This window comes from Pseudomonas sp. B21-047 (assembly GCF_024748775.1).
Taxonomy (GTDB): Bacteria; Pseudomonadota; Gammaproteobacteria; order Pseudomonadales; family Pseudomonadaceae; genus Aquipseudomonas; species Aquipseudomonas capeferrum.
On the sequence record NZ_CP087169.1, the window covers coordinates 1,989,358 to 2,100,029 of the forward strand.

The following is a 110,672-nucleotide window of genomic DNA, read 5'->3' on the forward strand; positions in this document are numbered from 1 at the left end:
CTCGCCGAGCTTCTGGCTGTAGCCCTTGATATCCAGGTGGTTGGGCATCGGGCTGTCGGAAATGACCAGGTCCAGGCGCTGAATCGCCAGGTCCGCCAGCAGCCGCTCGAGTTTGTCTTCCCGGCAATTGATGCGCAGCACCTCGTCCAGCTCCATGGTCGGCGCCAGCAGGCGATAGACGATGGATTTGGGGACCACGTCGGCCACCCCCACGCGAAACAGAATCTGCTCTTGCGGGCCGGCGCGCAGCATGGCTTCCAGCTCGCCGCCGAGCTGGAACATCTGCTCGGCATACACCAGGGTCTGGCGGCCGGTCTCGGTCAGCTCCAACTGCCGACCGACCCGCTGGAACAATTCAAGGCCATACGTCTGCTCGAACAGGCTGATCTGCCCGCTGATGGTCTGCGGGGTGAGGTTCAACTGCTCGCTGGCACGCGCGATGCTGCCGGTCTTGGCCACGGCCCAGAAGTAGTGCAACTGGCGATAGTTGAGCATCGGTGTATTTCTCGATTCGTAAAAACCGAAGTATAACCGCTGAAAATACGAATTTTCCTGATGTATTCGCCTCTCTAGAATGCGACTCCATGAGGCGCGTTGCGCGCCGCCGGAATATCGACAAGCGAGGAACCCATGTTGCAGCTTAAATCCATTGGCACGCCTTTGGTGCTGGCCCTGGCCCTGTTCACCCTGGCCGGCTGCGATCAGGCTGAAAAATCTGCCCAGCAGATGCTCGACCAAGCCGCCCAGTCGGCCAAGCAGGCCATCGACAAGACCAACGAAGCGGCCCAGCAGGCCCTGAGCGATGCCATCGGCAGCGAAGGCCAGCCGCCCAAAGATGCTGAAAAGCACGAAAAGACCCAGGACATCTGACCCCAAGACCCGATGCAGGATTGATTAAATGGAATATTTGCTGGAACTCGCCGCAAGCCCGACCGCCTGGGTCGCCCTCGCCACCTTGGTGGCCATGGAGATCGTGCTCGGCATCGACAACCTGATCTTCATCTCCATCCTGACCAACAAGCTACCCATGGAATACCGTTCCAAGGCGCGGCGCATTGGTATCAGCATGGCCCTGGTCATGCGCCTGGCGCTGCTCAGCACCGTGGCCTGGATCGTGCAACTGACCGAGCCGGTGATCGATGTGTTCGGCCACAGCTTCTCGTGGAAGGACATGATTCTGATCGCAGGTGGCTTGTTCCTGCTGTGGAAGGCCACCAAGGAAATCCACGAGAACGTCGACCCGCATGGTGCCAAGGAAGAGTCCAAGGCCGGTTCCACCATCACCTTGGGCTTTGCCGCAGCCATCGGCCAGATCCTGCTGCTGGATATCGTCTTCTCGATCGACAGCATCATTACCGCCGTGGGTATGACCGAGCACCTGCCGATCATGATCATTGCCGTGATCGCTGCCGTGATCGTGATGCTGGTGGCGGCCGACCCGCTGGCTAAGTTCATCAATGACAACCCGACCGTGGTGATGCTGGCCCTGGGCTTCCTGATCATGATCGGCATGACCCTGATCGCCGAAGGCATGGGGGCTCATGTACCGAAAGGGTATGTGTACGCAGCGATGGCCTTCTCGACCTTGATCGAGGTCCTCAACATCATGGCCCGTCGGGCGCGGCTCAAGCGCGAAGCGGCAGAAGGTTGATGTAAAAGGCGCATGCCCACCGCTGGCCTTGAAGCCAGGGGTGGGCCCTGCGAATGGACCATCACAAAAGCGTGAGTTTAATGCGCCTCCACTTGCCGCCGTACCCTGTGCCCTACCTGAGGTTTGGCCAGGCCCTGCGGGGGCAGGGAGTGATGATGGGAATGACGCCGCACGATACGCAGTACACCCCACAGCATGGCGGCTGCGACGCTCAGCCACATACCTACCAGCATGAGGATTGCCAGGGTCAGGCTCATGTGTGCCTCCTTCTCTCGGGCAAGCGCGCTGTCAGCCAGGGCTCGCCTTACAGACACTGCTTTAGTCTAGCTCGACCCGTGTGACGTTCCATTGATCAAAGGTCTATTGCTTGGTCCGATTGGCTACAAGCCTGTGTCGGACTATACCCGCGCACCTGTGGGCCCTATGATCTGAGCCCAGAGCCGGGCGCTGCCTGCCTGGCATCGGAACAAGCGAGTGCCCATGGAGCAAGTTTCCTTCAAACCGCTGGCCTCAGCCCCCCGTCGGCTGCTGCTGGCCTGCCTGATGGCGGCCAGCCTGGCCGGTTGTGCCAGCGCACCGCCCGCGAACCTGAAAGGCCTGCCGCAGCGGGTCGAGATCAGCAGCGTGCCGTTTTACCGTGGCAATGCCAACCACAGCGGCGCCATGGCCCTGGCAGCGCTGCTTTCGCAGCAGGGGGCGCCGATCACGCCAGGCCTGCTGGACAAACCATTGAACCTGCCCCAGGGCGCCGAAACGCTGGACACCAGCATCCCCCGCGTGGCGCGTGACTACGGCATGGTGGTGTACGCGCTGGACAAGCAGATGGACGCCTTGCTGATGCAGGTGGCGGCGGGCAACCCGGTATTGCTGCGTTACGAGGAGGGTTCAGCCTGGTGGAGCGAGCCACGCTACGCGGTGCTGATCGGTTATGACCGCTACAAGCAGCGGGTACTGTTGCGCTCAGGCATGCACCGCAGGCAACTGATGGCCTTCGATGATTTTGCTTCGGCCTGGGCCAAGCAGGGCAGTTGGGCGGTGCTGGTGCAACCGCCGCGGCAACTGCCCGCCCAGGTAGACCGGCAACGTTGGTTGCAGGCGGCTGACGAACTGGCCCGAGCAGGGCAGGAAATCGCCGCGAAACAGGCCGTGAACAGCCTGGGGCGGTGAACGCACACCGGCCTCGCGAAGAGGCCGGTGTTAGGTTACCGAGGCATCAATCAGAAGCCCAGGCGGTCACGCAGGCTGTAGTACCAGGCACCGATGGCGCTGAATGGCACACGCAGCATCTGGCCACCCGGGAACGGGTAGTGCGGCAGGCCTGCGAACGCATCGAAACGCTCGGCCTGGCCACGCAGCGCCTCGGCCAGCACCTTGCCTGCCAAGTGCGTGTAGGTGACGCCGTGGCCCGAGCAGCCCTGGGAGTAATAGATGTTGTCGCCGATGCGGCCAACCTGCGGCAGGCGCGACAGGGTCAGCAGGAAGTTGCCGGTCCAGGCGTAATCGATCTTCACGTTCTGCAACTGCGGGAAGGCCTTGAGCATCTTCGGACGGATGATTGCCTCGATGTTCGCCGGGTCACGCGCGCCGTAGACCACGCCGCCGCCGAAGATCAGGCGCTTGTCGCTGGTCAGGCGGTAGTAGTCGAGCAGGTAGTTGCAGTCTTCGACACAGTAATCCTGCGGCAGCAGGGTACGTGCCAGGTCATCGCTCAGGGGCTCGGTGGTGATCACCTGGGTGCCGCACGGCATGGACTTGGCGGCCAGCTCTGGCACCAGGTTGCCCAGGTAGGCGTTACCGGCGACGATGATGAACTTGGCGCGCACCTTGCCTTGCGGTGTGTGCACGACCGGGTTGGCGCCACGCTCGATACGGATGGCCGGGGTCTGCTCATAGATGATGCCGCCCAGCGACTCGACCGCGGCCGCTTCGCCCAGGGCCAGGTTCAGCGGGTGGATGTGGCCGCCGCTCATGTCCAGCATGCCGCCGATGTAGCTGTCGCATGCGACTACTTCACGGATGCGCTTCTGGTCCATCAGCTCGAGCTGGTTGTGGCCAAAGCGTTCCCACAGGCGCTTTTGCGACTCCAGGTGGCTCATCTGTTTAGGGGTGATGGCTGCGAACACGCCACCGTCTTTCAGGTCGCACTGGATATTGTACTTGGCGACACGCTCACGAATGATGCGGCCACCTTCGAATGCCATCTGGCCCAGCAGTTGTGCCTGCTTGGGGCCGACGGTGCGCTCGATCACGTCGATGTCACGGCTGTAGCTGTTGACGATCTGGCCGCCGTTGCGGCCGGACGCGCCAAAACCAACCTTGGCGGCTTCGACGATGCTGACCTTGAAGCCGTTTTCCAGCAGGAACAAGGCGCTGGACAGGCCGGTGTAGCCGGCACCGATGATGCACACATCGGTTTCCACCTCACCCTGCAGCGCCGGACGTGGCGGCACCGGGTTAGCCGAGGCGGCGTAGTAGGACTGGGGGTAGGGGGTGTTGGCCATGCTCGAGAAACCTCGTGTGTTATATTTTTAACGAATGTAGCGATGCTATCAATAATAATAAACACCCGCTAGTCGTCCGTTGAAAATCCTTTACCCGGCCGTCGCCGAAGCCTTCCTATAAAGAGGTTAAGATTCAGTAAGTTAGCGCGAAAAAAAGTGTTGACATGGTTTTCGGAGTGCGTAGAATGCGCACCACACGACAGGCACATAGCTCAGTTGGTTAGAGCACCACCTTGACATGGTGGGGGTCGTTGGTTCGAGTCCAATTGTGCCTACCAAATCGAAGAAGGGGCAATCCGAAAGGGTTGCCCCTTTTTTCATTGGGCGGCCTTGCGGGAGCGTCGATCCGGTCGAAAAGGGGCATGAAGCAGCCCCTCCGGTCAAAACCGAAAGTTTTTGATTTTTCTGAAAAAAAAGCTTTACAGGTACGCATTCGATCACTAATATGCGCACCACACGACAGGCACATAGCTCAGTTGGTTAGAGCACCACCTTGACATGGTGGGGGTCGTTGGTTCGAGTCCAATTGTGCCTACCAAATCGAAAAAGGGCGATCCACACGGATCGCCCTTTTTTATTGCCCGCTAAACGGCTGCCGGTAACCACAACGCCAGTTGTGGAAAGGCGATCAACAGCGCGATCAGCACCAGCAACGCCAGGCAGAACGGCAGCGCGCCGTACACCACGTCCATGAAGTTGCCCCGGCCACGAATGCTCTGCACCACGAACAGGTTCATGCCGAACGGTGGCGTAATCTGGCCCATCTCGCACAGCACGATCAACACCACCCCAAACCACAACGGATCGAAACCCAGTGCGACGATGATCGGTACGATCAGCGGCGCGGTGGTGATCAACATGGCCAGCGTGTCCATGAAGCAACCCAGCACGATGTAGAACAGGATGATCGCCAGCAGTGTGGCCGTGGGGGAAAGGTTCAGGTCAGTGACAAAATGGACCAGCGTGGTGGTCAGGCCAATGGAGGCCAGCACAAAGTTGAGAAAGAACGCCGACAGGGTGATGAACATGATCATGCCGGTGGTGCGCAGGGTTGCCTCGAACGCCTGACCGAGGCTCTGCCAGGTGATTGCCCGGCGCCATAGGCCCAGGCCCAAGGCGCTCAGCACACCCAGCGCTGCCGACTCGCTGGCGGTGGCGAAGCCGCTGTAGATCGAACCGATCACCAGGGCGAAGATCGCCAGTGGCGGCAACAGGTCAGGGAGGCAGGCCAGGCGCTCGGCCCAGCGCGTAGGCGCCTTGCGGCCGTCCAGCTGTGGCCGAATCAGGCAGGCCAGCACGATCAACGCGATAAACAGCACGCTCAGGATGATGCTGGGAACGGTCGCGGCCAGGTACAGCTTGGGTACTGACACGTTGGCGATCAGGGCAAACAGGATCATGTTGATCGAAGGCGGAATCAGGATGCCCAGTGTGCCACCGGCGGCAATCGAGCCGAGAAACAGCGGCGCGTTGTAGCCTTTGCGTTCCTGCTCGGGGATGGCCAGGGTCGAGAGGGTGGCCGCAGTCGCCACGCTGGAGCCGCTGGTGGTGGCGAACAGTGCGCTGGCGCCGATGTTCGAATTCATCAAGCCACCTGGCAGCCACGACAGCCACTTTTCGACGGCCTGGTACATGCGCCCGGCCACGCCTGAGCACACCAGCAGTTCACCCATCAGGATGTACAAAGGGATCGCCACCAGAAGGAATTCGCTACTGGTATTCCAGGCAATTTCACCCATGGCGCTGCTTAACGGCAATGTCGAGAACAACTGCGACAGGGACATGCCCAGCAGGCCGACACTGACTGCAGCGGCCACGCTAAGCGCCAGCAGTGCGAGCAGCACGATCAGGGTGAGGCTCAGCATGGTTTGTGCCCCGTGCCAGCAGCGGGGCTGCCGGGGTAGCGTTCCTGCTGGATATCCTCCTCCACCGAGTTGATGCCGATCAGTTTGCTGACAGCGTGCCAGCGGCCGTGCAGCAAGTGGCGGGTGCAGGTGACCACCAGGCTCGACAAGGTCAGGGCAAAGAACACGTAGCCGCCGAACCAGAGCGATTGAGGCAGCCATTGTGGTACCTGCAGTGGCGTGTTTGACACTGAACGGTATTCGATGGAGTCCCACAGCACGTTCCACGCGTGGTAGGCCAATGTGCTGGCAAGCACCAGCATGCAGGCGAGGGCGAACAGGTCGAGCGCGACCCTGGGGCGCAGACCAAGGCGGGTGTAGAGGATGTCCACGCGGATGTGCGCGCGCTTCAGCAAGGTGACCGGGAGCGCCCAGGCGCTGGTGATCGCCAGCACGTAACCGGCTATTTCGTCGGCGCCGCCCATGGAGATGCCCAGGGCCTTGCGCAAGATCAGGTCGATGCCAATCAGAAGGGCGCAGGTGAGCAGCGCGAAGCCGCCGACCCAGGTACTGGCCTTGGCAATGGCGCTGATGGCTCCCATGCCTGAGCGGGCGGTGTGCATGTGGGTAGTCTCCGAAGCAGGGTGGCTCATGGGGCCAGGCGCATGCCGATGGCATCGCCCACGGTGGCATTCCAGCGTGCCACGCAGGGGCCGCCGCAGCGTTTGCCCCAGTCGTTGGCGATGGTCAGTGCGGCCTGGCGCAGGGTCTGCTGCTCTGCTGCGGTCGGGGCCGAGGCGGTCATGTGTGCGGGGTGATGAATCTGGCAGTCAGGGCCGCCGACATTGCAGGCCTGGGCATAACGGTTCTCGTTGGCGGTCGCTTGCCACAGGGCCTGCTCCAGCACTTGCGATTGCACCTGCAGCAATTGCTGCACCTCGGGCGGCAATTGCTGCCAGCGCTTCAGGCCGATGCCATAGAAGCCGATCGACCAATCCACGGGCAGGTTGTAAAGGTAGCCTGCAACGTCGTACCACTTGGCGGCGTTGCCCGAGCCAATGCCGGTGATGGCGCAGTCGATGACGCCGGTTTGCATGGCGGTTACCACCTCGGCAAAGGGCAGGGTGACGGGCGCCGCGCCCATGGCCTTGACCAGCTCGGCCATATTGCGCCCCCGAGTGCGCACTTTCCTGCCCTTCAAGTCAGCCAGCGAGTGCACGGCATCGCGGCAAAAGAAGACCTGCGCGGTATAGGGGACGGTGGCCAGCAACTTGATGCCGTGACGCTCGGCCATGCGTTGTTCGAGCACCGGCTTGTAGGCGTTGGCGACCCTATGGGCGGTGTCGATGGTATCGGCCAGGCCGGGCAGGTCCACACCTTCGAAGGTGGCATCGTCGCCGGCGACGAAGGCGAACACGCCCATGCCGATATCAACTGCGCCAAAGCGCATCAGGCGAATGATCTCCGGGCCTTTCAGGCCACTTTCCGACAACCCCAGCAGTTGCGCGGTGACCCTGCCTTGCGAGCGCGCGGGCAACGTCTGATTCCAGAAAGGCTGTTCAACCGCCCGGAACGTGTAGTTGTGGCTGCCACCGCCCACCACGTTGAAGCGCATCACGGGGTAGTCTTGCGCGCGCGCCGGCGAGGTACCGAGCAGCGCGCCGAACGCCAGGGGGATGAGCAGCGAGCTGAGTTTCACGGTAGTCCTCTTGTGCTTGTTCGGGAGCTACTTTGGGGCTGTTCGATCAACGAGGGCGGGACGCGGCCTCGATGGTGGTTCGTGAACCGACGATATCAGGGAATTTCTCACCCTTGGCCAGCCGCGCCAGCGTGTGCTTTTCGTTGTGCTGGAAGTCGATGGCACGCTGAGCCATTTCGATCACCTGGCCGGGGCGCAGAAACACCATGCCGTTTTCGTCTGCCACCACCGCATCGCCGGGGTGGACAATTACCCCGCCACATTGGATGGCGGTACAGAACTCGCCTTCCAGGCCGATCACGCGGGTGGTAATCGCGCTGGCACCGCGTGACCACACTGGCACACCATGCTCGCGTATTTCGCCCAGGTCGGTGACGTAGCCGTCGACGATGATCCCCGCCACGCCAGCCTGCTTGGCGGCGTAGGCCATGGCGCCGCCCAGGGCGGCGGTCATGCGTTCACCGCAGCGGTCCACCACCAGAAAGTCGCCTGGGCGCACGCAGCCCATGGCGTAATGCAGAATCCCGCCATCGTTGCCTGGCATCCTCACGGTCACCGCAGTACCCACGGCCCTGACATTCTGAAAGTGTGCCTTGATGTGCGGGTTGGCAATACCGTGGGTAATGAAGTGGCCGATGGTCGCCGGTTCGGCGTTGATCAAGACTTCAAGTTCAGCGGCGCTGATCGGGGCGGGCATTGCTTCGATAATATACATAGGGTGTTGTTATTAGGCCGGATGCTTTTTCGAAGGGTTTCGGTCATCCTAACAAGCACGCTTAACGGTCGATAATAAAAATCCGTAAGCAGTAACCGGAGCAGTTTTTATCATGCGTATCACGCTGATGCAGATCGAGGCGTTCTACTGGACCGCCCGCCTCGGGGGCGTTCATGCCGCCTCCCGTCATCTTCACCTGACGCAACCTGCAGTGTCGGCGCGGATCAAGGAAATGGAATCGCTGCTCAGCGTCAAGTTGTTCGACCGCAGCAAGCAACGCATGAGCCTTACCGCAGATGGCCATACCGCTTTGCGCCACGCCGAACAGGTGCTCAACAACAGCACGCAACTCGAGCAGTTTGCCGCGCAGCAGAAAAAGCACCGGCGCTTGCGCCTGGGCGCGGACGAATGTTCGGCGATGGTCGGGCTGACGGCGGTAATCAGCGATATAAAGGCGCACTTCCCCGAGATCACCCTGGAGATATCCATCGATGTCGGTGCGGTGCTCAACCGCAAGCTGAACGACCACGAACTCGACATCGCGCTGCTGACCAACCCGGCCACGCGTGAGGATGTAACCGATGTATTCCTTGGGTGGATGACCTTCCAGTGGGTGGCGGCGCGGCACCTGGACGTGGCCCCGGGGCCTTTTCTGGCGCAGCAGGCCCGGCAATATTCGATTGTCACCCACAGTGCGCCCTCGACACTGTATTCAGTGGTGGACCGCTGGCTGAAGGAAAGTGGCTCGGTCAGCCATGCCTTTCATTCGAGCAACTCGCTGGCCTTTATTGCCAAGATGGTAGCGGCAGGGCATGCCATTGGTATTTTGCCGGTACCCTTGATTCGCGACCTGCTGGCTGTCGATTTGTTGAAGACATTACCGTGCGATCCGCCGATCCCGCCGGCCAAGTTCTGCCTGTCTTATTTGACCGAACGCCCGGATATGCAACTTGATACCTTGGTTTCGATTATCCGGGCGACCTTGGTCAAACAGAATTTTCTGGTCGATTGATCAAACCGGGTGTGCCCGGCCGCGGCGCAGGCGCCTTGGCCGGGCCGGCGTTCAGGCCAGTGCGCGTTTAACGGCCGAGATCTGTTGCCCGGCCTGGTTGAGCCAGGACAGGTCGCTGCCCATCAACAGCATGTCGCTGCCCATTTCGATGAGGCGCTGCGCGGTGGCCTGGTCTGCGGGGAAGCACGGCACCATGACCTGGATCGCGCGGGCATGGCACTTCTCGATCAGCAGCTCAAGGCGTTGCAGCACTTCGGGGTTGCCAAGGCGGTAGTCGACCGGCAAATGTCGCGACAATGAATAATCGGCAGGGCCGAAGTGCACGGCGTCGATGCCCTCCACGTCGAGTATTTCATCGATGTTGTCAAAGAACTCGTAACTTTCGGCCATCGGCACGATCACGCTGCGGGTATTTTCGGCCTGGGTGTAGGTGGCCCAGTCGAAGCCGGGCCCGGCGAACCCTGCCGAGCGCACCGAACTGTCACCGCCGCGGCGTCCCAGCGGGGGGAACTTGCTGTAGCGGATGATTTCGCGCATCTGCGCCGCCGTGTGGACCTGCGGCACGATCACGCCCGAAGCGCCCATCTCCAGCGCCTTGCGGATGTCCCACTCCAGCGTGCCACGCACCCGTACAAGGCAGGGGATGGCCGTGCTGTTGGCGGCCAGCAAGAGCTTCTCCATGTGGCTGTCGACACCCAGCGCAGTGTGCTCGGCATCGATGAAGACGAAGTCCAGGCCCCAGTTGCCGGCCACCTCGATGGGCATGCAGGCCGTACTGTAAATGTTCATGCCGAAGGTAGCACCGCGTGCCATGCGCGCCTTCAGCGTTGTGTGTGTGATGTTTGGGTTCATGGTCAAGGTCTGCCTTGGGCTGATATCAGAGGCGATAGGTTTCGGGCAGGCGGTCGCGGAACGGGTGCACCTCGAACACGCCAGGGTCACGTATCAGCGATTTGTTGCGGGCCTTGGCCAGGTCGATTTCGACGCTGTACACACCGTCTTCCAGCCCTGCGCGTACCAAGGTCTTGCCGGAGGGTTCGATGATGTGGCTGGTGCCGATGAACTGCATGCCTTCATCCATGTCGTTGCGGTTGGGCGCGACGAAATAGACCATGTTCTCGGCCGCGCGCACGGTGCTGAAAATATCCGGCAGCATGCGCGCCTGCTCAGGCCAGGCGGCAGGCAGCACGACAATATCGGCGCCTTCGAGCGCCAGCGTGCGGACCACCTCGGGGAAACGGATTTCATAGCAGATGGCCAGGCCGATACGGCCGATCTCGGTGTCGAACACCGGCGGCGCCCACTCGCTCGGGCGGTCGGTGAAACGGTCGCCGATCATGAACGGCAGATGGCGTTTGCGGTGCAGGCCGATGATGCCCTGTGCGCCGATCAGCGCGGCGGTGTTGTACACCGAGGCTTCATGCCGTTCGTAGAAACCGACCACGATCAGGATGCCGCTCTGCGCCGATACCTGCAGCAGCGGTGCCAAGGCATCGAGGGTAATGGCGCCGCGTTCGAGGTCTTCGCGGCTGTCGAAAGCGCCACCGGTAATCAGGCATTCGGCAAAGGCGATCAGGCGCGAGCCTTCAGCCGCCGTCTGACGTGCCAGTTCGGCAACCTTTTCCAGGGTGAGGGCCGGGTTGCCGGCCACGGGATGAATCTGGGCAACGGAGATTTTCATGCGGGTCCTTGTGGCAATTGAAGGGCGCCGCCACGGGCGGCGCGGGTAATGTCACTGCGCCTGGTAGCCCATGGCCTGGTAGACCTTGCTGACCAGTTCGGGGTTGATCTGGGCGGCGTACTTGTCGACCACGGGGCGGATCCTGGCCTGGATCCGCGCGACCTCTTCGGCTGGCATGTCGTTGACCTGCATGCCGTCGCTGCGCAGTTCGGCGATGGCCTTGCTGTCGGCCTCGCGGGAGATCCTGCGCTGCTCCAGGCGCACTTCCTGGGCCACCTCGGTCAGCAGTTGCTGCTCATCGCGGTTGAGGGTGTCCCAGAAGGTCTTGCTGATCAGCACAATCTGCGGGTTGTAGTTATGCCGGGTCAGGCTCAGGTACTTCTGGACCTCGTTGAAGCGCGAGGCCAGGATCAGCGCCGCCGGGTTTTCCTGGCCATCCACGGTGCCGGTCTCCAGTGCCGTGTGCACCTCGGTGAAAGGCAGAGGGGTGGGGTTGGCACCCAGCGCAGCCCACACGTCGAGGAACAGCGGCGATTGCTGCGCGCGGATCTTCAGGCCGGCAATGTCTTCAAGGCGTTGCACCGGGCGCGCATTGTTGGTCAGGTTGCGTACGCCCAGCTCCCAGAACGCCAGGCCGACCAGGTTTTTTTCGGGCAACTGGTCGGTGAGCATCTTGCCCACTTCGCCATCGAGCATGGCATCGACCTTGGCGGTGTCGGTGTACAGGAACGGGAAGTCGAGGATGCCGAAGTCGGTGACGTGGTTGATCATCAGCCCGGCGTTCCAGGTCATCATTTCAACCACGCCGCCTTGCAGCGACGACAGCACTTGCACGTCGCCACCCAGGACGCCATTGGGGAAGGTGCGTACCTTGATCTTGCCATCGCTGCGCTCTTGCACTTTCTTGGCGAACAGCTCCATGCCGATGGCCGGTGGTGTGCCCTTGGGGCTGGTGGCGGCGAACTTGATCACGCGCGGATTGTAATCGGCGGCCATGCTCAGGCTGCTGGAGAGCAACAGGGCGGCGATGACGGCGAGCTTCTTCATGGTGTGTGCCTTTTATTGTTGTAGGGGGATCAGTGGCCGAACCACTGAGCGGGGACAGTGACCAGTTCGGGGAAGATGACCAGCAGGAACAGCACGATGATTTCGGCGATCAGGAACGGGAACGTGCCCTTGAGCAGCGCCTCGTAGCGCATCCTGCCGATGCCGCACACGACGTTCAGCACCGTGCCCACGGGTGGGGTGATCAGGCCGATCGAGCAATTGATCATGAACAGCACGCCGAAATAGATCGGGTCGATGTTGGCGGCGGTCACTACCGGCACCAGGATGGGCGCAAGCAGCAGTATCGTCGGCGTCAAGTCCATGACCATGGAGATCACCAGGATCAACAGCATCAGCACCACGATCAGCAGGCGTGGGTTGTCCATCACTGGCTGGATCAGGTCGATGATCTGCCCCGGGATGTCGGCAATGGTGATCATCCAGGCGGGTATCGAGGCAGCGGCGACCAGGAACATCACGGCGGCGGTGGTCTTGCCGGCGCGCAGCAGCAGGTCATTGAGCGACTTGAGGCTGAGTTCGCGGTAGATCAACGACGACACCAGCAGGGCATAGACGCTGGCAACCGCACCGGCCTCGGTGGGGGTGACCACGCCAAAGCGCAGGCCTACCACGATGATGACCGGCAGCATCAATGCCCAGAAGCTGTCGACCAAGGCCTTGAGGCGCTCCTTGGCACTGGCCTTTGGGCTCAGCTCGACCTCGGTATTGCGCCGCGACATCAGCCACCAGGCCACGATCAGGGCGGTGGCGATCATCAGCCCCGGGGCGATGCCGGCAAGGAACAGCTTGGTGATCGACAGGCCGGAAGCCACCCCCAGCACGACGAAGCCGATACTGGGCGGGATGATCGAACCGAGTACCGAGACCGAGGCGATCAAGCCGCCGGAGCGGTCGCGGTTGTAGCCGGCGATGACCATCATCGGCAGCAGCAGCGCGGTCAGCGAGGCCGCGTCCGCCAGTGCCGAACCGGACAGGCTGGACAGCAGCACGCCGGCGATGATGGTGACGTAGCCGAGCCCGCCGCGCAGGTGGCCGACCAAGGTGATGGCCAGGTTGATGATGCGCTTGGACAAGCCACCGCTGTTCATGACCTCGCCAGCGATGATGAACAGCGGAATGGCCAGCAGGGGGAAGCTGCCTGCAGAGTTGATGATGTTCTGCGCGATGATCTGGCCATCGAACAGGCCCAGCAGCCACATCAAGGCAACGCCGCAGAGGATCAGGGCGTAGGCGATGGGGGCGCCGATCAGGATGGCGGCCATCAGTACGCCGACGAAGACAGACAGGGCCATTATTCAACTGCTCCGTGTTCGGCTGCCGAGGGTTCGGCCGGGGTGTGGGCGGGCAGGGTGCCCGTGAGGTTTCTGACCAGCTGGGTAAAGATCAGCAGCCCGCTGAGTATGCAAAAGACCAGGCCTGCACCATGGAACAAGGCCATGGAAATGCCTGTGGAGGGGGCGCCTACATGCAGGTTGATCACGGTCTGTTTCCAGCTGCCGTCAAGGAACAGCCAGGTCACGTAGAGCATCAGCACTTGAGTGAGCGCCAGCAGGCACCTGGCCACGCCGGGGGAGACCCGTCGGGTAACGATGTCGACGCCGATGTGGCCATGTTCGTGAAGCATCAGTTGGGCGCCGGCGAACACCAGCCAGACGAAGGCCAGGCGGGAAATCTCCTCGCTGAAGAACAGGCCCGAGTTGAAGCCGTAGCGCAGCACGACATTGGTGAAAATCAGGCAGGTGATGATGACAAGGCACCCGATCACCAACGTCTTCAGAACCAGGAAGTAACCATCGATCAGTGTTTTCATGGCGCCTCCTGGAGCATCACTGCCCAGGGAGCGCCGAAAGCGCTTGGTGCGAGAACGCGGACAGGAACATCCACCTGTAGGTGTGAGCGGGGCATGGAGTCACCTTTTTATTATTGGACATACGTCGTCGTACGACTGTGTGGATTGTTCAACGAAACGCCCGGTGTCTGCTGCCTCAAGTTTTTTATCAGGGGGATAAGAAATAGCGATCAGTGGGCTGGCGTTGCCGGTGGAACGGACTGCCGTCGCAGCGTCGCGGTAGCAGGGTGTAACGTATGGTCGCGGTCCTTGCCCTGGGTCGGCATGCTAGACTCCGCCCCTTCGAATCTGGAGGTACACGCGTGCGCAAACTGGCTGTGGTAATGGCAGTGCTCGCCCTGGCGGGCTGTGAGAACGAGGTCGAAGGCGTGCACAAGCAGGTGGCCGAGCACCTGCACAACCCCAAGACGGCCAAGTTCGGCAACGTGCGGATCGACACGAATGGCACCCTCTGCGGCCAGGTCCGCGGCAAGGACGATGCCGGGCAGTACGAAGCCTACCGCAGCTATGTGGCGATCAAGCGTGATGGCCAGTATGAGATCATCGTTGACGACAGCGGCAACAACCTGCGCATCCGCGAACTGTGTGGCGGTGCCGACCTGCAGCGCCGCGCCGAGGCGCTGGCCGGTGAGCCGGCCCCTGAAGGCTGGGATGTCGAAGTGGTGCAGGGGGCGAACATGGGCGCATTGAGCGACATGACAGCGCGCCTGATCGAGAAGGGCATCCCGTCTTCTGTCGAATACCGCAACGGCAAGCCGGTCGTGCTGATGGGGCCGTTCCCCACCAAGGAAGAAGCCGAGGCGCGCAAGGCCGAGGTGATGGCCAAGCTGGGGACCGATTCGGTGGTGATCCAGCACGGCGCCCAGCGCTGAGGGTTATCCAGGCTGCAAGGCAGGCCGCAAGGGCTCTATCGCCAGCAGCCGACCTGTCATCTGCGACCAGTGCGGGCTATGCTTGCACTGGGAGAGCTGAACGGGGAGGGGCCTCATGTCTACACTGGAGCGGGCCATTGTCGTGGCAGCCAAGGCACATGAAGGGCAATACGATAAGGGTGGGGCGGCGTACATCCTCCACCCGTTGCGCGTGATGATGCGGGTATCAACGCCCGAGCAGCGGATCGTCGCGGTGCTTCATGATGTGATCGAAGATACCCCGCTGACCCTGTCCGACCTGGCGCGTGAAGGTTTTGCACTGAAAATTCTCGCCGCCTTGCTGGCGCTGAGCCGACGTGACGGCGAGGCCTATCAGGACTTCGTGGTACGGCTGGGCGTCGACCCACTGGCGCGTACCGTCAAATTGGCCGACCTGGCCGACAACAGCGACCTCTCGCGCATCGCCTGCCCAGGCCCTGCCGACCTGGCGCGGCTGGCCCGTTACCGGGAGGCCAGCGCCTACCTGCAGACACTGGCCTGACCCTCAGCCGCAGGCCTTGAGGTTCACCGGCCCGACGAATGCGTTACCACGCCCCATCACGCAGGCCACCTGCTGGTTGCGTTGCAGCTCCCAGGCCTGCGGTGGGTAGGTCTTGTTCCAGGCTTCGAACAACTGGCGGTCCTGCTTCGACAGGCGCAGGTTGTACTGCTTGCTCATGTAGAAGTAGGTGCGCGCGATCATGCCGCGGATCGAGGGGCGCGGCATGACCTTCTTGGCCTTGAAATCGACCTGGGTCAGGCAACTGCCGTACTGACCCCGCTGTTCGGGCAGCCAACCGAAACTGAAGTTGCTGCGGTCGCCGTTGACTTCGCCAATGCTGGGCACCAGGTTGTGCAGGTCGGCCTCGGCGCGTTTGTACACCTCATCCTGTTGCGAGCATTGTTTGCGCCCTCCGGCCTGCCAGCACTGGCGCTGGTGGCCAATGTGCCAGGCCGGCACGATGTGCTCCCATTCGATGCGCGAAGCCCGTTGCGCATTCTTGCGCGGCGCATAACCGCAAGAGGCCAGGTCGACCTTGTTGCCTTTGTATTTGCAGCCGCAATAAAACTCCGTCGACTGGGGCGCGTACAACTTCCAGGCGACCTTCTTGGCCTCCTGGAAGGTGCGCGGGGCATCGGCTTGGGCAAGCGGGGTGGCCAACAGCAGGCAGGTTGCAGCGAAAAGCGTAACTCTCATGCGCGGTCAGTCTTCCTTGGGCACGGTCCAGAAAATTTGCACGCCACCGTCGTCGCGATGGGCGAGGGTGACGTTGTCGTTTTCGGCGATTTCCTCAAGCAGGGTTTCCCAGTCGTCCGGGGATTCCTGCTCCAGGCGGAAGATCAGCGCGGCGCGGTTGCGCTGGGCGGATTGGCTGTTGATGATCTTCTGGATACGGACACCCAGTTGTTCATAGCTGCTCGGCGTTGCTGAGGAGGTGCTGGCCACAGGCATTTCCTTGTTTTTGCTGTATGTGCATACAGTATTTCACTGTAAGTAAATTCGCAACTGCCTGTGAGGCGAAAGAGTGTGTGACTGAGGTGAAGGATTGATACCATTCAGCCCATCACCCCTCCGCCATCATTCGCGCGCGCTGTGCATGGCCACAGCAGCGACGCCTTGGGCGTGGCCCGCAACGGGTCAGGCGCAAGTTTCAGGAAGCTTCACATGTACCCACTCCCTTTGCATCGACCTGCCCACTTGCGCACAGGCCTGGCCCTGTTGCTGACCGGTAGCATGAGCCCCTTGAGCCATGCCGGCAGCGAGGTAACCGATGTGCTGATCACCGACCCTGTGGTGGTCACCGGCGCCTATGCGCCAACCGGTAGTTTCGACTTGCCTTTTTCGATCGATACCGTCGACCTTTCACAGGGCAACGACGGCCAGTTGGGCGTCAACCTGTCGGAAGTGCTGACCAAGGTGCCTGGCCTGGTGGTGCAGAACCGGCAGAACTACGCGCAAGACCTGCAGGTGTCTTCGCGGGGTTACGGCGCACGCTCGGCCTTCGGCATTCGTGGCCTGAAGCTGCTCAGCGACGGCATTCCGGCCAGTACCCCGGACGGGCAGGGGCAGGCGGCCTCGCTGAACCTGGATGTGGCCGACCGTATCGAAGTACTGCGTGGCCCGGCCGCGACCCTTTACGGGAGCAACGCCGGCGGCGTCATCCAGATGTTCAGCCGGGACGGGCAGGGGCCTGCCAGGGTCGGGGCCGAAACCACCTTCGGCAGCGACGGTTTCAACAAGAATCACCTGTCGGCCGAGGGCGGTAACGAGACGGCCGGCTTTGTGCTCGATGCCTCGCGCATGGACACCGACGGTTACCGTGACCACAGCGCTGCCCGCCGCGACCAGACCTTCGCCAAGGTGCACGTCAGGCCAGACGCCGATTCACGCCTGGCACTGATCTACAGCAGCCTTGAGCAAAACAACACGCAAGACCCGTTGGGGCAGACCTGGAGCGCTTACCAGCACGACCCGCGCTCCACCGCGACAGTGGCTGAAACCTACAACACCCGCAAAAGCATCGACCACCAGCAGTTGGGCATGAACTACGAGCGCTATTTTGGCGATGCCACGTTGCAGTTCAATCTCTATGCGGGGCAGCGCAGCGTCATTCAGTACCTGTCCATCCCCAAGACGGTGGCCTCCAACAACCAGCGTGGCGGTGGGGTCGTCGACTTCGACCGTGAGTTCCACGGTGGCACCTTGCGCTGGATACAGCCGGTTACCGCCGCACCCGGCAACCTGACCGTCACGGTGGGCGCGGACTACGACCAGAGCAAGGATGACCGCCGCGGCTACCAGAATTTCAGCGGCGACACGCTAGGCGTCAAAGGCGAGTTGCGCCGTGACGAGCAAGACACCGCCACCAGCCTGGACCCATACATCCAGGTGCATTGGGAAATCGGCGACTGGACCACCCAGCTCGGCGTGCGCCACAGCACCCTGCAAATGCGCGTCGATGACCACTACCTGGCCAATGGCGACGCCAGTGGCAAGAAGAAATATCAGCAGAACACGCCATCGCTGTCGGTGATGTACGCATTCACTGCCGACTTGCGTGGTTACGTGAGTGTCGGCAAGGGTTTCGAGACCCCGACCCAGGCCGAGATGGCTTACGCGCCCGGCCTGGTCGAAAGCTTCAATTTCGGGCTCAAGCCTGCCACCAGTACCCAGTATGAACTGGGCGTGAAATACCGGCTCGGTGAGCGCACCCGGATCAACGCAGCGGTCTACGAAATCCACACCGATGATGAAATCGTCGTGGACCGCTCCACCGAAGGCCGCACCAGCTATCGAAACGCTGGGCGAACCTTGCGCCGCGGTTTCGAGGCGAGCCTGCACAGTGACCTGAGCGATCAGTGGCAAACCACCGTGGTGTACACCCGCACCGATGCCCGCTATGCCGAAGATTTTGCCCAAGGCACGCAGACCATCGACAGTGGTAACCGGCTGCCTGGGGTACCGCTGAACAACCTGTATGGCGAGCTGGTATGGAAGCCTGCGACATTCGTCAGCATGGGGGTGGAAGGGCAATACCGCAGCAAGGTGTATGTGGAGGACAGCAACAACGCCAAGCCGGCGCCTGCCTATGCCGTGTTCAACTGGCGAACGCGCTTTGAGCAGCACGTCGGGCCTTGGACGTTTCATCAGCTGATCCGCTTGGATAACCTGCTTGACCGGCAGTACGTGGGGTCGGTGATCGTGGGCGACAGCAACTCGCGTTACTACGAAGCTGCGCCTGGGCGCTCGTGGTATGCCGGGGCAGGGTTGGAGTATCAGTTCCGCTGATGTGATGCGGTGCTATATCCGCTGAGGGTTCAGGCGAAGCGTTCGAACCGATAAGGGCTTGGATCGATCAGCGGTGGCGCTTGCGACACCAGGTCTGCCGCCAGTTGGCCGGCAGCCGGCGAGGTGCCGAAGCCATGGCCGGAAAAGCCGGTGGCCAGGGTCAGGCCGGGCAGGGCCGGCACCGGCCCGATGACCGGGTTGGAGTCGGGGGTGACGTCGATGGTGCCGGCCCAGGCTGCGGCGATCTGTGCCTGCTCGAAGACCGGCCAGGCCGCCTTGAGGTTACGCAGGGCTTCTTCATTGAGTGCGGTGTTGGCCTGCGGGTCCTGAACCCTGACGCGTTCGAAGGGCGTGACTTGCGAGGCCTTCCAGTGCCGGGCCAGGGCCAGGTCCTTGAAGAAATACTTGCCGAAACTGATGCGCAAAAAATCACGTTGCGCCCGCAATTGCGGCAGGTAGCGCCTACCCAGCAGCACATGGTCCCAGGTCAGGAACGCATCGAGCGCGCCGCGTTGGGTGATGATGTAGCCGCCATCCTTGTGTTTGCGAAACGAAAAATCCGGTGCGCCCACGGCGATGTCGGTTGGGCCTTGCAGCGGGTGGGTACGCAGCACGGAACAGGTCAGCGGCAAGGTGGGCAGGTCGATATCGAGGTTGCCGAGAAACTTGCGTGACCACATGCCCCCGGCCAGCAGCACCTGCTCGCAGCGGATCTCGCCTTGTTCGGTGACCACGCCGCTGACCCTGCCGGCGGCGGTGACCAATGTGCGCACGGCGCAGTTTTCCACGATCACTGCGCCTTTGGCGATCGCCGCCCGGGCAATGGCGCTGGCTGCCAGGGTTGGCTCCGCGCGGGCGTCGGAGGCGGTGTAGATGCCCCCGGCCCATTCGGCACGGCCACCGGGCACCCGGTTGGCAATCTCTTTGCTGCTGAGCAGGCGAGAGTCCAGGCCAAGGTGCTCGATGCTCTTCAGCCAGCTCTCGTGCATGCCCATTTGCGTGTCGTTACGGCCAATGAACATGATGCCGGCTTGCCGGTAGCCGACATCGCAGCCAACCCGCTCGGCCATCTTCGCCCACAGCCGGTCGGCGGCCAGGGCCAGCGGAATGTCGTGCGCATGGCGGTTGGTCTTGCGCACCCAGCCAAGGTTGCGCGACGACTGCTCGCCCGCCAGGCGGCCCTTCTCCAGCACCACCACCGGGATGTTGCGCTCGGCCAGGGTCAGGGCTGCGGTCAGGCCGATGATGCCTGCGCCGATGATCACCACGCTGGTGGCCTGAGGGTGGGTGGTACTGGTGTGCACAGGATCGATGACGGGGGACATGGCTTCACTCGGCGGCAGTGTGAACAGAACGTGGCGGGTTCAAGGCGGGCAGGTCACTGGCCCAGCCGGATCAACGAGACCTGCGCGCGGGAGGCACCCCGGTACGCCGTCACTTCCAGCTCGACCTTGTACACGGTCGACCCCAGCGGCGGGCAGGTGACGGTGGTGGCCGGGTCGACGCCCCTGAATTTCTCGCCGATCACGTCCATGACCTTGGGAACATCGTTCGGGTCCTGGATGAACACGCGCGAGCTGATCACATCGCCCAGCCCAGCGTCGACGGCCGCCAGCGCGGCTTCGATGTTGGCGAATACCTGGTGAGTCTGTTCGATCACGTCTTCGGGGATGATCTGGGTCTGCGGGTTGCGGCCGGCAGTGTTGGACACGTAGATCCAGTTGTCTACCGCCACCAGGCGGGAGTAGCTGGCCATGTCTTCGAATTTGGAGCCGGTTTTCAGTTTGGTGATTTGCGTCATGGGGGGAGCCTTTTGAGGTGAGGAGGGTCAGCTGAGGACAGGTTTTTCCCAGAGGTTGAGCTTTACGCCGATGCCTTTCTCGACAGCGTTGCGGTACACCACGGTGCCCCAGGCGACGTCTTCCACGGGCATGCCGCCCACCGACATGATGATGATTTCATCGTCGTTCAGACGCCCTGGCGCGTCACCGCTGATGATCTTGCCGATGTCTTCGACCTGCGCGGCGTCGAGCGTGCCTTCGGCGATCATGTCCATGAAGCGCACGCCTACCAGCGGCACATGGTTGTGCGCAGGCTTGGGCAGTTCGTCGAACCACGCTTCGTACAGCCCGGTGTTGTCCACCACCTTGCGCACGTCCGAACGCTCCATGCCTGCATCGATGCTGCAGGGGGCGGGCATCGCCAGAAACGCGCCGGGCTTGACCCATTCGCGGCGTACCAGCGGGTAGGTGCTGGGGTCGCCGACTTCGCCCGAGCTGCAATAGCTGACCAGGTCGGCATCACGCACCACCTCTTCCAGGGTTTGCACGACCTGGATCCGCGTGATCTGCGGGAAGGTGGCCTTGACCCAGGCCACGAACTCATCGAGGTTCTTCTGGCCACGGCCTTTGATCTTGATCGTGTCGATCAGCGGGCACACGGCCATGAACGCGGCGACCGTGGTCTTGCCCATCACACCTGGCCCGGCCAGGCCGATGACCTTGGCGTCCTTGCGGGCCAAGTGGCGCGCGCCAACACCGGGGATGGCGCCGGTGCGGTACGCCGACAGCAGGTTGGCCGACATGTGCGCCAGGGGCGCGCCGGTGTCGGCGTCGTTGAGGGTGAACATCAGGATGGAGCGCGGCAGGCCCTTTTCCCGGTTGGCGATGTTCGAGCCATACCATTTGGCGCCTGCGGTGCGGAAGCTGCCGCCCAGGTAGGCGGGCATGGCCATCATGCGACGGTCTGCGGTGGGCTTGGGCATGTGCGGGAAGGGCGACTGTTCGGGGAACGTGATCATCGCGCCGTGGGAATCGTTGTTCGGGCCGGCCATGCGGTAGTCGCCCTGGTAGAGCAGGTTGAACATCGCCTCCATGGTGTCGACACAAGCGGGCATGTCGGTCACGCCGGCGCGGATCATGTCCTGCTCGGACAAGTAGATGAAGTCAATTCGGGTATCGAGGGTCATGGCGGGTCTCGCAGGGCGGCCGTTGTCAGGGACGACGGCGTCATCGGGTTTTGTTGTTGTGGGCTGGCGCTAACACGTGCGGCCAGTTTCGCTAACGGCTGGCAGGGCGTCTTGTGCCTGCGTGCCAGCCGTTTTGACCTGCCGTGCCATCGGCGTATTGGCAAGACGGTGACTGCTATCAGGGCCTAGAAGGGCACTGCGATGGTCAGCTGGCTGTAGACGTTGGTGCCGTTGCCACCCACCTGGTTGCCGCCGTTGCTTTCGCCCTTGCGTGGCTGATACAGGCCGACCAGCGGGCTGATGACCAGGTGCTCGTTGACCGCCCATTCCAGGTACAGGTCGAGCTCCCTGGCATCGAGGTTGAGGCTGTCGCGGGTGCGCACGGTATCGAAGTCGAAATACAGCGCACCGACCGTGAGGTTTTCCAGCGGCGTAGCTTTTACGCCAACATGGTGAATGCCGGTGTTGCTGTTGAACGGGCCGGCGTAGTTGGCGGCGACCTCACCTTGGAACCAGGTGCCATAGCCACTGGACAGGCCACTGAACAGCGAATCCCAGCCTGCCGAATAGCGCGTGTAACGGTAGGTCACCTGGGGTGCCCAGGGCAGGTCGGCGAAGGTGTAGCCGGCCTGCAGGTACCAGGCTTTTTCCGCGCCGCCTTGCTTGTCTTGCCACGCGTATTCGAAGGCGAAGCTGGCGTTGTCGATGCCGGCGCTGCCTTCGCCACGCAGGCTGTAGACATCCATGCCCTCACGCGCCTTCTGGAAGTCGCTGGCCCATTGGTCGGTGACGCCGATGCCGTGCACCCAAGTCAGCCCCAAGGTGCCCAGGGCATGGGTGTAGTCCAGTGTGCCTGCGGCCAGTTCGGTCTCGGCCTGCGCGCGGTTGTCGGACTTGAGCCACAGCAGGCTGCCATGCAGGCCATCCTGCCCGCCCAGGCGCAGCACGGCGGTGCGGTCGAAGGCATGGCGCGCCGCCAGGTAGTAGGCACCGCCGCGGTCCAGGGTGCCATCCGCCACACCGTTGCCCAGGTTGGGCCCGTCGTCGTTGATCAAGAAGCCGCTGCCCAGGCGGACCACCTGGCGCCCTCCGGAGATATCCACGCCATCCTTGCCCAGCCAGGGCAGCAGATCGCCCGAACGCCAACCGAGGTAGGCGTCTTCGATCTTGGTGGTGCGTTCGGAGCCATCGGTATTGCCTGCGGCATCGCCATCGCCCCAGGTGGCGGAACTGACCCAGTTCAAGGCGCCATAAAGGCTGCCGTTGCCGGCCAGGCCCTGATCGCCGCTAACGCCATACTTGATGAAGCCCTCGCGCCAGGTCGAGCCACCGGGGGTGCCGTCATAGTTCTTGCGGCTGTTGAACATGCCCCACACCGCGAGCATGTCGGCATTCAAGTGGCTGTCGTCGTCGGCGTAAAGCTCGTAGGCGGGCGCGGCCTGGCTGGCCAGTAAGGTGGCCAGGGCCAGGGCGGACAGCCTTTGCGGTTTGAACATTGCACTTCCCTCGATTGTTCTCGGCACCTTGCAAGGCGGCCTTTGTTTTTCGGGGGCACCCGTGTGGGCACGAGGCGCCGTCGCGGTTGGCTGCGACGGCCTATTAGCGCGTGGATAGCAGGGTGGGGTCTTGTTCGTGGCTGCCAAGGCGTTTGCACGCCTTGGCCAGGCCTGTTCGATTGGCCGGTTCAGTAACGGATCATCACCGACTTGAGCTCGGTGAAGTCATCGATGAACGCCGAGCCGAACTCGCGGCCGATGCCGGACGCCTTGATACCGCCAAACGGCACGGCCGGGTCGAGCAGGGTGTGCATGTTGACCCACAAGGTGCCGGCCTGGATTTCCGGCACCAGGCGCATGGCCTTGCCCAGGTCGTTGGTCCACAGGCTGGCGCTCAGGCCATAAGGCGTCGCGTTCATCAGGTGCAGCAGTTCGTCTTCGTCGTCATAAGGCAGGAAGGTCGCCACCGGGCCGAAGGTTTCCTGGTTCAGCAAGGTGTCGCTGGCGGCCTTGGCGAGGATCACCGTCGGTTCGACGAAGCAGCCCGGCCCCTCGCCAATCTGCCCGCCATGGATGATCTGGCTGCCCTCGGCGCGCGCGGTGGCGAACAGCTCGGCCAATTTTTGCTGGTGCGGCTTGTTGGCCACTGGGCCGAACTGGGTGGCCTCATCCAGGGGGGAGCCGACCTTCAGCTGGCTCAGGCGCTGGGACAGCGCATCGAGCAGCGGGTCGATGCGCGAGCGGTGGACGAAGAAGCGCTCACCCGCTGCGCAGATTTGCCCTGAGTGCAGGAAGCCGGCCTCGATGACGCCATCGACGGCCTTGTCGAGCGCCACGTCAGGCAGGAATGCCACTGAGTTCTTGCCACCCAGCTCCAGAGTCGCCCGGGTCAGCTTGGCGCCCATGGCGGCCTGGCCGACGGCGATGCCGGTAGGCACCGAGCCTGTGAACGAGACCTTGTCGGTGCCGGGGTGCTCGATCAATGCCTTGCCCACCAGGCCGCCACCGGTCAGCACGTTGAGCGCGCCCGGCGGCAGGCCGGCCTGGCTGGCCAGCTCGGCGATGCGCAGCAGCGTCAGGGGCGTGAACTCGCTGGGCTTGAGGACGATACTGCAGCCGGTGGTCAGGGCCGAGGCCAGTTTCCAGATGGCGATCATGGTGGCGAAGTTCCACGGCACGATGCCCACGACCACGCCGATCGGTTCGCGCAGGGTGAATGCACTGTAGCGCTCACCGGCGAACGAGGGCAGGGACGGGGTGATGGTCTGGCCGGTGATCTTGGTGGCCCAGCCTGCGTAATAGCGCAAGAAGTGCGCGGCCTGCTCGACTTCGAAAGCGCGCGCGATACCGATCAGCTTGCCCGACTGCAAGGTTTCGAGCTGGGCCAGTTCTTCGCGGTTGGCTTCCAGCAGGTCGGCCAGTTTGAACAGCACGGCGGCGCGGCCGGCGGGGCTGGTGCGCGACCACGTGGTGAAGCCCTGGCGGGCCGAGCTCACGGCATGCTCCACATCGGCCTGGTTGGCGTCGGCGATGCGGGCGATGGTTTCGCCATCGGCCGGGTTGACCACCGCAAGGGTCGCAGACGATTGGCTGGCCAGGTGTTGGCCGTGAATGAACACGCCATGTTGTCGGGCCATGAATGCGGTGACCGCGGGAAGAAGGGTAATGTCGCTCATGCAGGCTCCTGAGGCAGAGACGCGGCCCGGCAGGCCGCCAAAGCGTCGAGCATAGTGAGCGGGCACGGTGTTGATCTTGCATCTCCCTGACGCCGGCATGACGCTGCCTGCCAGGCGTGATGGCATTGGCAGGCAGCAACAAGGGCGACGGCAGCCATGGGCAAGACGCCCTGCCAGCTGCGGCGCACAGTGGGGGCGCAGGGAGGCAAACAACAGCCGTGCGTGCAGGTTCGCTTGCCGCGTTCAACGCCACAAAAACAAGCCGGGGCATAACGATGTCACTCAACAATAAGCTCACCGAGCATCTCAACCGGGGCACTGTCGGGTTCCCCACTGCGCTGGCCAGCACCGTCGGGCTGATCATGGCCAGCCCGGTGATCCTTACCGCGACCATGGGCTTTGGCATTGGCGGCGGTGCCTTCGCCATGGCCATGGTCATCGCGGCATTGATGATGCTGGCGCAGTCGACCACCTTCGCCGAGGCGGCGGCGATACTGCCGACTACAGGGTCGGTGTACGACTACATCAACTGCGGCATGGGCCGGTTCTTCGCCATCACCGGCACCTTGTCGGCCTACCTGATCGTGCACGTGTTCGCCGGTACCGCCGAGACCATTCTGTCTGGCGTCATGGCCCTGGTGAACTTCGAGCACCTCAATACCCTGGCGGAGTCCGCAGGGGGCTCGTGGCTGCTCGGCGTGTTCTTCGTGTTGGCGTTCGCGGTGCTCAATGCTTTTGGCGTCAGTGCCTTCAGCCGCGCCGAGGTGATCCTGACCTTCGGCATGTGGACCACGCTGATGGTGTTTGGCGTGCTCGGCTTGATCGCTGCGCCGGCGGTTGAGCTGGAAGGGCCGTTCGGCGCTTCGCTGGTCGGCACCGACCTGATGACCATCCTCTCGCTGATCGGTATGGCCATGTTCATGTTCGTCGGGTGTGAGTTCGTCACCCCGCTGGCGCCGGAGCTGCGCCGTTCGGCCTGGGTGTTGCCGCGGGCCATGGCGTTGGGTTTGTTTGGCGTGGCCAGCTGCATGTTCATCTACGGCGCGGCGATGAAGCGCCAGGTGGAAAACGTCGTGCTCGATGCCGCCAGCGGTGTGCACCTGCTCGACACGCCTATGGCCATCCCGCGTTTCGCCGAGCAGGTGATGGGCGATATCGGCCCGGTGTGGCTGGGTATCGGCTTTCTGTTTGCCGGCGCTGCCACCATCAACACCTTGATGGCCGGGGTGCCGCGCATCCTCTACGGCATGGCGGTGGATGGTGCACTGCCCAAGGCTTTCAGCTACCTGCATCCGCGCTTCAAGACGCCTTTGCTGTGCATTCTGGTGGTTGCCTTGATCCCGTGCCTGCACGCCTGGTACCTGGGGGGCAACCCGGACAACATCCTGCACCTGGTACTGGCGGCGGTGTGTGCCTGGAGCACCGCTTACCTGCTGGTGACGTTGTCGGTGGTGATCCTGCGCATCCGTCGTCCGGACCTGCCACGTGCCTACCGCTCGCCGTTGTTCCCGCTGCCGCAGATCCTCTCCAGCAGCGGCATCGTCATCGGCATGGCGTTCATCACCCCACCGGGCATGAACCCGGCCGATATCTACGTGCCGTTCGCCATCATGCTGGCCGGCACCGCGACCTATGCGCTGTTCTGGACGCTGTGCGTACAGAAGGTCAACCCGTTCAAGCCGGCGCAGGTCGAGGATGTACTGGCACAAGAATTCGCGGCAGAGCCGGGCCATGCAGTGGAGCACATGCAGCATGATCAGACATTTGCGTGAGCGCCTGCTGGCGCCGCGTGCCCCAGCCGGCTACCGGCCAGGGGCTACGCTGGGGCTGCTGTCGCGTAACCTGGGGCAGGTACAGATGCACCTGCTGGAACCCGCCCGCGCGGTGCTCGACAACCCCGCCCAAGGCTGGCGTGCCGAGGTGCGCGAGTGCGTCGAGGCGCACTTGCTGATGCACGTGGTGACCTGCGAATTCCAGCTGTGCCTGCCTGCCCTGCAAGGGGGCGAGGTGAAGCTTGAATTGCGTCACGCTGGTGCAATCCGCCGTACGGGCCTGGCCTGCGTGTACCGCGGCGGTGACAAGGCGCGCTTCATCCAGGCACGTGACCTGCTGCTGAGCAATGCGCAACTGACCGCTGCGCTCATGCCGCTGGATTTCAAGCGCCTGGCCCTGGAATGCCGCGATGGCCACTGGTGGCTGACCCTGGAACACATGGGCGGCAGCGAAGTGGTCAACCGCATGCCGGCGTTCCGGCGCTACATCCAGATCAGCCCGCCGCAACGGGCGCACCTGATGGCTTGCCTCGCCCTGTTCGGGGAGTCGCTACCCCGCCTCTGACCTTTTTCTGGCACGTGCCTTGCTCCTGTTTCAGACGAGAGATCACGGTTGTGTGGCCATTGATAACATGTTAACAATGGCCGCATAACAACAAATTCTGCGTCGAGGGCATCCATGCACACTCAACAACCCAATCGTCAGGGGCTGGAAAGCTGGACCACGGCCATGCAGCAGATCTGCGGCCGTTTCGAGACAGCGCTGGCCTCCAACCATTCCTTGTTCATCGGCGAAGTCTCCACGTTTTCCCGTGCGGGCCTGCCGCTGGCCAACCTGCGTACCAACGCCGGCAACATCCGCCGGCTGGGCGATAACCCGACCCTGGACGATGACCAGCATTGCTTCCTGGTCAGCCAGCGCATGGGGCATTCGACGGTGGCGCAAGGCGGCATGAGCGTCAGCCTGGCGCCGGGTGAATTGTTGCTGATGGATTCGGTCGGGCGTTGCGAAATCACCCCCAACGGCCTGATCGAACATGTGTCGCTGGCCCTTTCCCGCGAGCAGGTGCGCAAGCATGTGCAAGGCGCGGGGGCGATGTTTGGCAAGATCTCCTCGACCAATGCCTGTGGGCGCATGCTGCATGTGCTGATGGACCAACTGTGCAAGGACGACCATGTCAGTGGCGATGGTGCACAAGGCGATGCGCTGCAGACTGCATTCATTGCGCTGCTCGAGCCGGGCTTCGAGCGTAGTGGCGACGGCGCTTGCAACCTGGGGCCGCTCAGTGGTGGCAACCTGCGCAGCTACGTGCAGCAGGTGATTGATGAGTCCCTGTCGCAGCCGGGGCTGACACCGGCCAACCTGGCGGGTCGGCTGAATATTTCGGTTCGCCACCTGTACCGGTTGTTCGAGGAGGAGGGCGACAGCGTCTGCCGCTACATCCAGCGAGCGCGCCTGAAGCGCAGCGCGGACGACCTGGCCAACCCGTTCTTCAAGCGTGAGTCGATTACCTCGATCGCCTACAAGTGGGGCTTTACCGACTCGGCGCATTTCAGCCGCTCGTTCAAGAAACAGTTCGAGCAATCGCCCAAGGACTTCCGCGCACAGGCCATGGTCATGTAGGCCTCAGCTTACCGCCCGTTGTACGCCTTGCCGGGTGGCGGTGAGGGTCATGGCAGTACTCCAGTAATGAAAGCAAAGGTTCAGCGGCGGCCGTTGAAATAGCCCGAAAGCTGGTGCACGGCTTTGCCGGCGGTAAGCAGTAGCGGGCGGAAATGGTCCTTGCCGAAGATCCGCGCATGCTTGACCGAGCTGACCAGCTCATAGCGTGCCGACCCTTCGTGCATGCCTTCGGCGAGGAGTTTGCAAATAATGTGGCTGGGGGTGACGCCGAAACCCGAATAGCCCTGGACATAGAACGCGTTAGGACGATTGCTCAGCGTACCGATCTGGGGGAACAGGTTGGCGCTGGTGGCCATCGGGCCGCCCCAGGCCAGGTCGATGCGCACGTCCTTGAGGTACGGAAAAATCTTCAGCATCAGGGCGCGGTTCCACGCCTTGAGGTCCAGCGGGATGTGTTCTATGCAGGAGGTGGCGGCGCCGAACAGCAGGCGGTTCTCGCGGGTGACGCGGTAGTAGTCGATCACCGGGCGGATATCGCTGTAGGCGCCACGGATCGGGCTGATGCGCGCGATCAGTTGATCCGGCAGCGGCTCGGTCATCATCTGGAAGGCGTAGGTGTTGACGGTGCGCGCGTGCAGCTCCGGCTCCAGCTTGTTGAGAAAGCTGTCGCACGCCCACAGCAGTTTGCTTGCACGTACCGAGCCGCGGCCGGTGCGCACCTTGATACGCTCGCCGTAGGTCACTTCGAGCGCCGGGCTGTGCTCGAAAATGCGCGCACCGTGGCCGACCAGGGCCTGGGCCTCGCCAAGCAGCAGGTTGAGCGAATGCACGTGGCCACCGCCCATGTGCAGCAGGGCACTGCTGTAGGCGTCGCTGCCGATGATCTGGCGCACGTCCGAGCCTTCCAGGTAGCGGATTTCGTCTTGCGAATTGATGGCCTTGAACTGTTTTTCCCACGTGCGCAGGGTGTTCGCCTGGCGGCGATTGAAGCCCATGTAGCCGTAACCATGGCAGAAGTCGGCGTCGATGGCGTAGCGGGCGATGCGCGCCTTGATGATGCCGGCGCCCAGTTCGCTGAGCGCGAAGATTTCCTGCAGGCCCTGGTCGCCGACACTGCTTCTGATCTTCTCCAGGTCATGGCCGATGCCCGCCATGATCTGCCCGCCGTTGCGCCCGGTGCCGCCGAAACCCAAGTAGCGGGCTTCGAGCACGACGATGTTGGTCACACCTTTTTCGGCCAGTTCCAGCGCCGTGTTGATGCCGGAAAACCCGCCACCGATGACCACCACATCCGCCTCGATGTCATGTTCCAAAGTGGGGTAGTTCAAGTTGTACTTTTTGGTTGCGCCGTAATAGGTCGGGCTTTCGAGGGTGATCATGACGCAGCCTGCCGAATGGGAGTTGTGATAGGGCTGTTTCGCAAGCGCACTGGCACATGCGGCCATTGAACGCCTGGCTATCGCCGGGGGTCTTGTCCTTGCCTGCCCCCCGAGTGTAACCAGCCTGCCAGCGTGGCGTACGGGCCCGTCATCGGCAGATTGGTTAATGTATTAATGAGCCTGCGATGGCATACTGGCCTGCTCGCCACTTTCCATGATGCTCGGGCACGCATGACCACACCAAGACCCTCTTTGACCCTGACCCTGCTACAGGCGCGTGAAGCCACGATGGCGTTCTTTCGACCGGCATTGAATGCCCATGACCTGACCGAACAGCAATGGCGGGTCATTCGCATTCTGCGTCAGCAAGGCGAGCTGGAAAGCCATCAGCTTGCCGAGCTTGCCTGCATCCTCAAGCCCAGCATGAGCGGCGTGCTCAAGCGGCTCGAACGCGACGGGGTGGTTGCACGGCGAAAGTCGCCGGAAGACCAGCGGCGGGTGTTCATCACGCTGACCGACAAGGGGCAGCAGGCGTTTCTGGCCATGAGCGAAGAAATGGCCCGCAACTACGACAGGATCCTCAGCCAGTTCGGCGAGGCAAAACTCGAGCAACTGATGCAACTGCTCAACGAGATGAAAAAGATCAGACCGTGATACGCCAACGGCCTTGTTTCATCGGCTGATGGCGCCATGGAAAGTACAATTTTCCCGCCGTAACGTGCATTCCGAGGTTTGGCCTTACCTCACATACTGAACGTGTCATTGCAGACTTCCCGGCTGTTCCTTCGCACCCAAACGCCCGCAACGACGGGCTTGGCGCAGCCGCTGTCGACTATCCAATAACAAGAGACCGTTCATGAAAAAGCCAAACTCCCTGCTGGAAGACCTCACGTCGATCTTGCCGACGATTGCCGCCAATGCTGTGCGCGCGGAGCAGGATCGTAGTGTCCCGGCAGAGAATATCGCGCTGCTCAAAAGCATCGGCATGCACCGCGCCTTCTTGCCAAAGCATTACGGCGGCATGGAGATTTCGCTGCCGCAGTTTGCCCAGTGCATCGCCACGCTGGCAGGCGCCTGCGCCAGCACCGCCTGGGCCATGAGCCTGCTGTGCACCCACAGCCACCAGATGGCGATGTTCTCGCCCAAGCTGCAGCAGGAGGTGTGGCAAGCCAACCCGGATGCAACGGCCAGCAGCAGCATTGCGCCCTTTGGCCGTACCGAAGAGGTCGAAGGCGGCGTGACCTTCAGCGGTGAAATGGGCTGGAGCTCCGGTTGCGACCATGCCGAGTGGGCGATCATGGGGTTCCGCCGGCAGAATGCAGAGGGCACCCAGGACTATTGCTTCGCCATTCTGCCGCGCAGCGATTATGAAATCCGTGATGACTGGTATGCCGTCGGCATGCGTGGCAGCGGCAGCAAGACCTTGATCGTGCGTGACGCCTTCGTGCCGGAGCACCGCATCCAGAAGGCCAAGGACATGATGGAGGGCAAGTCGGCAGGCTTTGGCCTGTACCCGGACAGCAAGATCTTCTTCGCCCCGTACCGCCCCTATTTTGCCAGTGGTTTCTCCACCGTCAGCCTTGGTGTCGCCGAGCGCATGCTGGCGGTGTTCCGCGAGAAAACCCGCAACCGCGTGCGCGCCTACACCGGTGCTGCGGTGGGCGCGGCAACGCCGGCACTCATGCGCCTGGCCGAGTCCACGCATCAAGTCGCCGCCGCACGAGCCCTGCTGGAAAAAAGCTGGGAAGAGATCGCCGAACACAGCGAGCGCCACCAATACCCGACCCGCGCAACCCTGGCGTTCTGGCGCACCAACCAGGGCTATGCCGTGAAGATGTGCATCCAGGCGGTAGACCGGCTGATGGAAGCGGCCGGTGGCGGCGCCTGGTTCGAAAGCAACGAGATGCAGCGCCTGTTCCGCGATGCGCACCTGACCGGTGCCCATGCCTACACCGATTACGACGTGTGCGCGCAAATCCTCGGCCGCGAGCTGATGGGCCTGGAGCCTGACCCGGCGATGGTCTGAGCCGCCGGCTGGCCGATCCCCCTTACAACTACAACAACGAACAGGGCAGGCTCTTGGTCTGCCCGGGAGTCTTGCATGTCCAATGAAACCGCAACTGCCACTGGCTTCGATAGCCGTGCCTTCCGCCGCGCGCTGGGCAACTTCGCCACCGGCGTGACCGTTGTCACCGCAGCAGCCCCCGGCGGGCGCACGGTCGGCGTCACCGCCAACAGCTTCAACTCGGTATCGCTGGAGCCGGCGTTGATCTTGTGGAGCATCGACAAACGCTCCACCAGCCACGAGGTGTTCGAGCAAGCGTCGCACTTTGCCGTGAACATTCTGGCGGCGGACCAGATCGAGCTTTCCAACAACTTCGCACGGCCCAGGGACGACCGTTTTGCCGGTGTCGAATGCGAGCAAGGGGCGGGCGGCGCACCGCTGCTGGCCGACTGCTCGGCGCGTTTTCAGTGTGAGAAGTTTCAGCAACTGGACGGTGGTGACCACTGGATACTGATCGGCAAGGTGGTGGCGTTCGATGACTTCGGCCGCTCACCGTTGCTGTACCACCAGGGGGCCTACTCGATGGTGCTGCCCCATACCCGCATGACCCAGCGTGCCGAGGGCCAGGCGCCGAGCAGCCACTTCCAGGGCCGCCTGCAGCACAACCTGTACTACCTGATGACCCAGGCGTTGCGGGCTTACCAGAGTGACTATCAGCCACGGCAACTGAGCACCGGCCTGCGTACCAGCGAAGCGCGGATGCTGATGGTGCTGGAGAACGATGCCGGGCTAGGCCTGAACGACCTGCAGCGTGAAGTGGCGATGCCGGCCCGGGAAATCGAGGAAGCGGTTGCCAACCTCAAGCGCAAGGGGTTGATTGCTGATGAGGAGGGCCGTGTGCGGCTTTCGGTCAAAGGTGTGGATGAGACCGAGATGCTCTGGACCATTGCCAGGGAGCAACAGGACAAGGTGTTTGGGCAGTTCAGTGATGAGCAGCTGCACACCTTCAAGACGGTGTTGAGGGCGATCATCCAGGGGTAGGGCATTGCAGACTGGGGCCGCGTTGCGGCCCTTTCGCGACGCAAGGCCGCTCCTACCGTCAGCGCCATACGCTGTGCCTGTAGGAGCGGCCTTGCGTCGCGAAAGGGGCGCAACGCGCCCCCCAAAGGTTGTCAGTAAACGCCGCCCCCATCACCAACCGCAGACGCCCCCCCCTTGAACGCACCCGCCAACGCCGTGAGCCCACGCATCAGCACCGTGGTATCCACCCCCACCGCCACAAACGCAGCGCCCAACGCAATATAGCGCCGTGCCAGCGTCTGGTCCGCGCTGAGAATCCCCGCCGCTTTGCCCGCCTGGCCGATACGCACGATCGCGTCCTCGATGGCCGCTTGCACTTCAGGATGCCCAGGGTTGCCCCGATGGCCCATGGCGGCGCTCAGGTCGGCCGGGCCGATGAACACGCCATCGACACCCTCGACCGCCACGATCTCATCCAGGTTGGCCAGCCCTTCCATGTTCTCGATCTGCACCAGCAAACACATTTGCGCATCAGCCTGGTCGAGGTAGCCGGGGATGCTGTTCCAGCGTGACGCCCGCGCCAGCGCGCTGCCCACGCCGCGTATGCCCTTGGGCGGGTAATGCATGGCCTGCACCAGCTGGCGCGCCTGCGCGGCGCTTTCCACCATCGGCACCAGCAAAGTCTGCGCGCCGATATCCAGCACTTGCTTGATCAGCGCGGTATCGCCAATCACCGGGCGGATCACCGCCTGGCTGGCATAAGGCGCCACCGCCTGCAACTGCGCGAGCATGCCGCGCAGGTCGTTGGGTGCGTGCTCACCGTCGATCAACAGCCAGTCGAAGCCGGCGTTGGCGGCAAGCTCCGCGCAGTATGCATCGGCCAGGCCGAGCCACAGGCCGATCTGCGCCTCGCCACTGCGCAGGCGTTGTTTGAAACGGTTGACGGGCATGTCCATGGGCAAGTCCTCAGACGAAACGGCAGGCAATCGAGCCGAGTTGGTCGTAGTCGACGTGGAAGGTGTCGCCCGGCCGTGCGGCCACCGGGCGGGTGAAGGAGCCGCCCAGGATGATCTGCCCCGGCTGCAGCGTGACGTCATACGCGGCCAGCTTGTTGGCCAGCCAGGCGACGCCCTTGGCCGGGTGGTTGAGCACCGCAGCGCTGACCCCGGACTCCTCGATCACACCATTGCGGTACAGCACGGCTGGCACCTTGCGCAGGTCGATCTCGGTGGGGCGCACGGCGCGCCCGCCCATCACCACGCCCGCATTGGCGGCGTTGTCGGAAATGGTGTCGAACACCTTGCGTGTGGCCTGGGTCTGCGGGTCGACCTGCTGGATACGGGCGTCGATGATCTCAAGCGCAGGGATCACCCACTCGGTGGCGTCCAGTACATCGAACACCGTGACATTCGGGCCCTTGAGCGGCTTGCCGAGAATGAAGGCCAGCTCCACTTCGACGCGCGGCACGATGAACCGCTCGAAGGGGATGTCGGTGCCTTCATCGAACAGCATGTCGTCCAGCAGGGCGCCGTAGTCAGGCTCGGTGATGTTCGACGACACCTGCATGGCGCGTGAGGTCAGGCCGATCTTGTGGCCGACCAGCTTGCGCCCGGCCGCGATCTTCTTGGCGACCCAGGCGCGCTGGATGGCGTAGGCATCTTCGATAGTGATAGCGGGTTGGTCGAGCGAGAACTGGCGCACCTGTTCGCGCGTGCGCTCGGCCTGGTCGAGGCGCTCGGCCGCCTGTTGAATGAAAGCGTTATCAAGCATGGTCAGAGTCTCTGCGTTCAAGGGTTGACGATGGCGGCGCGGGTGCGCAGCACCAGCAGGCCGCCGAGGGTGATGAAAGTGGCGAGCACATACAGCGCAAGGCTGGCGCTTTGCGTGGTGTCGCGGACCCAGCCGATGAAGTACGGTGTGGCGAACGAGGCGATGCTGCCCAGCGAGCTGATCAGGGCAATGCCAGCCGCCTGGGTACGGTCATTGAGAAACGCCGGTGGCAGTTGCCAGAACATCGGCAGGGCGGCGCTCGCACCCATGCCTGCCAGTACCAGGCCGGCCAATACCGGCAGCGGCTGAGAGGGCGCAAGGGCGGCGATCGCGATACCGGCCGCGGCCATCAACAGCGGGATGGACAAGTGCCAGCGGCGCTCGCGGTGGCGGTCGGACGAGCGCCCGCAGGCCAGCATGAACACGCAACCGGCCAGGTACGGCACGGCGCTGAGCAGGCCGACACTGGCGTCGCTGGCGATGCCGGCGGTGTGGATCAGGCTGGGCATCCAGAATGCCAAGGTGTTCACCGCCAGCATCACCGCGCTGTACACCGCCACTAGCAACCACAGCGCAGGGCTGGCGAGGATGCCGGCGAACGAGGTAACCGGCTTGCGCTGTTCTTCCTGGCCGAACTGGGCGCGCAGGGCGGCTTTTTGCTGCGCGTCGAGCCAGTTCACCTGCTCGAAGCGTTCCGGCAGGGTGGCCAGCACCACCAGGCCAAGCAGGATGACCGGTGCGCCTTCGAGCAGGAACATCCACTGCCAGCCACGCAGGCCCGCAGCGTCATGCATGAAGGCCAGAATACCGCCAGACAGCGGCCCGCCGACCACCCCCGCCAGCGGCACGGCGATGGCGAACAGCGCGGTGATCTGCGCCCGGCGGCCGGCCGGGTACCAACGGTTGAGGTACACCAGAATGCCTGGGAAGAACCCGGCTTCGGCCGCGCCCAGGGCGAAGCGCAGCAGGTAGAACGCGCTGCTGCTCTCGATCAGCAGCATGCAGGTCGACAGCGCGCCCCACACCACCATCAGGCTGGCGATCCAGCGCCGTGGGCCGAAGCGTTCGAGCATCAGGTTGCTGGGCACAGCGAACAGCGCGTAGGCAATGAAAAACAGCCCGGCGCCCAGCCCGTAGACCGTGTCGGACAGGTGCAGGTCCTGGCTCATCTGCATCTTGGCGAAGCCGATGTTGATGCGGTCCAGGTGGGCGAACAGGTAACACACCAGCAGCAGCGGCATCAGCCGCCAGGTGACGGCCCGGTGTGTACTGTCGATGAGTGTGGCTTGCGCCGTGCTGCGCGAGGCGTGCTCCAGTGTGCTCATATTCTTGTACTTGTAGTGGAGGAGACGTTGAGAGGGGCTGGCGGTGGCTTCAGGCCGGCCTGTTGAACAGCGGGTGCAGGGTGCTGTGCTTGGCGTCGTAGACCTGCGCGGTGCTCTCGTCGATCTGCACGGTGATGCCGATCGGGCGTTGCTGCAGCAGCCCGTCCAGGTGGTGTTTGAGCACTTGCAGCAGGCTGTCGCCCACCGTTTTGTGAACCTCGGCAGCGCGGCCGCTGCCCATCCGCAGGTTGGCGTACAGGAAGCCATAGTCGCCGTTGCCATCGGCTACCGCGCAGTGGGCGGCGGGGTAGGCCAGCACGCGCGTACCGCCGGTGGGGAATACCGCCTTGCCGGCGGCATCGCGCTGTTCAAGCATGGTGTCGGCCAGGGCGCGGCACAGGGCCGGGATGTCGGCGTCGGCTTCCAGGTCGGGGGTGTAGAGCAGAACCAGGTGTGGCATGAAGGGCATCCTCAGGGCAGGAGTGCCTGGCCGCCGGGCAGGGCGGCCAGGCAGCGGGGTCACAGGCGGCTGGTGGAAAGCACAGCGGCCGGGTTGGCGGCCTGTGCGGCGGGAATGGCCGAACCATCCTGGGGGGTGACCGGGAAGATCGCGTTGATCTGGCCGGTGCCCGACGAGCCGAAGTAGGGCGTTACCACGTCGGCCTTGCCGTCGTACTTCGACCAGCCCAATGCGCCGAGCAGCATTGCGGTGTCATGCATGAACCCTTCGCCGTGGCCCTTGGCAGCGTATTCGGGGAGCATGCCGCAGAAGTCCTCCCATTCGGCGTTTTCCCACATCTTCACCACGCGGTGGTCCAGGGTTTCCAGGAATGGGCTCCACACCTTGGTGGCGAAGTCCGGCGCCTGGCCGTTCTGCGCGAAGCGGTGTGACAGCGAACCGCTGGCCAGGAACGCCACGGTGCCGTCGTAGTGGTCTTCCACGGCCTTGCGCATGGCCCAGCCGAGGCGGGCACTGTCGGCCAGGTAGTGGGAGGTGCACAGCGCCGAGACCGAGACCACCTTGAAGTGCTGGTCCTGGTTCATGTAGCGCATCGGTACCAGGGTGCCGTACTCCGGGCCCAGGGTGGTGGCGTGGTGGGCCATGGTCTCGACGTTGAAGCGGTTGCACGCTTCGGCCAGGATCAGCCCCAGGTCCTTGTTGCCCGGGAACTCGTACGCCATGTTGCTGATGAAGTGCGGCAGTTCATTGGAGGTGTAGACCCCCTTGAAGTGCTCACCACAGAGGATGTGGTAGTTGGCATTGACCAGCCAGTGGGTGTCGAACACCACAATCGTGTCGACCCCCAGCTCACGGCAGCGTCGGCTGATCTCGTAGTGCCCGTCGATGGCGGCTTGCCGAAAGCCCTGACGCGGGCCAGGCAGCTCGGACAGGTACATGCTGGGCACGTGAGTGATTTTGGCTGCGAGCGCCACTTTACCCATGATCAGACTCCTTATTCTTGTAAGTCCCGCAGCGCCGCGGCGGGTTTGCTCGGCGCTGCAGGAGGATGATCACACGCCCCAGCGCGGGATGTGGTGGCTGCCCATGGAAATGCACACGTTCTTGATCTCGGCGAACACTTCGAAGCTGTATTGCCCGCCTTCGCGACCGGTGCCGGAGCCTTTCACGCCGCCGAACGGTTGGCGCAGGTCACGTACGTTCTGGCTGTTGATGAACACCATGCCGGCTTCGATGCCGCGCGCCAGGCGGTGGGCCTTGCCGATGTCCTGGGTCCAGATGTAGGAGGCCAGGCCGTACTCGGTGTCGTTGGCCAGCTGCAGCGCTTGGGCCTCGTCCTTGAACGGGATCAGGCACACCACCGGGCCGAAGATTTCTTCCTGGGCGATGCGCATGCTGTTGTTCACGTCGGCGAACACGGTCGGCTGGATGAACTGCCCCTTGGCCAGGTGCGCTGGCAGGTTGGCCGGGCGCTCCAGGCCGCCTGCGACCAGGCGTGCGCCTTCCTCGATACCGATGCGGATGTAGCCGGTGACCTTGTCGTAGTGCTGCTGGGTGATCATAGAGCCGACTTGGGTTTTCGGGTCGGTCGGGTCACCGACGATCAGGCGCTTGGCGCGGGCAGCGAACTCGGCCACGAACTGCGGGTACACGCTTTCCTGGATGAAGATGCGGCTGCCGGCGGTGCAGCGTTCGCCGTTCAGCGAGAAGATGGTGAACAAGGCCGCGTCCAGGGCGCGCTCTAGGTCGGCGTCCTCGAAGATCAGCACCGGTGACTTGCCGCCCAGCTCCATCGAGTACTTCTTCAGGCCTGCGGTCTGCATGATCTTCTTGCCGGTGGCGGTGCCGCCGGTGAACGAAATCGCCCGCACGTCCGGGTGACGCACCAGCGCATCGCCGGCAGTGGCGCCATAGCCCTGGATCACGTTGAGCACACCGTTGGGGATGCCGGCTTCAACGGCCAGGCGGCCGAGTTCATTGGCGGTCAGCGGCGACAGCTCGCTCATCTTCAGCACCGCGGTGTTGCCCAGCGCCAGGCACGGCGCGGTCTTCCAGGTGGCGGTCATGAACGGCACGTTCCACGGCGACACCAGGGCGCAGACACCCACCGGCTGGTACAGGGTGTAGTTGAGCATCTGGTCGTCAACGGGGTAGCTGTGGCCGTCCATGCGCGTGCACACTTCGGCGAAGAAGTCGAAGTTGTGCGAGGCACGCGGGATCAGCACGTTCTTGGTCTGGTGGATCGGCAGGCCGGTATCGAGGGTTTCCAGCTCGGCCAGTTTCGGCACGTTCTGCTCGATCAGCTCACCCAGCTTGCGCATCAGGCGGGCGCGTTCCTTGGCCGGGGTGTTGGCCCATTTCGGGAAGGCTTCCTTGGCCGCAGCAACCGCCTGGGCCACTTCCTCGGCACCGCCGCTGGCGACTTCGCAGATGGCATCGCCGGTGGCCGGGTTGTAGTTGACGAAGGTGTCTTTGCTCTCGACCTCACGGCCGTTGATCCAGTGCTTGATCATGCTGCTGATGCCTTGTTGTTCTTGAAGAAGTCAGCTTCGCTGACGATACGGTTGACCAGGCGGCCGACGCCTTCTACCTCCACCACCACTTCATCGCCCGGCACCACGTCGGCCAAGCCCTCCGGGGTGCCGGTGGCGATCATGTCGCCAGGTTGCAGGGTCATGAAGCTGGAGAAGTATTCGATCAGGTAGGGGATGTCGAAAATCATGTCCGAGGTGCTGCCTTCCTGCTTCAGCTCGCCGTTGATCCAGGTGCGCAGTTTCAGGTTGCTTACATCCGGCACGTCGGCGGCGTCGACGATCCACGGGCCGACCGGGGTGGTGGCGTCGCGGTTCTTCACCCGTAGGTTGGGGCGGTAGTAGTTCTCCAGGTAGTCGCGGATGGCGTAGTCGTTGCAAACGGTGTAGCCGGCAACGTAGCCCAGGGCATCCTCGCGCTTGACGTTCTTCGCCGTTTTACCGATGACCGCGACCAACTCGCACTCGTAGTGCATGTAGGCGACGTTATCTGGGCGCCAGGTGACCTGCTTGTGGCCGGTGTAGGTGCCGGGCGACTTGATAAACGCCAGCGGCTCGGTGGGCGGCGAGAAGGCAAGCTCGGCGGCGTGGTCGGCGTAGTTCAGGCCAAGGGCGAACATGCTGCCGGTGGCCGGCGGCAACCAGGTCACTTGGTCTTCATGCACCAGACGGCCATCGGCCAGACGCAGGTGCTCGTCTTCGACGGTGACGGTGTGGGCTTGGCCGTCGAACTGGATACGGGCGTGTTTCACAGGGTGAGTCCTCATTCGGCGACGATGTGGTTGGTGAGCTTGCCCAGGCCGTCGATTTCGACCTCGACGCGATCGCCCGGCTGCACATCGACGCGGCCTTCGGGGGTGCCGGTGATCAGGATGTCGCCTGCATGCAGGGTCATGAATTCGCTGAGTTCGGCGATCAACTGGGCCACTGTGCGCACGCAGTTGGCGGTGGTGTTGTGCTGGCGCAGTTCACCGTTGACCCACAGGCGCAGGCCGAGGGCGTCCGGGTTGGCGACCTGGGCCGCAGGCACCAGCTCGGGGCCGACCGGGCAGAAGCCATCGCGGCACTTGGCCTTGACCGCAGGGCGGTAGTAGCTGGTTTCAGGCAGGCTGATTTCGTTGACGATGGTGTAGCCCGCCACATAGGCGAGTGCGTCTTCGGCGCTGACCCGGCTGGCGTCCTTGCCGATCACCACGCCCAGCGCAGGGCCCGGTTGCAGGCGCTCGACACCGGCCGGGTACAGCACATTGCCCTCATGGTGATTGCGGGTGTTGGGCGTCTTGATGAACAGCACCGGCTTGACGGGCGGTTGTTTGTAGGGCGCTTCGTGAAACGCCGCTTCGTGCTGCTGCAGCAGACCCTGGTAGTTCAGCGCAACGCCGAACAGGGTGCCGGTCGCAACGTCATGCAGGGCATGGCTCATGCTTTTCTCCAGGCGGTGCAGGGCGGTGGTCGCTCTGCCGAGATTGTTAACGTGTTAATGTTATAGTTAATATGTTAACGAAGGTCAACACATCCGTCAGTGGTATCTGCCGGGCAGCCGGGGCACCATGGGTGAACGTCAACACGGTCAAGCGATTTGCGGGTAAGCAGGCATGAGCGATCGGCATCCGATTCCGAACATCAACATCGGCCAGGTCTACGACCAGCGCTACAGTGACAGCGAGGTGCATTACGACCGGCTGGGCAACCTTGCCGGGTTCTTCGGGCGCAACATGCCCGTGCACCGTCACGACCGGTTTTTTCAGGTGCATTACGTGAAGTCCGGCACGGTGCGGGTGTACCTGGACGATCAGCAGTACATCGAGTCGGGGCCGATGTTTTTCCTGACGCCGCCGACGGTGGCGCACGCCTTCGTCACCGAGGCGGACAGCGACGGCCATGTGCTGACGGTGCGTCAGCAGCTGGTCTGGCAATTGATCGAAGCGGACGCCAGCCTGCTGCCGGCGGGGGTGCAGGTACAGCCTGCCTGCGTTGCCCTGGGCAACGTGCCGGCCGCGTACACGGCCGAGGCGCGCCGGCTGGAGCGCTGGCTGGATGCGCTCAGCGATGAGTTTGCCAGCCCCCACCCGGGGCGCGAGGCGGCGCTGCAGTCGCTGACCCGGCTGATCATGGTCAGCTTGCTGCGGCTGTGCCCCAACTCGCTGGAGTCGACGCCGGCCCGGCATGAAGACCTGAAAATCTTCCACCGCTTCAATGCGTTGATCGAGGCGCACTACCTTGAGCATTGGCCGCTGGCGCAGTACGCACAACAGATCGGCGTGACCGAAGCACGCCTTAACGATGTGTGCCGGCGCATTGCCGACTTGCCGTCCAAACGCCTGGTGCTTGAGCGGCTGATGCAGGAGGCCAAGCGCCTGCTGTTGTTTTCCGGCAGCACGGCAAACGAAATCTGCTACCAGCTGGGCTTCAAGGACCCGGCCTATTTCAGCCGGTTCTTCAACCGTTACGCCAAGCTCACGCCCGGCGAATACCGCCAGCGGCAAGCCCAGTTGCAGTGATATGGCCACGTCGGTACGCCCGGATCGGGTTGTGGGTGTTTGATCCGGATGGTCGCAGCTTGCCCCTTGGCCTTGAATGGGTTTTCCATGGAACAGATTGCACTTTCCAGGTGCCTTGTCCCTTTTCGCCTATGCCCCTAATCTTGCCCGTTGTACTCCTATCACAGGCGCCAACATGACCAAGACTCAACCCTCGCTGACGCTGAGCCTGCTGCAGGCCAGGGAGGCTGCGATGGCATTTTTCAGGCCATTGCTGAACGAACATGACCTGACCGAACAACAGTGGCGAGTCATCCGTATCCTCAGCCAGCAGGGCGAACTGGAAAGCTACCAGCTTGCGCACCTGGCCTGCATTCTCAAGCCGAGCATGACCGGGGTATTGAGCCGCCTCGAGCGCGACGGCCTGGTGCGCCGGCAAAAGGCCGCCCAGGACCAGCGGCGCATGTTCGTGAGCCTGACCGAACGTGGCGAGGCCTGCTTCGAGTCGATGCGCGAGGGTATGGAGGCCAACTACCGCAAGATCCAGCAGCAGTTCGGCGAAGACAAGCTGGAGCAACTGATGGGCTTGCTGAATGAGCTCAAGCGCGTTGCGCCGTAGGCTTGGCTGAAGGGAAGGGCCGGCGCAGGCAGCGCACCGGCCTTGCTGCTACAGCACTCAGTATTCCCAGAAGATACGCTGCAGCTCTTTGCTGTCCTGGGTCTTGGTCATTGCCACCATGGCCAGGATGCGGGCTTTTTGCGGGTTGAGGTCGTGGGCCACGACCCAGTCGTTCTTGTCGTCAGGCTGCTCGGCGTTACGCAGCACGAAACCGCCCTGGTTGACGTGGGACGAACGGATGATCTGCACGCCGTTCTTGCGCATCTCTTGCAGCGCCGGCACTACCCGCGACGACACCGAGCCATTACCGGTACCGGCATGGATGATCGCCTTGGCGCCGTTCTGCGCCAGTGCCTTGTAGGCGGTGTCGGTCACGTTGCCGTAGCCGTAGGCGATGTCGACGGCAGGCAGGCTGCTGATCTGCTTGATGTCGAATTCCGAATTGACCGTGTGGCGCTTGGCCGGCAGGCGGAACCAGTAGGATTTGCCTTCCACCACCATGCCCATTGGGCCCCAGGCGCTCTTGAATGCTTCGGTCTTGATGTTGACCGACTTGCTGACATCGCGGCCGGACTGGATTTCATCGTTCATGGTCACCAGTACGCCTTTGCCGCGCGACTGCTTGTCGCTGGCCACGGCCACGGCGTTGTACAGGTTGAGCATGCCGTCTGCCGACATGGCGGTACCCGGGCGCATCGAGCCGACCACCACGATGGGCTTGTCGGTCTTCTCTACCAGGTTGAGGAAGTAGGCGGTCTCTTCCAGGGTGTCGGTACCGTGGGTGATGACGATGCCGTCGACGTCGTTGCTCTCGGCCAGTTCGGCGACGCGCTTGCCCAGTTTCAGCAGGTCTTCGTTGGTGATGCTCTCGGAGGCGATCTGCATCACCTGTTCGCCGCGCACATTGGCCAGGTCTGCCAGCTCCGGCACGCCGGCGATCAGCTTGTCGACGCCAAGCTTGGCGGCCTGGTAGGTGGCACTGTTGGCCGCGCTGGCGCCCGCGCCGGCAATGGTGCCGCCGGTGGCGAGGATGACCACGTTGGCCAGTTTCTGTTGGGTTTCGGCTTCCTTGGCCGAAGCCGTGGTCGGCAGGATCAGCAGCAGAGCGAGTGCGCTGGGGGCAAAGGTTTTAAGTGCAGCATTCATAGTTATTGTTCTCTCTTCCTAATGAGGCGATTGCTGAAGTGCAACAAACGCTAGGCATGTTTCGTACCAGCCTAGATGCGGCTTGTGGTAGGAGCGGCCTTGCGTCGCGAAAGGGCCGCAAGGCGGCCCCCGGATTTAGGCGTCGCTGCGGATATCCCGGGGCCGCTATGCGGCCCTTTCGCGACGCAAGGCCGCTCCTACAAACATCAGGTTTGATTCGGGATCCCGAACAAGAATAGGAAAACCTGTTCGGTTTTTCGGATAAATTCCGGATACTCTGCCCCAGGGCGTGACTCAGGCCCAGCCAGCCAAACGGATTTGACAAAACCAGGTCCTGTTTCCATAGTGAGTCAACGCAAACGTTTGCGATCCGATAAAAAACACAAGATTCGGAGTCATCGTCCATGAAACTGCCGTTCCCCGGTCGTCTGCTGGCCCTCGCTGTCGTCTCCACCCTGGCCCTGCCGCTGTCTGAGGCCCACGCCGAAGAAAAACCCAAAGTCGCCCTGGTGATGAAGTCCCTGGCCAACGAATTCTTCCGCACCATGGAAGACGGCGCCAAGGATTATCAAAAAGCCCACGCCAGTGATTTCGACCTGGTCGCCAACGGCATCAAGAACGAAACCGACACCGGCGAGCAGATCCGCATCGTCGAGAACATGGTCAATTCGGGGGTCAAGGCGCTGGTGATTGCGCCGGCGGACTCCAAGGCCCTGGTTTCTGCGGTTAAAAAAGCCATGGACAAAGGCGTGGTGGTGATCAACATCGACAACCGCCTTGACCCCGAGTTGCTCAAGAGCAAAGGCATCAGCGTGCCCTTCGTCGGCCCCGACAACCGCAAGGGCGCACGCATGGTCGGTGACTACCTGGCCCAGCAAAAGCTCAAGGCCGGTGACCAGGTTGGCATCATCGAAGGCGTGTCGACCACCACCAACGCTCAGCAGCGCACGGCAGGCTTCAAGGATGCCATGGACGCTGCGCAGATGAAGATCGTCGCGGTGCAGTCCGGCAACTGGGAAATCGACAAAGGCAACGCCGTCGCCGCCGCCATGCTCAACGAATACCCCGATCTCAAGGCCCTGCTGGCCGGTAACGACAGCATGGCCCTGGGCGCAGTGTCGGCGGTGCGTGCGGCAGGCAAGGCCGGCAAGGTACAAGTGGTCGGTTACGACAACATCAATGCCATCAAGCCGATGCTCGAGGATGGCCGCGTGCTCGCCACCCTCGACCAGGCCGCCAGCCAGCAGGCGGTGTTCGGTATCCAGGCGGCGCTGAAGATGATCAACGGCGAGAAGCCGGGCGTGGATGCCGACAACGTCATCCAGACCCCGGTCGAACTCATCACCCAGCCCTGATACCCGCCAGGAGAGAGGGCCATGCCTGCTACGGCAAATGAAGTGGTGCTCACCGCCAGCGGGCTGGGCAAGACCTACGCCCAGCCCGTGCTCGGTGACGTCTGCCTGAGCCTGCGGGCCGGTGAAGTGCTGGCCCTGACGGGCGAGAACGGCGCCGGCAAGAGCACCTTGTCCAAGCTCATCAGTGGCCTCGAAGTGCCCACCACCGGGCACATGACCTACCGCGGCCAGGCCTACGCACCCGGCAGCCGCAGCGAGGCGGAGCGCCTCGGTGTGCGCATGGTCATGCAGGAACTCAACCTGCTGGCGACGTTGACCGTGGCCGAAAACCTGTTCCTCGACAACCTGCCCAGCCGCTTCGGCTGGATCAGCCACAAGCGCCTGCGCCAACTGGCCACGGCGGCCATGACCCAGGTCGGCCTGGACGCCATCGACCCGGACACGCCAGTCGGAGAGCTGGGCATCGGCCATCAGCAGATGGTCGAGATCGCCCGCAACCTGATCGGCGATTGCCACGTGCTGATCTTCGACGAACCCACTGCCATGCTAACCGCCCGCGAGGTGGAGCTGTTGTTCACCCAGATCGAGCGACTGCGCCAGCGCGGCGTGGCCATCGTCTATATCTCCCATCGCCTTGAAGAACTGCAGCGCGTGGCGCAGCGGATTGTGGTGCTGCGCGACGGCAAGCTGGTGTGCGACGAACCGATCCAGCGTTACAGCAGCGCCGAGTTGGTCAACCTGATGGTCGGCCGCGAGCTGGGCGAACACATCGATCTGGGCCGCCGCGAGATTGGCGCGCCGTTGCTGCAGGTCGATCGGCTCAGCCGCGGCGACAAGGTGCGCGACGTGTCATTCCAGGTCAGGGCAGGGGAGATCTTCGGTATCTCCGGCCTGATCGGCGCCGGCCGCACCGAGCTGCTGCGCCTGATCTACGGTGCCGACCGCGCCGACAGCGGCAGCATCGCGCTGGGCCAGCCGCCACAGGCCGTGACGATCGACTCACCGAAGGCGGCAGTAAAAGCCGGCATCGCCCTGATTACCGAAGACCGCAAAGGCGAGGGCCTGCTGTTGACCCAGTCGATCAGCGCCAATATCGCCTTGGGCAACCTCGGCGCGGTATCGCGTGCCGGTGTGCTGGACGGCGCGGCAGAAAGGGCCCTGGCCGAGCGCCAGATTCAGGCCATGCGCATCCGCAGCGCCGGCCCGCACCAGGCCGTGGGTGAATTGTCGGGCGGCAACCAGCAAAAGGTGGTAATCGGCCGCTGGCTGGAGCGTGATTGCCAGGTGCTGCTGTTTGACGAGCCGACCCGAGGCATCGACGTCGGCGCCAAATTCGACATCTACGGCCTGCTGGCTGAGCTGGCGCGCCAGGGTAAGGCCCTGGTGGTGGTGTCCAGCGACCTGCGCGAACTGATGCTGATCTGCGACCGCATTGCCGTGCTGTCGGCCGGCCGCCTGATCGACACGTTCGAGCGTGACCACTGGAGCCAGGACCAGCTACTTGCCGCCGCCTTTGCCGGCTATCAGAAACGTGACGCACTGCTGCATGACGCAGCGCCCAGGACGGATGCATGAAAACCACCCCCCTCGACAGCCAAAGCGCCGCCCCCGTGCGCCGCACTGGCACGTATTTCGGCCTGGGCACCTACCTGGGCCTGGCCGGCGCCTTATTGGCGATGATCGTGCTGTTCTCGTTTCTCAGCAGCCACTTCTGGTCGTACGCCACCTTCAGCACCCTCGCCAATCAGATCCCCGACCTGATGGTACTGGCGGTCGGCATGACCTTCGTGCTGATCATCGGCGGCATCGACCTGTCGGTCGGCTCGGTGCTGGCGCTGGCGGCCTCCACGGTCAGCGTGGCCATTCTCGGCTGGGGCTGGGGCGTGCTGCCCTCGGCGTTGCTCGGCATGGCCGTGGCCGCCCTGGCTGGCAGCATCACCGGTGGCGTCACCGTGGCCTGGCGTATCCCGTCGTTCATTGTCTCGCTCGGCGTACTGGAGATGGCGCGCGGTCTGGCCTATCAGTTCACCGACTCGCGTACTGCCTATATCGGCGACGCCTACGCCTGGTTCTCCGACCCGGTCGCGTTCGGCATCTCGCCGGCCTTCATCATCGCCTTGCTGGTGATCGTGCTGGCGCACCTGGTGCTGACCCGTACGGTGTTCGGCCGCTACTTGATCGGTATCGGCACCAATGAAGAGGCCGTGCGCCTGGCCGGCATCGACCCGCGCCCCTACAAAGTGCTGGTGTTCGCCCTGATGGGCCTGCTAGCCGGCCTGGCAGCGCTGTTCCAGATCTCACGCCTGGAAGCCGCCGACCCCAACGCCGGGTCGGGCCTGGAGCTGCAGGTGATCGCCGCCGTGGTAATCGGTGGCACCAGCTTGATGGGTGGGCGCGGCTCGGTGATCAGTACCTTCTTTGGCGTGCTGATCATCTCGGTGCTGGCCGCAGGGCTTGCGCAGATCGGCGCGTCGGAACCCACCAAACGCATCATCACCGGGGCGGTGATCGTCATCGCCGTGGTGCTCGACACTTACCGTAGCCGGCGTGCAGGCCGGCGGAACTGAAAACATGGCAACCATTAAAGATGTCGCGGCACTGGCGGGTATTTCCTACACCACCGTGTCCCATGTACTGAACAAGACCCGCCCCGTCAGTGAACAGGTGCGCCTGAAGGTCGAGGCCGCCATCGTCGAACTCGACTACGTGCCCAGTGCCGTGGCGCGTTCGCTCAAGGCGCGCAGCACCGCCACCATCGGTTTGCTGGTGCCCAACAGCGTGAACCCGTATTTCGCCGAACTGGCACGAGGCATCGAAGACGCCTGCGAGCGTAACGGCTACTGCGTGATCCTGTGCAACTCCGACGACAACCCGCAAAAGCAGCGCAGCTACCTGCGTGTGCTGCTGGAGAAACGCATCGACGGCCTGGTGGTGGCGTCCGTGGGCGAGGACAGCGACCTGCTGCACAGCCTGGCCTGCGTGCGCACGCCGATGGTCATCGTCGACCGTGAGCTGGATGGCGTCGACGCTGACCTGGTACGCATCGACCACGAGCACGGCGCCTACCTCGCCACCCGGCACCTGCTTGAGCTTGGCCATCGCGACATCGCCTACATCGGCGGCCCGTCCGAAACCGGCGTCAGCCAACTGCGCCTGGCCGGTTTCCGTCGCGCCATGGGCGAGGCGGGCGCAGCGGTGGGGGCGAGCCGCGTGCTGCATTGCGACTTCACCAGCCCGGGCGGCCACGGGGCGGCGGCACAGTTGCTGGATGGCAACCGGCCCACGGCGATTTTTGCCGGCAACGACATGATCGGCTTTGGCGTGCTGCGCGCTGCGGCCGAGCGCAATATCAACGTACCGGGCGAGCTGTCGGTGATCGGCTTCGATGACATCGAGCTCAGCCGCTACGTGTACCCGCCGCTGACCACCGTGGGCCAGTCGATCCGCGAGCTGGGCGAAAGCGCTGCTGCATTGCTGCTTTCACGCATCGCCACGCCCCGGCAAGGCTCGGCGGAGCAACGCATCGTTGCCCCGCGCATCGTGCAGCGCGAGTCCACCGGGCCACGCCCGGACCTGTTCAATGATTACCGCTAAGGAATTCCCATGCATGCCAAGGTAGTGGTGGTCGGTAGCCTCAACATGGACCTGGTGGCCCGCGCCCAGCGCCTGCCACGGGCCGGTGAGACCCTGCCCGGCGAGGCCTTTTTCACCGTGCCCGGCGGCAAGGGTGCCAACCAGGCGGTGGCGGTGGCGCGGCTGGGCGGCAGCGTGGCGATGATCGGCAACGTGGGCGACGACGCCTACGGCCAGCAACTGCGCAAGGCGCTGGAAGTAGAAGGTATCGACTGCCAGGCAGTGAGCGTGTGCGAAGGGGTTTCCAGTGGTGTGGCGCTGATCACCGTCGATGCCGCCAGCCAGAATTGCATCGTCATCATCCCTGGCGGCAATGGTCTGCTGACACCGCAGGCGGTGCAGCGCTTCGACGCGCTGCTGCAAGCGGCCGAGGTCATCATCTGCCAGTTGGAGGTGCCGTACGACACCGTGGCCTGGACGTTGGCGAGGGGGCGTGAGCTGGGTAAGCAGGTCATTCTCAACCCGGCACCCGCCACCGGGCCGTTACCACCGGCATGGTTCGCCCATATCGATTACCTGGCCCCCAACGAAAGCGAGGCCGAAGCCCTGACCGGGATCGCCGTCAGCGACCAGGCCAGCGCCCGGCGCGCCGGCGAACGGCTGCTGCAACTGGGGGCTGGCAAAGTGATCATCACCCTCGGCGCCCAAGGCGCCTTGCTGGTGACCGAACAGGGCCATCGGCACTTTCCCGCGCCCAGCGTGCAACCGCTGGACACCACGGCGGCAGGCGACACCTTCATCGGTGGCTTTGCTGCCGCCCTGGTGCGTGGGTTGGAGGAGGGCGAGGCGATCGCGCTCGGCCAGCGCGCAGCGGCTTTGTCGGTCACTCGCGCCGGGGCGCAGCCGTCGATCCCTTACCTTGCGGAGCTGCAGCCATGAAGAAGACCGCGCTGCTCAATGTCGCCCTGTCACGGGTCATTGCGGGGTTGGGGCATGGCGATATTCTGGTGATCGGCGATGCCGGGTTGCCGGTGCCGCCGGGCGTCGAGCTGATCGACCTGGCGTTGACCCCGGGCATACCGGATTTCGCCAGTGTCTTGCGCGTGGTGCTGAGCGAGTTGCAGGTGGAGCGGCATGTGCTGGCCGAGGAAATGCAGAAAGTGGTGCCGCCCGGGCTGGTGGAAATCGAGCGCTTGCGCGGCAAGTTGGGCAAACGGGAATGGATGCCCCATGAAGATTTCAAAGTGCTCTCACGCAGCGCGCGGGCCGTGGTGCGCACGGGGGAGTGCCAGCCGTACAGCAACATTGCTTTGATCTCAGGCGTTACGTTCTGATCGCATCGCCGCGCCTACAAAAAACCGGTAAATACCCCAAGGCAACAGGAGTGCCTCATGCTCAAACCCCTGCTACAAGGACTCACTTTCATGGCTGCAGCTGCCACCACCACCCTCCAGGCCGCCCCACGCGACCTGATCATCGACACCGACCCCGGCGCCGACGACGTGGTCGCGCTGTTCCTGGCCATGGCCTCGCCCGATGAGCTGAACATCCGCGCCATTACCACCGTGGCCGGCAACGTGCGCCTCGACAAAACCTCACGCAACGCCCGCCTGGCCCGCGAATGGGCTGGCCGCGAAGACATCCCCGTCTACGCCGGGGCAGGGCGCCCGCTGGTGCGCGCCCCCATTTACGCCGCCGACGTCCATGGCGAAGAAGGCCTGACCGGCGTTCCGGTGCATGAGCCGAAAAAGCCCCTGGCCCAGGGCAATGCCGTGCAGTACCTGGTCGACACCCTCGGCGCCGCCAAGCCCAACAGTATCACCATCGCCATGCTAGGCCCGCAGACCAACCTGGCTCTGGCACTCATCCAGCGCCCGGAAATCGCCAAAGGCATCAAAGAGGTGGTGGTCATGGGCGGCGCCCACTTCAATGGCGGCAACATCACCCCCGCCGCAGAATTCAACCTCTACGCCGACCCGCATGCCGCCGAGGTGGTGCTGGCCAGTGGTGTGCCGCTGACCTACCTGCCGCTGGATGTCACCCACAAACTGCTCACCAGCGAGGCACGCCTCAAGCAGCTTGCAGCGGTGAACAACCGGGCCAGCCAGCGGGTGGTGGACATTCTCAACGCCTACATTACCCATGACATGGACCTGTACGGCATGCCCGGCGGGCCGGTGCACGACGCCAGCGTCATTGCCTACCTACTGAAACCCGAACTGTTCAGCGGCCGGCGCATTCACTTGGCCATCGACAGCCGCGAAGGCCCGACCTTGGGGCAGACTGTCGCCGACTGGTATGGCGTGCTTAAACAGCCCGCCAACGTGATGTGGGTGGAGGAAGGTGACGCCCAGGGCGTGTTCGACCTGCTCAGCGCGCGCCTGGCTCGATTGCAATAGCCGGATGGGGTGCGAAGCGTTCGAGCACCTGGTCGATGAAGCTGCGCGCCGCTTCACTGCCGCGATCGCGTACCAGCAGGTCGATGGCAATCAGTAGCAACTCTTCCGGTGTGCTGGGGCTGTAGGCGCTCTGGCCCTCGGCCCATTTGACCTTGATATCGGCATCGATGCTGTGGCTGCTCATGAAAGGCTCTCACTGGGGGCCTGGGACGGAAGGGCGAACGCCGGACCCTGGTGTTCGCTGGAGGCACGGTGCGCTCCACTTTTTGCAGTAAATCATGCCGTTGCGTCAATGACTCTGCGACTTAAGAATAAAAAGCTTTGCGCAGCAAACCAAGCCCATTGTGCAAAATCCGGTCACGATTGCATTTCGCCTCCTTGGGCGTGTTCAGGCAGACTTGTGCGGTTTTGCAACAAACTATGCGCGCAGCTGTCGGATCAGACAGTGCCCAGATCGATTTTAGGAGGATTCATGTTCCGTACCCGTGCTTACCTGGCAACCCTGGCGATGGCTGCTGTCCTGGCTGGTTGCAGTACAGGTGGCAACTGTGGTAGTGGCGCCCCTGCCGCGCCAGCAGGCAACGACGGTCGTTGTGAGGCCAGCGGTGCCGATTTCGCCATCGGCAAGCCGGGCAGTGCAGAGCTTCTGGAGCAGGCGCGCAAGGCCAGTGGCTCGCAGATGGCACGTATCCTCAAGCCGCATGACGTGGTGACGCTGGAGTACCGCTCCGAGCGCCTGAACCTGAATGTGGACGAGCAAGGTGTGGTCACGCGCGTCAACTGTGGTTGAGCCTTTGCAAACCCCATAAAAAAACCCGCCACCAGGGCGGGTTTTTTTACAGCTACCCGAATTACTCCGGACGAACCTGTGCAGCCTGCATGCCCTTCTGGCCTTTTTCGGCTACGAAGGAAACAGTCTGGCCTTCTTTCAGGCTCTTGAAGCCGTCAGATTCGATGGCCTTGAAGTGTACGAACAGGTCGTCGCCGCCGCCTTGTGGGGTGATGAAGCCGAAGCCTTTCTCATCATTGAACCATTTAACGGTGCCGGTTTGGCGATTGGACATGGGGTGAATCTCCAGATTTGATTTTTTTCAGTAGTGCGATGTTGCCGAGGCTTCGAAGCACAGGACACATCATAGTCTAATTCTGCGCATCTAGCGCCTTTTACCTTCGCCAAATGTTGATCCAGCGCAAACACGGGGTGGCGAACCCCCCGGCTTTATGGTTTCAGCCCTTCATGCACGCTTGCTGCACGACCTTCTGTGCCTTCTGCATCAGGGCAGCGTCAACGCCGTCCTTGCTGTCCAGGTCCTTGATTTCCTCAGTGCTGAAGTTCTTTTCGATAGCGGTTGCGCCACAGGTGCAGTGCTGCTGCGCTGATTTGGCGTCCAGGCCCTGCCCGGTGGCGGCCTCGGTGCACTGGGTCATGTAGTTTTGCTTCGCGCCAGCCGGGAATTCACCCGCATTGGCGGCCACAGGTAGCAGCAGGGCGCCAGCAACGCTCAGGGCCAGAAGAGACGGAAATCTCATAACCAGACACTCCTTGGTTTAGGTCTCATCAAGAGTAGGATGCTTCCCAAAGTCTGATAGGGAATTTTCCGCGGAAGTTCACCCCTGCGGTGTAATTTCCAAATATTTCTGCATAGCGCCCAACCCCGCGTGCTAGCATGCTCGGCTTGCAGTCCCGCAGCCGCGGCCTGCAGCTATTTCTTACTTTCCAGTCACTCTGGTTCGCCCCTGGTAAGCCGAAAGGCTTCTGCCACTGTGAGGCAGGCTTTCTCTTGAGAAAGACAGCGCGGATCTTGTACTGGCTCATCCCAACCCACGTGACCTTTGGTAGGGGTCACCACTAGGAGAGGAGGCGCCATGCCCACTATTACTCTTCCCGATGGCAGTCAGCGCTCGTTTGATCACGCCGTATCCGTAGCCGAAGTCGCAGCCTCCATTGGTGCAGGCCTGGCCAAGGCCACCCTGGCCGGCAAGGTTGACGGCAAGCTGGTCGACGCTAGCGACCTGATCACTCACGACGCCACCCTGCAGATCATCACCCCTAAAGATGAAGAGGGACTGGAGATCATCCGTCACTCGTGCGCCCACCTGATCGGCCACGCGGTGAAGCAGCTGTACCCGACCGCCAAGATGGTGATCGGCCCGGTGATCGACGAAGGCTTCTATTACGACATCGCCTATGAGCGCCCCTTCACCCCAGAAGACATGGCCGCCATCGAAAAGCGCATGCTGCAGCTGATCGAGAAGGACTACGACGTCGTCAAGAAGATGACCCCGCGCGCCGAAGTCATCGACGTGTTCAAGGCCCGTGGCGAAGACTACAAGCTACGCCTGGTCGAAGACATGCCGGACGAACAGGCCATGGGCCTGTACTACCACGAAGAATACGTCGACATGTGCCGCGGCCCGCACGTGCCGAACACGCGCTTCCTCAAGGCATTCAAGCTGACCAAGCTGTCCGGCGCCTACTGGCGCGGCGATGCCAAGAACGAGCAGCTGCAACGCGTCTACGGCACCGCCTGGGCTGACAAGAAGCAGCTGGCTGCTTACATCCAGCGCATCGAAGAAGCCGAAAAACGCGACCACCGCAAGATCGGCAAGCAGCTCGACCTCTTCCACCTGCAGGAAGAAGCCCCGGGCATGGTGTTCTGGCACCCGGACGGCTGGACCGTCTATCAGGTGCTCGAGCAGTACATGCGCAAGGTCCAGCGCGACAACAACTACCTCGAGATCAAGACCCCGCAGGTCGTTGACCGTATTCTCTGGGAGCGTTCCGGCCACTGGTCCAACTACGCCGAGAACATGTTCACCACTTCGTCGGAAAACCGCGACTACGCGGTCAAGCCGATGAACTGCCCGTGCCACGTGCAGGTGTTCAACCAGGGCCTGAAGTCGTACCGCGACCTGCCGATGCGCCTGGCCGAGTTCGGTGCCTGCCACCGTAACGAGCCGTCCGGCGCCCTGCACGGCATCATGCGTGTACGTGGCTTTACCCAGGACGACGCGCACATCTTCTGCACCGAAGACCAGGTAAAGAAAGAAGCCGCTGACTTCATCAAGCTGACCCTGGACGTCTACAAAGACTTCGGTTTCAGCGACATCGCCATGAAGCTGTCGACCCGCCCAGCTAAGCGTGTGGGCTCTGAAGAGCTGTGGGACCGTGCCGAAGGTGCACTGGCCGATGCCTTGAATGAATCGGGCCTGGAGTGGGAATATCAACCGGGCGAGGGCGCCTTCTACGGCCCGAAAATCGAATTCACCCTGCGCGACTGCCTCGGCCGTAACTGGCAGTGTGGTACCCTGCAGTACGATCCGAACCTCCCAGAGCGTTTGGATGCCAGCTACATCGCCGAAGATAACAGCCGTAAGCGCCCGGTCATGCTGCACCGCGCCATTCTCGGCTCGTTCGAACGCTTCATCGGCATGCTCATCGAGCACTACGCTGGCGTGTTCCCGGCTTGGCTGGCGCCGACCCAGGCGGTGATCATGAACATCACCGACAAACAGGCCGATTTTGCCCTTCAGGTAGAGAAATCTCTGAACGGTAGCGGTTTCCGTGCCAAGTCGGACTTGAGAAATGAGAAGATCGGCTTTAAAATCCGCGAGCATACTTTGCTCAAGGTCCCGTACCTTTTGGTTATAGGGGATCGCGAAGTCGAAACGCAAACCGTCGCTGTGCGTACTCGCGAAGGCGCAGACCTGGGCTCCATGCCCGTCGCGCAATTCGCTGAGCTGCTGACACAAGCGGTTTCCCGGCGTGGTCGCCAAGAATCGGAGTAATGACTATTAAGCGTGAAATGAGAAACGATAAACGTGCTGCACCGAAGGCCCCGATCAACGAGAATATCTCGGCTCAAGAGGTTCGCTTAATCGGTGCTGACGGTGAGCAGCTGGGCATCGTCTCGATCCACGAAGCGCTTCGTATCGCTGAAGAAGCGAAGCTGGATCTGGTAGAAATTTCTGCCGACGCCGTACCTCCTGTCTGCAAGGTCCTCGACTACGGCAAAAGCCTCTTCGAGAAGAAAAAGCAGCAGGCTGCGGCGAAGAAGAACCAGAAGATCATCCAGATCAAAGAAATCAAGTTTCGTCCAGGGACGGAGGATGGGGATTACCAGGTAAAACTACGCAACCTGGTACGTTTCCTTACCGATGGGGACAAGGCCAAGATCTCTCTGAGATTCCGTGGTCGTGAGATGGCCCACCAGGAGCTGGGCATGGAGCTGTTGAAGCGGGTCGAAGCTGACCTCGCCGAATACGGCACCGTTGAGCAGCATCCTAAGATGGAAGGACGCCAGCTTATGATGGTCATCGCCCCCAAGAAAAAGAAGTAATCTCCCGGGCACGGCAGGCCTGATGATTATGTGTAATTTTATCGAATGCGGAGTTCCAACATGCCAAAAATGAAAACCAAAAGCGGTGCTGCGAAGCGTTTCCTGAAAACGGCTACCGGCTTCAAGCACAAGCACGCTTTCAAGAGCCACATCCTGACCAAAATGTCGACCAAGCGTAAGCGTCAACTGCGTGGTAGCAGCATGCTGCACCCGTCTGACGTCGCGAAAGTCGCGCGCATGCTGCGCGTTCGTTAATTCTGGTCAAAGATAGAGGAAGTTACTCATGGCTCGTGTAAAGCGCGGCGTTATCGCTCGTAAGCGTCACAAAAAAATTCTGAAACTGGCTAAAGGTTACTACGGTGCACGTTCGCGCGTATTCCGTGTTGCCAAGCAGGCTGTCATCAAGGCCGGTCAATACGCCTACCGTGACCGTCGCCAGAAGAAGCGTCAGTTCCGCGCACTGTGGATCGCTCGTATCAACGCTGGTGCACGCAACAACGGTCTGTCTTACAGCCGTCTGATTGCTGGCCTGAAAAAAGCGTCGATCGAAATCGACCGTAAGGTTCTGGCCGATCTGGCAGTGAACGAAAAAGCGGCGTTTGCTGCGATTGTCGAGAAAGCTAAAGCCGTTCTGGCTTAAGTACCCGCGACAATCACCCGGCGGCGCTTGCGCCGTCGGGCATTGAACGTCATCGATAGGGGAAGAGCCTTCAAAGCTCTTCCCCTATTTTCGTATCTGGAGTCTGTACATGGAAAACCTGGATGCGCTGGTCTCCCAAGCCCTTGAGGCCGTAGAGCGCGCTGAAGACATCAATGCCCTGGAACAGATCCGGGTTCAATATCTCGGCAAGAAAGGCGAGCTGACCCAGGTGATGAAGACCCTGGGCAACCTGCCAGCCGAAGAGCGGCCGAAAGTCGGCGCGCTGATCAACGACGCCAAGGAACGCGTCACGGTGGTGCTCAACGCACGCAAGGCCGCCTTTGAAGAAGCCGAGCTCAGCGCTCGCCTGGCTGCCGAATGCATTGACGTCACCCTGCCAGGCCGTGGCCAGACCACCGGTGGCTTGCACCCGATTACTCGTACACTCGAGCGCATCGAGCAGTTCTTCACCCACATCGGCTACGGCATCGCCGAAGGCCCAGAGGTCGAAGACGACTACCACAACTTCGAAGCGCTCAATATCCCCGGCCACCACCCGGCCCGGGCGATGCACGACACCTTCTATTTCAATGCCAACATGCTGCTGCGCACCCACACCTCGCCGGTGCAAGTGCGGACCATGGAGTCCACCCAGCCGCCCATCCGTATTGTCTGCCCGGGCCGCGTCTACCGCTGCGACTCGGATATCACCCACTCGCCGATGTTCCACCAGGTCGAAGGCCTGCTGATCGATCGCGATATCAACTTTGCCGACCTCAAGGGCACCATCGAAGAATTCCTGCGCGTGTTCTTCGAAAAAGAACTGGCCGTGCGCTTCCGCCCGTCGTTCTTCCCCTTCACCGAGCCGTCCGCCGAAGTCGATATCCAGTGCGTGATGTGTTCCGGCAACGGCTGCCGCGTGTGTAAGCAGACCGGCTGGCTCGAAGTCATGGGCTGCGGCATGGTCCACCCGAACGTGCTGCGCATGTCCGGCATCGACCCTGAAGAGTTCCAGGGCTTCGCCTTCGGCATGGGCGCCGAGCGCCTGGCCATGCTGCGCTATGGCGTCAACGATTTGCGTCTGTTCTTCGACAACGACCTGCGCTTCCTCGCGCAATTCCGCTAGGTCAATGCCCGACGCAACTTTCAGGAGAACAGCATGAAATTCAGTGAACAGTGGCTGCGCGGTTGGGTAAACCCGCAAGTCTCCCGTGACGAACTGGTCGCCCGCCTGTCCATGGCCGGCCTTGAAGTCGACAGCGTGACCCCCGCTGCCGGCCAGTTCAGCGGCATCGTCGTGGGCGAAATCCTCGCCACCGAACAACACCCGGACGCCGACAAACTGCGCGTCTGCCAGGTCAGCAACGGCCAGGAAACCTTCCAGGTGGTGTGCGGCGCCCCCAATGCGCGCCCGGGCATCAAGATCCCGTTCGCCATGATCGGCGCCGAACTGCCAGGTGACTTCAAGATCAAGAAGGCCAAGCTGCGCGGCGTCGAGTCGTTCGGCATGCTGTGCTCGGCGGCTGAGCTGCAGATCAGCGAAGAAAACGACGGCCTGCTCGAACTGGCTGCCGATGCCCCGGTTGGCCAGGACATACGCCAGTACCTGAGCCTGGACGATGCCAGCATCGAAATCGGCCTGACCCCGAACCGCGGTGATTGCCTGTCCCTGGCCGGCCTGGCCCGCGACGTCAGCGCGCTGTACAACGTCCCGGTCACCCGCCCGGTAGTGCCAGCCGTGCCGGCTGCCCACGATGAAGTGCGCCCGGTCGAAGTGTCCGCCCCGGCTGCCTGCCCACGCTACCTGGGCCGCGTCATCCGCAACGTCGACCTGTCCAGGCCGACCCCACTGTGGATGGTCGAACGCCTGCGCCGCAGTGACGTGCGCAGCATCGATGCCGCCGTCGACATCACCAACTACGTGATGCTCGAGCTCGGCCAGCCGATGCACGCCTTCGACCTTGCCGAAATCAACGGCGGCATCCGCGTGCGCATGGCCGAAGAGGGCGAGAAGCTCGTCCTGCTCGACGGCCAGGAAGTTGCCCTGCGCGCCGACACCCTGGTTATCGCCGACCACACTCGCGCCCTGGCCATTGCCGGCGTCATGGGTGGCGAGCACAGCGGCGTCAATACCGAGAAAACCCGCGACCTGTTCCTCGAAAGCGCCTTCTTCGAGCCGATCTCCGTTGCCGGCAAGGCCCGTTCCTACGGCCTGCACACCGACGCCTCGCACCGCTACGAGCGCGGCGTCGACTCGCAGCTGGCCCGCGAAGCCATGGAACGCGCCACCGCGCTGATCCTGGAAACCGTCGGCGGCGAAGCCGGCCCGATCGTCGAGGCCGTCAGCGAACAGCACCTGCCGCAGGTCGCCCCGGTGACCCTGCGCGCCGAACGCATCACCCAGATGCTCGGCATGCAGATGGACCCAGCCCAGGTCGAGCAACTGCTCAACGCCCTGGAGCTGACCACCACGGCCAATGGGGAAGGGCAGTGGACCGTCAACGTCCCAAGCCACCGCTTCGACATCAGCCTGGAAGTCGACCTGATCGAAGAGCTGGCCCGCCTGTACGGCTACAACAACCTCCCGGTCCGCTACCCACAAGCGCGCCTCGCGCCCCAGGGCAAGCCGGAAACCCGCGGTGACCTGCCGAACCTGCGCCGCCTGCTGGTTGCCCGTGGCTACCAGGAAGCCATCACCTACAGCTTCATCGACCCGAAACTGTTCGAGCTGTTCAGCCCTGGCGTCGAGCCACTGCTGCTGGCCAACCCGATCTCCAACGACATGGCCGCCATGCGCGCGTCCCTGTGGCCGGGCCTGGTCAAGGCGCTGCAGCACAACCTCAACCGCCAGCAAGACCGCGTCCGCCTGTTCGAAAGCGGCCTGCGCTTCGTCGGCCAGCTCGGTAACCTCGAGCAGCAGCCGATGATCGCCGGGGTCGTCACCGGCAGCCGCCTGCCAGAAGGCTGGGCGAACGGCCGCGACGGCATCGACTTCTTCGACGTCAAAGCCGACGTCGAAGCCCTGCTGGGCTATTCCGGCGCCCTGAGCGACTTCACCTTCAGCGCCGGCAAACACCCGGCCCTGCACCCAGGCCAGACCGCCCTCATCGAGCGCGACGGCAAGCCAGTCGGTTACCTCGGCGCCATCCACCCGGAGCTTGCCAAAGCCCTGGACCTGGACCGCCCAGTGTTCCTGTTCGAGCTGGTGTTGGGCGACGTGGTCGAAGGCCGCCTGCCAAAGTTCAGCGAACTGTCCAAGTTCCCAGAAACCCGTCGTGACCTGGCCTTGATCGCAGGACGTGATGTAGCTTCTAGCGCGGTGCTTGAATTAATTCGTGACAATGCAGGCGAATGGCTCACAGACCTCAGGCTGTTTGATGTCTACCAAGGTAAAGGCATTGATCCTGATAGAAAAAGCCTGGCCGTCGGCTTGACCTGGCAGCATCCATCGCGCACTCTTAACGACGATGAGGTGAACACTACCCTGCAAAACATCCTCACCTCGCTTGAACAAAGGTTGAACACCACGTTAAGGAAATAACGGCATGGGTGCTCTGACGAAAGCTGAGATGGCCGAAAGGCTGTACGAGGAGCTGGGGCTTAACAAGCGTGAGGCCAAGGAGTTGGTCGAGCTGTTTTTCGAAGAAATTCGGCACGCACTTGAAGAGAACGAGCAGGTCAAGCTGTCCGGTTTCGGCAACTTTGACCTTCGCGACAAACGCCAGCGGCCGGGCCGCAACCCCAAGACTGGGGAAGAGATCCCGATCACCGCTCGCCGCGTCGTCACCTTTCGTCCAGGGCAGAAGTTGAAGGCCCGGGTTGAGGCCTATGCTGGAACCAAGCCATAACGACGAACTGCCCCCCATACCGGGCAAGCGCTACTTCACCATTGGTGAAGTGAGCGAGCTTTGTGCGGTAAAACCGCACGTGCTGCGGTATTGGGAGCAGGAGTTCCCTCAGCTGAACCCTGTGAAGCGGCGGGGGAATCGGCGGTATTACCAGCGCCAGGATGTGCTGATGATCCGCCAGATTCGGGCGCTGCTTTATGATCAGGGGTTCACCATTGGCGGGGCGCGGTTAAGGCTCTCCAGTGATGAGGTGAAGGATGAGTCAAGCCAGTACAAGCAGCTGATTCGGCAGATGATTGTTGAGTTGGAGGATGTGTTGGTGGTGTTGAAGAAGTGATCTGCTCCGACGAATGGAAATTTTTTGAGAAAAAGCTTTCATTTATCAAAAGGTTAGGGTAGATTCTTCATCGTTCTCAGCAGTATCGAGAATAGAGTCGGGGCGTAGCGCAGCCCGGTAGCGCACTTGCATGGGGTGCAAGGGGTCGAGTGTTCGAATCACTCCGTCCCGACCAATAATCCCAATGACTTAGGCCATTTCCGCAAGGAGTGGCCTTTTTCATGCGCGTGACTTTTGCGTGACTTCTCAGGTTTTTACGCCTGCCTCCTCTTCTGATTTGTCAGCACCGGCCCACGCGAGTCCGTCGCTGAGGCTTTGTTTGCCGCTTCTATCAGTTGCCAGCTCTGCACCAAAGTAGGCGGTCTTGTGTCTCAGAAACGATTTCCGATCTTCCTCTGTCGCACCTGCCGCTTTCAGGCGCCTACCGAAGGTGTGCTTCAGGTCGTCTTTGACCAAACTCAAATCATCAGTACATTTGTTGATTACTATTTCTGGTGCTTTTCAAAGCGAATATCACCTTCTGGTAAGGTCTTCACGGGCTGCCAGCCGAGGTTTCGATAGAAGCCACTCGCACGGCTAGCCTCAGCTGTTTCTAACCAGATCGTCTGGTGGTGTTGAAATAGGAAAGTCTCTGCTTTATCCATCAGTCTGCGCCCTAATCCGTTTCCTTCGAATTCGGGTAGAACGAAAGCGGCAAACACACATCCGTCTTCGACATTGGCCATGGAAAAGCCTACAGGGGCACCATTGACCTCGGCGACCCAAGCGCATGGGGCCTCTATAATTGCCTGTCGTATCGTTCTAGGAGTAATCCCGATTTCCGCGAGCTGATCAAGGGATAAGTGATTTTCGTGAACGCTGGTTCGAATATCAAAAATGGCATCGATATCCGCGAGGTTGGCGAGTCTGATTGTTTTTTCCATAATGTCCTCCTTTATAGCCCCCCTCGAATGAAAGTATCCTTTCACAGCTGGCGCAATCAACGGTGGCCCCCTTTGTACGGCAGTAACTCCGTAATCTTACTCGCCCACTGCATCGGCGGCCGTGTCAGCAGGTCTGCTTTCCTGTGCGTCAGGGTCCCGCATTCTTCGCGCTGCGGCAGAGTGTGGTTACGAAGGCTGGATCAGTGGCCAGGCGGACAGATGCGCTGCCGTTAGCCTTCAGGCAGGGTGGTCCCGCATATGAATTCCTTCGAGCCAAGGCGGTGTGACCCGTACTCAACGACGTAGCCATCACCAAGGCGCTCCGCCTCCGCCTTGGCTGTCTTCTGGTCTGCATAGACGTCGACAAAATGCCATGGATGTCTATCCCGCAGGACCCCCCACCCAAGCACCCAGCCTTCTTTGGCGGGGTCTGGAGGCAGATTTTTCGCTAAGCTGCGGATGCCCATATAGCGGTCCTCTGAAGCGATAGCTATTAAAGCGCCGGATTCACGAAGTTCTACAGCATTGAGGATCTTAGTTCCATATATGCATAGTGTGCTCGCGGGTCTACGCGCATCCCGGTATCGTCTATTGAGACGATCAACTCAGATCCAGACGTCGTTCAAAGCCGTCCGCTCACCCCCTTCATGGCCGGTATTCACCACGCCGCGTGGCTCGATCATCATCAGTTTCGCTTCCCCCTGCGCCGCTGTCCTGTGCTCCACCCCACGTGGCACGACATACAATTCGCCGGGGTTCACATACACGCAGCCCTCTGGCAGATCGATGCGCAAGGTGCCTTCAAGCACAAGAAACGCTTCATCGGTCTCCGGGTGCGAATGCCAGATGAATTCACCTTCGATTCGCACAACCTTGAACTGGTAGTCGTTCATTTCCGCGACCACCCTGGGGCTCCACTGCTGTTCAATCAGTGAAGCCTTCTGGGTCAGGTTCACAGGGCATGATGCGCGTTGCGTGTTGGCGTCGGACATGACGGATCCTCTGTAGTTGAGGTGATCAGCCTACCCAACCCAACGCACGCCGCTCTTGTACGATCCTGCAAGTCAGCGGGAAGGCCGCAAGCGTTCCAGCCAGCGCAATGGCGACACGCCATAGCTGCGGGTGAAGTGCCGTGTCATGTGGCTCTGATCGTGAAAGCCCGCAGCCAGTGCTGCATCGACCAGCGTGAAGCCATCCAGCATCAGCCGCCGAGCAGTGTCCAGGCGCCGCAGCGTGACAAAGCGGTAGGGGCTGGTGCCGTAAAGGGCGCGGAAGTCGCGTGACAAGCTCCATTGCTCGCGGCCGCTGGCCTGTTCGAGCATCTCCAGGGTGATGCCCTGTTGAAGGTGTTCCATGATGAACGCCCGGGCGCGCTCGGCCGAGCGGTAGTCCAGGCGTTTGCGGCCGCGGGGCTTGCCGCCGACCGCACGCAGCGCCATGGCCAGGTCATAGACGGCGTCCTGCTCCTCCAGCGTTTCCAGTGGGTGATCCAGTGCCTGCACGAAGGCTTCACTGGCGCGGTACAGGCGCGGGTCGCGGGTCAGCCCGCCGGCAATGAAGGGCAGTGGCTCACCGCTGAGCACGTTTTGAATCAGCGCCGGGTCGATGTAGGCCATCCGGTAGCGAAAGCCCGCATCCGTACCGGCCATACCATCATGGACTTCGTCAGGGTGGAGGACGAGCGTATTACCCGGTACGCCGTGGCACAGCGCCCCCTTGTAGTGAAAGCTCTGCACGCCGGCGAGGGTGCGGCCGATCGAGTAGGTGTCGTGACGATGCGGGTCGTAGCCATGGCTGCCGAACCATGCTTCGATCCGCTCCACGCTGCCGGGTTGAGCGCTACGTATGACCCAGTCCGAGGTGGCAGCGGGGCTTGCTTTTCGTACCATGAAGGGGCTTTCCTGCGAGTTACCTCGCGTGATGGTCACATGAAAACGGTCGCTTTCTGTAAGGCCGCTCTCAGCCAGAGGCCCTGAACCTCTAAAGCAGATCGGCGGTCCCAGGCGCTGTCTGAAACAAGGTGTCGCAGACAGCGCATGGAACACGCCAACGAGACCATGGCGGTGTAGCTTTATGCAAGCTTGTCGAAGTGTGTGACATTTCGGAGGCTTTCTTTCAGCCAGCCGAACATCTGCTTGGGTCCACATCCCACCGGTCCAGCCTGGCCGCCCGCGTAAGATCGCTTCATTCTCTCCGCGCCCCTTCAGGGTGCGAAGTGGCCTGGAATAACAGCCTCCATGCACCAGCAGTGAGCGTCTAGTGGTAGCCACTACCCGGCATTCCGCTTGGATTACAGTTGGCGTGGAAGTTGCTGGCATTTTGATATCTGTGTCGCTTATGGTGAACTTAATGTCGCTTTCAAGTAGTTCCATGCAGTTGTCATCGAGCGAGCGGGGTTGGCTGCCCTGGTTCGGCAAAGCCGGAAAGTTCAGCATGAGGTGGGCGTGCCGCCTCAATCGTTCGAACTATGTAGAAATCGAGCAGACGTTCGAAGCCATTGCCCAGACGCGGGTGCAATTGCTGCACAACTGGGCGCGCGAACAATGGGATCACCTGGCAGAGTTGGCGGAATGCCTGGCAGCAGACTTCGCTCATATTCAGCCCTCGGCATTACTCGACAAGCTGGCACAGGCCGAAGATTTTTCGGAACTGAGTGTGATTGACTGCACGGGCAACGTCAGGGTATCCACCTGGCCAAAGCGTGGCAGTACGCAGTGCGAGCAGCTCGCGGCGTTGGCCCAAGGCCTGAAAGCGCCATTTCTTCACGGGCCCTACAGCGACCCGATGACCTTGCAGATCGGCCCATCTTCGTCGCGTTTTCACGATGAGGTGACGCTGATGTTCTACCAGCCGATCAGGCACGCGGGCAACGTCCTGGGCTGCCTGTGTGGCCGGGTCCCCAATGATGTGCTGGGCGACCTGATTCAGCGCGAGGCCGGGCATATTTATGCCGAGTCGGGCGACAACTATCTGTTTATGGTGCAATCGCGTTTCGACCCGACCGTGCAACCAGGCACCGCCTTGTCCCGTTCGCGCTTTGAGGACGGGACGTTTACCCATGGCGAAAACCTCAAGAGCGGCGTGCGTACGCCCTGGAGCACGGTGCAGGTGCAGCGCCATACCGAGCTGGAGCTGCGCTTCACCGACCCCGCGACGCGTGAACTGCACCCCGGCGTGCGGGAAACCATCCGGCGTGGTACCAACCTGTTCGTGACTTACCCGGGTTATTCGGACTACCGCCATGTGCCGGTGGTCGGCAAGGGCGTGACCTTCCAGTTACCAGGGTCGCCCGACCGTTGGGGCATGATGTGCGAGGCCGACTTGGAGGAGGTCTATCGCCGCCGTTCGCTGAGCTACCGGTTGATGAAACCCTACGTGGCGACCATGGTTGGGTTGTTCGGCTGTAATTACCTGGTGCAGCATTACGCCGGATTGCCACAGGGGGTGAACGACGCCATCCAGGCCCTCAGCATGGTCGGTGCTACGCTGCTGTTCGGCGTGCTCGGGCCCAGGCGCCTGGCGGCCAGGTTGAACGGCATGAGCGGTGTGCTGCGTACCATCGCCGAGGGTGAGGGCAACCTGCGCCAGCGCCTGGACACTGGCGCCCTGGCCAATGACGAGAGTGGCGACATGGCGCGCTGGATCAACAGTTTCATCGACCGCCTGGACGCCGTGGTGGGGCAGGTGGTCAAGGCCAGCCGCACGGTTGGCAGCACCAACCAGATGATGCTCGGGCGCAGCCAGGAAGCGAGCGTGAGCTCTGTCGAGGTGGCCGATGCGGTGCACCAGATGATGATCATCATGGAGGAACAGCTCGGTGAGCTGCAGCAGGCTTCGGTCAGCGCCGAACACATGAAGCAGGCCATGGACGAGGTGGTCAGCCGCGCCCGCGAGCAGTACCTGGCTGTGCAGGCGGGCACCCAATCGATTCGCGATGTGGTGGCCCGCTCGGCCTCTAGTGTGCAACTGCTCGACAGCCGCATGGCGCAGATTGGCAATATCACCGGGCTGATCAGCGACATTACCAACCAGACCAACCTACTGGCGTTAAATGCCGCCATTGAGGCGGCACGGGCGGGCGAGCATGGCCGTGGGTTCGCGGTGGTGGCCGATGAAGTGCGCAGTCTGGCGGCCCGCACCGCACGGGCGGCCGACGATATCCGGCACATGGTCGAAGGCCTGCAGAACGAAACGCAGCAAGCGGTGAGTTTTATGGAGGAGGGCGTGCAGAATGTCGATGATAGTTTGCGCCTGGCCGAGGATGCGTCGTCGGAGAACGTGCAACTTCACCAGGCGGTGGAGGGCATGTTCGCCATCATCCAGCAGCTCAACCGCCGCAGCATCGAGTACGGCAAGACCATCGAACAGGTTAACCACTCCTCCAGCGAGATGCGCCAGACCGCAGTGGTGCTGCAAAACAGCGCGCAGAAGGTAAAGGTGGATGCCGGCAAGCTGCAGAAGCTGGTGGGGCAATTCGAGGTCAGCGGTGATGGCGAACGGGTCGCTGCTGCTTGAGCGCCGACGGCGCCTCACACAAGTAACCCAGAATTCGCGTAAAAGCGCGAATTCCGGGTTGTGCGCTGCCAATTAGAAGTAAGTAGTTATCCCTGCAAAGTACGCCCGGCCAGGCACGTAATAGCTGGTCGAGTCATCACGCGGGTCTTCATCCAGCAGGTTCTGCACGCCGACATTCAGGGTGAGCCAGTGGGTGGCTGCCCAGTTGGCGGTCAGATCGTACGTGGTGTACGGCTTGACGAAGTCGGTACCCAGGCCGCGTTGCTTGCCCACGTGCTGAGCTGACAATTCGGTACCGAACCGTTCGGTGATCTGCCAGTCGATGGCGCTGTACAACGACAGCTTCGGCGAGCTGATCAGGTCTTCACCGGTCGACAGGTTGCGGCTTTCGAGCATGTAGGTGGCATTGGTGCGCCAGCTGGCGTTTTCCCACAACGGCACTTTGGTGCTGCCTTCCCAGCCGCGGGTGCGGGCTTTGTCAGCATTTTCCAGCATGGTCCACCAGCGGCCCTGGAAATACCCCAGCGGCGCATACTCGATTTTGTCTTTGAAGTCGGTGTGGAAGTAAGTGAGGCTGGCCTCCCAACCGTCGCGGTCGAAGGAGACGCCAATCTCTTTGTTGGTGCTGATTTCCGGACGCAGGTTCGGGTTGCCTGCCATCCAGCAACTGCCGGTCACATAACCCAGCGGGCGCAATGATGTACAACCGCGACCGCCAGAGTTGGTCGCCGCGCCAGCACTGCCTTCTTTCAGGCTGGGGGCACGGAAGCCGCGTGACACGCCACCACGTACGGTCCAGTCAGGGTGAGGGTGATACACCACGTAAGCACGTGGGCTGTTGTGGTTGCCGTACTCGTCGCTGTGGTCGAAGCGGTTGCCCAACGTCAGCGATAGGTTGTCGAGCAGAAACAGTTCGTCCTCGATAAACAGCGCGGAATAGTCGCCTTCAAGGTCCGCGCCGCCCACCGCTGCCCCTTGGTAATCAACCGGTACGGTGCCCAGCGTGTCGGTGTTGGTCAGTTGCTCGCGTTTCCATTGGCCGCCAACGGTGAGGCGCTGGTTTACCAGCAGTTCAAACGGGATGTTAAGGCTACCCTCGACGATTTTTTCTTCGGAGTTGGCCTTGCCCTCGCTGAGTTCGTTGTCGAACTTGTTCAGGTAAGCGTCGATACGCGAGGTACCAAAGCCCCAGTCGCCGTGGTGAGAGACCACGAAGCTATCACGGGTCAGGCGCCCGGCACCAAAGCCCTCACCGACCGTATCACCCCAGTCGCCGAAGGTTTTCTTCGACGACCACGAACGCTCCACGCCTTGGATAGCCTCGAAGGACAACTCATGGTTGTCGTTGATCTGCCAATTAAGCAAGGCGTTGACGCTGTGGTCTTTGGAACCGCCGGCGCCGTCGTTGTAAACGAAGTCACCTAGTGCGTCGAGGCGCGGCTCGGCTTCGTCGGCAGCGCGCCGAGTAAGGTTGGCGCCCAGGCGCAGCCCCAGGGAGTCGGTGACAGGGCCAGAGAGGTTAACGCTGGTCTGGTTGGTCTGACCGCGGTCGGAGTCTTCTGGGATCGTGGTATTGACGTTGAGCGAGCCGCTCCACTCACGGGATACCTTGCGGGTAATGATATTGATCACGCCGCCCATGGCGTCAGAGCCATACAACGACGACATCGGCCCGCGCACGATCTCGATCCGCTCAATCATGTTCGGCGAGATCCAGTTGATGTCCTGGCGACCCAGATCACGGCGGTAGTTAGTGTCGGCGGAGCTGCCGATGCGTTTACCGTCCACCAGGATCAAGGTGTATTTGTCGTCAAGGCCGCGCAGTTTGATCTTCGACTGCTCGCCCACGGGGCCGTAACCCCCTGTGACGCCGGGGATGCGGCGTAGCAGGGTGTTCAGGTCGTAGACCGGCTGGCGCTCGATCTCTTCCCGGGTGATAACGCTGACGCTAGCCGGTGCGTCTCGCACATCAGTGCCGCCGCCCGTGGCGGTGACGAACGAGGCTTGCAGTTCTGTGGCGGGGAGCGGTTCAAGCTCGTGAATTTCCTCGGCCTGCACCGCAGTCGCGGCGAGCAGTGCGACGGTGAGCAGGGCACGGGAAAAAGGTGGGTATGGCATCGTGTAACTGTCCTTGTCGAGCGGTTGGATTCCAGGGGCAGAATGCAATCGGGGCGGGACATTAACGCAAACGAGAATCATTTAAAAGAAAATGTGAATAATAATTTACCTAGAATTTACAAAAATTGACTGTGGGGAGGGGGCTTGCAGGCAGGGGATCGCCAGGCGGGTACCTGCATTCCTGGGCGCTGTATGAGTCCGTGGTGGTAATTGAGTTGCAGGGCCGCTTTTGCGGCCCTTCGCGGGGCAAGCCCGCTCCCACAAGTGGTTACTTTTGAGTTTTCAGCATGCCCAGCTCGGCATCGTCGAGCAGGGCCTTGGCCAGGGCGCAGAGGTAGTGCGAGGCCCAAAGCAACTGGGGGTTGTCTTCCATCAGGCCGTCGATGGACAGGTCGCGGGCGTAGATGCCCTTAGTGCCGCGTTCCCGGCTCAGTCGGCATTTGCACCTGCGCCAATGCCACCTCAAGCAGTCTGCGCAAGGTTTCAAGCTCGTGCATCGAGGTCATGATCAACAAGGAGGAGGGCGACTTGGGTTGCATCAACATCGCCTGCTGGTCAACGGCTTCGGCACAGAGTGCGTAGTCCGCGGCCATCATGAGGGTGTCTTCCAGGGAGTGAAAATTGTAGGGTGGATCGGGGACTATCTTCAGCATCATTTGGTCCTCAATGGAGCGACCAGCGCTTGCTGTCAAACAAGTGGAGGCAGCTGTGTATGGGTTGACAGACCGGTGAAGACCAAACCGGCGCACACGAGGTGCCCCACACACAGCCGCCATAGGCACAGCTGGGTGTTTGGTCGTCATCAGCCTGTCAAAGCTAGTCGTTGATGTGCAACGACCGGGCGAGACTAAAATGCTGATAAAACGACCGCAACGAAAAACAGGCGCAGCGAGTATCTTTGGGAAATGGACTACAAGATAGGGTTTAAATCTGATTCTTAGGCCGTTCGCCGCAACAACTCGCAACGCTCGGGCTTCGAAACTAACCCGTGACAGGCATTCAAACCAAGGAAGGTCATGACTAACTTAAAATCCGCAAGCTCGCTCTTGTTGTTGCTGGCCATGACCACCCTGGCCGCGTGCGTCCCCTGGAAGCGCGAACGCGCCGCCTACGCGGACCTCTGCCAATCCGAGTTCCAGTACAAATTACCTGGCCCGCAAGGCGAGACCACCCTCTACCTGGAAACGTACCTCTACGACCACGCCGCCCAGTGGAGCGACCGGCCATTTTCGCAAGGCCTGCACGTCAACTACCCCGGCGAGAAATACTCGCGGCCGGAGTTCTACGTACAGCTCATCGCCTACAACAAAAACCGCCAGCGCCCCTCATCCACCTCCAACCGTGGCGAGCCGCCGATCCCGATCCTGTACGACAGCCGCCAGGCCTATATCACGGTCGAAGACGGCTCGCGTCTGAATGCGCGGCCAGAGGTCTACCTGGGCATCGACAAGACCTACGACTTTCCGCTCGTGTACCCGTCCTCAGCACGCCCGTCGCCCTACGACATCAACAGCGACGAAGTGCACCGCAACATCCCTAAAATCACCAACAACAAACGCTACGGCTCCGCCTATGTGATTTTCCAGACGGACAAGTTCAACGCCGATGCCAAGTGGACCATTCACCTGGGCGCATTAGAGGCCCAAGGCCGCAAACTGCCGATCCCACCCATCGAGCTCTGCTACCACCCCGTGAAGAAGTGGATCGGTATCGAGCCTTTGATGCGGCCATGAAGTAATGCATTGACCGACAATGCAAAGCCTGTGTACGGCGAGCCGGTCTTCACCGCGCAGGCGTGAGCGGCCAGCGTCGTACATTCGCTTGAACTGTCCAACTGCAGGGGTGCCTAACGTTCATCAACCTGAGGGCAGCACGATGACTGAGCGCAAAGACGATACGCAACAAAGCCAGGTACCGGCGCATTCCACGGAAGAGGAAAAGGCCAAGCTCAAGGACAAGAACAAGGACGGTATCCCCCCGGGCGCTGAATGAGGCCGGGGCGTTCGGTGTAGTCGTGCACCCCGGTTTGAAGCGCCAATAGGCGCTGCGGGGGCACGCTCTCTCTATTGAGGCGTTGGCACGCAAACTGGAGAACTATCATGGCAATTGATCACAACGGCCCCGATGCGCCCTATGCAGGCCCAGAAGAAAAAGCACCTGACGTCGGCGCGGCCCATGGGTCAGGGTTGGAGCAGACTGAGTCTGAACCCAAACAGGGCGCGGGCGAAAAATGGTCCGAGAAACGACCGGAAGACTGGAACCCTCCACCCGGCGACCCAGGCTCGGGTCAGGACGCCCAGGATGACGCGGCGCAAAAGGCTGGCCCTGATGAAGGCGAAGTACCATTGCCGGCGGACGATGAGTCGCCGATTGAGGAAGAGATGAGGGATGTCGACGCCAACAATTCAGTGTCCAGCGAGCATCCGTAAGCTCGCTGGGTGACCCAGCGTTTCTTCCGAGGCGTACAGCGATGAACAGTGATCACACCGCGCAAGGCGGCAGCAACCGTGACCTGCCCACTTCGCCCGACCCTGCCGTGAACCCGGACAGCCCTACAGTCCCGAACCCTGATGACGACCCGCTGATGAATGAGCAAGAGGGCGCAGATTGGCCAGCGCGTGATGACGCCACGGACGAGGAACGGCAGAGCGTTGAACAGCCCTATGAGTATCAAGCCCCTCGTAAACGATCGGATTGAACGTTTCAGCACGCTGTACCGTCGGTACTTCCAAGTCGTTTGCATTTGGAGGTACTCACCATGAAATACCGCGCACTTGGCAATACCGGCCTGCTGGTTTCGGAACTGGTCATCGGCACAGTCCCGTTCGGCGGCCGGGGCGCATTCGAAAAAACCGGCAGCGTGGATGTAACGCTGGCGAGGCGTATGCTCGACATGGCCTTCGACGTTGGGGTCAACCTGGTAGACACAGCGGACCTTTACTCCCACGGCCTGGCCGAAGAAATCGTCGGCCAGGCGCTGGGGCAGCGGCGCCAGTCGATCATACTGGCCACCAAAGCGCGCAGCCCGATGGGCGACAACCCCAACGACAGCGGGGCTTCGCGCTATCACCTGATCCGCGCCTGCGAGGCGAGCCTCAAGCGCCTGGGCACTGACCATATCGACCTCTACCAGATTCACAATTGGGATGGCATCACGCCAGTTGAAGAGACGCTGTCGGCGCTGGAGCAATTGGTGCAAAGCGGCAAGGTGCGATATTTCGGCACCTCCAACTACACCGCGTGGCAGATGATGAAAACCCTCGGCACCGCCCAGCTCAAGGGCTGGCAGCAGCCGGTTACCCAGCAGATCTACTACACCCCCGAGGCGCGCGAGGCCGAGTATGAGCTGCTGCCGATGGCGCTCGACCAGGGCATCGCCACACTGGTGTGGGGGCCGCTGGGGGAGGGGTTGTTGACCGGCAAGGTACGGCGCGGGCACAAGACCCCGAGCGGCACGCGCCAGGGCAATGACTGGCCAGAGCCCTACGTGCACGACCAAGAGCGCGCGTACGACATCATCGAGGCACTCATCGAGGTGGGGCAGCGCCATGGCTGCTCGCCGGCGCGGGTGTGCCTGGCCTGGCTCAAGGACCGGCCCGGTATCACCAGCGTGATCACGGCGGCGCGCACGGCCGAGCAGTTGCACGATAACTTGCAGGCGGTGGAGCTGCTGCTGACCGCCGAAGACCAGCAATTGCTCGAGCGGGTGACGCGGATTGCGCCGCAGTATCCGTACTGGCACCGGATTGCGGCGGGCATGGACCGAATCGACCCGGCCGAGGCGCCGTTCATTGAGTTGCATCGGCAGACCATGAAGCAGCAGAAACAGTAATTGCTTGCGCCATGAGGCCGTGCCTGGCGTAGAGGTGCCACCTCTTTCAGGTCACGACGCCCGTGGGGCTCCCTGACGGTTAGTCGTTGTGCTCGGCTACTCGCCCCCCTGCGCTCAATAAGTGCGCGTGCAATTGCGAGGTCAGCATTTCAATCCTCTCGCTCATCTGCTTGGTGGCTTCGGTCAAATGGGTATTCACCTCCAATAGCTGCTGCAATTGTTTACTGTGCGTCTCAGCATCGCGCTGGCGGCGTTGGTTGGCCATGGCAATGGCCTCGCGGTGGCGGGCATCTGCCTCGGAAGAGGCCTTGTCACGATCGGCCTGGCGGGTTTGAGCGAGCAGAATCAGGGGCGCCGCATAGGCTGCCTGTAAGCTGAACGCCAGGTTGAGCAGAATGAAGGGGTAGGGGTCGAAATCGGACAGCCCTGACAGGCTGATGCCCACCCAGATCAGTACCACGAGTGACTGTGACCCTAGAAACAAGGGCGTGCCAAAGAAGCGGGCGAAGGCTTCTGCCTTGCGGGCGAACGCGTCGTTGCCAAACACCGGTTGCATGTGCGCATGGGCGCGGTGAAACCTGAGATGGTCGACGTGTTCGGAAGGCTCGCAGACAGAGGGCTGTGCAGGTTTGGAAGGGTCCATCGGCGGGCTCCGGATGGCTGGGGCATGTCCAAACTAGCTTAGCCCGCAGCTACGCAATGGCCGCATGGCCTAAAGTTCAGTAAACCGCTTCACTGAAAAGGGTGTCGTAATGGCCAAATTGCACGTGTTGATTGCCGCAGTAACCTCAGTGGCGCTGTTAGTGGCCCCTGGCGCTTCGTATGCCGACCCGGGAAACGGTAACGGCAATAACAAAGGGCACGGGCAAGGTAAGGGGCAGGGCCAGCATTCCCAAGGGCAGGGCAATGCTGGCGGTAAAAAGTCGAGCTCGGGTGGCGGTGACTGGCACGGCGGGCCATCAATCGACCGAGGCGATGTGCTGGGCATCTTGAGTGGCCATCGCAGCTATTGGAGCCCAGGCCTTGCATTGCCGCCTGGCATTCAAAAGAACCTGGCGCGCGGCAAGCCGCTGCCGCCTGGTATCGCCAAGAAGCTGGATGGCCGGTTGCTTGGGCAACTGCCTCATTATGAGGGCTACGAGTGGGTGCAGGCGGGGGTGGACTTGCTGCTCGTGGCGGTCGCGACCGGGATCATTTATGAGGTTGTGAACGGGGCGTTTGATTGAGTTGCCGCAGTTAAAGCGGCCAGCGACGCATCTGGCTTGATTGGCGCCCCCATAGCGTTGCTGAATTTAAATGAGAAGGGAGAATTATTGCACATGGATTTGAAGGTTCAATTAGATGGAGTTCAAGCAAGGATACAGGGCCGCGTTCTCCAGACGGTGGCGTAAATTTTGGGAGTGCCTGAAGTATGCTGTGCTCGCCGCGATTGCGCTTGCTCCGTTCCTTGTGGTTGGCGTTTTTCGCTATGATCTTGAATATCTGATGCTTTTGACAGTGATCGTGCCCATTTTTGGTACCTTGGCAGTCAATTCATTGGTTAATTATGTAAGGGTTGGCTGTGCGGAAGAACGTATGAAAGAGCAACGCATGCATACACCGCTTATTAATCTCGAGCATTTGGGCAAGGCCGTAGCTCGGCATCGAGCTTAGGATGCAAAGTAATAGGACTTGGCTCAAGTGGCTAAGTGCTCTGGCGTGGCTCGGAAGAGCCACGACTACTTATGTTAATATCGTGATTTTTCAGATTGAGAACATGCATTTAAATCACTGCCCTATCACCCGCTTCTGCATCACAATCGTACGTTCCTCGCCATAAAACGCATCCCGCACCTTGCAGAACCCCAACCCTGCATAGAACCCTTCAGCAGTAACGGAAGAGGGCACTCGCAACCTTTCCAGCCCTTGGGCAATCGCTTCATTTTCGATCACCTCCATCATCTGCTTGCCGACCCCACTCCCCTGATATTCAGGGTCAACGAACACACTCCTGACCACATCTGCGTCAAGGCTGGCGGTGGCAATCACTTGGCCCTCATTCAATGCCACGAATACCAGGCGTCGCGTGAGCAGTTCAAGAATGGCACTTGCGCTGAAGGACCCTTCCACGCGCAATATCGTGCCGTCATCGTAGTCAGCTGCGTTCGACCGGCGTAATGCAGCTATCACGACGCGGCTTATGTCCTCGGCATCTTCTGGTTTCGCCAAGCGGATATGGCAGTTCATCACTCGGTTCCTTGTGTAGTGCCTGCTGTGCAGATCAGAACATATTTTTTGCACTGGCGGGGTATGGCACCGGCGTTGCCGGTGTTCGCGGGGTGAACCCGCTCCTACAGGCAGTGTGGAAGCGTCATAGAGGAAGCTGATAGCAAATCGCTACCCTCTGTATTCCAAAATAAACGAAGCCCCCTGTCAAAACGCTCCTACTCTCTCCGTCGATGGACCAACCTGCCCCCCGGAGCAAATCATGGAAAGATTAGCGTCGTCGCCCCCGCACGCCCGTACCCCCGTCACCGTCGTCCCTGAATCGCGTTTCATGCAGAACTACCGCGTGGCCAGTGCGGTGCACGGTGGCAGCTCGGCATCGGCCATCGTCAATGGCCGTGGCGATGTGGAGCTGTTCACCAGCGGCAGCAATACCGAGGTCTGGAACATCTACCCCGACCCGCAAAGCACCACGGCCAACAGCGCGACAGCCACCGGGCTGACCGGTGAGGTGATCGCCACCGGCCTGACCCCGAGCGGCGACATCGTGCTGTTCGCCGCCCAAGGCACCAACCTGCTGTACTGCGTCGAGCAGCCCACATCGGCTTCGCGCTGGTCGGCGGTGAAAATGATCGACGTGCCATTGCCTTCCAATGCCATCCGCATTGCGCGTATCACCACCACGCGCATCAACAACAAGCTGTACATCGGGGTGCTGATCGAAGCCAAGGGCCTGGTCGGCACGCTGTACAACTTCAGCTGGGGCGTGTGGGCTGGGCGTGCACCGGCCTCGCTCAATGGCACCACCTTGCAGTTGCAGACCCTCAACGCGGTGTGGACGGGCAACAGCGACGCCAATGTGGCGTTCTCGGTGTTCGACACGGTCATCCTCGAATACACCCTCAGCACCGGGCAACTCGACCGGCCGGCGATTGCCGCCAACTTCCGCAGCCTGGATGTGGCGGCGGCGACCGATGAGGTGGGCAATACCCAGGTGCTGGCCGTTCTTTCCGATGGCAATGCCTATTGCCTGGTCGGGGGTGGCAAGCAGCCGTACAGCTGGGCGCAGTTGACGGTGGCGTCGTCGTTCAAGCAGGTGGCCGTACTGCCTTCGCGCCCGGCGCTGAATGCGCTTTTGCTGGGCGTGGACAATACGCTGTACCACGCCAGCCAAAGCGCCCCTTCAGCCACCGGCTGGTCGCAGCCGACGCCGATATACAACGGCGTGCAGTCGTTTCAGGCGACGGTGGAAGACGGCGGGCTGGCGGTGTTCGCGATTCAGGCGCAGCAAAACACCGTCACTCAACTCACCCGCGAAACCCTCAGCGGTAACTGGAATATTGCGGCGCTGCAGGTGCAGGCGGGCGGCAAGATCGAGGACTTCGCTTCGTACAGCACAGATGTCACGTTGTTCAGTGAAGTGGGCACGCCACTGGCCGATACGCCGGTCGAAGTATGGACCGAGGAGCCGTCGCGGCTGGCCATCAATGGTGGGGTCTACTACGCCACGCCGCGCCGGCCGGTGCGGTTGCTGACCAACAGCGCCGGGGTGCTGTCGATTGCGCAGCAGGTCAGTGCGTTGGCGGCTCCGGCGATTTTGGTGGCGGTGCCGTCGTTGATGTCGCCCGGCGAGCGCATCGAGATCCGTCAGGATGCCGAGGTGCAGGACAGGCTCAGCGTCACCACGGGCGAGGAGTTGATGAACGCCAAGCTGGCCGGTGGTGCGCCGTTGCTGCGCGATCAGTACCACAAGCAGGAAACCGCCAACGCGGTGGCCGAGGCGGTCAGCCGCAGCATGCAGTTGGCAAGCCCGCTGTACCGCAAGGCTTCAGCGGCAACGCCGTATGTAGACCCGCGCCGGCCTCGCCCTGGGGTTTCGTTGCGTAGCGATGCGCTTGCAGGCGCGCGCTTGCTAGACCTGGCGCTGGTGCCGGAGCAGCACTGGCATTTGAGTGTGCAGGATGGCGAGGTGCGCTTTACCGATTTGTCCGCCGATGCGGCGTCGGGGCTGCTGATGGCCTTGCGCAGCAGTTCGCTGTCGGGTGGGTGGTTCAGTTGGTTGACCGACATCGGTGATTTTATTGCCGGGGTCGCCCAGGGCATCATCAAGGTGGTCGATTTTGTGGTGACCACGGTCAGTGCCGGGATACAGGCGGCGTTTCACTTTGTGGTCGACGGCGTCACCTACCTGTTCGAAACCCTGGTGGACACGGTCGAGAAAGCGTTCGACCTGGCCGAGGCGGTGTTCTCGGCGGTGAAGGTGTTCTTCCAGCAGCTCTACGAATGGCTGGCATTTCTGTTCAACTGGGGCGACATTCTGCGCACCCATGACGCCATTGCTCACATCGTCAACACCGGCTTCGACTTCCTGGTCGGCGCCACCGGGGGTATGCAGCGCATCGTCGATGGCAGCATCAACACCTTGCAAAGCCAGTTGCAGCAGTGGTTCGCCGAGGCCCGCAACACCTTGGCCGGCAGCTACAGCCTGGGTGGGTACGAGCAGGCCAATACGCCGGATGACCCGGCCACGTCCAAGGCGGTGGCCAACAACATCGTCTACAACGGCCTGATCAACAACGCGCCGGCCGCGCAGTCGAGCATGGCTGCCGCGGCGCTGATCCAGGAGACCGACGGCCCGTTCACCCAGTTCATGGAGGCGCTGGCGAACTTGGTCGACTTTACCGAGTCGTCCCAGGCGTTCGCCCAGGCGCTGGTGTACCTGCAAGACCTGGGCACGGCGCCGGACGAGATCTTCCGCAAGCTGCTGGCAGCGCTGATGAGCGTGGTCGAAGGGGTGCTGCAGGCGGTGCTGTCGGGCGTGCAGGCGGTGATCGATGCGATGCTGAAAACGGTCGCGACGCTGATCGCGGGCCTCAAAACGCTGATGAACGCCAAGTGGAACATTCCGTTTGTCAGTGACCTGTACCGGCTGATCACCAACGGCTCGGACCTCACCACCCTGGACTTGATGTCGCTGGTGCTGGCGGTGCCGGGCACGGTGCTGTTCAAGATCCTGCAAAACAAGGCGCCGTTCCCGGACCAGGCGAGCGTGCTGCGCTTCAAGGCCGCGTTCAATGCCGACAAGCTGCTCACCGCCACCGGGTTCAAGCCGGCTGGCCGACAGGTGCTGGCGCAGGCCGAGGATGGCTGGAGCGGTTGCCTGCCGCGCGACCTCGCGCTGCTGACCGGGGTATTGGGCTCGGTGGCCTACTTCTTCTACGGCAGCCTCACTGCCCTGGGCGACATCATGCCACCGGAGGCAGGGCCGCCAGCGATCGTCGCCTACGTCGCGCTCACCCTGGAGACTGCTGCGCAATTGTGCAGTTGCCCGTGGATCTTCTCCAGCGGCGTGCCTGGCTGCGCCACCGCCGACGGTGCCAGCCGCACGCTGTGGATTTACACCTGCGTAGGCGTGCTGCTGGACGGGATATTTGTGCTGGGCGCCAACAAGATGCCCGAAAACCGCGACGACATGGGTGTGGTCGCGACCTTCCTGTATGGCCTGGGCCACCTCGGTGCGGCCATCCCCGCATCGCTTGGGCAAAGTGCCTCGGTCGTGGCGCTGAACATCGTCCCTTGCCTGCCGGAAGTGTGCAAACCCTTGCGTCTGAAACGGGTGGTACTGGCCACCGAAGGCCTTTCGCTGGCGGGCCAGGCGGCCCTCGATGTGATCTGTTACACCTCGACCACGGTGCTCAATGTGGTGTCGGTGTCTGCTGCAACCCAACCCACCCTCGTCGATGCCAGTGCGCTGCGCACCGGTACTCGTTCGATGTAGTCAAAAAGGAGTTTGGCAATGTTGATCGTAACCAAGAACCCACCCGTGGTCGGCCATGGCCAGGTGCTGCGCGGGCCGTCCGTGCAGGCACCCAGCCGGATAGCCGCCTTGCAAGGTGCCTACGACAAAGGCATCTACCTGCGCCCCAACCTGAACAGCGAGGGCACGGTGCCGGCCAGTTCGCCCTTGTCGGCATCGCCCGATATCTGGATCGCGGGCACCCAGCCAGTGGCCAACTTCCAGACCGCGTTGGCCACGCCGAACAGCTATGCGCAACAGTCGCCTGGCACCATTACCCAAGGCACACCCAATTACATCTATGTACGCGGGCGCAATGGCGCTGCCGTCAGCAGCTCGACCAAGGTGCTGCTGTACGGCGTACCCTGCGCCTCCATTCAGTGGCCCAGCGAGTGGGCCAAATACGGTATCCCCACGGACCGCGACCACCCGGACGGCACGAACCCGCATTACGACTCATCGATCGTCAACCTGGCATCGTCGAGTATCGGGGTGACGGCCGACACCTTTGTCTGGAGCAACCCGCAACCGCCAACCGGGGGCAGTGACCACTATTGCTTCATCACCTGGATGAACAACGCCGGTAACCCGTTCCCGGATGTGTTTTCGCAACTGGACATGGCTGCGCTGATCACCAACAACCTGCAGTTCGGCTGGCGCAACGTGTCGATGCAGTCCGGGCGTTCGCCCACCCGGCAAATGGCCTCGCAGCTGATCATCCCCAGCGACGTGACCGCAGGCAGTCGCGAGTACTCGTTGCAGGTCACCAACATGGGCTTCCCGACCACGGGCTGGACCCTGTCGATGAGTTGCAGCCAGCTGGACTCGAAGGGCAACAAGATCGCCATCGACAATGTCGCCATGCCTGCCCTGGGGCAGTTCGTTGGCGTGCGCTGCACACTGTCGCCGGGCTTCAGCGCGCTGCTCACCCTCAACCTGTACAAGAACAACGGGCCCGACTCGCAGCCGGGCGCCTCGATCGACATCACCCCGACGTACTTCTCCGACGGCTCGCCGCAGGAGCTGCAAGAGGCATTGGACCGGGGCCTGGTGGACTTCGCCATGTCGCATGCCCTGCACCGGGCCTATGCCGGCACCGAGGCCGCCGATATTCGTCCACGCCCGGTGGTGCCGCTGGGTGCTGACGGCTTGCACGTCCTTTGATGATTACAGGGAGTTAAACGTCATGAGCGAAACAGTCGTCAATTTGTTCAGCAGCAGCCAGCCCGCCAGCCAGACGCTCTACCTGCGCAACAACCTGGCTTCCACCGGCAGTGTGCCGTTCAAGGGGCCGCTGGGCCTGTGCCCGGACATCATCCAGAGCGACCAGCCGGTGGACAACGCGCAAAGCGTGTTCAGCACGGTCAGCAGTTGGGAGCAGGCCTACAACGTGCAGCCGGTCGCCGCCGCGCGCAACTACTACTACCTGCGTGGCATGAACGGCGGCAGCGAGACCGAGAGCAATGCGCTTTCCCTGTACTTCGCGCCGGCCCAGGTGTTGTTGCTGCCGGCAACGTTCAGGGGCAACGCGCTGACCACGGTCGATGGCCTGGACTGCACGCAGGCCAGTGCACCACCAGGGCATATCGGTGTAGGTGAGCAGGCCTTCCTCTGGAAGCCGCCGGCCTTGCCGGCTGACAGCTACTTCAACCTGATTGCCCAGGTGAGCGCGGGTGCCCATCCTGACCCGCTCCCGCAGGTGCGGGACTGGCTCGACCTGGCCAAGTTCATTGGCCAGACCCCGACCTTCGGCATTCGCTCCCAGGCGCTGGTCAGTGACGACCCGTGGGTACGCCGTCAGCAACTGAGCGTGCCGGCGAACTTCACCACCGCGCCAATCACCATCACCCTGTCCGCAAGGGGGCTGGCCGGTACCCGGGTGAGCGTATTGTGTGACACCGTGACCCCGCTACAGACCCCAGTGCTGCTGGGGCCACTGACGCTTGGCAGCGATGGCACGCAAACCGGTGCGGTGTTCATTCTGCCAGCCGGCTATTCGGCCAACCTGGCCGTGCAGTTCTGGAACCCGGACAAGCAGAAGGTCGAGCCGGGCGCGAGCTTGTCGGTGACCTTTGGCTACCCGATCAACCCAGGTGCGGAACTGGAGCGGGCGATAGCCGACAACCTGGTCAACCTTCACCTTCACGGTGCGCTGGATGACAAGGTCAGTGCGTCGATCCAGCCCAAGGCCATGGCGATTGTGAGCCAACTGACGTTCACCTTTGTCTAGGTGTCGTTAAGCGTTCAGCCAGTGGTGCCCGTGTTTCCACCAAGCGGACACCACTGGTCTTGCCAGGCGCCCTGTTCGCCACCCCAAACGGCACGTGCACCATCGGCAAATCCCCCGCCGGCGATTGCAGGTGGCTGCGCTGGTCATCAAAAAACACATGGGGTTTGAGAATCGACAGCACCCGGGGTTTTTCCATCCCGCCAAGGAAGAAGCATTCGTCCGGCGACACCCCCCAATCCTTCAGCGTGGTTACCACCCGCTCGTGCGACGGTGCGTTGCGCGCGGTGACGATGGCAATGCGCAGGATGCGTGTGTAGTCAGGGTCTTGTGCCAGCTTCTGGTCTTCGAGCGTGCGAATGTGTGAAAGCTTGCGGTAAAGGTCGGCCAACGGCCCGGGCTGGTGGGGGATGGCTTTGCGTGCTCGCTCATGGGCCTGGAAGTCGTCCAGGTTGTCATTCTGCTTGTACACGCTCTCTGCCTCGTCATCGGCAATTACCCCGTCAAAGTCGAACGCCACGCGCAGTTCGGTATCGATCTCGTCGTCATAGATGCGCGTCGGCAGCACCAGGCCGGCCGGGTAGCTGGCGTCGATGGCGCGCTGCACATCGTCCTCGTTGGCGCTGAGAAACAATGAGGCGTTGAACGCCGGGATGTACTCGTGGGGCGAGCGGCCGGACATGAACGCGGCGCGGGTGATGTCCAGTGCGTAGTGGCTGATGGAGCGAAACACCCGCAAGCCGGTCTCTGGCGAATTGCGCGAGAGCAGCACCACTTCCACCGGCAGTTGATCGGGGAATGCCTGGTTGATGCTGAGGAAGCGGCGGATGAAAGGGAAGGCGACCCCTTTCGGGAACGGTTCATCCAGGTTCTGCTCCTGGTGCTGGCGGTAAGCCTCGACGCCTTCGGTCTTGTAGATGTCGTCAGACACGGTGAGGTCGAAGAGTGCGCTGGAGGCCACGCCGATGACCAGTTTGTGTTCGATGGGGTAGGGCATGAACGTGCTCCGTGAAGGGTGCTGGTAACGAGTATACGGGCATGCAGGCGGGGCAGGCCTCAACCTTCCGGCACCAGCCCCAGCAGCAGTTGCACCTGGCGGCGCAACTGGCTCACATGCTCGCGCTCGGCGCGCAGGGCAGACCGCAACTCGTTGTTCTCCTGCTTGTGAATGCGCGCGGTTCGCTCCAGTTCGCGATCGCCCTGCAGCAGGTTCCACATTTCACCCTGGCGGGCATGTGTCAGGCAGGCAATCAGCAGGGTGATGCCGGTTGTGCCAAGCAGGGTGATTTCGAGGGCGTCCATGGTTGCTTCCTTGAGTAGTGGCGGTTTGCCTGTAGCGGGAAGATATGTCTAGTTTGGCTACATGTCTATATTGGAGACTTGTACAGGTAAAGGAATGGTGCAGGTTTCACTGGTTTATTCAGGGCAGTTGAAGGGGGGATGACAGGCGAGATGGCAGTGTGTTTTGCCCGCATGGGCGCAGCTTGCGGGGCGTGGGCGCAGTACCAGGGGGGTGCGCGTCGCCAAGGTGGCCTGGGCTGCATATGCCTGGTTAGTTTACATATCAAGCCAGCCTTGAATTAAAACTGGGTGGACACGTAGTATTAAGCGACACGTCAATTGGCTGAGCATGCACTACTGCTCCTCACGCAGGAAACCGTATGAAACGCACGCAACGCATGGAGCAAACCCGTTGGGACCTGGCCCTGCGCTACCGCCTGATTGAAACGGTGGTCTGGTGGGAAGGCCGCCTGACCACCAATCATCTGATGCAGAGCTTCGGCATCAGTCGTCAGCAGGCCTCGAAGGACATCAACACCTACATCAACGACTACGCGTCGAAGAACCTGGTGTACGACAAGCAGATCAAAGGCTACGTGCCGACGCGGCAGTTCAAACCTTTGTTCATCGACGACAGTGCCAGCGCCTACCTCGACCTGCTCAACCAGAACAACGAGCGCGCACCACACATCGAAGGCCTGGCGTTGGCCTACGCCCACACCGAGGTGCTCAAGGTTCCGGACCGCTCGGTCAAGCCCGAGGTGCTGCGGCCGCTGCTCAAGGCCTGCCGCGAGAAGCGGCGCCTGGATATCGAGTACGTGTCGTTCAAAAGCCCGGAGCCCGAAGGCCGTACCATCGCGCCGCATACCCTGGTGTACACCGGGATGCGCTGGCATGTGCGGGCCTATTGCGAAAAAAACCGCATGTACCGCGACTTCGTCCTCAGCCGTTTGCGCGGTGTACCAGAGCTGCACGACGCTGAAACTGAAAACGGCATCGAGCATGACCTTGAGTGGAACACCCCGGTCGATGTGATCTTCAAGCCGGACGAGCGCCTGACACAGGCGCAGCGGGCCATCATCGAGGTGGACTTTGGCATGGCCGACGGCCAGTTGCTGGTGCGCAGCTCGCAGGCCCTGGTGAAGTATGTGGTCAAGCGCTTCCAGGTGAACCCCAACGTGCATGATGCAAGGCCCGAGGCGCAGCAGTTGGTGCTGGCGAACAGGGCGGAGCTCAAGCCGTGGTTGAACCTGGACTGAATGCACAGTGCCGCAGACAGCAGAAAATCTTCTTGTAGGGTGTAGTGAACAGATGGATCGAAACACGTTTCTTGCGCAGCCGGATGTGCGTGGCTTCATCGAATGGCTTCAGGTCAACTTGCCGACACTGGATGTGCACCTGCGCTTCAAGCCCAGCCATCAGGTCAAGGGCGGCCTGAATCAGCGGGTGGTGGGTATCGAACAGGTGCTGGCGCTGTATCGCTGGGGCAGTGCCTGGCAGGATGCACAAACCGGGCAGTGGGTCACGTCCATGGACTGGGCCAGCACCACCGCTTCGTTGCAGCTTTTGCGCAGCCGGTTGGCGGCAGCGTTGGCGTCAGGCTGCGATGATGCGGCCTACAACGCCTGCTGCGCCGTACTGAAGTGGGGCGGTGTACGCGGGGCCATCCCGTTCCTGGGGGCGCTACGCCAGCAACAGCAACTGGTGAGTTACCTCAAGGCGTGCAGACCGTTGTTCGACCTGGGCGCAGGCCAAACGCTCTCTGCGCTGAATGCCGGCAGCATCCAGCGCTTCGATGCGGGGCTGACCAAGATCCACTCGCTGATCGACACCACCGGCTCGCCCATCTACGACAGCCGGGTCGGCGCCGCCATTGCCATGCTCTATGCGCTGTACCGCCAAGGCAAAACCACCCCAGCGCAATTGCGTTTCCCGTCTGGCGGGGCACGCGGTGACCAAGTGCGTGACCCGGGGGCGCTGGGCTTTGCAAAAGCACCGCAGTTCTTCACCAAGGCGGTGCCGGGGTATGCGTGGGCGCGCAGCCAGGTCGAGCTGGGGTGGATCATCCAGGCCACACTGGCGGGCGCTGGGCAGCTGTTCGAAGGTTCGCTGCAGGCGCGTAGCCACAGCTTCGAAGCGGCGTTGTTCATGCTGGGTTATGACCTGCGCTGCCTGCTTCCAGAGGCTGCCTATGCGCCCGCGTCCAGTGAAGGCGCCGGGGGCGGCAGCACCCGCTCGACCTGGGTGCCGACCAGCGTGACCTTCCCGCAGGTGTTCATCGACTATCTGCACTGCAGCCAGGCTGCCGGGCACAGCGTAAGCCTGAAGGACTTCCGGCAGTGGCAGGTCGAGGTCAAGGGCCGCACGGCCAACACTGCACAAGCGTACTGTGCACCTTTGCAGCCACGCGAGTTCGACCTGGTCAGTTTCAACCTCGAGCAACTCGCGTGCATCGCGCAGGGGGGCGCGCCAGGGTTGGAAGTGCTCAGTGGCGGCGTTGCGCAGTTCATTGCAGGTGACGAGTACGAGCAGGTCTATCTGACCAACGTGTACCTGAGTGGCAAGGTTGCCGAGCTGGCGCTTGAGCATTCGGTATCGCCTGCCGAGTTGCTGGTGCGCTCAGAGTTAGCAGGCAACCCTGATACTGCGAAACCTGAAACCGCGAAGCTGATTCTGCGCACGGGCCGTGCACTGGGAGAGCATTTTGGGTTACTGGAAAACCAGCGGCCGACGGACTTGTTCAAGGCCTTTTTTGGCGAAGCCTTGACGGATCTGGACGATCAGTTGATGGCTGTCTGAGCCAGCTGGGGCCGCGAAGTGGCCCCACAGGTTTCAAAGCCAGCAGCAAACAGACCATTAGCTTTGCCATTATTAGGCCGCTATGTATAATCCCGCCAAAACCCGCATCCCAGAGCGTTTTTACAGGGATGGTCAGCTTCTTGATGCGCTTCTAATAGAGACCCTCCAGCCGCACTGCCCGCCACTGCATAACCCCGTTACACCCCGGCCAGTACTGAGCGTTGGCGAAGCCATGCCCAGCACCAGCCCGCACGCATTTCTACAAGGATATTCATGAAAAAGCGTTTCGTTCTCTGTGCCCTGGCGTCCGCCTTGGCCGGCTGCAACTCCGAATACAACTTCGACGAAGTCACCAGCTACACCGGCACTGTCGGTTCGCCACATGCGCTGTACCTGGAGCGCAAGTCCGGCGAGCGGCTCAATGGCACCGTGGTGCACAAGGTAGGTGACCGGGTACTGCAGTCGTTCAAGGTGGAAGACGGCAAGGCGGTCGGGGAATGGAAGGAGTTCGACCAGGATGGCAAGCTGCTGGTCGAAGGCCAGTTGCAGGACGGTGCCTTCGTCGGCCCCAAGAAAACCTGGTGCAAGGGTGAATTCGCCGACCATCTGGAAAACGTTCTGACCCTCGAAGGCGGTCGCCGCAGCGAGCAAAGCTACGACTGCGCCACCGGCCTGCAGGTCGCTGACAGCACGGTGCTGCCGACCGTTGATTTCCGCAAGCCCTCCATCCGTGTCGGCACCCAGCGCGAGTGGCGGGTCATCGACGGCGAGCAGAAGCTCACCCTGCTGGAAACCTTTGCCAGTGACGGTACCGGCAAACTCGATGGCCCGGTGGAGCACTATGACTACAAGGGCAACCTGAAAGACCGCGCCACCTACAAGGCCGGCGAGCTCGAAGGCGTGCGTGAGACTTGGACGGCGTTCACCGATGGCACGTCGGTACCGGCCAGCAAGGTCACCTACAGCGCAGGCAACAGAAACGGCCTGTCCGAGATGTACTTTGTCCGCGGCTGGCCGGCCGGCACGGTGGCGGAGAAGGGCAGCTACAAGGACGACAAGCAAGTGGGCGTGTGGGTCAGTTATCAGCCTGGGTATGCCCAGGTGCGTGATATCGACAGCCCGCCAGACACCTCGCCCATGGCCATGCGCGTATGGGATGCCGCACAAGGCCAGGCGCGCAATTCGGACTGGGCGAAAGAGATCAAGGACCTGGACGCCTTTGCCTACCTGCTCAAAAGCTCCGGCATCAACGTCAACCAACGTATCCATCATGAGAACAAGCCGCTGATCGTCGGCGCCGCCGATAATGCCTATGACTACCTGGTATCGATTGGCGCCGACCCGATGGGCCGGGATGTCAACGGCAACACCCGCCTGATCGACTGCCTGGCAGGTAGCGACTACAACAGCTGCAGCTTCGCCCACATGATCACCCTGGCCGGCAAGGAAGACCTCAAGGCCCACAACGTCTATGGCGATACCGCGCTGTCGACCTTCTGCAAAAAAGCCGGCGAGCTGCAACGTCGCCGTGGCGCGGGTCAGCAACCTGAAGCGCTGTTCCAGGCACTGCTCAAGGGCAGTGACGTGAACGCCAAGGCCTACGGTGGCGAGACGGCCCTGCACGCCTGCATGGCCCAGCGCGACCATAGCTACGCCGAGGCGTTGATCGCGGCTGGCGCGAACTTGAATGCGGCGGATGTCGATGGCACCACGCCCGTGGCCGCAGCCTTCTTCGACGGTTACAACCTGGCTGCAGGCGGGCACCGCGTAAGCTGGTCGGACAACGTGATTCGCTTCGCTGCCAGCTACCAGGGCAAGTCCGACTTCACCTTCGACACGCCGCTGGCAGGGTTCGGCAAGTCCATTCGCCAGCTGGTGCTGGAGAACGGCGATACCGCCTCGGCGATGTTGATCGACTCCCTGGTGGGTACCGCCAAGGGTTGATTGCCGTTCTGGCGGCACCCGGCTTTCGCCCAGGGCGCGAGGCGTGCCGCCGCCTCTTTAGATGAATGACTGACAAGGAATACCTATGCGTCGCTTCAAATACGTGCTGGCAGCATTGCCATTCTGTGTACTGGCTGGCTGCGGCAACGATGCGCTGGATGGCACCTACGAGGCCGAGACCACTGTGATGGGCTTCAGCGCAGGCAAGCAGACGGTCGAGTTCTCCAGTGACTACATCGTCTCTGCGGGCAACAAGATCAAGGTCGACGAGTGGGAGCGCAAGGACGATGTGGTCGTGGCCCGTGATGCCAACGGCGTTGCGCTGATCAACGTGCGCGTGCTGGATGGCGGCAAGCGTCTGGAGTCGATTGGCGGCAACAACATGGCCAAGCAGGTGTTCGTGCGGGTGGATTGATCGCCCGCGTCTTGGGGCTGCCATGCAGCTCCAAAACGCCAGTTTTTCGACATTTCAAGCATCCCGGCAGTGGATCCGATGATGTCATTTTGATAGCTTGCCGCCCATGATCGAGCTATCCGGATAGGGATGATGAACCAGCCATACCAACACAGGACGCTGTCGCCGCTCGCCAACCTGATTGTCGACCGGGCGATCGAGAACACCAACCGCAAGCTCGTGGCCGGTTTTCGCAACAAAAAGAATTCCCAGCCCAACGCCAAGTCACCGGACCCGCTGCAGGCCGGCAAGGACACCCTCGCTGCCACCTCGGCGCAAAGCGCCATGCAGGTTGCCAACCGGGGTGTCGCCTGGAAAGAAATCCTCTTCAAAAGCCTGTCGGCCGGTATCGGTTCGCTGGCCACGCTGCAATTCGACGGCGCGCTCTCGGTAAGCGCCAACGACGCCTCCAGCCTCAACGACTTGCCCGACAAGCCCGGCGTGTACGTGGTGTACGACGCCAGCGGCCAGCTGGCCTACATCGGTGACAGCACCAACATGCGTCAGCGCTGGCAGGACGGGCACATGAACGAATACCGCGGCCGGGCCAACAGCGAAACCCGCAAGCCCTACAAGCTGGCGGACCAGCTTGAGGCCGGGTGCACCGTCAAGTTCGTGGTCATGGATTCGGCCGAAACCGCCGCCGCCCTGGAAGCCTTCCTGATCAAGAACGAAAAGCCGCCGGTCAACCGCAAGCAAGAGCTGAAGGAAGAGCAGGGTATCCGCAGCAACATCGAAGCCAAGAAAATGAAGGACGCGATGGGCAGTGCCGGCGAGGTGGCCATGGGCGCTGGCAAGGAGGCGCTGAAGAACTCGGGGTGGCAGGTATTCGAGCAACTGACCGCTGCCGCGATCATCGCCATCAAGGATGAACTGGTCGACCTGTTCATGGGCGGCACTGCGCGCCTCAAGGCCCGAGTCGAGCGCTTTCTGCAAAAGATCTGGGCCGTGGTCGAGCGTATCGTCGCCGCGCCCCTGAAGCTGCTCAACGGCGTGGTCGAGTTCATCGTCAACGCCCTGTCCAAGGCGGTCCGCCAGGTCTACAACCTGAGCCGCAACCTGTTCGACCTCGCCCATGGCGCCTGGCAGCTCTACAAGGGTGCCCAGTCCATGCCAAGGGAAGAGCTCATCCAAAAGATCGTCGAAACCGTGGTGGTCAGTGGCACGCTGATTTTCTGGGACGGCATCGAGCCGGTCATCGAGGCGCAGTTGCTGCCCCTGGTCGGCGTGGCTGCGCCGTACATTTCCTGCGTGATCGCGGCCATCGGTTTCGGGCTGTGCAGTTACCACCTGCAAAAGGTCGTGCCGCCCATCGTGGCCTTCCTGGTGGACTTCAAGAGCGGCTGGCACGAAGCGCTGGAGGCCAAGCGCGCGGCGGCGTTGCAACTGATCCAGGTACAAGAGAACGAATGGCTGATGGCCGAGGGCCTGATGGAATACGCCCAGTCGGTCGACACCCTGGCCCGTGAGGCCGGCGCCCACCGCGAGCGCCTGGCGCAGCATCGGGCAGTGCGGGCGATCGACTACTCGGCACTGCTGCAATCGAACAAAAACCGTATTACCCAGGAGTCCTGACAGGTGTTCAACACTACAACCGACCTCGCCGCCAAGCTCTTTGGCCAAGTCAGGCTGGCCGAGTCGCTGCCCGTACCCGCCCCTGCGTCGCTGCCGGCGCCCCGCGAGGAGCACGACCAGCTCAAAGACTTCGAGCACGGGCTGCGCAAGCTGCACGAGGCCATCGTCAACAACAAGGGGGCGCGCGAGCAGCTCGAGGCGTTCAAGCAGCAAGGCACCTGGGATTCGTTCTGGGGCGGCCTGACGGGCAAAAACGACAAAGACCTGGCCGACATGGTCAGGCAGGTGGGTGAGAGCCTGGCCGTGACCCAGAGCGTGGTGCAGTTGTTGACCCAGTTGCACACGGCCAACAACAAGGTACTGCGCGGCTTCAATGACGCCCTGGTGCGTGAGATCGAACGCCTGCAGGCCGACGCGGTGACGCTGGAGGGCAACCAGGAAGGGGCCCTGGTGGTGCTGTGCGAATTCAAGCAGCAGATCGACGACCTGCTGGCGATGGCCGATGGCTACGCCTATTGCACCCAGGAGGTGGAGCGGCTGGCCTGGGCCCAAGGCAAGCAGGAGACCGACCTGACGGCCCTGGATGCCAAGATCGATGCGCAACACCAGAAGCTGGTGACCAGCACCCTGGCCCGGGTGCAGAAAGAGGCCGTGATCAGAAAGAACCTGGAGCACCATCAGCACAAGCTCGCCGCCCAGGAAGGGCAACTTGAGGAGCTGAAGAAAAACCTGACCGCCAGCAACCTGGCCCGGGAAAGCCTGTCGACCACCGTGACCACGGCATTGAAGAAGCTCGCCCTGGCCACCAGCACCCAGGCTCAACGCGTGGACCGCATGGAGGCGCAGCTGGCCACGCTGCTGGACAACCAGCGCCAATGCCAGGCCCAGCTGGCGCAACTGGCCGCACCGGGTTGGGTTGCCTACCTAGGCCGCAATGCCGTGTCGCTGGTTGCACTGGCTGCGGCGGTGTTTGCCTTGGGGCTGAATCTGCGGGGGTGATTTGATATTTACCTAGGTTAGGTATACGTTACATTAACTTAAATTTGTTACGTATACAGAACATGGATCCCTCTTTTATCATTGCACGCCTGGGTCAACAAGTTCGGCAGCGCCGGTTGAGTCGTGGGTTCACTCAAGCCAAGCTGGCGGCATTGGCCGGTGTTACCCGTCAGAAAGTTATCGCGATAGAGCGAGGCGATCTATCTGTAGGTATGGCCGCCTATGCTCGAGTGGTGGGCGCTTTGGACTGCGAGTTCGCGCTAGTGCCCGCAGCCATGCCCACGTTGGATGAAATTCAGGGAGTATTCGACTGATGACGGCCATGCTACGGGTAGCGACACCGGGAGGGGAAAGCGGGACAGTTTTCAGCTCCGCTGAAGACTATCTGTTTCGCTACCGTGAGGATGCTTCGGCTCATGCAGCGATCAGTCTACTGATGCCATTACGCCTGGATGAATACCGACACCGGGAACTGCACCCGATATTCCAGATGAATTTGCCTGAAGGCTATGTGCTGGAGCAATTGCGTAACCGTCTGGTCAAGGTGGTGAATGTCGATCCGATGCTGCTATTGGCGCTCTCTGGTAGCAGCTCGCCGATTGGGCGGGTGGTGCGCCGCAACGTTTCACCTCGAAAACGTCTGACCTGATCATAAAAAGCGGGCGGGACGAGTTCCCGGGGCTGGCAATCAACGAGTTTCTCTGCATGTCCGTGGCCAAGGAGGTAGGGATCCCAGTGCCGAAATTCTACCTGTCCGATAACGCCAAGCTTTTCGTCATGCGGCGCTTTGATCGGGACGGGCAGCTCAATCCGATCGGCTTTGAGGACATGGCCGCATTGATGGGGCTTTCGGCGCAGCAGAAGTACAGCAAGAGCTATGCGGCTATCGCCACCACAGCCTACATCCCTGAGGATGTGTTGGCCCTGGACCTGGGCGGTAACAAGTCGTTGTTTGCTTCAAGGCAGGGCTTGATGGACTTTGCTGTCACCTGTGATGTGGCTCGGCCAAAGGAAATCATTTGCGAACAGTTGCAGGCGTTGGAGCAAGTACTGGCTCGCTCTGCTGAACTGTGCGAGCAAGCCCCCGATGTGGTGAGGGCAATTCGGCAGTCTGCCGGGCCGTTCATCAGTACCTTTGGCTAACGTCCAACCCTTATTACTGCCCACTGTTCAAAACCTGACCTGCAGCAACGCCTCTTCATCAATCCGCCACTATGCTGACCCGGGCACTCTCTCAAGCTCACTCAGCCAGACACGGAGGTATTTATGAAAGCTGCTGTTGTTGCCAAAGGGCGTCGCGTGGACGTGGTGGAAAAAACACTGCGGCCGCTGGCGCACGGGGAAGCGTTGCTGAAGATGCAGTGTTGTGGCGTTTGCCATACCGACCTGCATGTCAAGAATGGCGATTTCGGCGACAAGACCGGTGTGATCCTGGGCCACGAAGGGATTGGCGTGGTCGTGGAAGTGGGGCCGGGCGTGACTTCGCTCAAGCCAGGTGACCGGGCCAGCGTTGCTTGGTTCTTCCAGGGCTGCGGGCATTGCGAATACTGCAACAGCGGCAACGAGACACTGTGCCGCGCGGTGAAGAACTCCGGTTACACGGTCGATGGCGGCATGGCCGAGGCGTGCATCGTGGTGGCGGACTATGCGGTAAAAGTGCCGGACGGGCTGGACTCGGCGGCCGCCAGCAGCATCACCTGCGCCGGTGTGACCACCTACAAGGCGGTGAAGTCGTCGAATATCCGCCCTGGGCAATGGCTTGCCATCTACGGCCTCGGTGGCCTGGGCAACCTCGCCCTGCAGTACGCCAAGAACGTCTTCAATGCCCGGGTCATCGCCATCGACGTCAATGATGAACAACTGGCCTTCGCCCGCGAAATGGGCGCCGACCTGGTGGTCAACCCGCGCGATGAGGACGCAGCCAAAGTCATCCAGGCCAAGACCGGCGGCGCCCATGCGGCGGTGGTCACGGCCGTGGCCAAAAGCGCCTTCAACTCGGCGGTCGATGCGCTGCGTGCTGGCGGTCGGCTGGTCGCGGTTGGGCTGCCACCTGAAGCCATGAGCCTGGACATTCCACGCCTTGTGCTCGACGGTATCGAGGTGGTGGGTTCGCTGGTCGGTACCCGTCAGGACCTGCAAGAAGCCTTCGAATTTGCCGCGCAAGGCAAGGTGGTGCCGAAGGTAACGCTGCGCCCGATCGAAGACATCAATGACATTTTCGAAGAGATGCAGGAAGGCAAGATCAAAGGCCGCATGGTGATCCACTTCGCCGATTAGCCCAAAGCCGGCCCGCGTTCGCGGGCCGTTTTTATACCGGCGCAGCGGGTTACACACATGCTCATGCCGGTTGCCGGGTGCGCAGTAACAGTGCCGCTACTGCGCAGCCGATCAATGCCAGGCACGCCAGGTAGAAGGCATCACTGTAGGCCATCAGGTAAGCCTCGCGCCTGATGGTCGCGGCCAACCCTTCCAGCGCCTGTTGCTGGGCCGGCAGCCAGCTCTGCACGGTCTGGCTGATGCGCTCCTGCACACTGGGTGCGAACACCGTGACATGTTCGTGAATGCGCTCACTGTGATAGCGCTCGCGCGTTGCCACGATCTGCGTCAGCGTGGCGGTGCCGATGGCGCCACCCAAGTTGCGCAGCATCGAAAACACCGCCGAGGCCGAGCCCGCTTCACGTTTTTCCAACCCTGCCACCGCCAGTACCGACAGCGCGACCATGATGAACGGCTGGCCAATGCCGCGCACCACCGTGGACGGGATGATGACGTTATCGGCGCTGTCGATGTTCAGGCTCGCGCCCAGCCAGCAGCCTGCAGCCATGATCAGAAAACCACTGGCCACCATGAACTTGGCGCTGGTCCAGGCCATCAATTTTGGCATCAACGGCGCCAGCAGCAGTTGCACCACGCCATAGGCGATCAACGCGACCCCCACATCCCGGGCGCTGTAGCCCTGCAGCTGGGAGAGGTAGTTGGGCACCAGGAACACCAGGCCAAAGGTGGCGGCGCCAAAGATGAACATGGCGATGCTGGCGACCCCGAAGTTGTAGCGCCCCAGCAAGCGCAAGTTGATGAATGCGCGCTGGCCGTACAACTGGGTGAACACGAATACCGCCAACGCCAAGCCTGCGATGATCGACATGCCGACGATGAACGTCGAGCCGAACCAGTCCAGCCGGCCGCCTTCCTCCAGCACGATCTGCAAGCCGCCCAAGCCCAGGACCATGGCCGCTATGCCCACCCAGTCGCCCCGACGCAACAGGGCCAGTTGCATGGGTTTGGCTTCGATCGACCAGGCGATGGCGAGCAGCAGTGCGACGCCGGGAAACAGCTGCAGGTAGAAAATCCAGCGCCACGAATAGACATCGGTCAACCAGCCGCCAATGGAAGGCCCCGCCGCCTGGGCCACGCTGTTGGCCAGGCTGAACAGCGCCATGCCCATGGCCATCTTGCTGGCGGGCAGTTCGGTGATGATCAACTGAAAGGAGAGGGGGATGAGCACTGCGCCGGCTGCGCCCTGGATCACCCTGAGGGTGATCATTGCCTCCAGATTGGGCGCCCACGAGCAGGCGATCGATGCCAGCAGGAAGATGAACGACCCCGTCCACATCACCCGGCGCATGGAAAACACCTCGACCAGCCAGGCCGTCAGCGGAATCATGACAATCTCTGCCACCAGGTACGCGGTGGAAATCCACGAGCCCTCTTCGAAGCTGGCACCCAGCGAACCGCGGATTTCAGGCAGCGCCGCGCTGGTGACGTGCACGTTCATGCCGGCCATGAAGCACCCAAGCAAGCCGCCGAACACCGCCACCCAGGCCCGCAACGGTACCCTTTGCTCAGTGCTCATCGGCCGGCTCCACGGGGCGCGTGTCGACCGTGGTCACCACCGACATGCCGGGCAGTATCTGCACGCCGTCTACGGGTTGGTCGAGCACGATGCGCACCGGAAAACGCTGGACGATCTTGGTGAAGTTGCCGGTGGCGTTGTCCGAAGGCAGCAGCGCAAAAACATTGCCGGACGCCGGCGAGAAGCTCGCCACGCGGCCTTGCACAGGCTGGCTGGCGAAGCTGTCGATACGCACCTGCACCGGTTGCCCCGGACGCATGTGGGCCAGCTGGGTTTCCTTGTAGTTGGCGACCACGTAGGTCTGCTGCAACGGCACCACCGCCAGCAACGGCTGGCCTGGCACCACATACTGCCCGGCGCGAACGCGGCGCTGACCGACCACGCCATCGATGGGCGCGCGGATGACGGTGTCCTGTTCATCCTGCTCGGCCAGCGCCTGGCGGGCCTGGGCACGGCTCAAGGCCGCCGTGCGTTGCTTGATGTCGGCATCGGCCGCCAGCGCCAGGGCCTTGGCCATCGTCAGTTGCGAACGCTGTTCTCGTAAGCGTGCCTGCGCGCCCTGCAGCGCGGCACCCGCTTGTACAGCACTGGCATTGGCCGCTTCCAGGCGCTGCACGGTGGCTGCGTTGTCACGCACCAGGCCACGGTAGCGCTGCATGTCCAGCTCGCTGCGCTGGCGCTCGGCGCTGGCACTGTGCACGGCCGATTCGGCCTGGAAGATGGCCTGCTGTTGCTGGTTGATACGCTCGCCAGCCACTTGCTGGCTGGCCTGCGCCGCCGCCAGCGCGGCCTGTGCTTCGGCCACCCCGGCAGTGGCCTGGTCGAGGCGTGCACGGTAGTCGCGGTTGTGCAGGCGCACCAGCACATCGCCTGCCTTGACGGGCTGGTCGTCCTCCACTTCAACCTTGGCCACATAGCCGGCCACGCGCGCGCTCAGGGCCACCCAGTCGGCGCGTACATAGGCATCATCGGTGGTCTCCAGGTAGCGCCCGGTAGTGAACCAGTACCCGCCGAAGGCCAGCGCTGCCAGCAGCATCAGGCCACCACCGGCGTACAGTGCCAGGCGGCGACGGGGCCTGCGGGCAGTGACAGCCGCCTGGGGCTGGTCATCCGCCAGCGCGTTCTTTGTAACGGCAACATTCATGATTGGCTTCCAGTAGCGGGAGTGGAGCGACGCACCCGGCTTGGGGCCGGTGCCGGTGATGATTGCCAGCGCCCGCCCAGGGCGCGGAACAGGTTGATCTGGGCACGTGCCAGGCGGCCTTGGGCCTCGACATGGCTGGCCCTGACTGCGATCAGGTCGCGCTCGCTGTCCAGCAGCGCCAGTGCGTCGAGGGTGCCGGCGCGGTAGCTGCTTTGCGCCAGGGCAAAGCCGCGTTGGCCCTGCACCAGGGCTGCTGCCAGGGCCTGGGTACGTTGCCGTTCACCGTCAAAACGGGCCAGGGCCTGGCGCACATCCTTGAGTGCCGCCAACGCCACCCCGCGGTAATGAGCGATTTGCGCCTGTTGCAAGGCCTGGGCCTTGCTCACCCGTGCGCGGTTGGCCTTGATATTGGGGAACTCCCAGCGGATCAACGGGCCGATGGCAAACATCAGCGCACGGCTGTCGCCCAGGTTGGCCAGGTGGTGATCCGACGAGGTCAACGAGGCGCCGAAGCTGACCTTCGGATACAGGTCAGCCTTGACGATGTCGACTTCCAAAGCGGCAGCCTGCAGCTCGCGTTCGGCCTTGCGCACGTCTGGCCGGCGTTCGAGCAGGCGCCAGGCGTCGCCAGCAGGCAACGGCGCGGCGAGGGTCGGGATGGTCTGGCAGGGGGCGCCGTTGTCGATCAGCGCCGCCGGCTCCTGGCCACTGAGCATGCTCAGTTCGTACAGGGCCATGCGCCGGCGTGCCTCCAGCATCGGCAGTTGCGCCTGTACCTGTTCGCGTAAACCCAGCAGGCGCACAGCATCGAGTTCGGTGGCGACGCCAGCCTGACGCTGGCGCTCGCTGAGCTGCACACTGCGCTGCAACGTGTCCAGGGACTGGCTGGCTGCCGCGATGCGGGCCCCGTAGACGCATTGGTCGATGTAGGCGCGAGTGGTCTGGCTGACCACCTGCAGGTGCACCAGCTCCAAGGCCTCGCGGCTGGCCTCGGCCTGTACCCGTGCCCGTTCGATGGCCGCGCGCACCTGGCCCCAGACGTCTACCTGGTAGGCCAGCTCAATGGCCGGGTTGAACGCCCATTGCGATGGCGCATGGCTGTCGGTGGCCTCGGCCAGGGTCTGGTCATTGGCGCTCTTGCCATAGCTGGCGGCAAACCCGAGGGAAGTGCTGGGCCAGCGCTTGGCGTCGAACTCGCCAATGCCGGCCAGCATGGCCTGCACATTGGCTTCGGCCTGCGCCAGGTCCTGGTTGTGTTCCAGGGCCTGCTGCACCCAGGCGTTGAGCTGCGGGTCGTGATACAACGCCCACCAGCGCGCGGGCAGCGCCTCGTCGCTGACGTCGGCAGGCAGGCGCAGCCCGGGCAATGCCTGGAAGGGGTTGGGGGGGAGGGCGCCTGTGGGGTGCCCAGTGCACGCCGACAGCACGCTGAACACGCCGATGGCGGCAGCCCGCCTGGCGGGGCTGGAAAGGGATCGAATTGGCATCACGCAAGCCGTATGAGGGGTCGTGAGGCCAGATTAACGAGGGCTGGGGTAGCCCCGCTGCCGCAAGCGGGACAACCCTGCGCGCAACTGGGACAACCTCAGCCTCGGCGCTCAGGGCGTTGGCGCGGCGCCCGTGCCCAGCACGTTGACCTGCCAGTCGCTGGGGTTGTAGCCAAGGATGCGCTTGAACATCGCGGCAAAGGCGCTGGCGCTCTGGTAACCGTGGTCCAGTGCCACGTTCAGGATCGGTTTGCCATCGGCCAGGCACTGCTGGCTGAGGACCATGCGCGTGCGTGCTCGCCACTCGCCATACGACATGCCCACCTCACGCTGGAACAGCCGCGCCAGGGTGCGCGCGCTCATGTTCAGTTGCGCGCCGCACTGCTCCAGCGTCAGGTCCTGGGCCGGGTCTTCGAGAAAGCCCTCGCACCAGGCGCGCAGCCGTGCATGCTGCGGCACCGGCACGTAGGCATCGATGCGCTCGGCCGTTTCCAGCTCACGCTGGATCAGCGCCCGGGCGTGCTCGCCCAGCGGCTCGTCGCGCTGCAACATCCGTGAGCCCGCCAGGATCAGCTCGCGCAGCAAACCGGACACCGCGATGACATGGCAGCGCGTGACGTGCGAACCCAGCAACAAGGTGCGCATCGACACTTCACCTTGCATGCGGATTTCGTGGCCGACCCCAGCAGGTATCCACAGTGCCTGCCCACGGGGGATCACCCAGTTACCGCCATCGCTGCACACCCGCATCACACCGTTGGCGGCATAGATCAGCTGATCCTCAACGTGGCAGTGGCTGGCAACCACCTCACCGTGCCGATAGTCCATCCCCAAAGCTTGCATGCCGATCTCCCCAGCCCTGTATGGCGCGCGATTGGATCCAATAATATCGCAAGGCAATCGGCTGTGGTTGCTAAGTGCGCAGGGGCGAGTGCGAGTTATGCGTTTTAATTGCGCTCAGGGTTGCGATGTTGGCGGTGCGTGGCGCAGCGGCCAACCCTGATGATGCTCGACCAGAAAGTCCACGAACACCCGAACCCGTGCCGGCATCGCCGGGCCGCCGACGAACACCGCATGAATCGGCTCCCGGTCGCCGGGGTTGTAGGCCTCCAGCAGCGGCACCAGTTGCCCGCTGGCAAGGTCATCGCCCACCGTGAACGTACCGATGCGCGCGATGCCGGCCCCCAGCCTGGCCAATTGCGCCAGCGCCTCGCCGCTGCTGCACTCCAGGTTGCCGCTGACTTTAAGGGCAAACGCCTGCCCGTCACGGCGAAACGGCCAGTCGGGCTCGGCACGTCGGAAGTTGAAACGCAAACAGTTATGGCGGGCCAGGTCTTCAGGTTCGTTCGGGGTGCCGCAGCGTTGCAGATAATCGGGCGAGGCAACGATCACCTGGCCGGTGTCGCCAATGTAACGGGCACTCAGCGAACTGTCCGGCAGGTGGCCGAAACGCAGCGCGACATCGGCCTGGCCGCCGGCAATGTCGACCAGTTCGTCGCCTAGCGTCAGGTCGACCAGTATCTGCGGGTACAGGGCGCTGAACTGCGCCAGCAAGGGCACCACCGTGAGCCGGGCATGCCCCAGCGCGGCGCTCACCCGCAGGCGCCCGCGCGGTACGCCCTGGTCGGTGATGGCATCCTCGACTTCATCCATGTCGGCGAGGATGCGCCGGGCGCCACGCAAGTAGGCTTCGCCCTCCGGGGTAAGCGAAATGGCCCGTGTGGTGCGCAACAGCAGGCGGGTGCCCAGGCGCTGTTCGGTGCGCGCGATGATCCGGCTGACCGCCGATGGCGTCAGCCCCAGCGCCCGCGCCGCCGCAGACAAGCTGCCCGCGTGCGCGACGTTGGCAAAAATCTCCATCTCGCCGGACCTGCCGTTGAAGTCCATTTGTGCCTCGCGCGCAAAGGTGATTGGCAAAAATGCGGTCTAGTGCATTAACGGAGTGGATCGTAGCATTTGCGGCACAGATAAGGAGCCCGTCATGCGCATCAATCCACCCCTCGTCGCACTCGCCATCGGTGCCTTTGGCATCGGCGTCACCGAGTTCGCCCCCATGGGCATGTTGCCCAGTATTGCCACAGACCTCGGGGTCTCGATACCTGCTGCCGGGCTGCTGGTCAGCGCCTACGCGGTGGGGGTGCTGATCGGTGCCCCGTTGATGACCCTGGCCACCGGCAAGGTGCCGCGGCGTTACCTGTTGATTGGGCTGATGGCCATTTTCACCCTCGGTAACCTGATGTCGGCGCTGGCGAGCGATTACGCCAGCCTGCTCGTGGCCCGCGTGGTGACCTCGCTCAACCATGGCGCGTTCTTTGGTATCGGCTCGATCGTGGCAGCCAGTGTGGTGCCGCCGGAAAAACGCGCAGGCGCCGTGGCCGCGATGTTCATGGGGTTGACGCTGGCGACCATCGGCGGTGTGCCGTTGGCGACCTGGTTCGGTGAGTTGTTGGGGTGGCGCACGTCGTTCTGGGGCATCGCGGGCCTGGGTTTGGTGGCCATGTCGGCGCTGTGGTACGCGCTGCCCAATGTGCCGCTGCCCAAAAGTGATGGGGTAATGGCCGAAATCCGCGTGCTCGGCCGTGGGCCGGTTCTGGCGGCATTGGCGCTGACCGTGGTCGGCTCCAGCGCGATGTTTACCGTGTTCACCTACATTGCGCCCATTCTGCACAGCGAGGCCCAGGCCTCCACCACGTTCATCACCGTCATGCTGGTGTTGTTCGGTATCGGCCTGACCTTGGGCAACGTGTGGGGTGGCAAGGCGGCGGACCGCTCGGTCGATCGTACGCTGATCGTCTCGCTGGCGGTGTTGATCGCTGTGCTGCTGGTGTTTCCGCTGCTGATGCCCTGGTCGCTGCCCACGGCACTGGCGGTGCTGGTGTGGGGGGCGGCCAGTTTTGCCTTGGTGCCGCCGCTGCAGATGCGCGTGATGGAAGCGGCCAAGGACGCGCCTAACCTGGCGTCTGCGGTGAATATCGGCGCGTTCAACCTTGGCAACGCAATAGGCGCTGCGCTGGGTGGGGCGGTGATCAATGCGGGGCTGGGTTACCCGGCGATTTCCCTGGCAGGTGCGTTGATGGCGGGTTTGGGGTTGCTGATGGTGCTGGCGTTTGCCTGGCGCGCGCGGGGCGTGGCAGCGTCGAAGGCCGCCTTGGTATAACACAGCCTGAATTGCGCCCCAAATGTTGGACACCCGCCCATCATTTGGGGCGCAGCTCAGGCGTTCCAAACCCTGGTCTGAACCTGGATAGGCGGATGGCGCTTGCCCGCAACGGCCATCGTCACTGTGCCCCGGAGCGCGCTTCAGCTAGCATGCGCTATCCCCCGCCTCAGACCTGAACCTCTGCATGACTGTCTTCTACCTCAAACTCTTCATGACCCCCACCCTGATGCTGGCCATTTCGCTGGCTGGCAAACGCTGGGGCACGCAAATTGGCGGGCTGCTTTCAGGGCTACCCGTTACCTCGGCGCTGGTCATGCTGTTTCTCAGCCTTGAACAAGGCGAGGCGTTCGCCTCATTGGCCGTACCAGGGGCATTGGCCGGGGTGGCTGCCGTGCAGGCAACCTGCTTGTTCTATTACGGGGTGACCCGACGTGTAGGCGCCTTGGTCGGCTGCATCGCAGCGCTGGCGTTCTTTGTGTTGGCGGCGTTGGCAACCAGCCACCTGGGCGGGGTGGCGTTGTCGGTCATTGCCACGCTGCTACTGGTCATCGCCATCGTCGTGGCCACCGCCAAGCCGGCAGACGCCAGTGCCGCACGCTACGTGCCGACGCCTCGCTGGGTCATCCCGATGCGCATGATGACCGCCACCTTGCTGCTGCTGGTGATCACGGCCAGCGCGACCTTGCTCGGCCCTGTGGTCAGCGGGATGCTGGCGCCGGTCCCAGTCATCGCCTGGCCGCTGGCGGTGTTCGCCCACGTCCAGGGCGGGCGCCAGGAGCTGGCTGCGATCATACGCGGCAACGGCATTGGCGCCGTGGGCGTGGTCGGCTTTTACCTGACCTTGCAACACACGCTGTTGCAGTGGGGCGCGGTCATGTCGATCGCCATTGGCGTGTTGCTGGCAGTGGTGGTGACCTTCGTGTTGGCGAAGGTGCTGGAGGCACGCTGAGCAGGGGCGGCTTCAGTCAGTGCCTCCGGCCGCCCCAGCGTTGAAGGCCTGTGCTTAGGGCGTGCCGTTTCTGCCATGCAGGCAAAACGCGCGGCGCTGGCTCAGCCGCTCGTAGTAGGCCCTGACTGCCGGCAGGTGAGGGTGCTCGAACGGGGTCTCGAACCAGCGGTTGACCGACAGGCCAATAGGGATGTCGGCCAGCGTGAACCGGCTACCGGCCACATAAGCGCCGGTGGCGGCGAGCTGGCGCTCCAGAATCTGCATGTGGCGGCCCCATTCTGCGCAACCGGCGGCCAGTGCTTGAGGGTCCTGGTGTGCAGGGGAGTGCCTGACCAGCGACATGAACGCGTAGCTCCACGACCGGTTGAGGTCCGATGCTTGCCAGTCGATCCATTGATCGATGCGCGCCCGCGCTTGTGCCTCGGCCGGGTAGGTGGCGCCCTGGTCATGGCGCGTTGCCAGGTAGCGGATGATGGTGTTGGATTCCCACAGGGTGAAATCGCCGTCCTGGATCACCGGGATCATGGCGTTGGGGTTCAGTGCCAGAAATGCGGGCGTGTTGGTGGGTTGGAAGCCCGAACCCCAGTCTTCCCGCTCGAAGGGGATATCGAACTCGGCACAGGCCCAAAGGACTTTTCGCACATTGATGGAAGAAGCTCTGCCCAGTATCCGTAACATGGTTTGCGTCCTTGTCTGTGGAAGCCTGATCCTCGTTCACGGCATGACCACGGTCAAGGACAAAGCGAATACTGTGATCAGGCCTATGCTGGTAGCGTCACTGCCCGTACTACTGGGGCGTTGAATGCTTGCCTGGGCGCCACGAAATTGGCACCCTTGGGCCGTTTGAATCGTCAGTACCACGACAGAAGGAAGTTTGTGTTGAGCTGGGACAAAGTCGGGAAATGCCTCGTAGCGCTGCTGATGGGCCTGATGGTCATACTGGTGGCCTATGTGGTGATCAAAGGCCGCCCTCGCCTGGAAGCCTCCCTGACCTATGCCTATCTCACCTACCCGAGCCAGTTCAGCGAGCGGATCAGCAAGGCCAGCGAGCTGCTGAAGTACGAGCAGTTGCAAGGGCGCATCAACCGTATCGGCCAGGGCGAGTTGAGCCATGAGCAGGTCGACCGGTTGATCGAACTGGCCCAGGCGCCTTATGCCCAACTGTTCGCCAAGCCGTTCGAGGCGGGGTTGGTGGACCACCGCACCGGTCTGCTCATCGACCTGCGCAACACGGGTGATGCGCCGGTGCGCCAGGTAACCATCCGCCTGCCGGCCAAGGGCCTGGTGCAAGTGCGCGATGCCGCGGGTAACGACACCATCATCGAGGCCGCCACGCCCGTGGTCGAAATACCGGCCATTGAGCCGGGTGGCGCTTGCAAGGTGTGGGTGTACTTCGATGCGGACTACTCGCAGATCCGCCAGGGCGGCGTCAGCATCCGTCACGCCGACGGCGTGGCCGATGTGCAGGTGTACCGCGAGTTCAGCGGTTTTCCCGCGCTGGTGGCGCGCTACAGCCGTGAGCTGATGGTGCTGTTGGTGGTGCTGGGGTTCGGCGTGCTGGCGTTGGCCTACGCTTGCCTGTCACGCCGCCGCATGCCGGTGTTGCCGTCCTGACGTACGTGCCCAATCACTGACAGTCATCGTGCAGCGCCAGGCTCTGGCGCATTTGTTCCAGCAAGGCCTCGCGCAGCGCTTGCGGGGCCTGCACGCGTATCGACCCCGCCTGTGAAAGCAACCAGCCCATCAACGCCCGGCCGTCGTCGACGGTCGCTTGCAGCGAGGCGCCGCCGTCCTGCTGCGGGGTGAGTTGCATGTCTGTGGACAGCGGCTGGTGTTCAAGACGACGGGCAAGTGCATCGTCGACCCAGGCACGTAGCACGACCTGGCGTACCGGGCTGAGGGCATCCGGTTGCAGGTGCCGCGCCTCGCCCAGGCTCAAGCCAGGTTGCCAGTACCAGCCGTAGGGCATGCCTTTGCTGTTGCAATGCAGTGGGAACAGCGCCGACAGCTCGACCAGGTCGCGCTCGACGGTGCGCTTGCTGGTGCTGTGGCCCACGGATGACAGAGCAGCCTGCAACTGCGTGGAGCTCATGCCGGGGTGGCGGCCTGGCAGTAGCTTGAGCAACTGCCACTGGCGGGCGATGGTGTGGCGGGTAGGGTGGCTGGGCAAAGGAGGCTCGTCCATGAATGCCAGGCGCTTGGCGCTCCTGGGTGGTGGCATTTGGCTATCTCGCAGAGCATACCTCGCCAGAGGATGGGATCCAAACTTTTAGCAGGCCATGGCATGTCATTGCCCGAGGCATTGACCAAAATATAGGTCTTAATTGAGGTCGATAAATATGCAGAATATCTTCGCCGATGTAGCGGTAAGCGTGTCGGAACTGAAAAAGAATCCAACTGCGGCCATGTCCGGTGCCGCAGGGATGCCCATCGCCGTGCTCAATCACAATCGGGTGATGGGGTACATGGTGCCGGCTGAGCTTTATGAAGCCATGATGGAGCGGCTCGAAGATATCGAGCTAAGCGAACTGGCAAAGTCTCGACGAGGTGAAAAAGGCGTATCGGTGTCTTTGGATGAGCTATAAGTCATCCAAAAAGCGGTAGAGGAAGGTTCGTCGCAAGCACAGCTTCATAGTGCGCGGATGATCAACCAACCCAAATCTACAGATGCCCTATCTCCAAACACTGTTGCAACGCCTGGATAAACACCTCTTCCGCCCGACTCAGCCGCTGCTCCCTGTTCCACAACAGGTGTATATCCACATCCGCGATCCCCTCCTGCGGCGGCAGCTTCCATAACAGCCCGGCGGCCACATCCGGCGCCACCACATGTTCTGGCAGGCAGCCGATGCCGAACCCAGCAATCACCAGGCGGCGCACCTCTTCAAGGCTGGGCGAGGACGCCACGATGCGTCCGGAAAACCCTTGCTGGTCACGGAAGATGGTCAGCGGCGAGAGCATCCCGCCAATCTGGTCGCTGGTAAAACTGACGAAGTTCTCACGCTGCAGGTCGCCCTCAAGCTGGCCGAACAAGGCATGGTGCTTGCCGCAGAAAAACGCATAGCGCTGGCGCAGAAACAGCCGCTGCTCCAGCCGCGGTTGAGGCCTTCGGTTGAGGCTCAGGCCTGCCGTGGCGGTCTTTTCCTGCAGGGCGGCGACGATGTCGGAGCTGCGCATCACGTCGATTTCCAGCTCTACCCGGGGGTGCTGGCGGTGGAAGTCGGCGAGAAAGTCGTCAAAGCGTTCGCTGACGATGCGGCTGATGATCAGCAGGCGCACTTTGCCCACCAGTTCGTCAGCCGGTTGCTCCAGCAGCCCGCCGATCTGCGACATCTGCCCGTACACCTCGCCAGCCAGCAAGAACAACTGCTCGCCCATTTCGGTCAGCACGAAGCGCGGCCCGCGGCGGGCGATGAGTTGCCGGCCAAGCTGCTCCTCCAGGCGTTTGAGCGCCTGACTCACCGCCGGCTGGGTAAGGTGCAGGCGGGCGGCGGCGCGGCTGATGGACAGCTCCTGGCCGATGACCCGGAAGGTGCGCAGCAGGTTCCAGTCGAGGCGGTCGTTGAGCAGGCGGTCAGACATGGTCGGGCTCGAATGATAAGCGTGGCTAATAGTGCGAATAATAAATAGAAAATTGACTAATCATAGCCCTGGGACGATAAATCGCAGCCATGCATCGACCAGGCGCCACCAGAGCGCCCCGTGATTTCCGATAACTCCTGCCAGAAAAACAAGCAAAGGAGCCCAGCATGAAGCCCACCGCTTCGCCCCAGCCGCGCCGTGCCGCCGCCGCCGCGTTCATCGGCACCATGATCGAGTGGTACGACTTCTACATCTACGCCACCGCCGCTGCACTGGTGTTCGGTGCGTTGTTCTTCCCCTCCGACGACAGCCTGTTCAGCACCATGGCCGCCTTTGGCACCTTTGCCGTCGGTTTCTTTGCCCGCCCGCTGGGCGGCGTCATCTTCGGCCATGTGGGCGACCGCATCGGGCGCAAGAAGTCGCTGGTCATCACCTTGCTGATGATGGGCATCGTCACCGTGTGCATCGGCCTGCTGCCGACCTACGCGCAGATCGGCGCCACCGCGCCGGTGCTGCTGATTGTGCTGCGTATCGTCCAGGGCATCGCCGTGGGCGGGGAGTGGGGCGGGGCGGTGCTGATGGCGGGTGAGCACGCGCCCAAGGGCCGACGCAACTTCTTTGCCTCGTTTGCCCAGTTGGGTAGCCCGGCGGGCCTGATCCTCTCGCTGCTAGCCTTCGGCGCCGTAACCCGGCTGCCGGAAGACCAGCTGATGAGCTGGGGCTGGCGTGTGCCGTTCCTGGCCAGCGCACTGTTGCTGCTGGTGGGCCTGGCCATCCGCCTCGGGGTCAACGAATCGCCGGAATTCATCGCCAGCCGCGAGCAGGCCGAAAAGGCCCACCGCAAGGAGCAGGCGCCGGTGTTCGAAGTGCTGCGCACCGCCTGGCGCCCGCTGCTGCTGTGCATCGGTGCCAATACCCTGGGCATTGCCGGGGTCTACTTCACCAACACCTTCATGATCAGCTACACCACCCAACAGTTGCACCTGGATCGCTCGCTGATCCTTGAATGCCTGTTCTTCGTGGCGGTCATCCAGTTTTGCCTGCAACCGCTGGCCGCCTGGTTGTCCGAGAAAGTCGGCGCTACCCGCTTCCTGGCCCTGGTCGCACTGCTGGCGATGGCCTCGCCGTATCCGATGTTCGTGCTGGTCAGCTCGGGCCAGGGCCCGTTGATCGTGCTTGGCATCGCCCTGGCGGCGGCCTGCATGGCGTCGTTCTATGCGGTGATCGCCGGTTACGTCAGCGGCATGTTCGCAACCCGCGTGCGCTACACCGCGATCTCCCTGGCCTACCAGATCTGCGGTGCAATTGCCGGGGGCCTGACGCCGCTGATCGGCACCTGGCTGGCCCACACCTTCAGCGGCCAGTGGTGGCCGATGGCGGTGTTCTACACCTTGATCGCCTCCATTTCGCTGCTCTGCGTGCTGGCCTTGGCGCGCCAATACACCCGTAGTCAGCAGCTGGAAATGGCCTGATCCACCCGATTCGATCTGGAGTACCTGTACATGTTGAAAAGCAATGGCGAACGCCTGTGGGCGAGCCTGATGGCCATGGCCGAAGTCGGTGCCACGGCCCGTGGCGGCAGCTGCCGTCTGGCCCTGAGCGATGAAGACAAGGCCGGCCGAGAACTGTTCAGCCACTGGTGCCGCGAGGCCGGCCTGACCCTGTCGGTGGATGCCATCGGCAACCTGTTCGCCCGCCGCGCAGGCACCGATGCGCAGGCTGCACCGGTGATGATGGGCAGCCACCTCGACACCCAGCCCGAAGGCGGCCGTTTCGATGGTGTGTACGGTGTGCTGGCGGGCCTTGAGGTGGTACGCCGGCTCAACGACCTCGGCATCCGCACTCGCAAGCCGCTGGAGATTGCCGTGTGGACCAACGAGGAAGGCGCACGCTTCACGCCGGCCATGTTCGGCTCGGCAGTGTTCACCGGTACCCTTGACCTGCAGCAGGCGCTGGCGATTCGCGATGCTGCGGGCATCAGCGTCGCCGATGAGCTGCAACGCACGGGGTATGCCGGCCAGCGCCCCTTGGGCGGCAAGGTCGATGCTTATTTTGAAGCGCATATCGAGCAAGGCCCGATCCTTGAAGACAACGCCAAATGCATTGGTGTGGTCAGTGGTGGCCAGGCGATTCGCTGGCTCGACGTGACGGTCGAAGGCATGGCCGCCCACGCCGGCACCACGCCGATGCCGCTGCGCAAGGACGCCCTGTACGGCGCGGCACGAATGATCCAGGCGGTGGAGCAACTGGCCGCCGATTTCGCCCCCGAAGGCCTGACCACGGTGGGCGAGCTGTCGATTGCCAAGTCTTCGCGCAACACCATCCCAGGTGTACTGCGCTTCACCGTCGACTTGCGCCACCACCGTGACCAGGCCATTGAGGCGATGGAGCAAGAGCTTGGTCTGAAACTGCAGGCCATCGCCGCGCAGCGTGGCCTGCAGGTACGCATCGAGCGCCATTGGATGAGCCCTTCGACGCCCTTCGACGCCGCTTGTGTGGCCGCCGTGCAACAGGCCGTGGACGGCCTGGGCTATGCCCAGCAGGCGATTGTCAGTGGCGCTGGCCACGACGCTATTCTGCTCGCCCGTTACTGCCCGACAGCCATGGTGTTCATCCCCTGCGTCGGTGGCCTGAGCCACAACGAGGCTGAAGACGTGCTGCCCGACGATGCCCGCCAGGGCGCCGATGTACTGCTCAACGCCGTGCTGGCCCGTGCCGGCCGGGTCGAACAAGGAGAAGCCTGATGCGTTGCTACTTTCACCCCGAACAGTTGCTGCACCACCCGCGCAGCTACTACTCGCGCGGCGCCATGCGTACCCCGCAGGAAGTCCCTGAGCGTGCCCAGCGCCTGTTGCAGGCGGCCAAGGACCTTGGCTTCGACATTCGTCAGCCCGAAGATGCCGGCCTGGGCCCGCTCAAGGCGGTACACGGTGAGGCCTATCTAACGTTCCTCGAAGAGGCCCATGCACGCTGGAAGGAGGTGCCCGAGGAGTGGGGCGACGAGGTCATGTCCAACATTTTCGTGCGCGAGCCCAATGCCCTGCGCGGCATTCTCGCCCAGGCTGGCCGCTACCTGGCCGACGGCAGTTGCCCCGTGGGTGAGAACACCTGGCGCTCGGCCTACTGGTCGGCGCAAAGCGCAGTGGCCGCCGCCAAGGCCATTCTCGGGGGTGAGCCTGCGGCCTATGCGCTATGCCGCCCACCGGGGCACCATGCGCGTTTCGATGCGGCTGGCGGCTTCTGCTACCTGAACAACGCCGCCGTCGCGGCCCAGGCCTTGCGCAGCCGTTATCGCCGCGTGGCGGTCCTCGATACCGACATGCACCATGGGCAGGGGATTCAAGAGATTTTCTACGACCGTAATGATGTGCTGTATGTGTCGGTGCACGGTGATCCGACCAACTTCTACCCGGGGGTGGCCGGGTTCGCGGACGAGCGCGGCGAGGGTGTGGGGGAGGGCTACAACCTCAACCTGCCGATGGCGCACGGGGCCAGTGAGGCGGATTTCATGAATCAGCTTGAGATTGCGCTGAGTGCGGTGAAGGACTTTGGTGCCGAGGTGCTGGTGTTGTCGCTGGGGTTCGATATCTACGAATTGGACCCGCAGAGCAAGGTGGCGGTGACCACCGACGGGTTTGCGGCATTGGGTGAGCGGGTTCGGGCGCTGCGCTTGCCGTGTGTGATAGTGCAGGAGGGGGGGTATCACCTGGAGAGTTTGGAGGCGAATGCGCAGGCGTTTTTTGGGGATAGGGTGGATTGGCGTTAGGGGTTGGGTGGGTGTCAGGGCTGCCAGGTGTTCGCCACGGCAAATTCAGCGCCTGGGAGATCGAGCGCCGCCCGCGCGGCGCATCGCGAGCTGCGCTCGCTCCTACGTTTGTTGCGGGCCAGTTTTTCCTGTGAGATTTGCGCGCGAACGCCTTGACGCATGGCTCGATATCGCCTTGTACAAACAAGGCGGTCGCGCGCGCCTGTTACAGGCATGACTGGCACGAAACCAACGTAGGAGCGAGCGCAGCTCGCGATGCGCCGCGCGGGGGGGCTCGATCTTCCAGGCGCTGCAAATGCCATGGCAAGCCCTAAACCCACTAAACCCCACCCCGCCGCACATGCTTCACCAGCACCTTCTCCAACAGCTCCCACATCGCAGGGTCGGTACTGAACGCCACATTGAACCGCATCCACCCCGTCGCCTTGGCATCCACCATGAACAACTGCCCAGGCCCAAGCATGATCCCTTGCTCCAGCGCATCGTCCAGCAACGCCGCGCTATCCGGAATCGCCGGATGCCGGGTCCAGATGTACATCCCTTCGTCCGACTCGGTAAACAACTCGAAACCCAGCCGATGCAAGTGCCGGCCCACTTCCTGGTGCGCCTCGGCCAAACGCTGGCGCAGGCGTTTGAGGTGCTTGCGCCAGCGCCCGTCGATGATCGCGGCATACACCACGCGCTCCATCACCTGCGAGGTGGTGAGGCCCGAGCGCATTTTCAGGTGTACCAGTTTCTGCATCAGCTCCGGGTTGGCCATCATGTAGCCAACCCGCACGTTGGGCGAAATGCTCTTCGAGTAACTGCCCACGTACACCACCTGCTGCAGGTGGTCGAGGCTGGCCAGGCATGGCTGCGGCTCGGCGACCATGTCGGCGTACAGGTTGTTCTCCACCAGGCGGAAGCCATGCTGGCTGGCCAGTTGCAGCAAACGGTGCAGCTGCGGCAGCGGGGTGCGTGAGCAGGTCGGGCTGTGCAGGTGCGGCTGGGTGAAGAAGGCCGTCGGGCGGTGGTGCGCCAGCAGTTGCTCCAGCTGGTTGAGGTCGTAGCCGTTGGGTGTGCGCGGTACGCCGACCAGCGTCGCGCCCTGGGTGCGCAGGATGCTCATCAGGTTGGGGTAGCCGGGGTCGTCCACCAGCACCACGTCACCTGGGCGTACCAGGGTGCGCGCGGCCAGGTCCAGGGCTTGGCTGGCGCCGTGGGTGAGCATCAGTTGCGCCGGGTTGGCGACAATCGACAGCTCCTGCTGCAGGTTCTGCGCGGTCAGCGCACGCAGTTCCGCCAGGCCCATGGGGTCGCCATAGCCAGACAGCTCCAGCGGGCTCCCGGCGACCTGGCGCAAACCGCGGCGCAGGCCGTCTTCGTACATCCAGTCATTGGGCAACCAGCCGCAGCCGGGCTTGAACGGCAGTTGGCGGATCTCGAAGATCTGCTGCAGGTACCATTCAGAGTTGAACGTTGGTCGACTGGTGTCGGCCTCGGCATTGTGTTTTTCCAGCAACTCGCCGGCCGCGCGATTGATGAAAAACCCCGCGTTACCCCGGCTTACCAGCAGGCCCTGGGCGACCAGACGATCATAAGCCTCGACCACGGTAAAGGTACTCACCGAGTAAGTCGCGGCAAAGGCGCGGATAGACGGGACCTTGGCCCCAGGCTTGAGCGTCTGGTTGTCGATCAGCTCGCGCAGTCCATCGATGATCTGATTGACCAGCGGGGTTGGGGAGTCTGGGTGTAATTCGAACATTCGGGGGCCTTCAGGGTGCTTGGCGCCAGGCGCCTGCAAGGTGTATTGCATGGGCGGCCTGTACAGTGCAGTGCGAGATTCATGCCACTGTGCATGGCTCTCTGCGTCGGACATTTTTACATTAGGTGTCGGATATCGCCACATAAAGCATGTTCAGTTCGCTCGAAGGGCAAACCTTCGGGCGCGTCAGCAGGCCGCCATGGATGGCCTGCGTGTGTTTGTTCACACCATCCTGCCCGCATTAGCACTGATGTACAGGTGAGGCCGCTAGCCATCGGGGCCTCACAGTTTTCCTTGGATAAAAAGAAGCACGGGGTACACAACTGATGGACGCAACATCCACAACCACCACCGCGAAAGGCGGGCACGAGAGCAAGCTCAGTGCCTCCCTCAAGTCGCGCCACCTGACGATGATGTCGATCGCCGGGGTTATCGGCGGCGCCTTGTTCGTCGGTTCCGGCAGCGTGATCCACAGCGCCGGCCCGGCCGCTGTCCTGGCCTACCTGGCAGGCGGCATCCTAGTGGTGCTGATCATGCGCATGCTCGGCGAAATGGCGACGTCCTCGCCTGACACCGGCTCGTTCTCCACCTACGCCGACCGCGCCATTGGCCGCTGGGCCGGTTTCACCATCGGTTGGCTGTACTGGTGGTACTGGGTAATCCTCATGGCGTGGGAAGCCTACGTGGCGGGCAAGATCCTGCACGGCTTCTTCCCTGACGTCAGTGTCAACGTGTTCGTGCTGGCCACGACCCTGCTGCTGATCACCGTCAACTTCTTCAACGTCAAGCACTACGGTGAGTTCGAGTTCTGGTTCGCCTTGATCAAGGTGATTGCCATCGTCTGCTTCCTGGTGGTGTGCACCGCCGCCGTGATGAACGTCTGGCAGTTCGGCGAAGTGCGCGGCATCAGCCATCTGACCGCAGAAGGCTTCATGCCCAACGGCATCACCACGGTGATTGGTGCCTTGCTTGGGGTGATGTTCGCCTTCCTCGGCGCCGAGATCGTGACCATTGCGGCATCCGAAGCCAAGGACCCGGCAGCCCAGATCGTCAAGGCCACCAACTCGGTGGTATGGCGTGTGTGCCTGTTCTACGTAGGCTCGATCTTCCTGATCGTCTGCCTGGTACCGTGGAACGACCCGCACCTTGGCGTCTCGGGCTATGGCGCCTACCGCCGTACCCTGGAGCTGCTGGGCGTGCCGTATGCCGAGTTGCTGATGAACTTCGTGGTCCTGACCTCGGTCAGCAGCTGCCTGATCTCCGGTCACTACACCGCGTCGCGCATGCTGTTCTCGCTGTCCCAGCGTGGCGATGCGCCGTCGTTCTTCAAGATCACCCGCGCCGGCACCGGCGTACCGGTGTACGCGATCATGGGTTCGTGCGCCGTGGCGGTAGTCTGTGCGCTGATCAACTTCAGCGAGACCCTGCGCCCGAAAGACGTGCTGGACACCCTGATGAACACCACCGGCATGATCGCGTTGCTGGTGTACCTGGTGATCGCCTTCTCGCAACTGCGCATGCGCCGCAAGCTGATCGCCGAAGGCAAGGAAGTCCGCCTGAAGATGTGGCTGTTCCCGTGGCTGACCTACCTGGTGATCGCGTTCATCGTGGCCGCCCTGGTGACCATGGCGTTCATGCCTGACTACCAGATCCTGGTGATTTCCACCGGCATCGCTGCGGCGGTCGTGGTGGCCATGGGCGTCGTGCATCAGATCCGCAGCGCCAAGCGCCACTAAGCCTTAGTCGCTGTTCGAAACGGCCGGCTCCCTTGGGGACCCGGCCGTTTTTGCATTCAGGGCCTGGCTTTCTTCACTCGCATGCCGGTCAGGCATGTGGAAGCGCTGGTTCATCCAGGGTGAACCGAGCAGGGCGGCGGCAGCGATCAGGGTCAGGATGGCCAGGGCCAGGTATGTTTTCATAGGCATGCGCATGTAAGGACTGACTTCAAGCATAGGCAGTCAGTTCCGGCCTGCGAGGAACCCCTAACAGGCAGCACATGGCTTATGCTCAGCGCATTGCCCGCCCAAAGGAGCCGCACATGGCCTGGTCCGCCACCCAGTATTCCCTCTTCGAAAATGAGCGCACCCGCGCCGTACGCGACCTGCTGACCGCCGTGCCGCCACACCCGGTGCGTCATGCCACGGACCTGGGCTGCGGCCCGGGCAACTCCACCGAAGTGCTGCTGCAGCGTTACCCCGATGCCCAGGTAATGGCGCTGGACAGCGACCCCGACATGATCGACAAGGCCCGTGAGCGCAAACGGTTGTGTGTGCCCCGGGTACGCTGCGCCATTGCCGACATTGGCAAATGGACCGCGCCGCAAGCACAGGACCTGATCCTGGCCAATGCCTCGCTGCAATGGGTGCCCAACCATGCTTCGCTGTACCCGCACCTGGTCAGCCAGTTGAGCGAGGGCGGCAGCCTGGCGGTACAGACCCCGGACAACCTCGACGAGCCGGCGCACCGGCAATTGCGCGAGATCGCCAGCCAAGGCCCGTGGGCCGCCAAGTTTGCCGACTACCAACTGCCGCCCAGGCACAATGCGGCGTTCTATTACGACTTGCTCAGCCCACTGTGCACGCGGGTGGATGTGTGGCGTACCACTTACCATCACCCCTTGGAGGGTGGCGCCGAAGCCGTGGTGGAGTGGTTCAAGGGCTCGGCGTTGCGGCCTTACCTGGCCAGGCTGGACGAGCACGAGCAGGCAGGCTTTCTGCAGATGTACCTGCAGGCGATGCAGCGCGACTACCCGCCGTCCACCGACGGCAAGGTTTTGCTGCCGTTCCCGCGGTTGTTCGTGATCGCTACCCGGTAGGGCGGCGCCAGCGCCAAAGC

At 62.4% G+C, this 110,672-nt stretch carries 111 protein-coding genes, 3 tRNA genes and 2 pseudogenes (2 of these 116 only partly in view); 62 read left to right on the forward strand and 54 right to left on the reverse strand.

Annotated elements, in window-relative coordinates; genetic code table 11:
• Positions 1-495: the 5' portion of a transcriptional activator NhaR gene (gene nhaR / locus LOY26_RS09180; RefSeq protein ID WP_033696862.1), read on the reverse strand. It extends 399 nt beyond the left edge of the window; 495 of the gene's 894 nt are visible here — the first part of the coding sequence; it begins with the start codon at positions 493-495; the stop codon falls past the left edge of the window.
• 135 nt (positions 496-630) lie between these two features.
• Between nhaR and LOY26_RS09185 the strand changes: the two genes are divergently transcribed.
• Together LOY26_RS09185 and LOY26_RS09190 are read left to right on the forward strand one after the other, a co-directional pair.
• The gene (locus LOY26_RS09185) at positions 631-870 is read left to right on the forward strand and encodes a hypothetical protein (protein WP_033696863.1); all 240 of its coding nucleotides are present in this window, start codon (positions 631-633) and stop codon (positions 868-870) included.
• 28 nt (positions 871-898) lie between these two features.
• Complete coding sequence (locus LOY26_RS09190) at positions 899-1,651, forward strand: TerC family protein (protein WP_033696865.1); 753 nt, start codon at positions 899-901, stop codon at positions 1,649-1,651.
• 77 nt (positions 1,652-1,728) lie between these two features.
• Here the strand turns inward: LOY26_RS09190 and LOY26_RS09195 are convergent, their stop codons facing one another.
• A complete protein-coding gene (locus tag LOY26_RS09195; RefSeq protein WP_033696866.1) occupies positions 1,729-1,908 on the reverse strand; it encodes a hypothetical protein in 180 nt (59 codons plus the stop codon).
• A 223-nt stretch (positions 1,909-2,131) separates the two neighbouring features.
• Here LOY26_RS09195 and LOY26_RS09200 point away from each other — a divergent pair, with 223 nt between their 5' ends.
• On the forward strand, positions 2,132-2,818 hold the full coding sequence (locus LOY26_RS09200) for a peptidase C39 family protein (RefSeq protein ID WP_258714619.1): 687 nt from the start codon (positions 2,132-2,134) through the stop codon (positions 2,816-2,818).
• Between the two features lie 50 nt (positions 2,819-2,868).
• Here LOY26_RS09200 and LOY26_RS09205 read toward each other — a convergent pair whose 3' ends face one another.
• Entirely contained in the window at positions 2,869-4,152 is a 1,284-nt protein-coding gene (locus LOY26_RS09205) for an FAD-binding oxidoreductase (RefSeq protein ID WP_258714620.1), read from the reverse strand.
• A 201-nt stretch (positions 4,153-4,353) separates the two neighbouring features.
• Here LOY26_RS09205 and LOY26_RS09210 point away from each other — a divergent pair.
• Together LOY26_RS09210 and LOY26_RS09215 are read left to right on the forward strand one after the other, a co-directional pair.
• A tRNA-Val gene (locus LOY26_RS09210) sits at positions 4,354-4,430 on the forward strand.
• 183 nt (positions 4,431-4,613) lie between these two features.
• Positions 4,614-4,690: transfer RNA gene (locus LOY26_RS09215), tRNA-Val, on the forward strand.
• Between the two features lie 46 nt (positions 4,691-4,736).
• Here LOY26_RS09215 and LOY26_RS09220 read toward each other — a convergent pair.
• Genes LOY26_RS09220 through LOY26_RS09235 form a run of 4 tightly spaced genes read right to left on the reverse strand, consistent with a single transcriptional unit; the run spans position 4,737 to position 8,410 of the window.
• Positions 4,737-6,017, reverse strand: a complete 1,281-nt coding sequence (locus LOY26_RS09220) for a TRAP transporter large permease (protein ID WP_186659881.1) — start codon at positions 6,015-6,017, stop codon at positions 4,737-4,739.
• Positions 6,011-6,619: a TRAP transporter small permease subunit gene (locus LOY26_RS09225; RefSeq protein WP_186659879.1), complete on the reverse strand. Its 609-nt coding sequence runs from the start codon at positions 6,617-6,619 to the stop codon at positions 6,011-6,013. Before LOY26_RS09225 ends, LOY26_RS09220 begins: the two co-directional genes overlap by 7 nt.
• A 26-nt stretch (positions 6,620-6,645) precedes the next feature.
• Positions 6,646-7,695 carry a TRAP transporter substrate-binding protein gene (locus LOY26_RS09230; protein WP_186663829.1) on the reverse strand — a complete coding sequence of 350 codons (1,050 nt, stop codon included), beginning with the start codon at positions 7,693-7,695 and terminating at the stop codon, positions 6,646-6,648.
• Positions 7,696-7,741: 46 nt separating this feature from the next.
• Complete coding sequence (locus LOY26_RS09235) at positions 7,742-8,410, reverse strand: RraA family protein (protein ID WP_258714621.1); 669 nt, start codon at positions 8,408-8,410, stop codon at positions 7,742-7,744.
• Positions 8,411-8,522: 112 nt separating this feature from the next.
• Here LOY26_RS09235 and LOY26_RS09240 point away from each other — a divergent pair, with 112 nt between their 5' ends.
• Complete coding sequence (locus tag LOY26_RS09240) at positions 8,523-9,422, forward strand: LysR family transcriptional regulator (protein WP_186659873.1); 900 nt, start codon at positions 8,523-8,525, stop codon at positions 9,420-9,422.
• A gap of 51 nt (positions 9,423-9,473) precedes the next feature.
• Here the strand turns inward: LOY26_RS09240 and LOY26_RS09245 are convergent, their stop codons facing one another.
• The 5 genes from LOY26_RS09245 to LOY26_RS09265 are packed head-to-tail and all read right to left on the reverse strand — an operon-like array spanning position 9,474 to position 13,981.
• Positions 9,474-10,274 carry an HpcH/HpaI aldolase/citrate lyase family protein gene (locus LOY26_RS09245; RefSeq protein ID WP_095064276.1) on the reverse strand — a complete coding sequence of 267 codons (801 nt, stop codon included), beginning with the start codon at positions 10,272-10,274 and terminating at the stop codon, positions 9,474-9,476.
• A 25-nt stretch (positions 10,275-10,299) separates the two neighbouring features.
• Complete coding sequence (locus tag LOY26_RS09250; RefSeq protein ID WP_033696876.1) at positions 10,300-11,103, reverse strand: carbon-nitrogen hydrolase family protein; 804 nt, start codon at positions 11,101-11,103, stop codon at positions 10,300-10,302.
• Positions 11,104-11,154: 51 nt separating this feature from the next.
• Positions 11,155-12,150, reverse strand: coding sequence for a TRAP transporter substrate-binding protein (locus LOY26_RS09255; RefSeq protein WP_258714622.1), 996 nt, complete (start codon positions 12,148-12,150; stop codon positions 11,155-11,157).
• A 29-nt stretch (positions 12,151-12,179) separates the two neighbouring features.
• Entirely contained in the window at positions 12,180-13,463 is a 1,284-nt protein-coding gene (locus LOY26_RS09260; protein WP_186659871.1) for a TRAP transporter large permease subunit, read from the reverse strand.
• A complete protein-coding gene (locus LOY26_RS09265; protein WP_186663826.1) occupies positions 13,463-13,981 on the reverse strand; it encodes a TRAP transporter small permease in 519 nt (172 codons plus the stop codon). Before LOY26_RS09265 ends, LOY26_RS09260 begins: the two co-directional genes overlap by 1 nt.
• A gap of 341 nt (positions 13,982-14,322) precedes the next feature.
• Between LOY26_RS09265 and LOY26_RS09270 the strand changes: the two genes are divergently transcribed.
• Together LOY26_RS09270 and LOY26_RS09275 are read left to right on the forward strand one after the other, a co-directional pair.
• On the forward strand, positions 14,323-14,892 hold the full coding sequence (locus LOY26_RS09270) for an SPOR domain-containing protein (RefSeq protein WP_186659864.1): 570 nt from the start codon (positions 14,323-14,325) through the stop codon (positions 14,890-14,892).
• Positions 14,893-15,007: 115 nt separating this feature from the next.
• Entirely contained in the window at positions 15,008-15,433 is a 426-nt protein-coding gene (locus tag LOY26_RS09275; protein WP_033696882.1) for a GTP pyrophosphokinase, read from the forward strand.
• A 3-nt stretch (positions 15,434-15,436) separates the two neighbouring features.
• Here the strand turns inward: LOY26_RS09275 and LOY26_RS09280 are convergent, their stop codons facing one another.
• Both LOY26_RS09280 and LOY26_RS09285 read right to left on the reverse strand, forming a co-directional pair.
• Positions 15,437-16,129: an endonuclease gene (locus LOY26_RS09280; protein ID WP_186659862.1), complete on the reverse strand. Its 693-nt coding sequence runs from the start codon at positions 16,127-16,129 to the stop codon at positions 15,437-15,439.
• A gap of 6 nt (positions 16,130-16,135) precedes the next feature.
• Positions 16,136-16,378, reverse strand: coding sequence for a DUF1654 domain-containing protein (locus tag LOY26_RS09285; RefSeq protein ID WP_033696884.1), 243 nt, complete (start codon positions 16,376-16,378; stop codon positions 16,136-16,138).
• A gap of 219 nt (positions 16,379-16,597) precedes the next feature.
• On the opposite strand from LOY26_RS09285, the gene LOY26_RS09290 reads away from it, so the two are divergent.
• Positions 16,598-18,721, forward strand: a complete 2,124-nt coding sequence (locus tag LOY26_RS09290; RefSeq protein WP_408980759.1) for a TonB-dependent receptor family protein — start codon at positions 16,598-16,600, stop codon at positions 18,719-18,721.
• A 29-nt stretch (positions 18,722-18,750) separates the two neighbouring features.
• Here LOY26_RS09290 and LOY26_RS09295 read toward each other — a convergent pair whose 3' ends face one another.
• The 5 genes from LOY26_RS09295 to LOY26_RS09315 all read right to left on the reverse strand — a co-directional run bounded on the left by LOY26_RS09295 (position 18,751) and on the right by LOY26_RS09315 (position 24,861).
• On the reverse strand, positions 18,751-20,046 hold the full coding sequence (locus LOY26_RS09295) for an FAD-binding oxidoreductase (protein ID WP_258714623.1): 1,296 nt from the start codon (positions 20,044-20,046) through the stop codon (positions 18,751-18,753).
• 53 nt (positions 20,047-20,099) lie between these two features.
• Positions 20,100-20,522, reverse strand: a complete 423-nt coding sequence (locus tag LOY26_RS09300) for a RidA family protein (protein WP_186659857.1) — start codon at positions 20,520-20,522, stop codon at positions 20,100-20,102.
• 27 nt (positions 20,523-20,549) lie between these two features.
• On the reverse strand, positions 20,550-21,689 hold the full coding sequence (locus LOY26_RS09305) for a tyramine oxidase subunit B (RefSeq protein WP_033696889.1): 1,140 nt from the start codon (positions 21,687-21,689) through the stop codon (positions 20,550-20,552).
• A gap of 185 nt (positions 21,690-21,874) precedes the next feature.
• Positions 21,875-23,185 (reverse strand): alginate export family protein, encoded by a 1,311-nt coding sequence (locus LOY26_RS09310; RefSeq protein WP_258714624.1) that lies wholly within the window; start codon positions 23,183-23,185, stop codon positions 21,875-21,877.
• A gap of 188 nt (positions 23,186-23,373) precedes the next feature.
• Positions 23,374-24,861, reverse strand: a complete 1,488-nt coding sequence (locus tag LOY26_RS09315; protein WP_258714625.1) for an aldehyde dehydrogenase family protein — start codon at positions 24,859-24,861, stop codon at positions 23,374-23,376.
• 275 nt (positions 24,862-25,136) lie between these two features.
• Between LOY26_RS09315 and LOY26_RS09320 the strand changes: the two genes are divergently transcribed.
• The 3 genes from LOY26_RS09320 to feaR all read left to right on the forward strand — a co-directional run bounded on the left by LOY26_RS09320 (position 25,137) and on the right by feaR (position 28,257).
• Entirely contained in the window at positions 25,137-26,633 is a 1,497-nt protein-coding gene (locus LOY26_RS09320; RefSeq protein WP_258714626.1) for an APC family permease, read from the forward strand.
• Positions 26,614-27,198, forward strand: a complete 585-nt coding sequence (locus LOY26_RS09325; protein ID WP_258714627.1) for a DUF3156 family protein — start codon at positions 26,614-26,616, stop codon at positions 27,196-27,198. Before LOY26_RS09320 ends, LOY26_RS09325 begins: the two co-directional genes overlap by 20 nt.
• Before the next feature lie 114 nt (positions 27,199-27,312).
• The gene (gene feaR, locus LOY26_RS09330; protein WP_258714628.1) at positions 27,313-28,257 is read left to right on the forward strand and encodes a transcriptional regulator FeaR; all 945 of its coding nucleotides are present in this window, start codon (positions 27,313-27,315) and stop codon (positions 28,255-28,257) included.
• 80 nt (positions 28,258-28,337) lie between these two features.
• On the opposite strand, the gene LOY26_RS09335 is transcribed toward feaR, so the two are convergent.
• Positions 28,338-29,636 carry an FAD-binding oxidoreductase gene (locus LOY26_RS09335; protein WP_186663820.1) on the reverse strand — a complete coding sequence of 433 codons (1,299 nt, stop codon included), beginning with the start codon at positions 29,634-29,636 and terminating at the stop codon, positions 28,338-28,340.
• Positions 29,637-29,867: 231 nt separating this feature from the next.
• Here LOY26_RS09335 and hpaR (LOY26_RS09340) point away from each other — a divergent pair, with 231 nt between their 5' ends.
• The 3 genes from hpaR (LOY26_RS09340) to LOY26_RS09350 all read left to right on the forward strand — a co-directional run bounded on the left by hpaR (LOY26_RS09340) (position 29,868) and on the right by LOY26_RS09350 (position 32,682).
• Positions 29,868-30,290, forward strand: a complete 423-nt coding sequence (gene hpaR, locus LOY26_RS09340; protein ID WP_186659845.1) for a homoprotocatechuate degradation operon regulator HpaR — start codon at positions 29,868-29,870, stop codon at positions 30,288-30,290.
• A gap of 202 nt (positions 30,291-30,492) precedes the next feature.
• A complete protein-coding gene (locus LOY26_RS09345) occupies positions 30,493-31,662 on the forward strand; it encodes a p-hydroxyphenylacetate 3-hydroxylase oxygenase component (RefSeq protein ID WP_033696908.1) in 1,170 nt (389 codons plus the stop codon).
• 75 nt (positions 31,663-31,737) lie between these two features.
• The gene (locus LOY26_RS09350; protein WP_258714629.1) at positions 31,738-32,682 is read left to right on the forward strand and encodes a p-hydroxyphenylacetate 3-hydroxylase reductase component; all 945 of its coding nucleotides are present in this window, start codon (positions 31,738-31,740) and stop codon (positions 32,680-32,682) included.
• A 131-nt stretch (positions 32,683-32,813) separates the two neighbouring features.
• Here LOY26_RS09350 and hpaI read toward each other — a convergent pair whose 3' ends face one another.
• From hpaI to LOY26_RS09390, 8 genes are all read right to left on the reverse strand, one after another.
• Entirely contained in the window at positions 32,814-33,617 is an 804-nt protein-coding gene (hpaI, locus tag LOY26_RS09355; protein ID WP_186659841.1) for a 4-hydroxy-2-oxoheptanedioate aldolase, read from the reverse strand.
• Between the two features lie 10 nt (positions 33,618-33,627).
• Positions 33,628-34,431, reverse strand: a complete 804-nt coding sequence (hpaH, locus tag LOY26_RS09360; protein WP_033696913.1) for a 2-oxo-hept-4-ene-1,7-dioate hydratase — start codon at positions 34,429-34,431, stop codon at positions 33,628-33,630.
• A gap of 17 nt (positions 34,432-34,448) precedes the next feature.
• Positions 34,449-35,756 carry an MFS transporter gene (locus LOY26_RS09365; protein ID WP_186659838.1) on the reverse strand — a complete coding sequence of 436 codons (1,308 nt, stop codon included), beginning with the start codon at positions 35,754-35,756 and terminating at the stop codon, positions 34,449-34,451.
• 49 nt (positions 35,757-35,805) lie between these two features.
• Positions 35,806-36,216, reverse strand: a complete 411-nt coding sequence (locus LOY26_RS09370; protein ID WP_186659836.1) for a 5-carboxymethyl-2-hydroxymuconate isomerase — start codon at positions 36,214-36,216, stop codon at positions 35,806-35,808.
• Positions 36,217-36,275: 59 nt separating this feature from the next.
• The gene (gene hpaD, locus LOY26_RS09375) at positions 36,276-37,199 is read right to left on the reverse strand and encodes a 3,4-dihydroxyphenylacetate 2,3-dioxygenase (protein WP_033696920.1); all 924 of its coding nucleotides are present in this window, start codon (positions 37,197-37,199) and stop codon (positions 36,276-36,278) included.
• A 69-nt stretch (positions 37,200-37,268) separates the two neighbouring features.
• Complete coding sequence (gene hpaE / locus LOY26_RS09380) at positions 37,269-38,729, reverse strand: 5-carboxymethyl-2-hydroxymuconate semialdehyde dehydrogenase (RefSeq protein ID WP_186659834.1); 1,461 nt, start codon at positions 38,727-38,729, stop codon at positions 37,269-37,271.
• Entirely contained in the window at positions 38,726-39,499 is a 774-nt protein-coding gene (locus LOY26_RS09385; protein ID WP_186663819.1) for a fumarylacetoacetate hydrolase family protein, read from the reverse strand. Before LOY26_RS09385 ends, hpaE begins: the two co-directional genes overlap by 4 nt.
• 11 nt (positions 39,500-39,510) lie before the next feature.
• Positions 39,511-40,170, reverse strand: coding sequence for a fumarylacetoacetate hydrolase family protein (locus tag LOY26_RS09390; RefSeq protein WP_033696928.1), 660 nt, complete (start codon positions 40,168-40,170; stop codon positions 39,511-39,513).
• Positions 40,171-40,342: 172 nt separating this feature from the next.
• On the opposite strand from LOY26_RS09390, the gene hpaA reads away from it, so the two are divergent.
• Both hpaA and hpaR (LOY26_RS09400) read left to right on the forward strand, forming a co-directional pair.
• On the forward strand, positions 40,343-41,248 hold the full coding sequence (hpaA, locus tag LOY26_RS09395; protein WP_186659824.1) for a 4-hydroxyphenylacetate catabolism regulatory protein HpaA: 906 nt from the start codon (positions 40,343-40,345) through the stop codon (positions 41,246-41,248).
• A 175-nt stretch (positions 41,249-41,423) separates the two neighbouring features.
• On the forward strand, positions 41,424-41,846 hold the full coding sequence (hpaR, locus tag LOY26_RS09400; protein WP_033696931.1) for a homoprotocatechuate degradation operon regulator HpaR: 423 nt from the start codon (positions 41,424-41,426) through the stop codon (positions 41,844-41,846).
• A gap of 57 nt (positions 41,847-41,903) precedes the next feature.
• Here the strand turns inward: hpaR (LOY26_RS09400) and LOY26_RS09405 are convergent, their stop codons facing one another.
• Entirely contained in the window at positions 41,904-42,992 is a 1,089-nt protein-coding gene (locus LOY26_RS09405) for an asparaginase (RefSeq protein ID WP_186659822.1), read from the reverse strand.
• Between the two features lie 404 nt (positions 42,993-43,396).
• Here LOY26_RS09405 and LOY26_RS09410 point away from each other — a divergent pair, with 404 nt between their 5' ends.
• The 7 genes from LOY26_RS09410 to LOY26_RS09440 are packed head-to-tail and all read left to right on the forward strand — an operon-like array spanning position 43,397 to position 50,319.
• The gene (locus LOY26_RS09410) at positions 43,397-44,347 is read left to right on the forward strand and encodes a sugar ABC transporter substrate-binding protein (RefSeq protein ID WP_258714630.1); all 951 of its coding nucleotides are present in this window, start codon (positions 43,397-43,399) and stop codon (positions 44,345-44,347) included.
• A 21-nt stretch (positions 44,348-44,368) separates the two neighbouring features.
• Positions 44,369-45,922 (forward strand): sugar ABC transporter ATP-binding protein, encoded by a 1,554-nt coding sequence (locus tag LOY26_RS09415; RefSeq protein ID WP_258714631.1) that lies wholly within the window; start codon positions 44,369-44,371, stop codon positions 45,920-45,922.
• A complete protein-coding gene (locus tag LOY26_RS09420) occupies positions 45,919-46,914 on the forward strand; it encodes an ABC transporter permease (RefSeq protein WP_033696936.1) in 996 nt (331 codons plus the stop codon). Before LOY26_RS09415 ends, LOY26_RS09420 begins: the two co-directional genes overlap by 4 nt.
• A gap of 4 nt (positions 46,915-46,918) precedes the next feature.
• A complete protein-coding gene (locus LOY26_RS09425) occupies positions 46,919-47,941 on the forward strand; it encodes a LacI family DNA-binding transcriptional regulator (protein WP_186663816.1) in 1,023 nt (340 codons plus the stop codon).
• Between the two features lie 9 nt (positions 47,942-47,950).
• Positions 47,951-48,859, forward strand: a complete 909-nt coding sequence (gene rbsK, locus LOY26_RS09430) for a ribokinase (protein WP_033696938.1) — start codon at positions 47,951-47,953, stop codon at positions 48,857-48,859.
• Positions 48,856-49,254 carry a D-ribose pyranase gene (gene rbsD / locus LOY26_RS09435; RefSeq protein ID WP_033696939.1) on the forward strand — a complete coding sequence of 133 codons (399 nt, stop codon included), beginning with the start codon at positions 48,856-48,858 and terminating at the stop codon, positions 49,252-49,254. The genes rbsK and rbsD overlap by 4 nt, the downstream gene beginning before the upstream one ends.
• A 57-nt stretch (positions 49,255-49,311) precedes the next feature.
• Positions 49,312-50,319 (forward strand): nucleoside hydrolase, encoded by a 1,008-nt coding sequence (locus LOY26_RS09440; RefSeq protein WP_186659812.1) that lies wholly within the window; start codon positions 49,312-49,314, stop codon positions 50,317-50,319.
• Here the strand turns inward: LOY26_RS09440 and LOY26_RS09445 are convergent.
• Positions 50,291-50,503, reverse strand: coding sequence for a hypothetical protein (locus tag LOY26_RS09445; RefSeq protein WP_033696941.1), 213 nt, complete (start codon positions 50,501-50,503; stop codon positions 50,291-50,293). The two genes, LOY26_RS09440 and LOY26_RS09445, sit on opposite strands and share 29 nt — an antisense overlap.
• A 288-nt stretch (positions 50,504-50,791) precedes the next feature.
• On the opposite strand from LOY26_RS09445, the gene LOY26_RS09450 reads away from it, so the two are divergent.
• Positions 50,792-51,109, forward strand: a complete 318-nt coding sequence (locus LOY26_RS09450; RefSeq protein WP_258714632.1) for an I78 family peptidase inhibitor — start codon at positions 50,792-50,794, stop codon at positions 51,107-51,109.
• Between the two features lie 61 nt (positions 51,110-51,170).
• Here the strand turns inward: LOY26_RS09450 and LOY26_RS09455 are convergent, their stop codons facing one another.
• Both LOY26_RS09455 and LOY26_RS09460 read right to left on the reverse strand, forming a co-directional pair.
• Complete coding sequence (locus LOY26_RS09455) at positions 51,171-51,383, reverse strand: cold-shock protein (protein ID WP_003179963.1); 213 nt, start codon at positions 51,381-51,383, stop codon at positions 51,171-51,173.
• Between the two features lie 163 nt (positions 51,384-51,546).
• On the reverse strand, positions 51,547-51,849 hold the full coding sequence (locus LOY26_RS09460) for a hypothetical protein (protein WP_033696944.1): 303 nt from the start codon (positions 51,847-51,849) through the stop codon (positions 51,547-51,549).
• 336 nt (positions 51,850-52,185) lie between these two features.
• Here LOY26_RS09460 and thrS point away from each other — a divergent pair, with 336 nt between their 5' ends.
• From thrS to LOY26_RS09505, 9 genes are all read left to right on the forward strand, one after another.
• Positions 52,186-54,108, forward strand: coding sequence for a threonine--tRNA ligase (gene thrS / locus LOY26_RS09465; RefSeq protein WP_033696945.1), 1,923 nt, complete (start codon positions 52,186-52,188; stop codon positions 54,106-54,108).
• On the forward strand, positions 54,108-54,659 hold the full coding sequence (gene infC, locus LOY26_RS09470; RefSeq protein WP_177326478.1) for a translation initiation factor IF-3: 552 nt from the start codon (positions 54,108-54,110) through the stop codon (positions 54,657-54,659). The genes thrS and infC overlap by 1 nt, the downstream gene beginning before the upstream one ends.
• Before the next feature lie 60 nt (positions 54,660-54,719).
• Positions 54,720-54,914, forward strand: coding sequence for a 50S ribosomal protein L35 (rpmI, locus tag LOY26_RS09475; RefSeq protein WP_028696462.1), 195 nt, complete (start codon positions 54,720-54,722; stop codon positions 54,912-54,914).
• A 28-nt stretch (positions 54,915-54,942) separates the two neighbouring features.
• Positions 54,943-55,299 carry a 50S ribosomal protein L20 gene (gene rplT, locus LOY26_RS09480; protein ID WP_009394046.1) on the forward strand — a complete coding sequence of 119 codons (357 nt, stop codon included), beginning with the start codon at positions 54,943-54,945 and terminating at the stop codon, positions 55,297-55,299.
• 109 nt (positions 55,300-55,408) lie between these two features.
• Positions 55,409-56,425 carry a phenylalanine--tRNA ligase subunit alpha gene (gene pheS, locus LOY26_RS09485; RefSeq protein WP_047581971.1) on the forward strand — a complete coding sequence of 339 codons (1,017 nt, stop codon included), beginning with the start codon at positions 55,409-55,411 and terminating at the stop codon, positions 56,423-56,425.
• Positions 56,426-56,458: 33 nt separating this feature from the next.
• The gene (gene pheT / locus LOY26_RS09490; protein ID WP_186663813.1) at positions 56,459-58,840 is read left to right on the forward strand and encodes a phenylalanine--tRNA ligase subunit beta; all 2,382 of its coding nucleotides are present in this window, start codon (positions 56,459-56,461) and stop codon (positions 58,838-58,840) included.
• Positions 58,841-58,844: 4 nt separating this feature from the next.
• Positions 58,845-59,147: an integration host factor subunit alpha gene (gene ihfA / locus LOY26_RS09495; RefSeq protein WP_003250679.1), complete on the forward strand. Its 303-nt coding sequence runs from the start codon at positions 58,845-58,847 to the stop codon at positions 59,145-59,147.
• Positions 59,128-59,484 carry a MerR family transcriptional regulator gene (locus tag LOY26_RS09500; RefSeq protein WP_008100384.1) on the forward strand — a complete coding sequence of 119 codons (357 nt, stop codon included), beginning with the start codon at positions 59,128-59,130 and terminating at the stop codon, positions 59,482-59,484. Before ihfA ends, LOY26_RS09500 begins: the two co-directional genes overlap by 20 nt.
• A 98-nt stretch (positions 59,485-59,582) precedes the next feature.
• Positions 59,583-59,659 (forward strand) — tRNA-Pro (locus LOY26_RS09505).
• 79 nt (positions 59,660-59,738) lie between these two features.
• Here the strand turns inward: LOY26_RS09505 and LOY26_RS09510 are convergent.
• The 5 genes and pseudogenes from LOY26_RS09510 to LOY26_RS09530 all read right to left on the reverse strand — a co-directional run.
• A pseudogene (locus tag LOY26_RS09510) lies at positions 59,739-59,928 on the reverse strand (site-specific integrase); the annotation flags it as partial.
• 41 nt (positions 59,929-59,969) lie between these two features.
• Positions 59,970-60,407 carry a GNAT family N-acetyltransferase gene (locus LOY26_RS09515; RefSeq protein ID WP_156310111.1) on the reverse strand — a complete coding sequence of 146 codons (438 nt, stop codon included), beginning with the start codon at positions 60,405-60,407 and terminating at the stop codon, positions 59,970-59,972.
• Positions 60,408-60,637: 230 nt separating this feature from the next.
• Positions 60,638-60,874, reverse strand: coding sequence for a hypothetical protein (locus LOY26_RS09520; protein ID WP_258714633.1), 237 nt, complete (start codon positions 60,872-60,874; stop codon positions 60,638-60,640).
• 138 nt (positions 60,875-61,012) lie between these two features.
• A complete protein-coding gene (locus tag LOY26_RS09525; RefSeq protein WP_047581975.1) occupies positions 61,013-61,399 on the reverse strand; it encodes a cupin domain-containing protein in 387 nt (128 codons plus the stop codon).
• Positions 61,400-61,471: 72 nt separating this feature from the next.
• Positions 61,472-62,296 carry an AraC family transcriptional regulator gene (locus LOY26_RS09530; RefSeq protein ID WP_186665672.1) on the reverse strand — a complete coding sequence of 275 codons (825 nt, stop codon included), beginning with the start codon at positions 62,294-62,296 and terminating at the stop codon, positions 61,472-61,474.
• A 1,975-nt stretch (positions 62,297-64,271) separates the two neighbouring features.
• Here LOY26_RS09530 and LOY26_RS27025 point away from each other — a divergent pair.
• Entirely contained in the window at positions 64,272-64,922 is a 651-nt protein-coding gene (locus LOY26_RS27025; RefSeq protein ID WP_371925411.1) for a methyl-accepting chemotaxis protein, read from the forward strand.
• Positions 64,923-64,994: 72 nt separating this feature from the next.
• Here LOY26_RS27025 and LOY26_RS09540 read toward each other — a convergent pair whose 3' ends face one another.
• The gene (locus LOY26_RS09540) at positions 64,995-67,040 is read right to left on the reverse strand and encodes a TonB-dependent receptor domain-containing protein (RefSeq protein ID WP_186665668.1); all 2,046 of its coding nucleotides are present in this window, start codon (positions 67,038-67,040) and stop codon (positions 64,995-64,997) included.
• A gap of 410 nt (positions 67,041-67,450) precedes the next feature.
• A complete protein-coding gene (locus LOY26_RS09550; protein ID WP_186665660.1) occupies positions 67,451-67,693 on the reverse strand; it encodes a hypothetical protein in 243 nt (80 codons plus the stop codon).
• A gap of 363 nt (positions 67,694-68,056) precedes the next feature.
• On the opposite strand from LOY26_RS09550, the gene LOY26_RS09555 reads away from it, so the two are divergent.
• The 4 genes from LOY26_RS09555 (at position 68,057) to LOY26_RS09570 (ending at position 70,872) form a co-directional block, all read left to right on the forward strand.
• Positions 68,057-68,773: a hypothetical protein gene (locus LOY26_RS09555; RefSeq protein ID WP_258714635.1), complete on the forward strand. Its 717-nt coding sequence runs from the start codon at positions 68,057-68,059 to the stop codon at positions 68,771-68,773.
• A gap of 366 nt (positions 68,774-69,139) precedes the next feature.
• Positions 69,140-69,469, forward strand: coding sequence for a hypothetical protein (locus tag LOY26_RS09560; protein ID WP_186659779.1), 330 nt, complete (start codon positions 69,140-69,142; stop codon positions 69,467-69,469).
• A gap of 41 nt (positions 69,470-69,510) precedes the next feature.
• Positions 69,511-69,738 carry a hypothetical protein gene (locus LOY26_RS09565; RefSeq protein WP_186659777.1) on the forward strand — a complete coding sequence of 76 codons (228 nt, stop codon included), beginning with the start codon at positions 69,511-69,513 and terminating at the stop codon, positions 69,736-69,738.
• 60 nt (positions 69,739-69,798) lie between these two features.
• Entirely contained in the window at positions 69,799-70,872 is a 1,074-nt protein-coding gene (locus tag LOY26_RS09570) for an aldo/keto reductase (RefSeq protein WP_186659775.1), read from the forward strand.
• A gap of 79 nt (positions 70,873-70,951) precedes the next feature.
• Here the strand turns inward: LOY26_RS09570 and LOY26_RS09575 are convergent, their stop codons facing one another.
• A complete protein-coding gene (locus tag LOY26_RS09575) occupies positions 70,952-71,515 on the reverse strand; it encodes a DUF1003 domain-containing protein (protein WP_186665656.1) in 564 nt (187 codons plus the stop codon).
• 109 nt (positions 71,516-71,624) lie between these two features.
• On the opposite strand from LOY26_RS09575, the gene LOY26_RS09580 reads away from it, so the two are divergent.
• Both LOY26_RS09580 and LOY26_RS09585 read left to right on the forward strand, forming a co-directional pair.
• Positions 71,625-72,098, forward strand: a complete 474-nt coding sequence (locus LOY26_RS09580; protein WP_258714636.1) for an RcnB family protein — start codon at positions 71,625-71,627, stop codon at positions 72,096-72,098.
• Positions 72,099-72,213: 115 nt separating this feature from the next.
• Positions 72,214-72,525: a hypothetical protein gene (locus tag LOY26_RS09585; RefSeq protein WP_186665644.1), complete on the forward strand. Its 312-nt coding sequence runs from the start codon at positions 72,214-72,216 to the stop codon at positions 72,523-72,525.
• A gap of 114 nt (positions 72,526-72,639) precedes the next feature.
• Here LOY26_RS09585 and LOY26_RS09590 read toward each other — a convergent pair whose 3' ends face one another.
• Complete coding sequence (locus LOY26_RS09590) at positions 72,640-73,098, reverse strand: GNAT family N-acetyltransferase (RefSeq protein WP_258714637.1); 459 nt, start codon at positions 73,096-73,098, stop codon at positions 72,640-72,642.
• Between the two features lie 241 nt (positions 73,099-73,339).
• Here LOY26_RS09590 and LOY26_RS09595 point away from each other — a divergent pair, with 241 nt between their 5' ends.
• From LOY26_RS09595 to LOY26_RS09605, 3 genes are read left to right on the forward strand one after another with little or no spacing between them, the layout of a single operon-like run.
• Entirely contained in the window at positions 73,340-76,855 is a 3,516-nt protein-coding gene (locus tag LOY26_RS09595) for a hypothetical protein (protein WP_258714638.1), read from the forward strand.
• 18 nt (positions 76,856-76,873) lie between these two features.
• Positions 76,874-78,037, forward strand: coding sequence for a hypothetical protein (locus tag LOY26_RS09600; protein ID WP_186659758.1), 1,164 nt, complete (start codon positions 76,874-76,876; stop codon positions 78,035-78,037).
• Between the two features lie 22 nt (positions 78,038-78,059).
• Positions 78,060-79,103: a hypothetical protein gene (locus tag LOY26_RS09605; protein WP_258714639.1), complete on the forward strand. Its 1,044-nt coding sequence runs from the start codon at positions 78,060-78,062 to the stop codon at positions 79,101-79,103.
• Here the strand turns inward: LOY26_RS09605 and LOY26_RS09610 are convergent.
• Positions 79,090-80,097 (reverse strand): 5'-nucleotidase, encoded by a 1,008-nt coding sequence (locus LOY26_RS09610; protein ID WP_186665634.1) that lies wholly within the window; start codon positions 80,095-80,097, stop codon positions 79,090-79,092. The two genes, LOY26_RS09605 and LOY26_RS09610, sit on opposite strands and share 14 nt — an antisense overlap.
• A gap of 59 nt (positions 80,098-80,156) precedes the next feature.
• A complete protein-coding gene (locus LOY26_RS09615) occupies positions 80,157-80,402 on the reverse strand; it encodes a hypothetical protein (RefSeq protein WP_033697075.1) in 246 nt (81 codons plus the stop codon).
• Positions 80,403-80,761: 359 nt separating this feature from the next.
• Here LOY26_RS09615 and LOY26_RS09620 point away from each other — a divergent pair, with 359 nt between their 5' ends.
• The 9 genes and pseudogenes from LOY26_RS09620 (at position 80,762) to adhP (ending at position 90,429) form a co-directional block, all read left to right on the forward strand.
• Positions 80,762-81,640: a YafY family protein gene (locus LOY26_RS09620; RefSeq protein ID WP_033697079.1), complete on the forward strand. Its 879-nt coding sequence runs from the start codon at positions 80,762-80,764 to the stop codon at positions 81,638-81,640.
• Between the two features lie 52 nt (positions 81,641-81,692).
• Positions 81,693-83,180 (forward strand): hypothetical protein, encoded by a 1,488-nt coding sequence (locus tag LOY26_RS09625; protein WP_258714640.1) that lies wholly within the window; start codon positions 81,693-81,695, stop codon positions 83,178-83,180.
• A 273-nt stretch (positions 83,181-83,453) separates the two neighbouring features.
• A complete protein-coding gene (locus LOY26_RS09630; protein ID WP_033697082.1) occupies positions 83,454-85,124 on the forward strand; it encodes a hypothetical protein in 1,671 nt (556 codons plus the stop codon).
• An 85-nt stretch (positions 85,125-85,209) separates the two neighbouring features.
• Complete coding sequence (locus tag LOY26_RS09635; RefSeq protein ID WP_033697085.1) at positions 85,210-85,539, forward strand: hypothetical protein; 330 nt, start codon at positions 85,210-85,212, stop codon at positions 85,537-85,539.
• Positions 85,540-85,671: 132 nt separating this feature from the next.
• Positions 85,672-87,153: a GIY-YIG nuclease family protein gene (locus LOY26_RS09640; protein ID WP_047582001.1), complete on the forward strand. Its 1,482-nt coding sequence runs from the start codon at positions 85,672-85,674 to the stop codon at positions 87,151-87,153.
• A 3-nt stretch (positions 87,154-87,156) separates the two neighbouring features.
• Positions 87,157-88,152, forward strand: a complete 996-nt coding sequence (locus LOY26_RS27030; protein ID WP_238338633.1) for a hypothetical protein — start codon at positions 87,157-87,159, stop codon at positions 88,150-88,152.
• Positions 88,153-88,214: 62 nt separating this feature from the next.
• Positions 88,215-88,466: a helix-turn-helix transcriptional regulator gene (locus LOY26_RS09650; RefSeq protein ID WP_047582004.1), complete on the forward strand. Its 252-nt coding sequence runs from the start codon at positions 88,215-88,217 to the stop codon at positions 88,464-88,466.
• Positions 88,466-89,295: pseudogene (locus LOY26_RS09655) on the forward strand (HipA domain-containing protein). The gene LOY26_RS09650 and the pseudogene LOY26_RS09655 overlap by 1 nt, the downstream one beginning before the upstream one ends.
• A gap of 123 nt (positions 89,296-89,418) precedes the next feature.
• Entirely contained in the window at positions 89,419-90,429 is a 1,011-nt protein-coding gene (adhP, locus tag LOY26_RS09660; RefSeq protein WP_033697090.1) for an alcohol dehydrogenase AdhP, read from the forward strand.
• A gap of 61 nt (positions 90,430-90,490) precedes the next feature.
• Here the strand turns inward: adhP and LOY26_RS09665 are convergent, their stop codons facing one another.
• The 5 genes from LOY26_RS09665 to LOY26_RS09685 form a co-directional block, all read right to left on the reverse strand.
• Positions 90,491-92,005 (reverse strand): DHA2 family efflux MFS transporter permease subunit, encoded by a 1,515-nt coding sequence (locus LOY26_RS09665; RefSeq protein ID WP_186659745.1) that lies wholly within the window; start codon positions 92,003-92,005, stop codon positions 90,491-90,493.
• Positions 91,995-93,149: an HlyD family secretion protein gene (locus LOY26_RS09670; RefSeq protein WP_258714641.1), complete on the reverse strand. Its 1,155-nt coding sequence runs from the start codon at positions 93,147-93,149 to the stop codon at positions 91,995-91,997. The genes LOY26_RS09665 and LOY26_RS09670 overlap by 11 nt, the downstream gene beginning before the upstream one ends.
• Positions 93,146-94,501: an efflux transporter outer membrane subunit gene (locus tag LOY26_RS09675; RefSeq protein WP_258714895.1), complete on the reverse strand. Its 1,356-nt coding sequence runs from the start codon at positions 94,499-94,501 to the stop codon at positions 93,146-93,148. Before LOY26_RS09675 ends, LOY26_RS09670 begins: the two co-directional genes overlap by 4 nt.
• Before the next feature lie 246 nt (positions 94,502-94,747).
• The gene (locus tag LOY26_RS09680; protein ID WP_258714642.1) at positions 94,748-95,479 is read right to left on the reverse strand and encodes a helix-turn-helix transcriptional regulator; all 732 of its coding nucleotides are present in this window, start codon (positions 95,477-95,479) and stop codon (positions 94,748-94,750) included.
• 114 nt (positions 95,480-95,593) lie between these two features.
• Complete coding sequence (locus LOY26_RS09685; RefSeq protein ID WP_186665624.1) at positions 95,594-96,523, reverse strand: LysR family transcriptional regulator; 930 nt, start codon at positions 96,521-96,523, stop codon at positions 95,594-95,596.
• A 94-nt stretch (positions 96,524-96,617) separates the two neighbouring features.
• Between LOY26_RS09685 and LOY26_RS09690 the strand changes: the two genes are divergently transcribed.
• Positions 96,618-97,793 carry an MFS transporter gene (locus LOY26_RS09690; protein WP_186665622.1) on the forward strand — a complete coding sequence of 392 codons (1,176 nt, stop codon included), beginning with the start codon at positions 96,618-96,620 and terminating at the stop codon, positions 97,791-97,793.
• 187 nt (positions 97,794-97,980) lie between these two features.
• On the forward strand, positions 97,981-98,745 hold the full coding sequence (locus LOY26_RS09695) for a hypothetical protein (RefSeq protein ID WP_047582014.1): 765 nt from the start codon (positions 97,981-97,983) through the stop codon (positions 98,743-98,745).
• A gap of 54 nt (positions 98,746-98,799) precedes the next feature.
• On the opposite strand, the gene LOY26_RS09700 is transcribed toward LOY26_RS09695, so the two are convergent.
• On the reverse strand, positions 98,800-99,423 hold the full coding sequence (locus tag LOY26_RS09700) for a glutathione S-transferase family protein (protein WP_186659737.1): 624 nt from the start codon (positions 99,421-99,423) through the stop codon (positions 98,800-98,802).
• Positions 99,424-99,624: 201 nt separating this feature from the next.
• On the opposite strand from LOY26_RS09700, the gene LOY26_RS09705 reads away from it, so the two are divergent.
• The gene (locus tag LOY26_RS09705; protein WP_258714643.1) at positions 99,625-100,359 is read left to right on the forward strand and encodes a hypothetical protein; all 735 of its coding nucleotides are present in this window, start codon (positions 99,625-99,627) and stop codon (positions 100,357-100,359) included.
• Positions 100,360-100,372: 13 nt separating this feature from the next.
• Here LOY26_RS09705 and LOY26_RS09710 read toward each other — a convergent pair whose 3' ends face one another.
• Positions 100,373-100,915, reverse strand: coding sequence for a WYL domain-containing protein (locus LOY26_RS09710; RefSeq protein WP_186659891.1), 543 nt, complete (start codon positions 100,913-100,915; stop codon positions 100,373-100,375).
• Positions 100,916-101,084: 169 nt separating this feature from the next.
• Between LOY26_RS09710 and LOY26_RS09715 the strand changes: the two genes are divergently transcribed.
• A complete protein-coding gene (locus tag LOY26_RS09715) occupies positions 101,085-101,330 on the forward strand; it encodes a type II toxin-antitoxin system Phd/YefM family antitoxin (RefSeq protein ID WP_186665620.1) in 246 nt (81 codons plus the stop codon).
• Positions 101,331-101,406: 76 nt separating this feature from the next.
• Here LOY26_RS09715 and LOY26_RS09720 read toward each other — a convergent pair whose 3' ends face one another.
• Entirely contained in the window at positions 101,407-102,327 is a 921-nt protein-coding gene (locus LOY26_RS09720; protein ID WP_258714644.1) for a LysR family transcriptional regulator, read from the reverse strand.
• Positions 102,328-102,494: 167 nt separating this feature from the next.
• On the opposite strand from LOY26_RS09720, the gene LOY26_RS09725 reads away from it, so the two are divergent.
• From LOY26_RS09725 to LOY26_RS09735, 3 genes are read left to right on the forward strand one after another with little or no spacing between them, the layout of a single operon-like run.
• Positions 102,495-103,799, forward strand: coding sequence for an MFS transporter (locus LOY26_RS09725; RefSeq protein ID WP_186665604.1), 1,305 nt, complete (start codon positions 102,495-102,497; stop codon positions 103,797-103,799).
• Positions 103,800-103,829: 30 nt separating this feature from the next.
• Positions 103,830-105,071, forward strand: a complete 1,242-nt coding sequence (locus tag LOY26_RS09730; protein ID WP_258714645.1) for a Zn-dependent hydrolase — start codon at positions 103,830-103,832, stop codon at positions 105,069-105,071.
• Positions 105,071-106,093 carry a histone deacetylase family protein gene (locus LOY26_RS09735; RefSeq protein ID WP_258714646.1) on the forward strand — a complete coding sequence of 341 codons (1,023 nt, stop codon included), beginning with the start codon at positions 105,071-105,073 and terminating at the stop codon, positions 106,091-106,093. Before LOY26_RS09730 ends, LOY26_RS09735 begins: the two co-directional genes overlap by 1 nt.
• Positions 106,094-106,412: 319 nt before the next feature.
• On the opposite strand, the gene LOY26_RS09740 is transcribed toward LOY26_RS09735, so the two are convergent.
• Complete coding sequence (locus LOY26_RS09740; protein ID WP_186665598.1) at positions 106,413-107,837, reverse strand: PLP-dependent aminotransferase family protein; 1,425 nt, start codon at positions 107,835-107,837, stop codon at positions 106,413-106,415.
• A gap of 326 nt (positions 107,838-108,163) precedes the next feature.
• Here LOY26_RS09740 and LOY26_RS09745 point away from each other — a divergent pair, with 326 nt between their 5' ends.
• Entirely contained in the window at positions 108,164-109,573 is a 1,410-nt protein-coding gene (locus tag LOY26_RS09745) for an amino acid permease (protein ID WP_027593792.1), read from the forward strand.
• Positions 109,574-109,576: 3 nt separating this feature from the next.
• Here the strand turns inward: LOY26_RS09745 and LOY26_RS09750 are convergent, their stop codons facing one another.
• On the reverse strand, positions 109,577-109,768 hold the full coding sequence (locus LOY26_RS09750; RefSeq protein ID WP_258714896.1) for a hypothetical protein: 192 nt from the start codon (positions 109,766-109,768) through the stop codon (positions 109,577-109,579).
• Between the two features lie 107 nt (positions 109,769-109,875).
• Between LOY26_RS09750 and tam the strand changes: the two genes are divergently transcribed.
• A complete protein-coding gene (gene tam, locus LOY26_RS09755; RefSeq protein ID WP_033697108.1) occupies positions 109,876-110,652 on the forward strand; it encodes a trans-aconitate 2-methyltransferase in 777 nt (258 codons plus the stop codon).
• Here tam and LOY26_RS09760 read toward each other — a convergent pair.
• Positions 110,642-110,672 carry the end of a DUF2784 domain-containing protein gene (locus LOY26_RS09760; protein WP_258714647.1) on the reverse strand. 341 nt of this gene lie beyond the right edge of the window, so the window shows 31 of its 372 coding nt (coding positions 342-372); its start codon lies beyond the right edge, outside the window; it ends in the stop codon at positions 110,642-110,644. The genes tam and LOY26_RS09760 overlap by 11 nt on opposite strands.

Bases quoted from the DNA above. Each gene is read 5' to 3' on its own strand.
- LOY26_RS09185 (WP_033696863.1), top strand. From the start codon at position 631: ATGTTGCAGCTTAAATCCATTGGCACGCCTTTGGTGCTGGCCCTGGCC.
- LOY26_RS09190 (WP_033696865.1), top strand. From the start codon at position 899: ATGGAATATTTGCTGGAACTCGCCGCAAGCCCGACCGCCTGGGTCGCC.
- LOY26_RS09195 (WP_033696866.1), bottom strand. From the start codon at position 1,908: ATGAGCCTGACCCTGGCAATCCTCATGCTGGTAGGTATGTGGCTGAGC.
- LOY26_RS09200 (WP_258714619.1), top strand. From the start codon at position 2,132: ATGGAGCAAGTTTCCTTCAAACCGCTGGCCTCAGCCCCCCGTCGGCTG.
- LOY26_RS09205 (WP_258714620.1), bottom strand. From the start codon at position 4,152: ATGGCCAACACCCCCTACCCCCAGTCCTACTACGCCGCCTCGGCTAAC.
- LOY26_RS09220 (WP_186659881.1), bottom strand. From the start codon at position 6,017: ATGCTGAGCCTCACCCTGATCGTGCTGCTCGCACTGCTGGCGCTTAGC.
- LOY26_RS09225 (WP_186659879.1), bottom strand. From the start codon at position 6,619: ATGCACACCGCCCGCTCAGGCATGGGAGCCATCAGCGCCATTGCCAAG.
- LOY26_RS09235 (WP_258714621.1), bottom strand. From the start codon at position 8,410: ATGTATATTATCGAAGCAATGCCCGCCCCGATCAGCGCCGCTGAACTT.
- LOY26_RS09240 (WP_186659873.1), top strand. From the start codon at position 8,523: ATGCGTATCACGCTGATGCAGATCGAGGCGTTCTACTGGACCGCCCGC.
- LOY26_RS09245 (WP_095064276.1), bottom strand. From the start codon at position 10,274: ATGAACCCAAACATCACACACACAACGCTGAAGGCGCGCATGGCACGC.
- LOY26_RS09250 (WP_033696876.1), bottom strand. From the start codon at position 11,103: ATGAAAATCTCCGTTGCCCAGATTCATCCCGTGGCCGGCAACCCGGCC.
- LOY26_RS09255 (WP_258714622.1), bottom strand. From the start codon at position 12,150: ATGAAGAAGCTCGCCGTCATCGCCGCCCTGTTGCTCTCCAGCAGCCTG.
- LOY26_RS09260 (WP_186659871.1), bottom strand. From the start codon at position 13,463: ATGGCCCTGTCTGTCTTCGTCGGCGTACTGATGGCCGCCATCCTGATC.
- LOY26_RS09265 (WP_186663826.1), bottom strand. From the start codon at position 13,981: ATGAAAACACTGATCGATGGTTACTTCCTGGTTCTGAAGACGTTGGTG.
- LOY26_RS09275 (WP_033696882.1), top strand. From the start codon at position 15,008: ATGTCTACACTGGAGCGGGCCATTGTCGTGGCAGCCAAGGCACATGAA.
- LOY26_RS09280 (WP_186659862.1), bottom strand. From the start codon at position 16,129: ATGAGAGTTACGCTTTTCGCTGCAACCTGCCTGCTGTTGGCCACCCCG.
- LOY26_RS09290 (WP_408980759.1), top strand. From the start codon at position 16,598: ATGTACCCACTCCCTTTGCATCGACCTGCCCACTTGCGCACAGGCCTG.
- LOY26_RS09295 (WP_258714623.1), bottom strand. From the start codon at position 20,046: ATGTCCCCCGTCATCGATCCTGTGCACACCAGTACCACCCACCCTCAG.
- LOY26_RS09300 (WP_186659857.1), bottom strand. From the start codon at position 20,522: ATGACGCAAATCACCAAACTGAAAACCGGCTCCAAATTCGAAGACATG.
- LOY26_RS09305 (WP_033696889.1), bottom strand. From the start codon at position 21,689: ATGACCCTCGATACCCGAATTGACTTCATCTACTTGTCCGAGCAGGAC.
- LOY26_RS09310 (WP_258714624.1), bottom strand. From the start codon at position 23,185: ATGTTCAAACCGCAAAGGCTGTCCGCCCTGGCCCTGGCCACCTTACTG.
- LOY26_RS09315 (WP_258714625.1), bottom strand. From the start codon at position 24,861: ATGAGCGACATTACCCTTCTTCCCGCGGTCACCGCATTCATGGCCCGA.
- LOY26_RS09320 (WP_258714626.1), top strand. From the start codon at position 25,137: ATGTCACTCAACAATAAGCTCACCGAGCATCTCAACCGGGGCACTGTC.
- LOY26_RS09325 (WP_258714627.1), top strand. From the start codon at position 26,614: ATGATCAGACATTTGCGTGAGCGCCTGCTGGCGCCGCGTGCCCCAGCC.
- feaR (WP_258714628.1), top strand. From the start codon at position 27,313: ATGCACACTCAACAACCCAATCGTCAGGGGCTGGAAAGCTGGACCACG.
- LOY26_RS09335 (WP_186663820.1), bottom strand. From the start codon at position 29,636: ATGATCACCCTCGAAAGCCCGACCTATTACGGCGCAACCAAAAAGTAC.
- hpaR (WP_186659845.1), top strand. From the start codon at position 29,868: ATGACCACACCAAGACCCTCTTTGACCCTGACCCTGCTACAGGCGCGT.
- LOY26_RS09345 (WP_033696908.1), top strand. From the start codon at position 30,493: ATGAAAAAGCCAAACTCCCTGCTGGAAGACCTCACGTCGATCTTGCCG.
- LOY26_RS09350 (WP_258714629.1), top strand. From the start codon at position 31,738: ATGTCCAATGAAACCGCAACTGCCACTGGCTTCGATAGCCGTGCCTTC.
- hpaI (WP_186659841.1), bottom strand. From the start codon at position 33,617: ATGGACATGCCCGTCAACCGTTTCAAACAACGCCTGCGCAGTGGCGAG.
- hpaH (WP_033696913.1), bottom strand. From the start codon at position 34,431: ATGCTTGATAACGCTTTCATTCAACAGGCGGCCGAGCGCCTCGACCAG.
- LOY26_RS09365 (WP_186659838.1), bottom strand. From the start codon at position 35,756: ATGAGCACACTGGAGCACGCCTCGCGCAGCACGGCGCAAGCCACACTC.
- LOY26_RS09370 (WP_186659836.1), bottom strand. From the start codon at position 36,216: ATGCCACACCTGGTTCTGCTCTACACCCCCGACCTGGAAGCCGACGCC.
- hpaD (WP_033696920.1), bottom strand. From the start codon at position 37,199: ATGGGTAAAGTGGCGCTCGCAGCCAAAATCACTCACGTGCCCAGCATG.
- hpaE (WP_186659834.1), bottom strand. From the start codon at position 38,729: ATGATCAAGCACTGGATCAACGGCCGTGAGGTCGAGAGCAAAGACACC.
- LOY26_RS09390 (WP_033696928.1), bottom strand. From the start codon at position 40,170: ATGAGCCATGCCCTGCATGACGTTGCGACCGGCACCCTGTTCGGCGTT.
- hpaA (WP_186659824.1), top strand. From the start codon at position 40,343: ATGAGCGATCGGCATCCGATTCCGAACATCAACATCGGCCAGGTCTAC.
- hpaR (WP_033696931.1), top strand. From the start codon at position 41,424: ATGACCAAGACTCAACCCTCGCTGACGCTGAGCCTGCTGCAGGCCAGG.
- LOY26_RS09405 (WP_186659822.1), bottom strand. From the start codon at position 42,992: ATGAATGCTGCACTTAAAACCTTTGCCCCCAGCGCACTCGCTCTGCTG.
- LOY26_RS09410 (WP_258714630.1), top strand. From the start codon at position 43,397: ATGAAACTGCCGTTCCCCGGTCGTCTGCTGGCCCTCGCTGTCGTCTCC.
- LOY26_RS09415 (WP_258714631.1), top strand. From the start codon at position 44,369: ATGCCTGCTACGGCAAATGAAGTGGTGCTCACCGCCAGCGGGCTGGGC.
- LOY26_RS09420 (WP_033696936.1), top strand. From the start codon at position 45,919: ATGAAAACCACCCCCCTCGACAGCCAAAGCGCCGCCCCCGTGCGCCGC.
- LOY26_RS09425 (WP_186663816.1), top strand. From the start codon at position 46,919: ATGGCAACCATTAAAGATGTCGCGGCACTGGCGGGTATTTCCTACACC.
- rbsK (WP_033696938.1), top strand. From the start codon at position 47,951: ATGCATGCCAAGGTAGTGGTGGTCGGTAGCCTCAACATGGACCTGGTG.
- rbsD (WP_033696939.1), top strand. From the start codon at position 48,856: ATGAAGAAGACCGCGCTGCTCAATGTCGCCCTGTCACGGGTCATTGCG.
- LOY26_RS09440 (WP_186659812.1), top strand. From the start codon at position 49,312: ATGCTCAAACCCCTGCTACAAGGACTCACTTTCATGGCTGCAGCTGCC.
- LOY26_RS09445 (WP_033696941.1), bottom strand. From the start codon at position 50,503: ATGAGCAGCCACAGCATCGATGCCGATATCAAGGTCAAATGGGCCGAG.
- LOY26_RS09450 (WP_258714632.1), top strand. From the start codon at position 50,792: ATGTTCCGTACCCGTGCTTACCTGGCAACCCTGGCGATGGCTGCTGTC.
- LOY26_RS09455 (WP_003179963.1), bottom strand. From the start codon at position 51,383: ATGTCCAATCGCCAAACCGGCACCGTTAAATGGTTCAATGATGAGAAA.
- LOY26_RS09460 (WP_033696944.1), bottom strand. From the start codon at position 51,849: ATGAGATTTCCGTCTCTTCTGGCCCTGAGCGTTGCTGGCGCCCTGCTG.
- thrS (WP_033696945.1), top strand. From the start codon at position 52,186: ATGCCCACTATTACTCTTCCCGATGGCAGTCAGCGCTCGTTTGATCAC.
- infC (WP_177326478.1), top strand. From the start codon at position 54,108: ATGACTATTAAGCGTGAAATGAGAAACGATAAACGTGCTGCACCGAAG.
- rpmI (WP_028696462.1), top strand. From the start codon at position 54,720: ATGCCAAAAATGAAAACCAAAAGCGGTGCTGCGAAGCGTTTCCTGAAA.
- rplT (WP_009394046.1), top strand. From the start codon at position 54,943: ATGGCTCGTGTAAAGCGCGGCGTTATCGCTCGTAAGCGTCACAAAAAA.
- pheS (WP_047581971.1), top strand. From the start codon at position 55,409: ATGGAAAACCTGGATGCGCTGGTCTCCCAAGCCCTTGAGGCCGTAGAG.
- pheT (WP_186663813.1), top strand. From the start codon at position 56,459: ATGAAATTCAGTGAACAGTGGCTGCGCGGTTGGGTAAACCCGCAAGTC.
- ihfA (WP_003250679.1), top strand. From the start codon at position 58,845: ATGGGTGCTCTGACGAAAGCTGAGATGGCCGAAAGGCTGTACGAGGAG.
- LOY26_RS09500 (WP_008100384.1), top strand. From the start codon at position 59,128: ATGCTGGAACCAAGCCATAACGACGAACTGCCCCCCATACCGGGCAAG.
- LOY26_RS09515 (WP_156310111.1), bottom strand. From the start codon at position 60,407: ATGGAAAAAACAATCAGACTCGCCAACCTCGCGGATATCGATGCCATT.
- LOY26_RS09520 (WP_258714633.1), bottom strand. From the start codon at position 60,874: ATGGGCATCCGCAGCTTAGCGAAAAATCTGCCTCCAGACCCCGCCAAA.
- LOY26_RS09525 (WP_047581975.1), bottom strand. From the start codon at position 61,399: ATGTCCGACGCCAACACGCAACGCGCATCATGCCCTGTGAACCTGACC.
- LOY26_RS09530 (WP_186665672.1), bottom strand. From the start codon at position 62,296: ATGGTACGAAAAGCAAGCCCCGCTGCCACCTCGGACTGGGTCATACGT.
- LOY26_RS27025 (WP_371925411.1), top strand. From the start codon at position 64,272: ATGGACGAGGTGGTCAGCCGCGCCCGCGAGCAGTACCTGGCTGTGCAG.
- LOY26_RS09540 (WP_186665668.1), bottom strand. From the start codon at position 67,040: ATGCCATACCCACCTTTTTCCCGTGCCCTGCTCACCGTCGCACTGCTC.
- LOY26_RS09550 (WP_186665660.1), bottom strand. From the start codon at position 67,693: ATGCTGAAGATAGTCCCCGATCCACCCTACAATTTTCACTCCCTGGAA.
- LOY26_RS09555 (WP_258714635.1), top strand. From the start codon at position 68,057: ATGACTAACTTAAAATCCGCAAGCTCGCTCTTGTTGTTGCTGGCCATG.
- LOY26_RS09560 (WP_186659779.1), top strand. From the start codon at position 69,140: ATGGCAATTGATCACAACGGCCCCGATGCGCCCTATGCAGGCCCAGAA.
- LOY26_RS09565 (WP_186659777.1), top strand. From the start codon at position 69,511: ATGAACAGTGATCACACCGCGCAAGGCGGCAGCAACCGTGACCTGCCC.
- LOY26_RS09570 (WP_186659775.1), top strand. From the start codon at position 69,799: ATGAAATACCGCGCACTTGGCAATACCGGCCTGCTGGTTTCGGAACTG.
- LOY26_RS09575 (WP_186665656.1), bottom strand. From the start codon at position 71,515: ATGGACCCTTCCAAACCTGCACAGCCCTCTGTCTGCGAGCCTTCCGAA.
- LOY26_RS09580 (WP_258714636.1), top strand. From the start codon at position 71,625: ATGGCCAAATTGCACGTGTTGATTGCCGCAGTAACCTCAGTGGCGCTG.
- LOY26_RS09585 (WP_186665644.1), top strand. From the start codon at position 72,214: ATGGAGTTCAAGCAAGGATACAGGGCCGCGTTCTCCAGACGGTGGCGT.
- LOY26_RS09590 (WP_258714637.1), bottom strand. From the start codon at position 73,098: ATGAACTGCCATATCCGCTTGGCGAAACCAGAAGATGCCGAGGACATA.
- LOY26_RS09595 (WP_258714638.1), top strand. From the start codon at position 73,340: ATGGAAAGATTAGCGTCGTCGCCCCCGCACGCCCGTACCCCCGTCACC.
- LOY26_RS09600 (WP_186659758.1), top strand. From the start codon at position 76,874: ATGTTGATCGTAACCAAGAACCCACCCGTGGTCGGCCATGGCCAGGTG.
- LOY26_RS09605 (WP_258714639.1), top strand. From the start codon at position 78,060: ATGAGCGAAACAGTCGTCAATTTGTTCAGCAGCAGCCAGCCCGCCAGC.
- LOY26_RS09610 (WP_186665634.1), bottom strand. From the start codon at position 80,097: ATGCCCTACCCCATCGAACACAAACTGGTCATCGGCGTGGCCTCCAGC.
- LOY26_RS09615 (WP_033697075.1), bottom strand. From the start codon at position 80,402: ATGGACGCCCTCGAAATCACCCTGCTTGGCACAACCGGCATCACCCTG.
- LOY26_RS09620 (WP_033697079.1), top strand. From the start codon at position 80,762: ATGAAACGCACGCAACGCATGGAGCAAACCCGTTGGGACCTGGCCCTG.
- LOY26_RS09625 (WP_258714640.1), top strand. From the start codon at position 81,693: ATGGATCGAAACACGTTTCTTGCGCAGCCGGATGTGCGTGGCTTCATC.
- LOY26_RS09630 (WP_033697082.1), top strand. From the start codon at position 83,454: ATGAAAAAGCGTTTCGTTCTCTGTGCCCTGGCGTCCGCCTTGGCCGGC.
- LOY26_RS09635 (WP_033697085.1), top strand. From the start codon at position 85,210: ATGCGTCGCTTCAAATACGTGCTGGCAGCATTGCCATTCTGTGTACTG.
- LOY26_RS09640 (WP_047582001.1), top strand. From the start codon at position 85,672: ATGAACCAGCCATACCAACACAGGACGCTGTCGCCGCTCGCCAACCTG.
- LOY26_RS09650 (WP_047582004.1), top strand. From the start codon at position 88,215: ATGGATCCCTCTTTTATCATTGCACGCCTGGGTCAACAAGTTCGGCAG.
- adhP (WP_033697090.1), top strand. From the start codon at position 89,419: ATGAAAGCTGCTGTTGTTGCCAAAGGGCGTCGCGTGGACGTGGTGGAA.
- LOY26_RS09665 (WP_186659745.1), bottom strand. From the start codon at position 92,005: ATGAGCACTGAGCAAAGGGTACCGTTGCGGGCCTGGGTGGCGGTGTTC.
- LOY26_RS09670 (WP_258714641.1), bottom strand. From the start codon at position 93,149: ATGAATGTTGCCGTTACAAAGAACGCGCTGGCGGATGACCAGCCCCAG.
- LOY26_RS09680 (WP_258714642.1), bottom strand. From the start codon at position 95,479: ATGCAAGCTTTGGGGATGGACTATCGGCACGGTGAGGTGGTTGCCAGC.
- LOY26_RS09685 (WP_186665624.1), bottom strand. From the start codon at position 96,523: ATGGACTTCAACGGCAGGTCCGGCGAGATGGAGATTTTTGCCAACGTC.
- LOY26_RS09690 (WP_186665622.1), top strand. From the start codon at position 96,618: ATGCGCATCAATCCACCCCTCGTCGCACTCGCCATCGGTGCCTTTGGC.
- LOY26_RS09695 (WP_047582014.1), top strand. From the start codon at position 97,981: ATGACTGTCTTCTACCTCAAACTCTTCATGACCCCCACCCTGATGCTG.
- LOY26_RS09700 (WP_186659737.1), bottom strand. From the start codon at position 99,423: ATGTTACGGATACTGGGCAGAGCTTCTTCCATCAATGTGCGAAAAGTC.
- LOY26_RS09715 (WP_186665620.1), top strand. From the start codon at position 101,085: ATGCAGAATATCTTCGCCGATGTAGCGGTAAGCGTGTCGGAACTGAAA.
- LOY26_RS09720 (WP_258714644.1), bottom strand. From the start codon at position 102,327: ATGTCTGACCGCCTGCTCAACGACCGCCTCGACTGGAACCTGCTGCGC.
- LOY26_RS09725 (WP_186665604.1), top strand. From the start codon at position 102,495: ATGAAGCCCACCGCTTCGCCCCAGCCGCGCCGTGCCGCCGCCGCCGCG.
- LOY26_RS09730 (WP_258714645.1), top strand. From the start codon at position 103,830: ATGTTGAAAAGCAATGGCGAACGCCTGTGGGCGAGCCTGATGGCCATG.
- LOY26_RS09735 (WP_258714646.1), top strand. From the start codon at position 105,071: ATGCGTTGCTACTTTCACCCCGAACAGTTGCTGCACCACCCGCGCAGC.
- LOY26_RS09740 (WP_186665598.1), bottom strand. From the start codon at position 107,837: ATGTTCGAATTACACCCAGACTCCCCAACCCCGCTGGTCAATCAGATC.
- LOY26_RS09745 (WP_027593792.1), top strand. From the start codon at position 108,164: ATGGACGCAACATCCACAACCACCACCGCGAAAGGCGGGCACGAGAGC.
- LOY26_RS09750 (WP_258714896.1), bottom strand. From the start codon at position 109,768: ATGCGCATGCCTATGAAAACATACCTGGCCCTGGCCATCCTGACCCTG.
- tam (WP_033697108.1), top strand. From the start codon at position 109,876: ATGGCCTGGTCCGCCACCCAGTATTCCCTCTTCGAAAATGAGCGCACC.